The 97180-nt window shown below is 63.2% G+C and carries 87 protein-coding genes and 1 tRNA gene; 26 read left to right on the forward strand and 62 right to left on the reverse strand.

The genetic code is table 11. The features are described from left to right. Window positions 1-209: 209 nt before the first annotated feature. Window positions 210-557 (reverse strand): hypothetical protein, encoded by a 348-nt coding sequence (locus DLM46_RS30590; protein ID WP_115106893.1) that lies wholly within the window; start codon window positions 555-557, stop codon window positions 210-212. A 775-nt stretch (window positions 558-1332) separates the two neighbouring features. Between DLM46_RS30590 and DLM46_RS30595 the strand changes: the two genes are divergently transcribed. From DLM46_RS30595 to DLM46_RS30605, 3 genes are all read left to right on the forward strand, one after another. Continuing rightward, window positions 1333-2619 (forward strand): MFS transporter, encoded by a 1287-nt coding sequence (locus DLM46_RS30595; RefSeq protein WP_115106894.1) that lies wholly within the window; start codon window positions 1333-1335, stop codon window positions 2617-2619. Between the two features lie 19 nt (window positions 2620-2638). After that, window positions 2639-5062 (forward strand): glycoside hydrolase family 31 protein, encoded by a 2424-nt coding sequence (locus tag DLM46_RS30600; protein ID WP_115106895.1) that lies wholly within the window; start codon window positions 2639-2641, stop codon window positions 5060-5062. Window positions 5063-5125: 63 nt separating this feature from the next. Then, window positions 5126-6313: a porin gene (locus DLM46_RS30605; protein WP_115106896.1), complete on the forward strand. Its 1188-nt coding sequence runs from the start codon at window positions 5126-5128 to the stop codon at window positions 6311-6313. Between the two features lie 107 nt (window positions 6314-6420). Here DLM46_RS30605 and DLM46_RS30610 read toward each other — a convergent pair. From DLM46_RS30610 to DLM46_RS30630, 5 genes are all read right to left on the reverse strand, one after another. Beyond that, window positions 6421-6514 (reverse strand) — tRNA-Ser (locus DLM46_RS30610). Window positions 6515-6753: 239 nt separating this feature from the next. Next, complete coding sequence (locus tag DLM46_RS30615) at window positions 6754-8004, reverse strand: aspartate kinase (RefSeq protein WP_115106897.1); 1251 nt, start codon at window positions 8002-8004, stop codon at window positions 6754-6756. Between the two features lie 370 nt (window positions 8005-8374). Continuing rightward, window positions 8375-9823: a tRNA lysidine(34) synthetase TilS gene (gene tilS, locus DLM46_RS30620; RefSeq protein ID WP_115106898.1), complete on the reverse strand. Its 1449-nt coding sequence runs from the start codon at window positions 9821-9823 to the stop codon at window positions 8375-8377. A 48-nt stretch (window positions 9824-9871) separates the two neighbouring features. Then, window positions 9872-10843, reverse strand: a complete 972-nt coding sequence (locus DLM46_RS30625) for an acetyl-CoA carboxylase carboxyltransferase subunit alpha (protein ID WP_106313411.1) — start codon at window positions 10841-10843, stop codon at window positions 9872-9874. 123 nt (window positions 10844-10966) lie between these two features. Continuing rightward, window positions 10967-11845, reverse strand: a complete 879-nt coding sequence (locus DLM46_RS30630) for a DNA-3-methyladenine glycosylase family protein (RefSeq protein ID WP_244306425.1) — start codon at window positions 11843-11845, stop codon at window positions 10967-10969. On the opposite strand from DLM46_RS30630, the gene DLM46_RS40620 reads away from it, so the two are divergent. Then, window positions 11826-11966 (forward strand): hypothetical protein, encoded by a 141-nt coding sequence (locus tag DLM46_RS40620; RefSeq protein WP_244306426.1) that lies wholly within the window; start codon window positions 11826-11828, stop codon window positions 11964-11966. The two genes, DLM46_RS30630 and DLM46_RS40620, sit on opposite strands and share 20 nt — an antisense overlap. An 88-nt stretch (window positions 11967-12054) precedes the next feature. Here the strand turns inward: DLM46_RS40620 and cysS are convergent, their stop codons facing one another. Continuing rightward, complete coding sequence (gene cysS, locus DLM46_RS30635) at window positions 12055-13452, reverse strand: cysteine--tRNA ligase (RefSeq protein WP_115106900.1); 1398 nt, start codon at window positions 13450-13452, stop codon at window positions 12055-12057. Between the two features lie 256 nt (window positions 13453-13708). Between cysS and DLM46_RS30640 the strand changes: the two genes are divergently transcribed. The 4 genes from DLM46_RS30640 (at window position 13709) to DLM46_RS30655 (ending at window position 16552) form a co-directional block, all read left to right on the forward strand. Further along, window positions 13709-14467 carry a tetratricopeptide repeat protein gene (locus tag DLM46_RS30640; RefSeq protein WP_115106901.1) on the forward strand — a complete coding sequence of 253 codons (759 nt, stop codon included), beginning with the start codon at window positions 13709-13711 and terminating at the stop codon, window positions 14465-14467. A gap of 49 nt (window positions 14468-14516) precedes the next feature. Continuing rightward, window positions 14517-15098 (forward strand): peptidylprolyl isomerase, encoded by a 582-nt coding sequence (locus DLM46_RS30645; RefSeq protein ID WP_115106902.1) that lies wholly within the window; start codon window positions 14517-14519, stop codon window positions 15096-15098. 114 nt (window positions 15099-15212) lie between these two features. After that, entirely contained in the window at window positions 15213-15707 is a 495-nt protein-coding gene (locus tag DLM46_RS30650; RefSeq protein WP_115106903.1) for a peptidylprolyl isomerase, read from the forward strand. Window positions 15708-15754: 47 nt separating this feature from the next. Then, window positions 15755-16552, forward strand: a complete 798-nt coding sequence (locus DLM46_RS30655) for a UDP-2,3-diacylglucosamine diphosphatase (RefSeq protein WP_115106904.1) — start codon at window positions 15755-15757, stop codon at window positions 16550-16552. A 34-nt stretch (window positions 16553-16586) separates the two neighbouring features. Here the strand turns inward: DLM46_RS30655 and cysE are convergent, their stop codons facing one another. Further along, window positions 16587-17420 carry a serine O-acetyltransferase gene (cysE, locus tag DLM46_RS30660; protein ID WP_115106905.1) on the reverse strand — a complete coding sequence of 278 codons (834 nt, stop codon included), beginning with the start codon at window positions 17418-17420 and terminating at the stop codon, window positions 16587-16589. A gap of 356 nt (window positions 17421-17776) precedes the next feature. Beyond that, complete coding sequence (locus tag DLM46_RS30665; protein WP_115107082.1) at window positions 17777-18604, reverse strand: RNA methyltransferase; 828 nt, start codon at window positions 18602-18604, stop codon at window positions 17777-17779. 349 nt (window positions 18605-18953) lie between these two features. Between DLM46_RS30665 and DLM46_RS30670 the strand changes: the two genes are divergently transcribed. The 4 genes from DLM46_RS30670 (at window position 18954) to DLM46_RS30685 (ending at window position 25424) form a co-directional block, all read left to right on the forward strand. Continuing rightward, entirely contained in the window at window positions 18954-19757 is an 804-nt protein-coding gene (locus DLM46_RS30670; RefSeq protein ID WP_115106906.1) for an inositol monophosphatase family protein, read from the forward strand. A gap of 210 nt (window positions 19758-19967) precedes the next feature. Beyond that, window positions 19968-21266: a lysophospholipid transporter LplT gene (gene lplT / locus DLM46_RS30675; RefSeq protein WP_115107085.1), complete on the forward strand. Its 1299-nt coding sequence runs from the start codon at window positions 19968-19970 to the stop codon at window positions 21264-21266. A 125-nt stretch (window positions 21267-21391) separates the two neighbouring features. Then, a complete protein-coding gene (gene mutS, locus DLM46_RS30680) occupies window positions 21392-24085 on the forward strand; it encodes a DNA mismatch repair protein MutS (protein WP_115106907.1) in 2694 nt (897 codons plus the stop codon). Continuing rightward, on the forward strand, window positions 24072-25424 hold the full coding sequence (locus tag DLM46_RS30685) for a hypothetical protein (RefSeq protein ID WP_115106908.1): 1353 nt from the start codon (window positions 24072-24074) through the stop codon (window positions 25422-25424). The genes mutS and DLM46_RS30685 overlap by 14 nt, the downstream gene beginning before the upstream one ends. On the opposite strand, the gene DLM46_RS30690 is transcribed toward DLM46_RS30685, so the two are convergent. Further along, window positions 25404-25946: an FKBP-type peptidyl-prolyl cis-trans isomerase gene (locus tag DLM46_RS30690; RefSeq protein ID WP_115106909.1), complete on the reverse strand. Its 543-nt coding sequence runs from the start codon at window positions 25944-25946 to the stop codon at window positions 25404-25406. The genes DLM46_RS30685 and DLM46_RS30690 overlap by 21 nt on opposite strands. A gap of 32 nt (window positions 25947-25978) precedes the next feature. Between DLM46_RS30690 and DLM46_RS30695 the strand changes: the two genes are divergently transcribed. Both DLM46_RS30695 and DLM46_RS41345 read left to right on the forward strand, forming a co-directional pair. Then, window positions 25979-27220 (forward strand): cupin domain-containing protein, encoded by a 1242-nt coding sequence (locus DLM46_RS30695; protein ID WP_115106910.1) that lies wholly within the window; start codon window positions 25979-25981, stop codon window positions 27218-27220. Window positions 27221-27452: 232 nt separating this feature from the next. After that, the gene (locus tag DLM46_RS41345; protein ID WP_115106911.1) at window positions 27453-27713 is read left to right on the forward strand and encodes a hypothetical protein; all 261 of its coding nucleotides are present in this window, start codon (window positions 27453-27455) and stop codon (window positions 27711-27713) included. 138 nt (window positions 27714-27851) lie between these two features. Here the strand turns inward: DLM46_RS41345 and yoaA are convergent, their stop codons facing one another. The 3 genes from yoaA to DLM46_RS30720 form a co-directional block, all read right to left on the reverse strand. Then, a complete protein-coding gene (gene yoaA, locus DLM46_RS30710; protein WP_115107087.1) occupies window positions 27852-30125 on the reverse strand; it encodes a DNA repair helicase YoaA in 2274 nt (757 codons plus the stop codon). Window positions 30126-30188: 63 nt separating this feature from the next. Then, entirely contained in the window at window positions 30189-30407 is a 219-nt protein-coding gene (locus tag DLM46_RS30715; protein ID WP_073427603.1) for a DUF465 domain-containing protein, read from the reverse strand. A gap of 138 nt (window positions 30408-30545) precedes the next feature. Continuing rightward, the gene (locus DLM46_RS30720; protein ID WP_425274031.1) at window positions 30546-31511 is read right to left on the reverse strand and encodes a hypothetical protein; all 966 of its coding nucleotides are present in this window, start codon (window positions 31509-31511) and stop codon (window positions 30546-30548) included. Between the two features lie 274 nt (window positions 31512-31785). Between DLM46_RS30720 and DLM46_RS30725 the strand changes: the two genes are divergently transcribed. Further along, entirely contained in the window at window positions 31786-34134 is a 2349-nt protein-coding gene (locus DLM46_RS30725) for a Tex family protein (RefSeq protein WP_115106912.1), read from the forward strand. Between the two features lie 145 nt (window positions 34135-34279). Here the strand turns inward: DLM46_RS30725 and DLM46_RS30730 are convergent, their stop codons facing one another. The 17 genes from DLM46_RS30730 to ndk form a co-directional block, all read right to left on the reverse strand. Continuing rightward, entirely contained in the window at window positions 34280-36166 is a 1887-nt protein-coding gene (locus tag DLM46_RS30730) for a potassium transporter Kup (protein ID WP_115106913.1), read from the reverse strand. Between the two features lie 273 nt (window positions 36167-36439). Next, on the reverse strand, window positions 36440-37030 hold the full coding sequence (locus DLM46_RS30735; protein ID WP_115106914.1) for a phosphoribosyltransferase: 591 nt from the start codon (window positions 37028-37030) through the stop codon (window positions 36440-36442). A 3-nt stretch (window positions 37031-37033) separates the two neighbouring features. Then, complete coding sequence (locus DLM46_RS30740; protein WP_115106915.1) at window positions 37034-38380, reverse strand: adenylosuccinate synthase; 1347 nt, start codon at window positions 38378-38380, stop codon at window positions 37034-37036. A gap of 215 nt (window positions 38381-38595) precedes the next feature. After that, on the reverse strand, window positions 38596-39747 hold the full coding sequence (locus DLM46_RS30745; RefSeq protein WP_115106916.1) for an ATP phosphoribosyltransferase regulatory subunit: 1152 nt from the start codon (window positions 39745-39747) through the stop codon (window positions 38596-38598). 200 nt (window positions 39748-39947) lie between these two features. Further along, window positions 39948-40139 (reverse strand): DUF2065 domain-containing protein, encoded by a 192-nt coding sequence (locus DLM46_RS30750; RefSeq protein ID WP_115106917.1) that lies wholly within the window; start codon window positions 40137-40139, stop codon window positions 39948-39950. Between the two features lie 44 nt (window positions 40140-40183). After that, a complete protein-coding gene (gene hflC / locus DLM46_RS30755; RefSeq protein ID WP_115106918.1) occupies window positions 40184-41089 on the reverse strand; it encodes a protease modulator HflC in 906 nt (301 codons plus the stop codon). Window positions 41090-41101: 12 nt separating this feature from the next. After that, window positions 41102-42478: an FtsH protease activity modulator HflK gene (gene hflK, locus DLM46_RS30760; protein ID WP_115106919.1), complete on the reverse strand. Its 1377-nt coding sequence runs from the start codon at window positions 42476-42478 to the stop codon at window positions 41102-41104. A gap of 49 nt (window positions 42479-42527) precedes the next feature. Continuing rightward, a complete protein-coding gene (hflX, locus tag DLM46_RS30765; protein ID WP_208866355.1) occupies window positions 42528-43742 on the reverse strand; it encodes a GTPase HflX in 1215 nt (404 codons plus the stop codon). Window positions 43743-43772: 30 nt separating this feature from the next. Then, on the reverse strand, window positions 43773-44009 hold the full coding sequence (hfq, locus tag DLM46_RS30770) for an RNA chaperone Hfq (RefSeq protein WP_006051315.1): 237 nt from the start codon (window positions 44007-44009) through the stop codon (window positions 43773-43775). Window positions 44010-44152: 143 nt separating this feature from the next. Then, entirely contained in the window at window positions 44153-45490 is a 1338-nt protein-coding gene (gene der / locus DLM46_RS30775; protein WP_115106921.1) for a ribosome biogenesis GTPase Der, read from the reverse strand. Window positions 45491-45884: 394 nt separating this feature from the next. Then, window positions 45885-47030 carry an outer membrane protein assembly factor BamB gene (bamB, locus tag DLM46_RS30780; protein WP_115106922.1) on the reverse strand — a complete coding sequence of 382 codons (1146 nt, stop codon included), beginning with the start codon at window positions 47028-47030 and terminating at the stop codon, window positions 45885-45887. 75 nt (window positions 47031-47105) lie between these two features. Beyond that, window positions 47106-47735: a YfgM family protein gene (locus DLM46_RS30785; RefSeq protein WP_115106923.1), complete on the reverse strand. Its 630-nt coding sequence runs from the start codon at window positions 47733-47735 to the stop codon at window positions 47106-47108. Between the two features lie 66 nt (window positions 47736-47801). Further along, window positions 47802-49142, reverse strand: a complete 1341-nt coding sequence (gene hisS, locus DLM46_RS30790) for a histidine--tRNA ligase (protein WP_115106924.1) — start codon at window positions 49140-49142, stop codon at window positions 47802-47804. 20 nt (window positions 49143-49162) lie between these two features. Further along, window positions 49163-50494: a flavodoxin-dependent (E)-4-hydroxy-3-methylbut-2-enyl-diphosphate synthase gene (ispG, locus tag DLM46_RS30795; protein ID WP_115106925.1), complete on the reverse strand. Its 1332-nt coding sequence runs from the start codon at window positions 50492-50494 to the stop codon at window positions 49163-49165. 85 nt (window positions 50495-50579) lie between these two features. Further along, complete coding sequence (locus DLM46_RS30800) at window positions 50580-51713, reverse strand: helix-turn-helix domain-containing protein (RefSeq protein ID WP_115106926.1); 1134 nt, start codon at window positions 51711-51713, stop codon at window positions 50580-50582. A 220-nt stretch (window positions 51714-51933) separates the two neighbouring features. After that, window positions 51934-53085, reverse strand: a complete 1152-nt coding sequence (rlmN, locus tag DLM46_RS30805; RefSeq protein WP_115106927.1) for a dual-specificity RNA methyltransferase RlmN — start codon at window positions 53083-53085, stop codon at window positions 51934-51936. Window positions 53086-53295: 210 nt separating this feature from the next. Then, window positions 53296-53721 carry a nucleoside-diphosphate kinase gene (ndk, locus tag DLM46_RS30810; protein WP_115106928.1) on the reverse strand — a complete coding sequence of 142 codons (426 nt, stop codon included), beginning with the start codon at window positions 53719-53721 and terminating at the stop codon, window positions 53296-53298. 275 nt (window positions 53722-53996) lie between these two features. Here ndk and DLM46_RS30815 point away from each other — a divergent pair, with 275 nt between their 5' ends. Further along, window positions 53997-54695 (forward strand): Bax inhibitor-1/YccA family protein, encoded by a 699-nt coding sequence (locus DLM46_RS30815; protein WP_115106929.1) that lies wholly within the window; start codon window positions 53997-53999, stop codon window positions 54693-54695. A gap of 143 nt (window positions 54696-54838) precedes the next feature. On the opposite strand, the gene DLM46_RS30820 is transcribed toward DLM46_RS30815, so the two are convergent. The 10 genes from DLM46_RS30820 to DLM46_RS30865 form a co-directional block, all read right to left on the reverse strand. Further along, a complete protein-coding gene (locus tag DLM46_RS30820; RefSeq protein WP_115106930.1) occupies window positions 54839-55612 on the reverse strand; it encodes an MBL fold metallo-hydrolase in 774 nt (257 codons plus the stop codon). Window positions 55613-55619: 7 nt separating this feature from the next. Further along, on the reverse strand, window positions 55620-56759 hold the full coding sequence (gene bamC / locus DLM46_RS30825) for an outer membrane protein assembly factor BamC (protein WP_115106931.1): 1140 nt from the start codon (window positions 56757-56759) through the stop codon (window positions 55620-55622). A gap of 137 nt (window positions 56760-56896) precedes the next feature. Continuing rightward, complete coding sequence (gene dapA, locus DLM46_RS30830) at window positions 56897-57835, reverse strand: 4-hydroxy-tetrahydrodipicolinate synthase (protein WP_115106932.1); 939 nt, start codon at window positions 57833-57835, stop codon at window positions 56897-56899. A 43-nt stretch (window positions 57836-57878) separates the two neighbouring features. Then, on the reverse strand, window positions 57879-58490 hold the full coding sequence (locus DLM46_RS30835) for a class I SAM-dependent methyltransferase (RefSeq protein WP_115107092.1): 612 nt from the start codon (window positions 58488-58490) through the stop codon (window positions 57879-57881). 16 nt (window positions 58491-58506) lie between these two features. Next, on the reverse strand, window positions 58507-59709 hold the full coding sequence (locus DLM46_RS30840; RefSeq protein ID WP_115106933.1) for a tryptophan--tRNA ligase: 1203 nt from the start codon (window positions 59707-59709) through the stop codon (window positions 58507-58509). 6 nt (window positions 59710-59715) lie between these two features. Then, window positions 59716-60378 (reverse strand): site-2 protease family protein, encoded by a 663-nt coding sequence (locus DLM46_RS30845; RefSeq protein ID WP_115106934.1) that lies wholly within the window; start codon window positions 60376-60378, stop codon window positions 59716-59718. Between the two features lie 47 nt (window positions 60379-60425). Continuing rightward, on the reverse strand, window positions 60426-61061 hold the full coding sequence (locus tag DLM46_RS30850; RefSeq protein WP_115106935.1) for an L-threonylcarbamoyladenylate synthase: 636 nt from the start codon (window positions 61059-61061) through the stop codon (window positions 60426-60428). A 120-nt stretch (window positions 61062-61181) separates the two neighbouring features. Next, window positions 61182-62012, reverse strand: coding sequence for a 3',5'-nucleoside bisphosphate phosphatase (locus tag DLM46_RS30855; RefSeq protein WP_115106936.1), 831 nt, complete (start codon window positions 62010-62012; stop codon window positions 61182-61184). Window positions 62013-62129: 117 nt separating this feature from the next. After that, window positions 62130-63014 (reverse strand): alpha/beta fold hydrolase, encoded by an 885-nt coding sequence (locus DLM46_RS30860; RefSeq protein ID WP_115106937.1) that lies wholly within the window; start codon window positions 63012-63014, stop codon window positions 62130-62132. 85 nt (window positions 63015-63099) lie between these two features. Continuing rightward, window positions 63100-63981: a ferritin-like domain-containing protein gene (locus tag DLM46_RS30865; RefSeq protein ID WP_115106938.1), complete on the reverse strand. Its 882-nt coding sequence runs from the start codon at window positions 63979-63981 to the stop codon at window positions 63100-63102. 237 nt (window positions 63982-64218) lie between these two features. Between DLM46_RS30865 and DLM46_RS30870 the strand changes: the two genes are divergently transcribed. The 3 genes from DLM46_RS30870 (at window position 64219) to DLM46_RS30880 (ending at window position 66312) form a co-directional block, all read left to right on the forward strand. Next, the gene (locus tag DLM46_RS30870) at window positions 64219-64743 is read left to right on the forward strand and encodes a gamma carbonic anhydrase family protein (RefSeq protein WP_115106939.1); all 525 of its coding nucleotides are present in this window, start codon (window positions 64219-64221) and stop codon (window positions 64741-64743) included. A gap of 50 nt (window positions 64744-64793) precedes the next feature. After that, entirely contained in the window at window positions 64794-65744 is a 951-nt protein-coding gene (hslO, locus tag DLM46_RS30875; RefSeq protein ID WP_115106940.1) for an Hsp33 family molecular chaperone HslO, read from the forward strand. Between the two features lie 184 nt (window positions 65745-65928). Then, entirely contained in the window at window positions 65929-66312 is a 384-nt protein-coding gene (locus DLM46_RS30880; protein ID WP_115106941.1) for a hypothetical protein, read from the forward strand. Between the two features lie 127 nt (window positions 66313-66439). Here DLM46_RS30880 and ftsB read toward each other — a convergent pair whose 3' ends face one another. From ftsB to DLM46_RS30930, 10 genes are all read right to left on the reverse strand, one after another. After that, on the reverse strand, window positions 66440-66871 hold the full coding sequence (gene ftsB / locus DLM46_RS30885) for a cell division protein FtsB (protein ID WP_115106942.1): 432 nt from the start codon (window positions 66869-66871) through the stop codon (window positions 66440-66442). Window positions 66872-66979: 108 nt separating this feature from the next. Next, window positions 66980-68263 (reverse strand): phosphopyruvate hydratase, encoded by a 1284-nt coding sequence (gene eno, locus DLM46_RS30890; RefSeq protein WP_115106943.1) that lies wholly within the window; start codon window positions 68261-68263, stop codon window positions 66980-66982. Window positions 68264-68485: 222 nt separating this feature from the next. Further along, window positions 68486-69340: a 3-deoxy-8-phosphooctulonate synthase gene (gene kdsA, locus DLM46_RS30895; RefSeq protein ID WP_115106944.1), complete on the reverse strand. Its 855-nt coding sequence runs from the start codon at window positions 69338-69340 to the stop codon at window positions 68486-68488. Next, entirely contained in the window at window positions 69337-70998 is a 1662-nt protein-coding gene (locus DLM46_RS30900) for a CTP synthase (RefSeq protein WP_115107095.1), read from the reverse strand. Before DLM46_RS30900 ends, kdsA begins: the two co-directional genes overlap by 4 nt. A 189-nt stretch (window positions 70999-71187) precedes the next feature. Then, window positions 71188-71991 carry an alpha/beta fold hydrolase gene (locus tag DLM46_RS30905; RefSeq protein ID WP_115106945.1) on the reverse strand — a complete coding sequence of 268 codons (804 nt, stop codon included), beginning with the start codon at window positions 71989-71991 and terminating at the stop codon, window positions 71188-71190. 129 nt (window positions 71992-72120) lie between these two features. After that, window positions 72121-74835, reverse strand: coding sequence for a DNA internalization-related competence protein ComEC/Rec2 (locus tag DLM46_RS30910; protein ID WP_115106946.1), 2715 nt, complete (start codon window positions 74833-74835; stop codon window positions 72121-72123). Window positions 74836-74947: 112 nt separating this feature from the next. Next, entirely contained in the window at window positions 74948-75736 is a 789-nt protein-coding gene (locus tag DLM46_RS30915) for a TatD family hydrolase (RefSeq protein WP_115107038.1), read from the reverse strand. Between the two features lie 110 nt (window positions 75737-75846). Next, window positions 75847-76596 (reverse strand): lipoprotein-releasing ABC transporter ATP-binding protein LolD, encoded by a 750-nt coding sequence (gene lolD, locus DLM46_RS30920; protein ID WP_115107041.1) that lies wholly within the window; start codon window positions 76594-76596, stop codon window positions 75847-75849. After that, a complete protein-coding gene (locus DLM46_RS30925; protein ID WP_115107097.1) occupies window positions 76589-77842 on the reverse strand; it encodes a lipoprotein-releasing ABC transporter permease subunit in 1254 nt (417 codons plus the stop codon). Before DLM46_RS30925 ends, lolD begins: the two co-directional genes overlap by 8 nt. A gap of 297 nt (window positions 77843-78139) precedes the next feature. Then, a complete protein-coding gene (locus DLM46_RS30930; protein WP_133300397.1) occupies window positions 78140-78538 on the reverse strand; it encodes a hypothetical protein in 399 nt (132 codons plus the stop codon). Between DLM46_RS30930 and DLM46_RS30935 the strand changes: the two genes are divergently transcribed. From DLM46_RS30935 to DLM46_RS30955, 5 genes are all read left to right on the forward strand, one after another. Continuing rightward, on the forward strand, window positions 78506-79642 hold the full coding sequence (locus DLM46_RS30935) for a regulator (RefSeq protein WP_115107047.1): 1137 nt from the start codon (window positions 78506-78508) through the stop codon (window positions 79640-79642). The genes DLM46_RS30930 and DLM46_RS30935 overlap by 33 nt on opposite strands. 28 nt (window positions 79643-79670) lie before the next feature. Continuing rightward, the gene (gene recJ / locus DLM46_RS30940) at window positions 79671-81377 is read left to right on the forward strand and encodes a single-stranded-DNA-specific exonuclease RecJ (RefSeq protein ID WP_115107049.1); all 1707 of its coding nucleotides are present in this window, start codon (window positions 79671-79673) and stop codon (window positions 81375-81377) included. 199 nt (window positions 81378-81576) lie between these two features. Continuing rightward, window positions 81577-82681 (forward strand): peptide chain release factor 2 gene (gene prfB, locus DLM46_RS30945; RefSeq protein WP_115107052.1). Its coding sequence is split into 2 segments (ribosomal slippage): window positions 81577-81657 and window positions 81659-82681, totalling 1104 coding nucleotides; the frame shifts between segments, so codons are not numbered across the junction. Between the two features lie 108 nt (window positions 82682-82789). Beyond that, window positions 82790-84316 carry a lysine--tRNA ligase gene (gene lysS / locus DLM46_RS30950; protein WP_115107100.1) on the forward strand — a complete coding sequence of 509 codons (1527 nt, stop codon included), beginning with the start codon at window positions 82790-82792 and terminating at the stop codon, window positions 84314-84316. 323 nt (window positions 84317-84639) lie between these two features. After that, the gene (locus tag DLM46_RS30955; protein ID WP_115107054.1) at window positions 84640-85446 is read left to right on the forward strand and encodes a glycine zipper 2TM domain-containing protein; all 807 of its coding nucleotides are present in this window, start codon (window positions 84640-84642) and stop codon (window positions 85444-85446) included. Between the two features lie 106 nt (window positions 85447-85552). On the opposite strand, the gene iscX is transcribed toward DLM46_RS30955, so the two are convergent. The 10 genes from iscX to DLM46_RS31005 form a co-directional block, all read right to left on the reverse strand. Further along, window positions 85553-85750 carry a Fe-S cluster assembly protein IscX gene (gene iscX, locus DLM46_RS30960; RefSeq protein WP_007181290.1) on the reverse strand — a complete coding sequence of 66 codons (198 nt, stop codon included), beginning with the start codon at window positions 85748-85750 and terminating at the stop codon, window positions 85553-85555. A 15-nt stretch (window positions 85751-85765) separates the two neighbouring features. Continuing rightward, entirely contained in the window at window positions 85766-86107 is a 342-nt protein-coding gene (fdx, locus tag DLM46_RS30965; RefSeq protein ID WP_115107057.1) for an ISC system 2Fe-2S type ferredoxin, read from the reverse strand. 182 nt (window positions 86108-86289) lie between these two features. Further along, window positions 86290-88161, reverse strand: coding sequence for a Fe-S protein assembly chaperone HscA (gene hscA / locus DLM46_RS30970; RefSeq protein ID WP_115107059.1), 1872 nt, complete (start codon window positions 88159-88161; stop codon window positions 86290-86292). Between the two features lie 141 nt (window positions 88162-88302). Next, window positions 88303-88830, reverse strand: coding sequence for a Fe-S protein assembly co-chaperone HscB (gene hscB / locus DLM46_RS30975; RefSeq protein WP_115107061.1), 528 nt, complete (start codon window positions 88828-88830; stop codon window positions 88303-88305). Window positions 88831-88986: 156 nt separating this feature from the next. Continuing rightward, window positions 88987-89310, reverse strand: coding sequence for an iron-sulfur cluster assembly protein IscA (gene iscA, locus DLM46_RS30980; protein WP_027799651.1), 324 nt, complete (start codon window positions 89308-89310; stop codon window positions 88987-88989). Between the two features lie 142 nt (window positions 89311-89452). Then, window positions 89453-89866 (reverse strand): Fe-S cluster assembly scaffold IscU, encoded by a 414-nt coding sequence (iscU, locus tag DLM46_RS30985; RefSeq protein WP_115107063.1) that lies wholly within the window; start codon window positions 89864-89866, stop codon window positions 89453-89455. A gap of 61 nt (window positions 89867-89927) precedes the next feature. Then, the gene (locus DLM46_RS30990) at window positions 89928-91151 is read right to left on the reverse strand and encodes an IscS subfamily cysteine desulfurase (RefSeq protein WP_115107065.1); all 1224 of its coding nucleotides are present in this window, start codon (window positions 91149-91151) and stop codon (window positions 89928-89930) included. A gap of 86 nt (window positions 91152-91237) precedes the next feature. Then, window positions 91238-91768 (reverse strand): Fe-S cluster assembly transcriptional regulator IscR, encoded by a 531-nt coding sequence (gene iscR, locus DLM46_RS30995; protein ID WP_115107068.1) that lies wholly within the window; start codon window positions 91766-91768, stop codon window positions 91238-91240. A gap of 149 nt (window positions 91769-91917) precedes the next feature. Then, a complete protein-coding gene (locus tag DLM46_RS31000; RefSeq protein WP_115107070.1) occupies window positions 91918-92415 on the reverse strand; it encodes a low molecular weight protein-tyrosine-phosphatase in 498 nt (165 codons plus the stop codon). 149 nt (window positions 92416-92564) lie between these two features. After that, window positions 92565-92801 carry a hypothetical protein gene (locus tag DLM46_RS31005; RefSeq protein WP_115107072.1) on the reverse strand — a complete coding sequence of 79 codons (237 nt, stop codon included), beginning with the start codon at window positions 92799-92801 and terminating at the stop codon, window positions 92565-92567. A 269-nt stretch (window positions 92802-93070) separates the two neighbouring features. Here DLM46_RS31005 and DLM46_RS31010 point away from each other — a divergent pair, with 269 nt between their 5' ends. Next, a complete protein-coding gene (locus tag DLM46_RS31010; RefSeq protein ID WP_115107074.1) occupies window positions 93071-93574 on the forward strand; it encodes a hypothetical protein in 504 nt (167 codons plus the stop codon). A gap of 187 nt (window positions 93575-93761) precedes the next feature. Here the strand turns inward: DLM46_RS31010 and DLM46_RS31015 are convergent, their stop codons facing one another. Beyond that, a complete protein-coding gene (locus DLM46_RS31015) occupies window positions 93762-95177 on the reverse strand; it encodes a lactate utilization protein B (protein WP_115107076.1) in 1416 nt (471 codons plus the stop codon). A gap of 110 nt (window positions 95178-95287) precedes the next feature. Beyond that, window positions 95288-96013 (reverse strand): (Fe-S)-binding protein, encoded by a 726-nt coding sequence (locus DLM46_RS31020; protein ID WP_115107079.1) that lies wholly within the window; start codon window positions 96011-96013, stop codon window positions 95288-95290. A 180-nt stretch (window positions 96014-96193) separates the two neighbouring features. Between DLM46_RS31020 and DLM46_RS31025 the strand changes: the two genes are divergently transcribed. Beyond that, complete coding sequence (locus DLM46_RS31025) at window positions 96194-97000, forward strand: IclR family transcriptional regulator (protein WP_115107080.1); 807 nt, start codon at window positions 96194-96196, stop codon at window positions 96998-97000. The last annotated feature ends 180 nt before the right edge of the window (window positions 97001-97180 follow it).

The following is a 97180-nucleotide window of genomic DNA, read 5'->3' on the forward strand; positions in this document are numbered from 1 at the left end:
CCTGTTCGACCACTGACAGTTTAAAGGCGAGGCTGTAGTCCCGCTGTGTACGCTTGATCCCTGATTCCAATTGACTCTCCTTCCAAGGGCGGAAAAAGTGTCAACCCATTTCAGGACGGGTCACGGGCAATAAAAAAACCGCTCTTTTCATTCCGGGCGGTTTTTTTATCTGGTTCGACGAAGGCCGGTTCTGCAGCGCCAGCGGCGGCTTAGCGCCAGCCGCGACGATTGTCGTAGTGGTCGCGACCGTAGTCGTAACGGCCCGGCGGATGACGGCGATACCAGTCGTCACGCGCCCAGTAGCGGCGGCCATCCCAGTAGCGGTCGCCGTGCCAGCCGATCACGATGGCCGGGCCGCCGTAATACACCGGCGCGGGCTGATAGACGACCGGCGGCGGGGGCGGAGGCGGCGGCGCATAGACCGGCGCCGGAGCGACATAAACCGGCGCAGGAATGCCGATGTTGACACCGATGTTGACCCCACCGGCCATTGCAGCACCTGAGGCGCCCAACGCGAAAACCCCGAGCAGAAGTGGAACAAAACGAGCGGACTTCATCGATCACCCTTGTTGGGAATGTGTTGTTGGGCGAAATATAGCGCAAGGTCGCGCCCCGCGTATTTCAAGCTTGTAATAACTGATGCACTACATCGCGTGACTCGCCGCCCGGTTACGTTTCGTTACAAAGGACAAGGGTTGGTGAAAAAAGCATGGCGATCCGGGAGCGCATGCTCGCCAGTAGTCACCACTCACAGTGAGCGCGTGCTGGGCAGCAATCCTGTCCGCTCCCCTCTCATGCCGCAGGAAATCCAGGCGGCAGCTTCTCGACCCGCGGCGCATCGCTGCCGGCATTATCGGCGCACCGCAATCGATAGGATATCGAAGCATCACAGCTTCCCGATAGACGCCAGAATGCAACTTCGTTATCGCCGCAATAGCACGTTACTCACTCTCCAACCGATGCGGCGCGTCCCGTAGGGGCCACGCGCAATCGCATAGCGTCGCCGTTGCCCGGCAATCGTCCACCTCCGATCACACGATCGATCGCACGAACTTCACTCACGTAAAACGAACATTTGGTGTTCGAAAGAACATTTACGCAACAATCAAAAGTGAACAGTCGTCCGACCTCTCAGGAATATTGCGCAGCGCAGATTGCCCGTTTCCGGAATTATTTCAAAGCAATCAGCACGTTATTACATGGTTTTCCCTGGTAGTTCAGTGCTACCCAAGTGATACGATGACTGACACAAAAAGCAGGGAAATGTTCGAATTCGCGCATACCTGCCTTTCCCACCGGACAGGCGGCAGACACATTGGGTAGGAGACAAAGTTGAAAACAATCATCGGTTTGCGCTGGTGGATCATTGCGCTCGTGTGCCTTGGGACGATCGTCAACTATCTGTCGCGCAATGCACTCGGCGTGATGGCGCCTGAGTTGACGAAACTGCTGCACATGAGCACGCAGCAGTATTCGTATGTGGTCGGCGCGTTTCAGGTCGGCTATACGCTGATGCAACCGGTATGCGGCCTCATCATCGATCTGATCGGTTTGCGGCTCGGCTTTGCCCTGTTCGCCTGCCTATGGTCGATGACCGGCGTGCTGCATGGCTTTGCGAGCGGCTGGCTGTCGCTGGCGGCGTTACGCGGGCTAATGGGTCTGACCGAAGCCGTCGCCATTCCGGCCGGCATGAAGGTTGTCGCCGAATGGTTTCCCAATCGCGAAAAGTCAGTGGCGGTGGGCTACTTCAATGCGGGCACATCGCTCGGTTCGCTGCTCGCTCCGCCGCTCGTCGTCTTCCTGTCCTTGAGGTATGGCTGGCAAAGCGCGTTTGCCGTGACGGGTGCGCTCGGCTTCGCCTGGGCTGCCGCCTGGTACGTGCTCTATCGTTCGCCGACCGACCACGCGCGTATCAGCGAAGCGGAGCGCGAGACGATCGTCCGTGGTCAAACCCCGCCCACGCAGCAGCGGCGCAGCATCCGCGAGGTGCTCGGCACGCGCCGGTTCTGGGCTATCGCACAAGCGCGTTTCTTCGCGGAACCCGCATGGCAAACCTTCAGTTTCTGGATTCCGCTCTACCTCGCGACCCAGCGCCACATGGATCTGAAGCAGATCGCGCTATTCGCGTGGCTGCCGTTTCTCGCCGCCGACCTCGGCGGGCTGTTCGGCGGCTATCTTTCACCGTTCCTGATGAAGCATCTTCGCGTGCCGCTGATCTGGTCGCGTATTGCGGGTGTCGTGCTCGGCGCCTTCATGATGATCGGTCCGGCGTGCATCGGACTGGTCGCCTCACCATATCAGGCGATCGCGCTCTTTTGCGTGGGCGGCTTCGCGCATCAGATGATCTCGGCACTCGTCAATACGCTCGCGGCCGATGTGTTCGACCCCAGCGAAGTCGGCACCGTGGCCGGCTTTGCGGGAATGTCCGCGTGGATCGGCGGCCTCGGCTTTTCGCTGCTCGTCGGCGCGCTGGCCGATTCGATCGGCTACACGCCGCTATTCGGCGCCCTCGGCGCGTTCGACCTGATCGGCGCCACACTGCTGGTGATCCTGATGCGCGGCGTGTCGCGCGACTCGCGCCCGCGTCAAGTGGATAACGGCGCCAGCACCACAGCCTGACTTCACTTCAAGACCTATCATGAGTTCATTAAGGAATCTGAAACATCGGCCGCGCTTTTCGTTGTCCGCCCATACCGGCAACCACCTCGTGCTGACCGCGGACGCCAGCCCCCGAATCGAATTGTTCGTTCTCGCCGACGACATCATTCGCGTGCTCGTACTGCCGGACGGCGAGCCGCACGGACCGCGAAGCTGGGCCATCGCGCCGGGCGCGGACGACGTTCCGCTCGAAGGCCGCGACCGCCGCGACATGAGCGGCTTCACCCCGCCTTCATTCGAAGTGTCGAACGACGTCGACCACCTCATCGTCGAAACGGCGCGCATCCGGCTGATGGTCGAGCTCGATGGCGGATTCTGCTCCTGGGAGATCCTGCACGGCGCGGCATGGCATCGCGTGATGAGCGATCGGAAAACGCAGGCGTACAACTTCGGTTGGTGGGACGCGCGCGTGTATCACTACATCGAGCGCCGTCGCGGCGAAATGTACGTCGGCCTCGGCGAGCGCGCCGGTTCGCTGGATCGCGCGAATCAGAGCTACGAAATGCGCAACATCGACGCAATGGGTTATAGCGCACGCACTACGGATCCGCTCTACAAGCACATCCCGTTCTACGTGACGTGGCAACCGGAAACGTCGACGGGATTCGGACTGTTCTACGACACCCTTGCCGACTGCCGCTTCGACATGGGCCGCGAGCTCGACAACTATCACGGGCACTACCGGCACTTTGTCGCCGAGCATGGCGATCTCGACTACTACTTCATCGCGTCGGCGGATACGCCGTTGCATGCGGTACGACGATTTACGTGGTTGACCGGACGGCCGGCGTGGATGCCGAAATGGGGGCTGGGCTATTCCGGCTCGACGATGAGCTATACCGACGCGCCCGATGCGCAGCACCGCATGGGCGAATTCATCGAACGATGCAGCGAGCACGACGTGTTGTGCGATTCGTTCCATCTTTCGTCGGGCTACACGTCGATCGGTGCGAAGCGCTATGTGTTCAACTGGAACCACGAGAAGTTTCCGGATATCGACCGCTTCGTGCAGGGTTATCTCGAACATGGCGTGCGCCTGTGCGCGAACATCAAGCCGTGTCTGCTTCAGGATCATCCGGCGTTCGACGAAGCGGCGCGAGCCGGCCTGCTGATCGAATCGCACGACGGCAATCCGGCGTGGGTGCAATTCTGGGACGAAGTCGGCGCGTATCTGGACTTCACGAATCCAGACACCATCGAATGGTGGAAGGCGCGCGTGAAAGACAGCCTGTTGAAACACGGCGTCGCCGCGACCTGGAACGACAACAACGAGTTCGAGATCTGGTCGCCCGATGCGATGGCCCAAGGCTTCGGCCAGCCGTATCCGGCGCATCAGGCGAAGGTGCTGCAAACGCAACTGATGATGCGCGCGTCACGAGACGCGCAGCGCGAACACGCCCCCGACCGGCGGCCGTTCCTCGTGTCCCGCTCGGGCGGCGTAGGCATGCACCGTTATGTACAGACGTGGTCCGGCGACAACTACACGTCGTGGGAAACGCTGCGTTACAACCTGAAGATGGGTCTCGGGCTCGCGATGTCCGGCGTATCGAACAGCGGCCACGATATCGGCGGATTCTCCGGCCCCGCGCCCGGTCCGGAACTGTTCGCGCGGTGGGTTGCCTTCGGTATCTTCCTGCCGCGCTTCAGCATTCATTCGTGGAACGACGACGGCACGGTCAACGAACCGTGGATGTATCCCGAAGTCACGCAACAGGTAGCCAGCCTGATCAAACTGCGCTACCGGCTCATTCCTTATCTGTACGAGTTGCTATGGCAGTCGCACAGCGCGTATGAGCCGGTATTGCGCCCGATGTTCGCTGAGTTTCCGTACGACCCGCGCTGTCTCGCCGACGGCGACGACATGATGCTCGGTTCGTCGATGCTGGTCGCACCGGTCGTCGAGGCAGGCCAGTCGACACGCGATGTTTATCTGCCGGCAGGCGCGCGCTGGGTGTCGTACTGGAGCGGCGAAGCGTTTGACGGCGGCCAGACGGTGAGCTTGCACGCGCCCTTTGATCAACCGGTCGTCTTGCTGCGGGAAGGCAGCGTGATTCCGCTGAACGTTGCTGAACAACATTTCAGCCGTCCCGCCGATGAGCGCGCGTTCATCGCTGTGCCGTTCGCAGGCGCCGATACCGCTCGCGGCGGCTGCGTCGAAGACGATGGCGAAAGCGAAGCCTGGCGCACAGGCGCGCAAGGCCGCTGGAATGTCACGATCACGAGCGATGCGAGCACCTTGCGCATTTCGGTCGAGCGCGAAGGCTGGACGCAGCAGCCGCAGCCGGAAATCCGGATCCTCGTGCCGGCGGACGAAGTGCGCCAGGCCGTCTGCGATGGCCGTGCGCTACTGGCCGACCACACGGCCGACGGCTGGCGCTGCCTGACGATTTCCATGACCTACTGAGAAGCCCTGAATAACCGACCTGAAGGACAAAGGTCGCCTATCCAATCCGGAGACCCGCAAGCCATGACCTCATTGAAGCGCTCACGTACACGCACACTCGTTCTCTCATGCCTGCCCGTTGCGGGCACGTTGCTGTCGGCAGGCGCGTCGGCGCAAAGCAGCGTCACGTTATACGGCGTCGTCGATAACGCCTTCGCCTATGTCAGCAACCAGAAGGGACACTCCAACTTCTACATGAGCCAGGGCAACCTGCAGGCGAGCAAGTTCGGCCTGCTAGGTGCGGAGGACTTGGGCGCCGGCACGAAGGCGATTTTCCGGCTCGAAAGCGGCTTCAACTCGCTGACCGGCGCGCAAAGTAGCTCAGGTTTCATTTTCAACCGACAGGCATACGTCGGGCTGAGCAACGACAAATACGGGACGGTGACACTCGGCCGCCAGTACACGCCCTACTTCCAGATGGTCGGCGCACTCGGACCAACAGGTGTGCTGACGGGCGCGACAGGCGCGCACCCCGGCGACCTCGACGCTCTCGACACGACGCTGCGCCTCAACAATTCGGTGACCTACCTTTCGCCGAACATCGCGGGCTTGCAGGTCAGCGCGCAGTACGGCCTCGGCGGCGTCCCCGGCAGCGTGGCTAACGGCAGCCATTTCAGCGCGGCGTTTCGCTACGACTACAAGCCTTTTTCGATCGCCGCAGGCTACGTGAAACTGAAAGACATCGCAACGAGCCAGGCGCTCGGCAGCTACGCCGTCAACTCGCCGGTGAACAGCGGCTATGCGACGGCACGCAGCGCGCAGCTGTTCGCTGCAGCGGCCCGCTACACCCATGAAGACCTGATGGTCGGCGTGAACTATTCGAACGTGCAGTACACGCCGGGCTCCAGCTCGCTGTTCGCCAACGAAGGCGCGTTCAACACGTACGGCGTGATTACCACCTACCGGATCACGCCGGCCGTGATTGTCGGCGCCGGATACAGCTACACACAGGCAAGCAAAGCGAATGGCATCAGCGATCCGGCGCGCTATCACCAGATTTCGCTCGAGCAGACCTATAGCCTGTCCACCCGCACCACCTTGTACGCGCTGGAGGCGTATCAGCATGCGCGGGGCAAGACATTGGTCGCGGCGGGCAGCACGGGAACGAGTATTAGGGACGCTGTGGCTGTGGTCGGCGACTCGCAGAATACGACGCCGTCCTCAGGACCGTCACAGTTCGTCGGCATGGTGGGATTGCGGCACGCGTTCTGATCGCTGCCGGCGGCGAGCCGGCCTTCCTGGTGAAGTAGGTATATTGCGAGCCGAAAAAAACAAAACCCCGCAGAGCCTAGACTCTGCGGGGTTCTCTCTACCATTTCTGGCGGAGACGGAGGGATTCGAACCCTCGATCCAGGTTTTGGCCCAGATGCTCCCTTAGCAGGGGAGTGCCTTCGACCTCTCGGCCACGTCTCCCAAACTTTCGGTCGCGCAGGGAGTCAGCGCGACGAAGCCAAGATAATAGCGGGCCGAACCGCAGAGGTCAATGTCTACCGCACACTTTTTGTGCCAGGTTTGTCATCGCCACGCAATTTTTTCGCATTGGCCGCGCGTTAACCACGCAAGAGCACACGCAAGAGCACACGCGAGAACGCGCACATAGCGCACACATGCGCGGATGAGGCGCTCTTGTCCGCCTCATCCTTTACTGCAAATTACGCCTGATCCAGTTCGAACGCCTTATGCAGCGCGCGCACGGCGAGCTCCATGTACTTCTCGTCGATCAGCACCGAAATCTTGATTTCGGAGGTTGAGATCATCTGGATGTTGATGCCCTCTTCCGACAGCGTGCGGAACATCGTGCTCGCGATACCGACGTGCGAACGCATGCCGACGCCGACCACCGATACCTTCGACACCTTCGGATCGCCCAGCACCTGCTCGGCCTGCACGTGACCCTTGACCTGGTTCGTGAGGATTTCCATGGCGCGCTGATAGTCGCCGCGGCCGACCGTGAACGTGAAGGCCGTTTTGCCCTCGACGCTCTGGTTCTGGATGATCATGTCGACGTCGATATTCGCGTCCGCCACCGGGCCGAGAATCTGATACGCGATGCCCGGCTTGTCGGGCACACCCATCACGGCAATGCGAGCTTCGTCGCGCTGGAACGCGATGCCCGAGATGACTGCTTTTTCCATGGTCTCGTCTTCTTCAAAAGTAATCAGGGTGCCCGACTTCATTTCAGCTTCGAGCGGGATGAGCGGATCGGTCAGGCTCGACAGCACGCGCGTCTTCACCTGATATTTGCCGGCGAATTCCACCGAGCGGATCTGCAACACCTTCGACCCCAGGCTTGCCATTTCCAGCATTTCTTCGAACGTCACGCGATCGAGCCGGCGCGCTTCTTCCACTACGCGCGGGTCGGTCGTGTAGACGCCGTCGACGTCCGTGTAGATCAGGCACTCTTCGGCTTTCAGCGCGGCGGCGACTGCGACAGCAGACGTATCCGAACCGCCGCGGCCGAGCGTGGTGATATGGCCGTCAGGGTCGATGCCCTGGAAACCCGTGATCACCACCACTTTGCCCGCGTCGAGATCGCGCAGCACGCGCTCGCCGTCGATTTCGTTGATGCGCGCTTTCGTGAACGCGCTGTCGGTCTTGACCGGCACTTGCCAGCCGGCATAGCTGACCGCCTCGACGCCGGCTTCCTGCAGCGCGATCGCCAGCAGTCCCGAGCTGACCTGCTCGCCGGTGGCGGCGATCATGTCGAGTTCGCGCGGGCTCGGCTGAGTCGTGATTTCTTTCGCGAGACCGAGCAAGCGGTTGGTTTCGCCGGACATCGCCGACGGCACGACGACCATCTTGTGGCCAGCCTTGTGCCATTTCGCGACGCGCTTGGCGACGTTCTTGATGCGCTCGACCGAGCCCATCGAGGTGCCGCCGTATTTATGTACGATGAGTGCCATTGTCGTTCTGAACTGGAGGAGAAACCGCGCTGGCGCGCTGGAGACGACCGCACACAAGCACAACAGCGCAACGTTTCTGGAACGACGGCAAGGTGTGTGGCGGCGAGATGCAGCGCGCGTGCAGCACGCGCGGATTTGCCCGTGAATGATCGCTAATGGCTTACCGGAAACTACGGAACACAATCGGCAGCACGTCAAAAAGCGACGGCAAAAGCGGGTCGGGCAAACAAGTTAACGTACCCGATCGAGCGCAAAAAGACAAGCCAAAACGGCTGGAATAAGGGCTGAAAAGGCTTATCCACTCTGGTTTTGCGCCCTATTTGGGGCATTCCCGAGATAGCTGACGCGAACGTCCGACCGGACCGGTCGGTCAAGCGATCAGCAGATCGTCGTGCCAGACGATCTTGATGCGCGCTTCGGTCGGATCCGCCTGTTCGTGCAACGCCGCGCGATTCACACCGAGCAACGGCACGAACAGCAGTTCGTCGCCGACATAAAGCAGCGGCACATCGCGCTTCCAGGCGGGCACGCCGCGCTCCTGGAAGAGGTTCTTCAGCGTGCGGCTCGGGCTCTTTTGCGCGCCGCTCGCGCGCATGCGTTCGCCGCCGCTGCGCGAACGCGCGCTCAGCAATGCGCGGCTCAGAACGCTGATGGGAACGGCGTCGGGCTCGTCAAGGGCGCCATCGGCTTCGACAGCGATTTCGGCAAACACGAAGGTGCCGCGCCATTGCGGCAAACGCCAGATCGATTCGCCCTGCCACGCGAGTTGGCTGACAACGCGCGTGGCGAGCGCGGTTTCGTCGGCAGGTTCGCTGCTTGCGCCGGCTTCCCAGTAGATCAGGCCGCGATAGCTGCGCAGCGCCTGTCCCGCATGATCGACACGCAGAGCATGACCCTCACCTGCTTCGCCGACTTCGCGCAACTGGCGCAACGCATCGGTCAGACGCGCGGTGGATGCGGCGACCCTACCCAGCGTACGTAACCAGTAGCGCAGCAGATTGAGCGCGCGAGCGTCGTCGAGGGCGAGCAGCGCGTCTTGCGAGAGCGCGCGGCCTTCGTCGCGGGCCGCGGTGTTCATGTCGATGCGCGCCAGCTCGTCGAGCAGATGCTGTGCGGCCGCCGCATGCGCCGCCGTGCGCGCGAGCGCGTCGCGAAAACCGGGAAAGTGGACCGCCAGCGCAGGCGTCACGTCGTGACGCAACGCGTTGCGCGCGTATCGTGTATCCGCGTTCGATTCGTCGTCGATCCAGCGCAGATCGCGTGCGCGTGCATATTGCTCGAGTTGTGCACGCAGCAGATGAAGCAAAGGCCGCACACGCGCCGCGGACGCGCCCGCCGGCAAGTACTCGGGCGCCATCGCCGCAAGGCCGGCTAGCCCGGCGCCGCGCAGCAGTTGCAACAGCACCGTCTCCGCCTGGTCGTCCGCGTGTTGGGCGAGCCAGAGCGTGTGAATGCCGCGCGTCGCGCACAGGGCGTCCAGCGCGCGATAACGTGCGTCGCGCGCCGCCGCTTCGACGCTCACGCCCGCGTCGCGCGACACCTCGACACGCTGCGCCGCAAATTCGACGCCACGTTCCTGCGCAAACGCCTCGCAGTGCGCGAGCCATTGATCGGCGTGGGCGCTCAGCCCGTGATGCACATGCAGCGCCACGCAACGCGACGCCCCAGCGACACGCGCCGCCGCATCGAGCAACACGCTCGAATCGACGCCGCCGCTGAACGCGATCGCAATGCGTGCATCCGCAGGCAACGCGGACAGCGCCACGCCGACTGCCTCGAGAACGAGGCGGTCGGCGGGAGATTCGGCGGTGGGATTCACGTCGTTAGCGCGTTGAGCGCCGGATGACGAAAGAAAACGCGCGCGGGCTTACGCACCCGGCGTGGTTTCCTTGAACTTGCCGTACGACATCAACCGTTCAAAACGGCGTTGACGCAGGTCGTTGATGCTCATGCCCTGGAACTGGCGCAGCGAATCGGCGAGCGCACGGCGCAACATCGCGGCCATGCCCTTCGGATCGCGATGCGCGCCGCCGAGCGGCTCGTTGACGATCTTGTCGATCAGACCGAGCGCCTTCAGACGATGCGCGGTCAAGCCCAGCGCTTCCGCGGCTTCCGGCGCTTTCGCGGCGCTCTTCCACAGAATCGATGCGCAGCCTTCCGGTGAAATCACCGAATAGGTCGAGAATTGCAGCATCAGCACGCTGTCGCCGACAGCGATCGCCAGCGCGCCGCCCGAGCCGCCTTCGCCGATGATCGTGGCGATCAGCGGCGTCTTCAGTTCGGCCATCACATAGAGATTGCGGCCGATCGCTTCCGACTGGCCGCGCTCTTCCGCGCCGATGCCAGGGTAAGCGCCCGGCGTGTCGATGAACGTGAAGATCGGCAGGCCGAATTTTTCGGCCAGACGCATCAGCCGTTCAGCCTTGCGATAACCTTCCGGGCGCGGCATGCCGAAGTTGCGCAGCGCGCGCTCCTTCGTATCGCGGCCTTTCTGATGACCGATCACCATGCAGGCCTGACCGTTGAAACGCGCGAGGCCGCCGACGATCGACAGGTCGTCCGCGTAATGGCGGTCGCCATGCAGTTCGTGGAAGTCGGTGAACAGCTCGTTCACATAATCGAACGTGTACGGACGCTGCGGATGACGGGCGATTTGCGAAACCTGCCACGGCGTGAGGTTCGCATAGAGATCTTTGGTGAGCTGTTGACTCTTCTTGGACAGCCGTTCGATTTCTTCCGAAATATCGACGGCCGAATCGTCCTGCACGAAGCGCAATTCTTCGATCTTCGCTTCGAGTTCAGCGATCGGCTGTTCGAAATCCAGAAAGGTGGTCTTCATTGGTTGTAATCCTTGGACTTACCGGCAGCGCGTATTCTAACCGCGCTCGCCGATGTCAAAACCATCTCTCAACTATCAATTTTTAACAGTTGATAGTTTTTCACACGTATCGAATCTTGTTTTTCAGTAGTCGACCGGTAACGGATCGAGACTACGCCACATATACCAGGTGGCGACGGTGCGCCACGGCTCCCAGTTCGCCGCAACTTCACGCGCTTCGCTGCGCGTGACGGGCTCGCCGCTAAAGTAGTTGACGCTGATCGCGCGGATCAGGCCCAAGTCGTCGAGCGGCAGAACGTCCGGACGCGACAGATTGAAGATCAGGAACATCTCCGCGGTCCAGCGGCCGATGCCGCGAATCTGCGTGAGCTCGGCGATCACCGCCTCGTCTTCCATCGAGGTCCACTTGCCTACATGCAGCGCACCCGAGACGAAATGCTGCGCGAGATCGAGCACGTATTCGGCCTTGCGCTTGGACAGTCCGCACGCGGTCAGCTTGTCCTGACCGAGCTTGATGAACTGCTGCGGCACGAGCTTCGAACACGCGCTTTCGACTTTAGCCCAGACCGCCTGCGCGGACGCCACCGAAATCTGTTGCCCCACCACCGACCGCGCGAGCGTGACGAACGGATCGCCGCGGCTCAGCAGATGCACCGGGCCGAACTTCGGAATCAGCTTTTTCAGAATGCGGTCGCGTTTGACGAGGTCGGCACACGCCTTGTCCCAATACGCCGGGCGCGTGACCTCAGGCGTGAGGCCGCCGATCTGCACCGGCACCGCGATTTCGCTGGCGCTCTTCGCTTCGCCGCCCGCGGTTGCCGGCGCGCGCGTCTTGCGCACGACTTCGCCCTCGTGGGCGTCGCGCGCGAGTTCCTGCTCGTCGCCCGCGAGTTCAGCCGGCGATGCGCCGTTGCTTTTGGCGCGGGACGCCTTCGCGCGTTTCGAAGCAGGCGCGTGCGCCGACGCGCCATTGAGCGCGCGTTTGACCGTGGTTTTTTTCACCACAGTCGCGCCGGTCTTTGCCGCCACCCCGGCGGATTTCGACGATGCTTTCTTTACCGCACCGCTGCCCGCGCGAGTCGACGTCCTGGTCGATTTTGCTGCGGCTGCTGCGTTTGTTTGAGACGCGGCTCGTTTAGCCGGCGTCTTCGTGGCCGTTGCCATCCTGCCTCCTGCCTGGCGAGTCGATCAAAGGGAAGTACGAGGTGCGCTCACACGCGCCGCCACTCGGTCAACCCGCCGGGTTTGTCTTCAAGTGCAACGCCGGCCTCGAGCAATTCGGCTCGAATCCGGTCCGCTGCCGCATAATCTTTCGCCTGCTTGGCGGCCACACGCGCGGCGATCTTCGCTTCGATCGCGGCGGTGTCGAGCGCGCCCTCGGCAGCGCTGCCCGCCGCCTGCTGCAGGTACGCACGCGGATCACGGCCGAGCAGTCCGATCACCTGCGCGAGCGAGCGCAATTGACGGGCCAACGCGGGGTCGCGCGTGCGGTTTACTTCCGTTGCCAGTTCGAACAACACCGATACCGCCACCGGCGTGTTGAAGTCGTCGTTCATTGCCGCCTGGAAACGCTGCGCGTGCGCTTCGTTCCAGTCGAGCTCCGCGCTGTCCGGCGTGACGTCCTTCAGCGCCGTGTACAAACGCGCGAGGGCGTTGCGGGCGTCGTCGATATGCACATCGCTGTAATTTAGCGGCGAACGGTAATGAGCACGCGCGATAAAAAAGCGCACGACCTCGGCATCGTACTGCGCCAATACTTCACGGATCGTAAAGAAATTGTTCAACGACTTCGACATCTTCTCATTGTCGATCTGCACATAGCCGTTGTGCATCCAGTAATTGACGAACGTTTGTCCGGTCGCAGCTTCACTCTGCGCGATCTCGTTCTCGTGGTGCGGAAACTGCAGGTCCTGACCGCCGCCATGAATGTCGAACCGATCGCCGAGCAACGTGCAACCCATGGCCGAGCATTCGATGTGCCAGCCGGGGCGCCCGCGGCCGTACTTCGAATCCCAGCCGGTGTCGGCCGGCTCGTCCGGCTTCGCCTGTTTCCAAAGCACAAAGTCGAGGGGGTCCTGCTTCGCGTCGTTCGCCGCGACGCGTTCGCCCGCGCGCAGATCCTCGAGCGACTTGCCCGAGAGCTTGCCGTAGCCGGCGAACTTGCGCACCGCGTAATTCACGTCGCCGTCGCTCGCCTGGTACGCGTAGCCGTTCGCTTCGAGCCTCTCGATCATGCCGAGCATCTGCGGAATGAAATCGGTGGCGCGCGGCTCGATATCGGGCCGCTCGATGCCGAGCGCATCCGCGTCTTCGTGCAACGCCGCGATGAAGCGATCGGTCAGCGATTTGATCGTCTCGCCGTTCTCCACCGCGCGCCGGATGATCTTGTCGTCGATGTCGGTGATGTTGCGCACATAGGTCACTTCGTAACCGAGCGTGCGCAGCCACCGCTGTACGATATCGAACACGACCATCACCCGCGCGTGACCGACGTGACAATAGTCGTACACGGTCATCCCGCAGACGTACATCCGTACAACGCCCTCTTGCAGCGGCACGAAAGTTTGCTTGTCACGCGCGAGCGTGTTGTAGATGCGCAGTGATTCCATAGAGAACGGTGCGTGGGCCGAAAGAAATCCGCAATGTGTTTCGTGCTGTTTCGCGTGTGCCGCGCCCCACAGGCACACTGGCGGGAGCGTCATATACAGCAACAAGCACAGCAGCAAACCGGTGCACCTGGTGCGGCGGTCAGACTGCGATCAAGGCGGAGACGACCACGAGTGGCGAAAAGACAGTCGGCGGTTCGACGGAACGCGCAGACCTTTTGTTAGAATGGCTCGGAGTATAACATCCAGACCTGAGCCTATGAAACCTTCCAGTGGCCGCGCGCGCAGCGCTGCGACCCTCGCCGCGACGGCCTTGAGGAGTGTCTCCCTCGGCGCCACTCTCGGCCTCGCCCTCACGGTCTTGCCGGTCACTGCCGCGTACGCGCAGAAAGCCGGCACGCTGCCGACAGGCCCCGCTGTGCGCGACAACACGCCGGAGATCGACGCGTCGATCGCGCAGAAGAACTGGGAAGCCTCGTTGACGCAACTCGACGCGCGCATCGCGTCGAATCCGCACGACGCGCAGGCCAAATTCAAGCGCGGCACCGTGCTGGCCCACCTGAATCGCGACGACGAAGCGATCGCCGCGTTCACGGAGCTGACGCAGCTGTATCCGGAACTGCCCGAGCCGTACAACAACCTCGCCGCGCTCTATGCGAAACACGGCCGCTATGCCGAAGCCCGCGCCGCGCTCGAAACGGCGACCAAGGTGAATCCGGGCTACGGTCTCGCCTACGAGAATCTCGGCGACCTGTATCTGCGTATGGCCGACGCAGCGTACCGCCGCGCGCAAGGCCTCGGCAAGGCGAGCGCCACGACCTCGCAACGCCTCGCCGACATCGAGAAGATCGTCTCGCCGCCCAAAACGAAAACGCCGCCTGCGAAGAAAGCCGCCGTCACCCCCGGCGAGGACTACACCAGACGCGCCACGTCGAACATGACGGAGACGCCGAGCTTCCAGTTCGGCGGCGCGAACGGCTCGCTCGCCATGCCGCCCTACATGGCGCCGTCGAACTAGGCCCGCCACCGTTTTCGCCAATACGTTTTTTCCAACCCTGAGGACTTTCATGAAATGGTTGATGTTGGCGCTCGGCAGCGCCGCCCTGATCGCAAACGCACCCGCATTTGCCCAGTCCGGCTCGCAAGCCGCGCATCCGTCTGTCCTCTTCAAGACATCGGAAGGCGACATCCGCGTCGAGTTGTATCCTGAGAAGGCGCCCAAGACTGTCGCCAACTTCCTCGACTACGTGAAATCCGGCCAGTACAGCGGCACGATCTTTCATCGTGTGATTCGCGGCTTCATGATTCAGGGCGGCGGCTATACCCAGAGCTTCGCCGAAAAGCCGACGCGCGCGCCGATTCCTCTCGAAAGCCGTAACGGCCTGAAGAACACCGTCGGCACGCTCGCCATGGCCCGCACCAGCGATCCGAATTCCGCCACCGCGCAATTCTTCATCAACACGGTGGACAACGCCGGTCTCGACTATCCGAATCCGGACGGCAACGGCTACGCGGTGTTCGGCAAGGTCACAGGCGGCATGGACGTCGTGAAGAAGATCGAGGGCACGCCCACCACCACGCGCGGGCCGATGAGCGACGTGCCGCAAAAGGCAGTCGTGATCGAGTCGGCAACGGTTGTCGGCAAGTAAGCGCACAACAACAGGCAAGCGCCAGATCTACGCTCCGGCGCGGCCCGCCGTCATTTCATGTGACGGCGCGCCGCGCCTTTTATCCACCCCGTTCATTCATCAAGGGATTCCATCATGGTTGAACTGCACACGAACCACGGCGTCATCAAACTCGAACTGGACGCTGAAAAGGCGCCGAAGTCGGTCGAGAACTTCCTCAACTACGTGAAGGCGGGTCACTACGACAACACGGTGTTCCACCGCGTGATCGACGGCTTCATGATCCAGGGCGGCGGCTTCGAACCCGGCATGAAGCAGAAGCCGACGGCCGAGCCGATCACCAACGAAGCGAACAACGGTCTGAAGAACGTGACCGGCTCGGTCGCGATGGCTCGCACGAACGACCCGCACTCGGCAACCGCACAATTCTTCATCAACGTGAACGACAACGACTTCCTGAACCACTCGTCGCCGACGCCGCAGGGCTGGGGCTACGCCGTGTTCGGCAAGGTGGTCGAAGGGCTCGACATCGTCGAAAAGATCAAGAAGGTGAAGACCGGCTCGAAGGGCTTCCATCAGGACGTGCCGGTCGACGACGTCGTGATCGAGAAAGCAGTGATCGTCGACTAAGGTCGGCTCGTTTGAACCGAAGTTTGAACTGATATCAGGCACCTTCAATGCTGCAAGAAACGCCGCTGCGAAGCGTCGCCGCGGGCGTGCCTGGCGAGGGCAAACGCCCGCACGCCGCACGCCCGTTTTTTTTCCTCTCCGATATTCATCTGAGCGAGGCGATCCCGCGCACGGTCGCCGCGTTCGAACACTTTGTCCGCGTCACCGCCGAGCAGGCGGATTCGGTCTTCATTCTCGGCGATCTGTTCGAGTACTGGATCGGCGACGACATGCTCGTCGAACCGTTCGTGGCGCGCATGGCGGCCTTGCTGCACACGCTGTCCGAGCGCGGCATTGCGCTTTACATCATGCACGGCAATCGCGATTTTCTGCTGGGCAAGCGTTTCATGAAAGCGGCCGGCGCAATCTGGCTACCCGATCCGTTCGTGATCACCGCATTCGGCACGCGCATTGCGCTCGCGCACGGCGACGGGCTGTGTACAGCCGATCACGGCTATCAGCTGTTTCGGCACTTTGCGCGCAGCGGTGTCGCGCAGATACTGTTTCTCGCGTGGCCGTTTCGCTGGCGCCGGGCGCTCGCGGAACGCATGCGCTCGAAGAGCGAAGAAGGTCGCTCGCGCCCTGTTTCGTCAAAGTACGACGTAACGGCGAAAGCCGTGGCGGCGCTATTCAAGTCGACGAAAACGGCCACGATCATTCATGGGCACACGCATCGGCCGGCACGGCATCGCGAACCGGGCGGCACGCGCTGGGTCCTGCCCGATTGGGATCTCGACCACGGCGCGCGCCGTGGCGGTTATCTGCGGATCGACGCGGAAGGAATCCGGGCATTGCCGCTCGATTGAAACGAGCCTGAAGCACGCCATCAGGGCAAGCGCGTTAGCGCTCCGCCACCGACCCTTCGACTTTTCCTGCAATCGCGTCCGACAGACGCCGCAGATCGAGCAGCGCCGCATCGGCGCCTTGCAGTCCTTCCAGGCTGCTCCCCAACCGCTCCAGTGCGACGACGATTTCATCGATACGCTGAGCCTGCGTGGCCGCGTGATCGATCAGCCCGTGAATCGCCAGCGACACCGGATCGTCCGCGTTCGGCGTGATGCCGTACGCACAAAACGCGCTGCGTTCCGGAGCGGCCTTCGACTCGCGCCCCGCGCCGTTCGCGGACGCGCCCGCCTCGGCGGAAGCCGTGGCAGCGCCCGCCGGGACGATAATCCGCGCCGGATTGCCCACCGCTGTGCCGCGTGCCGGCACCGGTTTGGTGACTACCGCGTTCGAACCGATCTTCGCGTCCGCGCCGATCGTAAAGCCGCCGAGCACCTTCGCCCCCGCGCCGACGATTACGCCGCGCTCGAGCGTCGGATGACGCTTGGCGCCTCGCGTGAGCGAGGTGCCGCCGAGCGTCACACCCTGATAGATCGTGCAGTCGTCGCCGATTTGCGCGGTTTCGCCGACCACGACGCCCATCCCATGGTCGATGAACACGCGGCGGCCTACCGTCGCGCCCGGATGAATCTCAATGCCGGTCATGAAGCGCGCCATCTGCGAGATGAAACGCGCGAGCCAGCGGCGCTTTGCGCGCCAGCAAGCATGTGCGAGCCGGTGCAGCACGAGTGCGTGCAGCCCCGGATAACACGTGAGGACTTCCCAGGCGCTGCGGGCGGCGGGATCGCGCTCGCGGATCGTGGCGATGTCTTCGCGAAGTCTCGTGAACATGGCAGGGATGTGGTTGTAGGGGAGAAAACCGTCGACGCGGACAAACCGCACGCGACGGATGCCTGCCGCATAGCAGAGCGGCAGCTTTGCTTAGAACGTTTCGAGCGATTGTAGGTCGATTGCGCCGAACTTGCCGGAAGCCCACGCTGCCGGCAGGGGCGCAAGGCCGTCGCGGGGGCCGTCGCGGGGGCCGTTGGTCAGGCCGCTCTTTGGTGCATCGAGTTGCCGCCCGCATCCTGGGCTTGCGGCCCGGCGGCCCAATGGCCCGATGCCTCGATGGCCCGATGGCCCATGCCTCGATGCCTCGATGCCTCGATGTCCCGATGCCTCGACAGCCCGATAGCCCGATGGCCTGGTTAAGAGTCGTCGCCACCCGGGCGTTTGGTCTTCAGCAGAATGTGCTTGGCGATGCCGCGCACGATGTTCACTTCCTCGCGCTCCAGCCCGGAACGCGCGAATAGCCGCCGCAGCCGCGACATCAGCTTCTTCGGATTGGCGGGATCGAGAAAATCGAGCGCGACCAGCGCACTTTCCAAATGCGCGTACATGCTTTCGATTTCGTCGCTCGCCGCCCGTGCACCGACCGGCTCGCCCTGCCCCGCGGGTGTCTGAACCACCGCGGGCACGGCGTCGTCCGCGGCAAGGTACGCCGTGCGCAATTCATACGACAGCACCTGCACGGCCTGCGCCAGATTGAGAGAACTGTAGGCCGGATTGGCCGGAATGTGCGCGAGCGCGCTGCAGCGTTCGACGTCCTCGTTCGACAAACCGGTGCGCTCGTTACCGAACACGAGTGCGATCTCGCCGTGTACCGCATGCTCGCGCGCAACACTTGCGGCAGCACGCGGCGTCAGTTGCGGCGGCCCGTATTCGCGCAGCCGCGCGGTCAGCGCGATCGACCAATGCACGCCGTTCAACGCATCGGCCAGCGTCGGCACGACGTGCGCGGACGCCAGCACGTCATCGGCGCCGCTCGCCATAGCGATGGCTTCCGGATCGCTCTGCACGTGCGGCACGCGCGGCGACACCAGCACGAGGCGCGAAAAACCCATGGTTTTCAGCGCGCGCGCCGCCGCCCCCACGTTGCCGGGATGACTCGGTTCGACGAGTACGAAGCGGGTCGACGTGAAACCGCCGCGCAGATCCATGACAGCAGGATCGGAAGAATGGTGGGTGTGGTCCACGATGAAATTCGGCAAGCTGAAAGAACGCGTATGGTAGCGCCAACCGCGGCCGGCTCCGAATCGCACGCGCTGGGTGCACGAACGCAGCCAATGCCGCGTGCGCTGCCGGAGCGTCCCGGACTCAGGTAAAATACCAAAATTCGCGCCGTCTTCGTACGAGCGCCTCGTTCTTATTCAATTTGTCTCCGTCGGCGGAATGCGCACCAGGTCCTGTATCGGACGTGCGTTCCGTGTTGTTTCCGCGTTTAGTTTGCGCTCAGTTTGCGCGTCGTTCGCGCTTAATTGCAGCTCATTCATCGCTCATTTACCGGCAAGCAGCCGAGCTGCCCCGGCACAAGGATCCAGGCTCATGCATCCCATGCTCAATATCGCTGTGAAGGCCGCGCGCCGCGCAGCACAGATCATCAACCGCGCGTCGCTCGACCTCGATCTGCTCCAGGTCAGCAAGAAACAGCACAACGATTTCGTCACGGAGGTCGACAAAGCGTCTGAAGCGGCGATTATCGACACGCTGAAGACCGCTTACCCCGATCACGCGATTCTCGCCGAAGAATCCGGTCTGTCGGATAACGAATCCGAATTTCAGTGGATCATCGATCCGCTCGACGGCACCACCAACTTCATTCACGGTTTCCAGTATTACTGCGTGTCGATCGCGCTCGCGCACAAGGGCGTCGTGTCGCAGGCGGTGGTCTACGATCCGACCCGCAACGACCTGTTCACCGCCTCGCGCGGCCGCGGCGCGTACCTGAACGACCGCCGGATCCGCGTGGCCAAGCGCGACCGTCTGGCCGACGGCCTGATCGGCACGGGCTTCCCGTTCCGCGAAAAGGACGGCATCGAAGCCTATAGCCGCCAGTTCGCCGAAATGACCGAGGCTTGTGCCGGCCTGCGCCGTCCGGGCGCTGCCGCGCTGGATCTCGCGAACGTCGCCGCGGGCCGCATGGACGGCTTCTTCGAGCAGGGTCTGAGTCCGTGGGACGTCGCCGCCGGCAGCCTGCTGATCACGGAAGCCGGCGGTCTGGTGGGCAACTACACGGGCGACTCGGACTTCCTGCACGTGGGCGAAATCGTCGCCGGCAATCCGAAGGTGTATGCACAAATGATCCCTATCCTGTCGCGCTTCAGCCGTACCCGCCAGAAGCCGGCCTAAGGCCCGTTGTCCGGCGGATTGCGCGCCGGCCCCAGATAGCACGACAAAGCGGCTTCGGCCGCTTTTTTGTTGGCGCGCCTGCATGCGGCGGGCGTTCGTGCTACAAAGCGGGAAGCCGCGCCGGCGCGCCTCGAAAGATCAGGTGTGTGGCGCACGTTTTTGCACCGCCCCGCTTTGCGCGCGAGTGCCGCGCAGCTTCCAATCCGCTTCATGAAAAAAGGCTTTTACACAATCATCGCGGCGCAGTTCATTTCGTCGCTCGCGGACAATGCACTGTTGATCGCCGCCATCGCGTTGCTGTCGGTGATCCGCTCGGCCGCCTGGGTCACGCCCCTCCTGCAGATTTTCTTCACCGTCTCATACGTCCTGCTCGCGCCGTTCGTCGGCGCGTTCGCCGATGCAATGCAAAAGCGGCACGTAATGTTCATCTCGAACGCGCTGAAGGCGAGCGGCTGCCTGATGATGATCGCCGGCGTTCATCCGATGATCGCGTACGGCGTGGTCGGCTTCGGCGCGGCCGCCTATTCGCCGGCCAAGTACGGCATTCTCACGGAATTGCTGCCCGCCGAAACACTCGTCAAGGCGAACGCTTGGCTCGAGTCGGCCACGGTGCTGTCGACCATCGTCGGCACGATGGTCGGCGGCGCGTTGATCAGCACCTTCGCGGAGAAATTCGTCGCGCATGCACATCTGCCGTTGATCCGCTCCGCCGCCGATCTGGCGATGTTCGCGGTGATGGTGACCTACGCGATCGCCGCCGCGATCAACATCTTCATTCCCGATACCGGCGCACGCTATCCGAACCGTCTGACGGAGCCGAAGAAGCTGGTCGGCGACTTTGTGAACTGCTTCAACGTGTTGTGGGCCGACAAGCTCGCGCAGATCGCGCTGTGGGTGACGACGCTGATGTGGGGCGGCGCGGTCACGCTGCAATTGCTGGTGCTCAAATGGGCCAACGTGAACCTCGGGCTGTCGCTGTCCAAAGCGGCGGTGATGCAAGGCGTCACGGGTCTCGGCATTGCAGTCGGCGCGGCCGCCGCGGCCGCATGGATACCCTTGCGCCGCTCGCTGCGTGTGCTGCCGGTCGGCATTCTCACCGGCGCGGTCGCGATCGCCGTGGCGTTCTACAACAAGGACCTGTTTCCCGCGGGTGCAGGCATCCGCATCGGCTCGTACGTCGCGCCGTTCTATATCCTGCTCGCCTATCCGCTGATGATCCTGCTCGGCGCGCTATCCGGTTTTTTTATCGTGCCGATGAACGCGATTCTCCAGCACCGCGGCGCGACGCTGCTCTCCGCCGGGCATTCGATCGCGGTGCAGAATTTCAACCAGAATCTGGCCGTGCTGCTGATGCTCGGCGCCTACGCGCTGCTGTTGACGGCGAAGATGCCGGCGCAATGGATCATCGTCGTCTTCGGCAGCTTCGTGACGTTCATGATGTGGCTCGCGAAACGGCGCAGCGCGGTAAATGAACGCACGGTGGACATGCGGGCGCTGGTCGAAGAGTGACGGTGCGAAATTTCGCGTAACGGCGCGCGCTTTGGGATACGGATTGGCCGTTCGGCCAGGGTCCGTTCACCGCGCCGGCAGGTTAAACTCACGCCCTGAACAGCTAACGCAAAAAGACACCGAGGATGGGCATTCAAACCGCAGCGGCCAATGACGTCGCACAACACACGCCAATGATGCAGCAGTATTTACGCATCAAGGCGGACCATCCGGGCACGCTGGTGTTCTACCGGATGGGCGACTTCTACGAACTCTTTTTCGAAGACGCGGAAAAGGCCGCACGTCTGCTCGATTTAACACTGACGCAGCGTGGCGCATCGGCGGGTAATCCGATCAAAATGGCGGGCGTACCGCACCACGCGGTCGAACAGTATCTGGCCAAGCTCGTGAAGCTCGGCGAATCCGTCGCGATTTGCGAACAGATCGGCGATCCGGCCACCTCGAAAGGTCCGGTCGAGCGCAAAGTGGTGCGAGTCGTCACGCCGGGCACGCTGACGGATGCCGCGCTGCTGTCGGATAAGAATGACGTCTACCTGCTCGCGATGTGCGTCGCGCATAACCGCCGCGGCGTCGCGACCAGCGTCGGGCTCGCGTGGCTGAATCTGGCGAGCGGCGCGTTGCGCCTCGCGGAAGTCGCACCAGATCAGGTCGCCGCCGCGCTCGAGCGGATTCGTCCCGCGGAAATCCTCGTGGCCGATACGTCTGCCGACTCCGCAAGCTGGCAGCCGCCGGTCAATGCCGGAGCCCTCACCCGCGTGCCGGTGTGGCACTTCGATATCGCGTCGGGCACGCAACGCTTGTGCGACCAGCTGGAAGTAGCCGGGCTCGACGGCTTCGGCGCGCATTCGCTGACAAGCGCATGCGGCGCGGCCGGTGCGTTGCTGCTGTATGCGGCGGCTACGCAAGGTCAGCAATTGCGCCATGTGCGCAGCCTGAAAGTCGAATACGAATCCGAATACATCGGCCTCGACCCCGCCACCCGTCGCAACCTCGAACTCACGGAAACGCTGCGCGGCACTGAATCGCCAACGCTGTGTTCGCTGCTCGACACCTGCTGCACGACGATGGGCAGCCGCCTGTTGCGTCACTGGCTGCATCATCCGCCGCGCGAGGCCGCGATTGCGCAAGCGCGCCAACAGGCGATCGGCGCATTGCTCGACGCGCCGGCCGGCGCGAGCGTCGATTCGCTGCGCGGCGCGTTGCGGCAGATTTCCGATATCGAACGAATCACTGGGCGTCTGGCGCTGCTGTCGGCGCGGCCCCGCGATCTGTCGAGTCTGCGCGATACGTTCATTGCGTTGCCCGAACTGCGCACGCAGCTCGCGATCATCTCGTCTAATGCAGATTCGCTGGCGCGCATCGACGCGTCGCTGGAACCGCCGCAAGCATGTGTCGAACTGCTCAAGCTTGCGGTCGCCGAGGAGCCCGCCGCGATGGTGCGCGACGGCGGTGTGATCGCGCGCGGCTACGATGCGGAACTCGACGAGTTGCGAGATATTTCGGAGAATTGCGGGCAATTCCTGATCGACCTCGAAACGCGCGAACGGGCACGCACCGGCATCGGCAATCTGCGCGTCGAGTACAACAAGGTGCACGGCTTCTATATCGAAGTCACGCGCGGCCAGACCGACAAGGTGCCGGACGACTACCGCCGCCGTCAGACGCTGAAGAACGCCGAGCGTTACATCACGCCTGAACTGAAAACCTTCGAGGACAAGGCACTGTCCGCCCAGGAGCGCGCGCTGGCCCGCGAACGCTCGCTGTACGACGCGTTGCTGCAAGCGCTGCTACCGTTTATCGCGGACTGTCAGCGCGTTGCCGCAGCGCTCGCCGAGCTGGATCTGCTGGCGGCATTCGCCGAACGCGCTCGCGCGCTCGACTGGGTCGCACCGACGTTCTCGCCGACCGCCGGCATCGAAATCGAACAGGGCCGCCACCCGGTCGTCGAGGCGCAGGTCGAGCAGTTCATCGCCAACGACTGCACGCTCACGCCGGAGCGCAAACTGCTGCTGATCACCGGCCCGAACATGGGCGGTAAGTCGACTTTCATGCGGCAGACCGCGTTGATCGCGTTGCTCGCGTATGTGGGAAGTTATGTGCCGGCACGGCGCGCCGCCTTCGGGCCGATCGACCGCATCTTCACGCGTATCGGCGCGGCCGACGATCTGGCGGGCGGGCGTTCGACCTTCATGGTCGAGATGACGGAAGCCGCCGCGATCCTGAACGATGCGACGCCGCAAAGCCTCGTGCTGATGGATGAAATCGGCCGCGGCACCTCGACTTTCGACGGTCTCGCGCTGGCGTGGGCGATCGCGCGGCATCTACTCGCGCACAACGGCTGCCACACGCTGTTCGCGACCCACTACTTCGAGTTGACGCAGTTGCCCGCCGAGTTTCCGCATGCGGCCAACGTTCACTTGTCGGCGGTCGAGCATGGGCACGGCATCGTGTTCCTGCACGCGGTCAGCGAAGGGCCGGCGAATCAGAGCTATGGTCTGCAGGTCGCGCAACTGGCCGGCGTGCCGAACGCGGTAATTCGCGCCGCGCGCAAGCATCTCGCGCATCTCGAACAGCAATCGGCGGCGCAGCCCGCGCCGCAACTCGATCTGTTCGCGGCACCCATGCCAATGCTGCTCGAAGACGCCGACGACGAATCCGACGTCAAGCCAGGCACGGCGGCGGCGGCGCCGGCGCCGGCCATGCAGGCACTCGTCGAGCGCCTGCGCGCAATCGACCCGAACGATTTGCGCCCGCGCGAAGCGCTCGATCTGCTGTACGAACTGCACGACCTGGCCGCCGCGCCGGATGCGGATCATTGACACACGAAGGCCCTCGCAGCGCCCGCGCACACTTTGCGCGGCGCTGACCGTTGCCCTGACCCTGACGCTTGCGGGCGGCGGTATACGGCTCGCACATGCGCAAGCGCGTTTCGAGTTCGCGATCATCGCCGGCACGATGCAAAGTCCCGCGGACGAAGCGCCGACACAACGGCTGATCGACGCGATCGGCCGTGACCGCGAGATATCTTTCGTCGTCTACGACGGCAACCTGAAGGGCGCGAAAGAAGCTTGCCGCGACGCGTTATACGAACGGCGTCACGCGCTGCTCGAAACGTCGCGGCCCGCCCTCTTCTTCATTCCGGGCCAACACGACTGGACCGACTGCGGCACCGCCGAGGCCGGCGGCTTCGATCCGGTCGAACGGCTCGATCAGCTGCGCCAGACGCTGTTCGGCGACGCCACGTCGATGGGCCAGAACCCGATCGCGTTGACGCGCGAAAGCGAGGTGTCGCGCTTTCGCCCGTTTCGCGAGAACGTGCGCTGGCAAGTTGGCGATACGGTTTTCGTCGGCCTGAATGCGCCGAGTCCTAACAATCACTATCTGACGGCGGGCGGGCGCAACGGCGAATTCGAAGATCGTGTGATCGCCAACGCGTTCTGGCTCGAACATGCCGCCGAATACGCGAAACGGCGCGACGCGCGCGCGATTGTCGTGTTCATTCAGGGCGATCCCGAGGCGGAGCGTTACGAACGGCCTGACCGTTTCGCATGGCTGCGCTTTACGCGCAACGCGCGCCGGGACGGCTTTCTGGAATTCAAACGCAGCCTTGTCAAACTCGCGCAGATTTTTCACGGACCGGTGCTGCTGATTCATTGCGACGACGAGCGCGCGAGCGCCGGCTTCGTGATCGATCAGCCGTTACGCAATGACAAGGGGATGCTGGTAACGAATCTCACGCGTGTCGCGCTTGCGCCGCATGATCGTCTTAACCAGTGGATTCGAATTGAAGCGGATCTCGGCAAGAAGCCGCCGTTCCGCGTAAGTGTGCGCGACGTGCCCAAGCAGATGCCGATGCCCACGGCGCAACCGGCGCCAACGCATGAGGAGCCGGCAGCGTCGATGCCGACTGTACCGGCGCTTGGCCCCGCTTCGGAGTTGCCGCCTTTGTTGCAGATGCCGGGGCAGCCACAATTGGATCAAAAGCAGCTGGATCAGAGGCAGCTGGACCAACAGCAACTGGATCAGCAACGCCACGCGCCGGTGGACGAAAACGGGAATGCTCCCGCCTCGACCGCCCTGCCTCATACATCAACAAGCGCACCGGGTGCGCCAGGCATTCCCGGTGCGCCGGCCAGTTCAGTGCAGCGTGGGCCCTGACTTGCCGTCTTCTTCGTCGTCTTCGTCTTCGTCGAGGACTTCTAGGCCGTCAGCGCCGTGCGCATGTTCGTGCTGGATTTCGTCTTCGGTTGCCGGACGCACGTCTTTGACCGTCAGCGCGAAGCGCAGCGCCATGCCGGCGAGCGGATGGTTGCCGTCAAGCACGACTTTGTCTTCCGCGACGTCGGTCACCACGTAGACGAGCGAATCGAGGTCTTCGTCGCCTTCTTCCGGCGTGCCTTCGAACTGCATGCCGACTTCGAGCGGTTCCGGGAAGCGATCGCGCGGCTCGATCTTCACGAGGTCGGGATCATACTCACCGAACGCGTCTTGCGGCTCGAGCTGGATCTGGGTCTCGAAGCCGGCCTCGTGGCCGTCGAGCTCTTCCTCGATCTTGGGGAACGTGCCATCATAGCCGCCGTGCAGATAGACCATCGGCTCGTCGCTTTCTTCAATCAGATTGCCCTGCGCATCCGACAGCTTGTAAGCGACCGACACGACGGTGTTCTTTACGATTTTCATTCGATTCTCCAGAATACAACTCACATTATACGATGCCCAAGCGGCCCACTGACCACCCGGCCGACACAGCTTCGGCACGGAATTCTTCACCGGCTTCAAAGCCGGTTCTGCCGCCCTCGCCTGACACGCCAACGCCGCTGCTCGGCAATCTGACGCCGTCGCAATTCATGCGCCGCTACTGGCAGAAGAAGCCCCTGCTGATCCGCCAGGCGATCCCGAAGGTCGAGGCGCCGCTGTCGCGCGACGAATTTTTCGATCTGGCGGATAAAGACGAAGTCGAAGCGCGCCTGATCACGCACTTTCGCAATAAATGGCAACTGGAGCACGGCCCGTTCGCGGCCGACGAACTGCCGTCGGTCACGCAGCGCGCATGGACGCTGCTCGTGCAAGGCGTGGACCTTTACGACGATCGCGCGCGGGCGTTGCTCGACCGCTTCCGCTTCGTGCCGGATGCGCGCCTGGACGACCTGATGATTTCGTACGCGACCGACGGCGGCGGCGTGGGCCCGCACTTCGATTCTTATGACGTGTTTCTGTTGCAGGTCAAAGGCAAGCGCCGCTGGCGCATCGGCGCGCAGAAGGACCTGACGCTGCAGCCCGGACTGCCGTTGAAAGTTCTACAGCACTTCGAAGCGGAAGAGGAATGGCTGCTCGAGCCCGGCGACATGCTGTATCTGCCGCCGCATATCGCGCATGACGGTGTCGCGGAAGGCGAGTGCATGACCTGCTCGATCGGCTTTCGCGCGCCGTCGGCGAGCGAGCTGACCGCGCAATTCCTCTACCACCTCGCCGAGCGCGGCGAGTCGGCCGTGCAACCCAATGTGCTTTATCGCGATCCGCAGCAACCCGCTGTCGACCGGCCGGCAGAATTACCGGCGGCGCTGATCGAAAGAGTTGGAGCGATCCTTGCTGATGTCAAATGGAATGAGCAGGACATCGCATCGTTCCTCGGCTCATATCTCAGCGAACCGAAGCCGAGTGTCGTCTTCGATCCTCCGCAGCGGCCCCTCAACGAGGCCCGTTTCATCAGCCAGGCATCGAAGTCCGGCGTGCGACTGGATCGCAAGACCAGTTTGTTGTACAACCGCCGTTTTTTCTTCGTAAATGGAGAGGAAACAGTGTTTGCTGGCGGGAAAAAGTGGTTGTTTGACCTCGCCGATCGGCGGTCTATGAGTGCGAAACGCTTTGTAACACTCTCATACGATTCGTCGGTGACAGCACTGCTGCACGAGTGGTATCGTGCGGGCTGGATACAAGTGGGCGAGCTTGTGTAACTCTGCCTGCTTGTCATACCGTACTGTGAAATTTTGTATGAGAAAGACAACGTATTGACCCCGGATTGATCGACTGTCAGTACGAAAGTGCATATAATTTCCGCCCAAGCCGTAGGGAAGATTCGCGCTCGCCAAAAAGAGCGTCTCCACCAGCGGCCCAGGTCGGTGTTGGAGCACATTACCGGTATTATTTTGCGCTGTTGCTTACCTTTAACCATAAAAGGACGTGATCATGAAGAAATCCCTCCTCGTAGCATCCCTGTTGGCAGCTGTGGCACTGGCTGCATGCAACAAGAGCAGCGACCAAGCTGCAGCTCCGGCTAGCGACGCAGCTGCTGCTTCGGCACCGGCTGCTGCTGCTTCGGAACCAGCTGCTGCTGCTTCGGGTGCGGCTGCTGCTGCGAGCGATGCTGCTGCTTCGGCTCCTGCCGCTGCTTCGGACGCAGGCGCTGCTGCTTCGGCTGCTGCTCCGGCTTCGGGCGCAAGCCAGTAAGCTGTCGCATAGGGTTCGCCTCTGGGCGAAAACTGTATCGGGAAATCAAGGTGATTTCCCGGACAGTAAGGCAAAACGCCACGGATTCACATCCGTGGCGTTTTGTCATTTAAGGGCCGTTTTTTATAACGGCGCCCACTACGTCGTTGACTGAGCCGGCGTTGCATTCTCTTCAAAAAACTCGCGCACAACATCGATCTCGCGAGTGCGTTTGAATGGCGGCAGGCTCTGCCAGATACGGCGCCCATACGGCTTGTCGACGAGCCGGGTATCGCAGATCATCAGCACGCCGCGATCGGTCTCAGCGCGAATCAGGCGCCCTGCGCCCTGCTTGAGCGTAATCACAGCCTGCGGCAACTGATGAACGGCGAACGGGCTCAACCCTTTCTTCGTCAGCGCGTCGAGCCGCGCCGACAACACCGGATCGTCAGGCGGCGCGAATGGCAGCTTGTCGATCACGACCAGCGACAGCGCATCGCCGCGCACATCCACACCTTCCCAGAAACTCTGACTGCCCACCAGAATCGCATTGCCGTAGGAGCGGAAGCGGTCGAGCAACTCCGTGCGGCTCGCGTCGCCCTGTACGAGCAACGGGTAATTCCAGCCACGCGCTTCGATCGTATCGCGCAGCTTGGCCGAGATACGGTCGACCGCGCGCAGCGTCGTGCACAGCATGAACACGCCGCCACCCGATGCTTCGATCGCGGGCAACGCGGCGTCGAACACGGCGTCGGTGAACATCGGTGACGAAGGCTGCGGCAAATTGCGAGGTACGTACAGGAGCCCTTGCGTCGGGTAGTCGAAAGGACTCGGCAGCGTCATCGAACGTTTCGCATTCAGGCCCATCTGCGCCGCGTAGTGCGTGAAGTCGCCGCGCACCGACAAGGTGGCCGACGTGAAGATCCATGCGCGCGGCACGCCGGCACGCTGCCTGGCGAAGATCGGCGCGACCGACAGCGGTGTTTCGTGCAACTGCACCGTATGTGAAAAAACTTCGATCCAGCGCACCTTTTCATTCGGATCGACGCGTTCTCCCCTGGCATCCGCCGCGGCGGCGTCAGCGGCTTCGCGCTCGGTTTCGGTGGGCGGCGTGGTCCAGCCCGCGAGCACGCCTTGCAGTTCGCGAGCACGGCGCAAACACGCGCCGATGGATTCGGCGCGCTCGGCCTGGGCAGCCAACGCGGACGCCAATGCATCGAGTTCGGTTTCGAGCGTTTCGAGCGCGGGGAACAGCGGATGATCGTCGGGCAACTGACCAATCGACAGGCGCACCGAGTCTTCCTTGAAAGCGAGCCGCACGTCGCGCGCCGCGCGTTCGAGCGTCGCGCCCAGCTTCACCCAATCGATCGCCTCGCGCGCATGGCCCAAGCCTTCCGCCACCGAATCACGTGCGAGCTCGAGAAACTGCGCGGTCGACAGCGTCTCGCCGAAGAACAGCGTTGCGGTCTCCGGCAATTGATGCGCTTCGTCGAAGATGATCGTGTTGGCCGTGGGCAGCAATTCAGCCATGCCGGTATCGCGCAACATGATGTCGGCGAAAAACAGATGGTGATTGACCACCACGATATCGGCTTGCTGCGCCTCGCGCCGCGCCTGCATCACGAAGCACTCCTTGTAATGCGGGCACTCCTGGCCGAGACAATTGTCACGAGTCGACGTCACCATCGACCACACCGCCGCCGTTTCCGGCACGCTCGCGAGCTCGGCCTTGTCGCCGGTACGCGTGATCTTCGCGAAGCGGACGATGTCCTGCAGATACGAGGTTTCCTGACGCGAAGGCAGGCGTCCGTTGTCCGCGGTGCGCTGCAGGTAGTAATGGCACAGGTAGTTCGCACGACCTTTGAGCATCGCGACCGACACCGGCACGGCCAGCGCATCCCGCACGGTCGGAATATCGCGCTGAAAGAGCTGATCCTGCAAGTGCTTGGTACCGGTGGAGACGATCACCTTACCGCCCCACAGCATGGCGGGCACCAGATACGCATAGGTCTTGCCGGTGCCCGTCCCCGCCTCGACGATCAGCGTGTTTTCGCTGCCGTCGTGACCGCACGCTTCCTCGGTTGCCGAAGCTTCGCCGGCCGCAGAAGCTTCGGCTGCACCCTGCGCCGGCAGACGCCGCGCGGGACGCTTCTGCGCTTCGAACATCGCGGGCTCGGGCATGGCGCGGCCCGATGCCTCCATAGCCGCGGCCACGGCGCGCGCCATTTCGATCTGCGACGCGCGCGGTCGGTAACCGTCGATCTGACGCGCAAGCAGGCCGTCGGCGGCGAAGATATCGTCGAGCTCGGCGACGCGGCGCGGATTCAGCGCGGCGGCCAAGGTGGGCGCGCCGGCGCGGGCCGGCGCAGTGCCGGCCGCGGCGGCGTCATCGTCCGGGCTCGCGAGGGATGAAGTTGCAAGCGGTGAATTCAAGGCAAGCATTTCCTGCAAAGTCCGGCGCGTGCGACGCGACCCGGCGCCTGCCAGGCCGCGAACTCAGGCGCGCGCGTCCGGTTCGAGCTGCAATTGCAGCAAGATGATGGTGTCCTTGACTTTGAGTTTGCGCTTTTTCAGGCGCTGCAACTCGAAGTCGTCGATGCCGGGCTCATCCGACATTCGGTCGATCAAACGATCGAGCCCACTATGCTCCGATTCCAGTTGCAGAATTCGGTCGCGAAGTGTGTTCGCGTCGATGACGTGATGTTGATCGCGCATGCTCGCCTCCTCTCGTGAGCGGCACGGGCTGTGTGGTTCAACCCGATGCCTGAGGTTGCTATCCGGCTTAAAACGCGTTACGGCGACTACTACCCTGCTACAACCCAGCTGGCGCCAGCTACAGCGCGACTACTGCCCTTATTGCTGTTGCTGCTTTTGCTGCTGTTCGAGTTGCTGCTGCTGTTTCAACTGGTCCTGGCGTTTCTGTTCGGCCTTCTCGGCCGCCTGCTTCTGACGCGCCTCGACGTCGGCCTTGTGTTGCGCCGCGTCGGCCTGCTTCTTCTCGAAGCTCTGCTGTTTCTGGACGCGCTCCTGGGCCTTTTGCGCAGCCTGCCGATGCGCCTCGTCGAGCTTGCGCTGGAAGTCGGCCTGCTTCTGATCGTAGGCCTGGCTGTTGGCTGCGGCTTGCGACGGGCTGATGCCGCGCTGCGCCTGATCCAGCGCGTGCTGACGCTGCTTTTCCTGATAGGCCTGCGCGTTGGCGCTGCGCTGCGGCGCCTCGGCTGCGCGCTGCGCCTGATCGAGCTGATGCTGACGCTGCTTGTCCTCGTACGCCTGCGCGTTACGCGTGTCCTCCGCGGCGCGCTGCGGCGCGTTCGCTTCGTCCTGCGCGCGTTTGAGCGCCGCCTGTTCGTCACGCTGACGGGCCCGCGCCGCGCGTTGCTCGCCGTCGAGCGCGAGTTGCTCCTTGCGAATGTCGGCCTGCACCACACGCATCTTGTCGCGCGCCTTGCCGAGGCAGTAGTTCACCAGGAACTTGCTATAACAATCGTGCTCGGCGACGGCGTAGCGGTCGTTGTTCTCCTCGCTGCGCTGGTCCAGGACTTTTTGCCGCGCTTCGAAGCTGTTGGCGGAGATCTCCGCGCTGTCGGCACCCGTATTGTCCACAGCGCCCGAAGCCTGCGCGCTGGAAGCGGCCGCCGGCGCGAGACCACCCGCGGCCAACCCCGCACTGCCGCCGATCGGCGCTGCGGGCTGTTGCTGCGCCGAGGCCGGCGCACATACGGCGATCGAGGCGGTAATCGAGGCGGCGATGGCGCACGACACAAAAGTCGTCCCATTGGACATGCGCGCGAACGTGAACACGGATCGCGCCGCCGACATAAGCGAAGTGAGTAGCGACAGCGGCAAAAGTGACGGCAATTGTGACAAGCGAGAGACCAAGCGGGAGCCCAGGCGGTTGAGGAACAAGGAGATCGGCAACGTCGTAGATCGTCAACGGAACATGCCTGAAATTCTATCACCCTGCGATTGAGCCCTTTGGCATTTATGGCAAAATGCCCCGCTTCAGCAACCTGGCCGCAGTGCGCACGCCCGGCGTGCCCCGACGTGTCGTAGCGCGGCCTTTGATTGAGTCCGGCAGGAACACCAAGACCTTATGACGGAAACCGTAGCACTCAAGATCGTACAGCGCATCGCCGCCGAACTGTCCGTCCAGCCGCGCCAGGTCGCGGCCGCCGTGCAACTTCTCGACGAAGGAGCGACTGTTCCGTTCATCGCCCGCTACCGGAAGGAAGTGACCGACAACCTCGACGACACGCAACTGCGCAACCTCGAGGAACGCCTGCTGTATCTGCGCGAGCTGGAAGACCGGCGTGCCGCGATCATCGCCAGCATCGAAGAACAGGGCAAGCTCACCGACGAGCTGCGCGCCGCGATCGAAGGCGCGGACAGCAAGCAGGTTCTGGAAGACCTGTATCTCCCGTATAAGCCCAAGCGCCGCACGCGCGCGCAGATCGCCCGCGAAGCCGGCCTTCAGCCGCTTGCCGACGCGCTGCTGGCCAATCCCCTGCTCGACCCGCAAACCGAAGCCGCCGCTTACGTGGACGCCGAGAAAGGCGTCGCGGACGTCAAGGCCGCGCTCGACGGCGCGCGCGATATCCTTTCCGAACAATTCGGCGAAACCGCCGAACTGCTGGGCAAACTACGCGACTACCTGTTCAACCAGGGCGTGGTGTCGTCGAAGGTGGTCGAAGGCAAGGAAAACGCGGAAGAAGAAAAATTCCGCGACTACTACGACTATGCGGAAACCATCCGGACCGTACCGTCGCATCGCGCGCTGGCGCTGTTCCGCGGCCGCAACGCTGGCGTGCTGATGGTCAAGCTGGGCCTCGGCGAAGAACTCGACGCGCAGGTGCCGCATCCGGGCGAAGCGCTGATCGCGCGCCATTTCGGCATCGCCAATCAGAACCGGCCGGCCGACAAGTGGCTCTCCGACGTGTGCCGCTGGTGTTGGCGCGTGAAGGTGCAGCCGCACCTCGAAAACGAACTGCTGACCAATCTGCGCGACGAAGCCGAGCACGAAGCGATTCGCGTGTTCGCACGCAATCTGAAGGATCTGCTGCTGGCCGCGCCGGCGGGCCCGAAGGCCGTGATCGGCCTCGATCCGGGGCTGCGCACCGGCGTGAAGGTCGCCGTGGTCGACCGCACCGGCAAGGTGCTCGCCACCGACACGATCTATCCGCACGAGCCGCGCCGCGATTGGGACGGCTCGATCGCGAAACTCGCGCGCATCTGCGCGCAGACGCAAGCCGAGCTGATCAGTATCGGTAACGGCACGGCCTCGCGTGAGACGGACAAGCTCGCGAGCGAGCTGATCGCGCGTCATCCGGAATTCAAGCTGCAGAAGATCGTCGTGTCCGAGGCCGGCGCGTCGGTGTACTCGGCGTCGGAACTCGCGGCGAAGGAGTTCCCCGACATGGACGTGTCGCTGCGCGGTGCGGTGTCGATTGCGCGCCGTCTGCAGGACCCGCTCGCGGAACTCGTGAAGATCGAGCCGAAGGCAATCGGCGTCGGCCAGTATCAGCACGACGTGAATCAGCGCGAACTGGCGCGTTCGCTGGATGCCGTGGTCGAGGATTGCGTGAACGCGGTCGGCGTGGATGCGAATACCGCGTCGGTCGCACTGCTCGCGCGCGTGTCGGGTCTGAACGCGACACTCGCGCGCAACATCGTCGATTACCGCGATGCGAACGGCCCGTTCCCGTCGCGCGAACACCTGCGCAAGGTGCCGCGCCTGGGCGACAAGACATTCGAACAAGCCGCGGGCTTCCTGCGCATCAACAACGGCGAGAACCCGCTCGACCGCTCGTCGGTTCACCCGGAAGCGTATCCGGTCGTCGAACGGATGCTTGCGAAGATCAGCAAGCATGTCGGTGAAGTGCTCGGCAATCGCGACGCGCTGCGTGGTCTGTCGCCGGCGGAATTCGTCGACGAACGTTTCGGCCTGCCGACCGTGCGCGACATTCTTCTCGAACTCGAAAAGCCGGGCCGCGATCCGCGCCCCGAGTTCAAGACCGCAACTTTCCGCGAGGGCGTCGAGAAGGTTAGCGATCTGACGCCGGGCATGGTGCTCGAAGGCGTCGTGACGAACGTGGCAGCCTTTGGCGCGTTCATCGATGTCGGCGTGCATCAGGATGGTCTGGTGCACGTGTCGGCGATGTCGATCAAGTTCATCAAAGACCCGCACGAAGTGGTCAAGGCTGGTCAGATCGTCAAGGTGAAAGTGCTTGAGGTCGACGTCAAGCGTCAGCGGATTGCGCTGACGATGCGTCTGGACGACGAGTTCGGCGCAGCGGCGGCACCGCGCAGCGGCGGCGCCCAGCAGGATCGCGGCGGTTTCGGCCGTTCGAACGGCGGCGCACGCGGCGCACCGCAACAACGCTCCCGCGAGCCGGAAGCGGGCGGCGCGATGGCCGCTGCGTTTGCCAAGCTCAAGCAGAAGTAAGCACGCGCGTTCAGCGCGTGATGCACTCGCGCGCTGAACGCGCTGACGCTGACTCGCGAGATCAGGCGGCAAACAAAAAACCCACGCAAACTGCGTGGGTTTTTTTTCGCACCTCAACATGCGAGGCACGTTGAAACGAGGTTCGTCAGATCTCGATCTTCGTGCCGAGCTCCACGACCCGATTCGCTGGAATGCTGAAGAAGTCGGTCGGCTTGGCGGCGTTCTGATGCATCCACGCGAACACGCGTTCGCGCCACACCGACATCCCCGGCAATTGCGTCGGCACCACCGTTTCACGCGCGAGGAAGAATGACGTGTCCATCATCTCGAAGGTCATGTCGCGGGTGCGGCCCACCTCGAGCAACACGGCCTTCACGTCGGGCGTTTCATTGAAACCGTATGCCGCCTTGACGAGGTACAGACCGCCTTCGATATCCTTCACCGTCACACGTGCCGCGTCGTTCACGTACGGAATATCTCGCGTCACGAACGTCAGGAAGATGGTGCGCTCATGCAGAACCTTGTTGTGCTTGAGGTTGTGCAGCAGACTCACCGGCACGAGCGAATCGCTGCCGGTCAGATAGATCGCGGTACCCGACACGCGATGCGGCGGATGTGCGAGCAAACCTTGCAGGAAGGGCATCAGCGGAATACCGTCGGCGGCTGTGCGTTCCTTGACGATCATCCTGCCCTTGAACCACGTCATCAGCAGGAAGAACAGCAGCGCGCCAATACCGAGCGGCAGCCAACCGCCCTCTTCGACCTTCAGCAGATTGGCGCCGAAAAAGCCCAGATCGACCACCATGAACACCCCGATGATCAACGCCACGAGGAACTTGTTCCAGTTCCATACCTTCACCATCACGACGCAGGCGAGGACCGTGGTGATCACCATCGTCGCGGTCACTGCGATGCCGTACGCGGCAGCAAGGTTATCCGAGCTCTTGAACGCAATCACGATGCACAAAATGATGAACAGCAGCATCCAGTTCACCACCGGCACATAGATCTGACCGATCGCCAGTTCCGACGTGTGCAGGATCTTCATACGCGGCACGTAGCCGAGCTGGATCGCCTGGCTCGTCAGCGAATAGGCGCCGGAAATCACTGCTTGCGACGCGATCACGGTCGCCACCGTCGACAGCACGACGAGCGGCAGCAGCGCCCAATCCGGCGCGAGCAGAAAGAACGGGTTTTCGATGGCCTTCGGGTCGTGCATCAGCAGCGCGCCCTGGCCAAAATAATTGAGCACCAGCGACGGCATCACCAGCGCATACCACGCTACGCGGATCGGCTTGGCGCCGAAATGGCCCATGTCGGCGTACAGCGCTTCGGCGCCGGTCAGCACCAGCACGACCGAGCCGAGCACCACGTAGGCCTGCAACACATGCGTGGCCATGAACGTGTACGCATAGTACGGATTCAGTGCGCGGATCACGTTCGGCGATTGCACGATGTGCCAGATACCAAGCGCCGCGAGCACCGCGAACCATACCAGCATGATCGGGCCGAACAGGCGGCCGACTGTAGCCGTGCCGTGCCGCTGGATCCAGAACAGCAGCACGAGGATCACGATCGTCAGCGGCACCACCAGATGCGACAGTTTGGGCGCGGCAACCTCCAGGCCTTCCACCGCCGAGATCACCGAAATCGCCGGCGTAATCACCGCGTCGCCATAGAACATGCAGGCGCCGAATATGCCGAGCATCATCAGCAAGCCGGCCATTTTCGATTTATCGTCGAGAGAGCGCAGCGCGAGCGCCATCAGGGCGAGGACGCCGCCTTCGCCGTTGTTGTCGGCACGCATCACGAACAACACATACTTGATGCTGACCACGATCACGATCGCCCAGAACATCAGCGAAATCACACCGAGAATCGATTGATCGGTCAGTGGGATACCGTGCGACGGGCTGAATGCTTCTTTCAGCGAGTACAACGGGCTCGTGCCGATATCGCCAAACACCACTCCGATCGCGGCAATCGCGAGGGAAGGCAGAGGCTGTTTGTGCACGTGATTGGTATCTGTCATAAACGTGAGGAAAACCGTTCCCTGAGCGAAAAAACGAGCGGTATTCTAAACTGCCCGCCTGGCGCCGCCCGGCTTGTTGTGGATACGCCACGTGGATGGTCCGCGCAGTGTAGCACTGCGATTTGGGCGCGTCTGCCGCATCAGGGCTCTCGCCAGCACGGGCATCGCGATGTTTGCGAAGCGCTGTTCGTATGCCGCGCACACAAAAAAACGGAGCCCAACCGGGCTCCGTCTTCTGGATACTACATAACGGCCGTGACATCGCGGCGCGCATCACGCACCCGATGACTCCTGCACTTGCGCAGTGCCGCGCTTGATCCATGCGCCGATGTTGTGCGGACGTACCGTGTCCCACTCCTCGAACGGCTGATGAATCCACGGGTTCGTCGGCAGATACTGCACATGATAGTCGGGCTTCACCTTCGAGCAGCACTTGTACCACAGCACCGCGGAACGCACCGACGTGATGGCCGGATAGCGCTCCTTCAGATGCTGCTGCACGCGCGCCAGCGTCACGCCGGAATCGACCAGATCGTCGACCAGCAGCACGTTGCCGGACAGCTCGCCGCGCGTCATCGTGATGTATTGCGCGATGTCGAGTTCGCCCTGCTCCGTGCCGGCCGCTTCACGGTACGAACTGGTGGCGAGAATGGCCAGCGGCAGATCGTAGATGCGCGACAGTTGATCGCCGACGCGCAAACCGCCGCGCGCGAGACACAGGATCTTGTCGAACTTCCACCCCGATTCATGCACGGCCAGTGCCAGCAGTTCGATCAACCGGTGATACTCGTCCCAGCCGACCCACAGGTTCTTGTCGTCGTTGCGCGGATCTTTCATCGCAATCATGGGTACACCTTGCACCATGGCTTAAACCTTGAACGGATGACGCAGCAGAATGGTTTCGTCGCGATCCGGACCAGTCGACACCATGTCGATCGGAATGCCCGCGACTTCCTGCACACGCGACAGATACGCACGCGCATTCGCCGGCAGCTTGTCCCATTCCTTGATGCCGACGGTACTTTCCTTCCAGCCCGCGAAGGTTTCGTACACCGGTTCGCAACGCGCAACTTCCGATGCGCCACGCGGCAGCAAGTCGACATTCTTTCCGTCGACCATATAGCCGACGCACAGCTTCACTTCGTCGAGGCCGTCGAGCACGTCGAGCTTGGTCATGCATAGACCTGACACACCGTTGATCTGGATCGAGCGGCGCAGCGCGGCGACGTCGAGCCAGCCGGTGCGGCGCGGACGGCCCGTGACCGAACCGAATTCCTTGCCGACGGTCGCCAGTTCGAGACCGATCGCTTCCTGACGGGCAGCGTTATCCGCGTCGTACAGTTCGCTCGGGAACGGGCCCGAACCGACGCGCGTGCAGTACGCCTTGGTGATGCCGAGAATGTAGTTCAGCTTTTGCGGACCGACGCCAGCGCCCGCGGTGGCCGCACCGGCCACGCAATTGCTCGACGTAACGAACGGATACGTGCCGTGGTCGATATCGAGCAACGTGCCTTGCGCGCCTTCGAACAGCAGGTTGTTGCCGGCGGCGTTCTCGTCGTACAGACGGCGCGACACGTCGGTCACCATCGGCTTCAGACGGTCGGCATAGCTCAACATCGTGTCGAGCGTTTGCTGGAAGTCGACAGCGGCGACGCCCAGGTACTGCGTCAGCACGAAGTTGTGATAGTCGAGATTTTCACGCAGACGTTCGGCGAAGATGACCGGGTCGAACAGGTCCTGCACGCGCAGACCGCGGCGCGCCACCTTGTCTTCGTAAGCCGGGCCAATGCCGCGGCCGGTCGTGCCGATCTTGCTCGCGCCACGGCGCGCTTCGCGGCCCTGGTCGATGGCGATGTGGTACGGCAGGATCAGAGTAGTGGCTTCGGAAATGAAGAGGCGATTCTGGACATCGATCCCGGCGGCTTCGAGCTCGCCGATTTCCTTGAACAGCGCTTCCGGCGACAACACGACGCCATTGCCGATATAGCACGCGACGCCGGGATGCATGATGCCCGACGGAATCAGACGCAAGATGGTTTTCTTGCCGCCGATGATAAGCGTGTGACCGGCATTGTGACCGCCCTGGAAGCGAACGACGCCTTGAGCGTGGTCCGTCAGCCAGTCGACGATCTTGCCCTTGCCTTCATCACCCCACTGGGTTCCCACGACGACGACGTTACGCCCGGGGTTCACATTCACTGCGCTGGCAGACATGTTGTTTCGTAAGCTGGTTAAAAACGTATTCTACCTATGTTCGCGGAACCTTCCGAATTTTTCCGTTTCCGCTCAACGGTATGCACGTTATGGTGGGTATATCGAAAATAGCGCGGCCAGTGGCCGCGAAGGTGTTGTATGCCGCTTTGCAGCCCGCTTCGGACGCCTTTTGAAATGCCCTTGGGAAGCCTCTCGGGCGGCCGGCAAATTCGCGCTCAGGCGCGGGCCTCGACGACCCACGCGCCGTTGCGCTCGACCAACACGCGGTCGAACGCGAACTCGTCCACATCGTGTTCGTGACCCGGCAGCGCCTGAATCACCACTTCGCCAGCATCGCGCAACGCGGCGACGCTCACTCGCAGTGCATCGTCATGCTGCCACGGCGCAAGAATAGCGCTGCTGCGGGCTTCGACCGGCGAGATGCGCGCCACTTCGCGCAGATCGAGCGAGAAGCCGGTTGCCGCGCGCGCCCGGCCGTAGGCCTGGCCGACGTGGTCGTAACGGCCGCCGCGTGCGACCGCATTCGGCACGCCGTCGACATACGCCGAGAACATCACACCGCTGTGGTACGCATAACCGCGCAGATCGGCGAGATCGATCATCACTTCGGCGCCGTCCACCTGGCTCGCAAGGAACGCGAGGTCGTCGAGCGCGCGGGCGATGGCCGGCGCGTTCGGCAGACGCGCACGGGCTTCGGCAAGCACCGAAGCATCGCCGTACAGCGTGGGCAGCGCGCGCAGTGCGTCGCGCGTGACGGGCGCGAGATCGGCGGTCAATTCAGCCAGACGCGGCACGTCCTTGCCCGCCAGCGCATCGTAGAGCGACTGGCCCAGTTCGGCCGCAGTCGGCTCGCCGTCGATCAGCGCAGCGAGCACGCCCGCGTGGCACAAATCGAGCCGCACTTTTGCGAGGCCGGCCAGACGCAGCGCGTCGAGCATCAACTGCTGGATTTCCAGATCCGCTTCGAGGCCGGCGTGCCCGTAGATTTCCGCGCCGATCTGGATCTGCTCGCGCGTGGCGTGCAGGCCGCGCGGACGCGTATGCGCGACGTTGCCCGCATAACAAAGACGCGTCACTCCCTGACGGTTCAGCAAGTGCGCGTCGATCCGCGCAACCTGCGGCGTAATGTCGGCGCGCAGACCGAGCGTGCGTCCGGACAGTTGATCGACGAGCTTGAAGGTGCGCAGGTTCAGATCGTGCCCGCCGCCCGTGAGCAGCGACTCGATGTACTCGAGCAGCGGCGGCATCACCATCTCATAGCCGTACGAGCGGAAACGGTCCAGCAAGCGGCGCCGCAACTCTTCGATCTTGCGGGCTTCCGACGGCAGCACGTCGGCAATATTCTCGGGAAGTAACCAGGTCGACATCGATACAGTCCTACGACGTTGCACACGGCGGCTGGGTGCGCCGGTAAGTGAAATTGAATGGCGGGCGACGCCTCGATTTTGGCGGCCATCGCCGGGCCTCTGGACGGACTTTACCGCCGGCCTCGGCCCTCCACCCGTGCCGCGACGCTCGCTGCCGTTGCGCGGCAGAACGCGCCGTCAGGCCGTTGCGGAGCGCCCGTTCAGGTCACGATAAACAGCAGGATCAGCCCGAGCGCCATCACGATCAGGCCGCCGATACGAATCTGATGCGATGGACGCTCCGCTATTTTACGAAACGTGTCGCTCCAGGCGCTCGGAAAAACGAACGGGAACATCCCCTCGATAATCAGCATCAATGCGATCGCGAGCAGTAACGAGCCGGCTATGTCCATGCGAGTGAAGGTGCCGCGATGCGGTTGCCGCGGCGCTCCGGTTATCAGTGTTTGCGCGGTGCCGCGGCGGCGTCCGGGGCGGCACCGCCACCGGTCGGGCTACGCATGAAGCGGAAGAACTCGCTGCTCGAGTCGACCACGATGACGTCGCCCGGCTTGAAGGTATTCTTGTACGCCTGCATGCTTTGATAGAACTGGTAGAACTGCGGATCGCGGCCGAACGCGTCGGCGGCAATTTCCGCGGCTTTGGCATCGCCCTCGCCCTTGATGGTCTGCGCCTGACGGTAGCCGTCCGCGAGTATTGCCTGTTGTTGGCCGACTGCATCGGTCTTGATCTGATCGGCCTCGGCGGCGCCCTTCGCGCGCTCGTCATTCGCGACCTGCTGGCGCGCGGCGATCATGCGCTTGTAGACCGAATCGGCCATCGCCGCCGGAAAGTCGACGCGAGTCAATTGCACGTCGAGCACCGAGACACCCAGCGAGGCCGCGGTCTTTTCCATCGTGCCGCGCGCTTCGTCAGCGAGGCTCTGCTGTTTGGCGAGCGCATCGGACAGCGCGTACTTGCCGAACGCATCGCCGAGCGCGCCGCGCGACAGGGAGGCCAGCCGGTCGGGCAGGCTTTGCACGTCGCCTCTGGTTTCGGCGAGCAGCTTCAGCGGATCGGTAACGCGATATTTGATGACCGGATTGGCCAGCAGATCGGTTTTGTCGGACGTGACATAGTGGTCTTCATCCGGCGCGTCGAGCGTCTGGATGCGGTTATCGACCAGCGTAACCGTTTGCAGCGGCGGCGGCAGTTTCACATGAAGACCGGGGCCGAGCAAGGTGGGTGCGGTGTCGCCATGCGACGACAGCACCGCCATATGCCGCTGATCGACGACGAACACCATCGACGATGCCGCGAACAGCACAATGACGATTGCCACGACGAGCGCAATGATTTTGTTCATGTTCTGCGCCCCTTATTGAACGTCGTCTTCGCGCATGCGGCTGCGGAAGGAGTCGCGTGAACGCAGGGCGTCGCTGCCGGAGGCAGGCTGGCTGGCCGGCGTCGCGACCGCGGCCGGCGCGGAGGCACCCGCAGTTGCCGCAGACGCTGAGGCAGCGCCGCTCGCCACTTGCGGTGCGGTAGCGGATGCGGCACCCGCCGTGGCGGACGCGGCCTCGGCGACGCGCTGGCGAGTCTGATCGACCAGCTTGTCGAGCGGCAGATACAGCACGTTGTTGCCGCCCTTGCTGTCCACCAACACCTTGGTCGTATTCGAATAGATCTGCTGCATGGTTTCCATGTACATGCGCTCGCGAACCACTGCAGGCGCTTTCGAGTACTGCGCGTAGACCTGTTTGAACCGCTCGGCGTCGCCTTGCGCCTGGGCGATCGTCTTGTCGCTGTACGTTTTTGCTTCGTCGATCTGGCGCGCGACGTCGGCTTGCGCGCGCGGCAGCAGCTCGGCGGCATAGGCCTGCGCTTCGCGCTTCGCGCGTTCGTTATCCTGACGCGCCTTGGCGGCTTCGTCGAAAGCGGCCTGCACCTGGTCGGGCGCCTGCACGCCCTGGATCGTCACACCGGTCACCGCGAGGCCGGACTGGTATTGATCCAGGGATTGCTGGATCGACGCCATCACTTGCTGACGAATTGTTTCGCGATCCTGATAGAGAATGTCGCTGGTGCTGCGTGCGCCGACGACGCTGCGCACCGCCGCCTGCGCGGCCTGCATGACGCTCTGATCGGGATCGACGCTGCGAAACAGATAGTCGGTCGGCTTGCGCACCTGGTATTGCACGGCAAAGCGCACGTCGACGATATCGGCGTCGTGCGTCAGCATCGACGCGTCCTTCACATTCGCAAGACGCACCACGTTGTTGCGGCCGATCTCCACCTGACGGATCTGGCCGACATTGACGAGCTCATGTGTTTCGAACGGATACGGCAGACGCCAGTGCACACCCTGCCCCGCGGTGTAGCGGTACTGTCCGAACTGCATCACGACGCCGGCCTGCCCGTCCTGCACGACGAACACGCCGCTGCCGAGATAGATCGCGATCAGCACGCCGATTACGATGCCTACACCGATACGCGCACCGCGGCCGTTGTCCGGGCGGCTACCACCAAGGCCCCCGCCTTTGCGGCCGAACACGCGACTCAGGCGGCGGTTGAATTCGCGCCACATTTCGTCGAGATCGGGTGGGCCTTCGCCGTCCTTTCCGTTCTGCGGACGCCTGGGTTCGTTGGGCCGTTGCCGGTCGCCATTGCCGTCGCCCCGGCCCCAGCGCGGATCGTTCAGTGAAAGCATGGCGCGCATGCGCAGCCAGATACTCCGCTCGTTGTAATCGTTCACCTGTGTTCGTTCACCAGAGTAGACAGCGGGTCAGTGCAATTGGAACGGGTCAGTGCCCGAGTTCTGGGACCTTGCGGTCGTCGCGTGGTGCTGCCGACCGGTGTTCTTCCGACAGATCGACCAGCGTATCCGGAAGATGTTCGGCAGTAGCGATTTCAGCGATGGCAGCGCGCAATGTATCCAGCCCTTGCCCCGTGCGCGCGCTCAAAAAGACGCGCGAAATATTACCATACTCGTCCCGCTCGACCGCCTCGCCACGGGCCGCCAACTCCGGCACCGCGTCGATCTTGTTGAACACCAGCACCTGGCGGATGGTGTCCGCACCGATTGCGTGCAGCACCTCGTTCACCTGATCGATCTGATCGAGCCGCACGGTGCTCGACGCATCGACCACATGCAGCAGCAGGTCGGCGTGAATGGTTTCCTCGAGGGTGGCGCGGAAAGCCGCGACCAGCTGGTGAGGCAACTCGCGGATGAAACCGACCGTATCGGACACCACCACCTGGCCGGCCTCGTCGCCGAGATAGACGCGCCGCGACGTGGTGTCCAGCGTGGCGAACAGCTGGTCGGCGGCATACGCTTGGGCTTTGGTCAACGCGTTGAAGAGCGTGGATTTTCCCGCGTTCGTGTAGCCGACCAGCGAGACCGACATGGTCTGGTTGCGCGAGCGCTGGCGGCGCTGCGTACCGTGCTGGCGGCGCAGCTTTTCGAGCCGCGTCTTGAGCGCCTTGATGCGCTCGCCGATCAAACGGCGGTCGGTTTCGAGCTGCGTTTCGCCGGGACCGCGCAACCCGATACCGCCCTTCTGCCGTTCAAGGTGGGTCCACGCGCGGATCAGCCGCGTCGACAGATACTGCAATTGCGCGAGCTCCACCTGCAGTTTGCCCTCGTGGCTGCGGGCACGTTGCGCAAAAATGTCGAGGATGAGACTGGTGCGATCGACCACGCGGCGGTTAAGCGCCTGCTCCAGATTGCGCTGCTGCGCGGGCGCCAGAGCGTGGTTGAAAATGACGAGTTCGATGTCGTTCGCCTCACACGCAAGGCGCAGTTCTTCGGCCTTGCCGCTGCCGACGAACATCTTGGCATCGGGGCTGGACCGGCGTCCGGTGAGGGTGACTAAGGGATTCGCGCCCGCGCTTTGCGCGAGCAGGCTGAGTTCTTCAAGACTGGCTTCGAAATCGATCTTACCGAAGTCGATGCCGACAAGCGCTGCATTGATCAAATTGGAGGGTATCAAAATGAGGCGGCCGGGAGTAATCGCCAACGGGCGACGCTACGCCGGCCGCGACGGGGGTTAGGACTGTTCGGAATCCGGGTGGAAATTCACCGGACGGGCAGGCACGACAGTCGAAATGGCGTGCTTGTAGACCATCTGGGTGACCGTATTCCGGAGCAACACGACGTACTGGTCGAACGATTCGATGTTCCCTTGAAGCTTGATGCCGTTGACCAAATAGATCGAGACCGGCACGTGCTCTTTACGCAGTGCGTTCAAAAACGGGTCTTGTAACAATTGCCCTTTGTTGCTCATAGCAAACTCCGTATTTTTTTGCAGGTTGACTGAATTGACGACGAAGGAAAAAGAGATCCGCCGTCAACCGCTACACTATAGCCGATTTTCATTTTTGCGCGAGGGCCCTGGCCACCCGGCCAAACCCAACGCACACGCGGGTTTCAGCCTTTGTCCGCGTAAGGGTTCGTGGATGATCTGAACTCTATGCGCAATGGAGTCCCGGTCAGCGCGAAAGTTTCCCGGAAGCGGTTTTCGAGGTAGCGTTTGTACGTTTCGGTGATCGCGTCGAGCGCGTTCCCGTGAATCACGATAATCGGCGGATTTTGTCCGCCCTGGTGCGCGTAACGCAGTTTCGGGCGCACCGGACCGCGTCGTCGCGGCTGCTGGAATTCCACTGCGTCGATCAGCGCGCGCGTGAGCTTCGGCGTCGGCAGCTTGGCCATGGCCGCCTTGTAGGCGTCGTCGACCGAGCGCATCAGCGGGCCAATTCCAGTTTTTTCCGCAGCGGAAATGAAGTGGAACTTGGCAAAGTCCAGAAATTTTAGTTTGCGTTGCAAGTCGGCCTTGGTGCGCTCGCGCACATGCGGATCCAGACCGTCCCACTTGTTCACGCCCACCACCAGCGCACGGCCCTGCTCCACGACGAAGCCGGCGATGTGCGCGTCCTGTTCCGAAATGTCCTGGCGCGCGTCGAGCAGCAGGATCACGACGTTCGCGTCCGAGATCGATTGCAGCGTCTTCACTACCGAGAATTTCTCGATCGCTTCGAACACTTTGCCGCGGCGGCGCAAGCCGGCGGTGTCGATCAGCGTGTAGGGCTTGCCCTGGCGTTCGAAGTCGACATAAATCGAATCGCGCGTGGTGCCCGGCATGTCGAACGCGATCACGCGCTCTTCACCGACCAGCGCGTTGATCAGCGTCGACTTGCCGACGTTCGGCCGGCCGACGATGGCGATCTTCACACCGCGCGCTTCTTTCTCCTCTTCGCCTTCTTCCGGCTGACCTGCGTAAGCGACGCAGAGCGCCTCGTTGATCATTTCTGTCACGCCGTCGCCGTGCGCCGCGGAAATCGCCCGCGGGTCGCCGAGACCGAGTTCGTAGAAGTCGGCGGCCACCGTGCTGTACTTCATCCCCTCCGCCTTGTTGACGACGAGGAAGATCGGCCGGCCGGTCTTGCGCAGGTAGTCGGCGATCGTCTTGTCCTGCGGCGCGAGGCCGTTACGGCCATCGACGATGAACACGACGATGTCCGATTCCTCGACCGCCTGGCGGGTTTGACGCGCCATCTCGTGCAGGATGCCTTCTTTCGCGACCGGCTCGAAGCCGCCGGTATCGACGACCAGATACGGCCGCTCGCCGGTGCGCCCTTCGCCGTAATGGCGATCGCGCGTGAGACCGGGCAGGTCGGCAACCAGCGCATCACGCGAACGCGTGAGACGGTTGAACAGCGTGGATTTCCCCACATTGGGGCGCCCAACTAGGGCAATAACGGGTTTCATCAGATGTTGTTCACGGTGAAACGCGGGATCGAAATCGACCGCCCGCGTAGCGACGCCATGCGGCCGCTACACGGCAGCGTTTGACGAAAATTATCACGAATTCGCCCAGCCCCGGATGTGCTGTCGATATGCGCACCCGGGCGGACGGGGGTTTGGCTGTATGGGCAGCGCCAATGGGCCGCCAGGTTCAGTCTTTCTTGCTCGACGGCGCGCATGCCTCAATGCGATTCACTACTATTGCCGTCGAACATGGCGCCGCAAGCAGCCACCTATGGCCGCGCGGGCCGTTTCTGATCCGACTTGCCGGACCAGCCAGTCCGGCGGAATATTTTTCTCTAAAAACGCGCGCGGCCGGCGAAGCCGGCCCGCACGCTTAACTCCAATGCCCGTGAGATTATCGCGGGCGGTAGCCGTACAGATCGCCGTCGTGCGTCTGCACCACCAGCGTCTCGCCGGCGAGAACCGGCGCCGCGGTAATCGCGCTGCCGTCGGTCTTCACTCGAGCCACGAGCGTACCGTCGTCGCGCGACAGGAAATGCACGTAGCCCTGATAGTCGCCCAGCACCGCGGCGTGGCCCAGCAGGTACGGCACGCCGACCTCGCGGTTCTTCAGCTTGTCGTTCTTCCACAGCGGCGCACCGGTGTTGACGTCGAACGCCGACACCACCGACCAGTCGTCGCCCGCCACCACGGCGCGATCATCCTGCGCCAGACCACTCGTGCTCGAGAACGCTTTTTCCCATACCGCGCGGCCGGAGTTCGCATCGAAGCAGCCAATCTGGCCCTGGAAAGTCACGGCGCACGTTTGCGAACCGACCAGCGTGGGCGGACCCGTCACATCATTGATCCGCTCGACTTCAGTCACGCCCTTCGGGTACGACACCGGCGTTTGCCAGTAATTATCGCCGGTTTGCAGGTTGATCGCAGCGAACGCGCCACCCGGGAAACCGGCCAGCACCGCCGCGTCACCCGCGAACGTCATGCCCGACGACACGCGCAGATTCAGCGGCACCGCGCGGTTGCGATAGTTCCACTTCTGCTCTCCGGTTTGCGCATTGAACGCGACGATCTGACCGTCGACCGTGCGCACGACCACTAGACCGTTGCCGACCAGCGGCGGCGAAATGATTTCACCGGGCGCCTTCGCCGTCCACAGTTGCTTGCCGTCAGCGCCGAGCACGTAGACGTCGCCCTTCAGACCGCCGACCGCCGTCAGCGTGCCGTCGCTGCCGACGCCCGCCGAGAGGTCGTCGTGCAGCTTGACGCGCCAGATATCCTTGCCGGTCTGCGCATCGATCTTCGCGACCGAGCCGTTCGCGCCGGCCGCGTACACCGCATTGCCGACCGCGACCGGCGAGAACAGATAACGCCCGGCTTTGCCCACGCTCGTCTTCCAGGTCTGCTGCACGTCGAGCAAGGGTTTGAACTCGGTGAGCGGCGTCGGCACGCGGCGCTCGTCTTTCGTGGATGAGCAAGCCGCCATGGTGAGGACGGTCATCGCACAGACAACGGGCACAGCGTAACGTTTCAGCAGATTCATCGGTGGACGAAGCATTCAGGAAATTAATTAAAGGAGACCGGTTGGCCGTTGCACGCGGCGCGCCGCGTGCAACGATTAGCCGCCCAACGCGTCCAGCTTGAACTGAATCAACTGGCGCGCCGAGCTATCGTTTTTCGACAGCGAGTCGAGCGCGAGCTTGTAGGCAGCGCGTGCATCGTCACGCTTGCCTTGAGCGGCGAGCAGGTCACCGCGGCCGTTCGCCACAATGCCTTTGAACGCATCGGATTGCGGTTCGGCGAGTAGCGCGAGACCCTGGTCGTAGGCCTTCTCGTCGAGCAGCAAGGAAGCAAGGCGCAGTTTGGCGATCTGTTTGAATTCGTCGTCTTTCGCGTGATCGATGGTCCATTGCAACTGGGCCTTCGCGGCAGCTTCGTCGCCCGCGGCGTACAGCGCCTTCGCCGCGCCCAGCGCGGTCATCTGCGCATACGCGGTGCGGCTGAACTTGTCTTCCATGTCGGTGGCGACGCGCGCGATCTTCGCCTTGTCTCCCGATGCCACGGCTTGCTGCACCTGGTCATACAGCACCGCAGCTTCCGCCGCCTGACGCCGCTGCCAGAAATTCCAGCCGTTCCAGCCAGCTGCGGCCACCAGCACCACCAGCACGATCCATGTGGTTGCATTGCCCCACTGCGTCCACCATGCTTTCAGACTTTCAATCGATTCTTGTTCGTCGTGGTAACTCATCGCCCGGCGATTTCCTCTTTCTTGATACGTGTGCGTGTCGAGCCAATAGGCTCGACGACATCGCAATCAGTCGTCGCCGTCTTCGGCGGTTGCAACCATCGCATTGATTAGAAATTCGGTCAAGTCTTCGGCCGGCACGTTATGTTGCTCGTTTTTACCGTTGTTAGCATTTGTATCGCGCAGCGGTTTGACGCCGACCGTGCCGTTGGCAATCTCGTCTTCGCCGAGCACTACCGCGAATGCCGCCCCGCTTGCGTCGGCCCGTTTCATCTGCGATTTGAAGCTGGCGGCCTGACCGTCGCCGCTGCAATGCAGGATCACGTCGAGACCCGTATCGCGCAAACGCTCGGCGATGATGAAGGCTTGCTCGCGCGCCGCATCGCCCTGATGGACCACGTACACGTCGCAACCTTCGTCGTCCGGCACGAGCTTTTCTTCTTTCAGCAACTCGAGAATCCGCTCGATGCCCATGGCCCAGCCGCATGCGGCCGTCGGCTTGCCGCCGAGCTGTTCGATCAGCGGATCGTAACGGCCGCCGGCCGCGACGGTGCCTTGCGCGCCGAGCTTGTCCGTCACCCATTCGAACACGGTCAGATTGTAATAATCGAGACCGCGCACGAGACGCGGATTGATCGTGAACGGGATATTGTTCGCCTTCAGAATGCGCTGCAGACCCTCGAAGTGCGCGCGCGATTCCTCGCCGAGAAATTCGATCAGTTTCGGTGCGTTCTGCGCGACTTCCTGCAGCGCCGGATTCTTCGTATCCAGCACGCGCAGCGGATTCGTGTAGAGACGGCGCTTCGCGTCTTCGTCAAGCACGTTCATGTGCTTTTCGAGGTACGCGATCAACTCGACGCGATGCGCCGCGCGCTCTTCGGCGAGACCCAGCGAATTGATTTCGAGCTTGATGCCCATCAAGCCGAGGTCGTCCCACAAACGCTGGCACATCATGATGATTTCAGCGTCCGCGTCCGGGCCCGCAAAGCCCAATGCCTCCACGCCGACCTGATGGAATTGCCGGTAACGGCCGCGTTGGGGACGCTCGTGACGGAACATCGGGCCGATGTACCACAGGCGCTTCGGGCCGTCATACAGCATGTTGTGTTCAATCGCCGCGCGCACGACAGCCGCGGTATTTTCCGGGCGCATCGTCAGATTTTCTCCGTTCAACGCGTCGGTAAAGCTGTACATCTCTTTTTCCACGATATCGGTCACTTCGCCAATACCGCGCTTGAACAACTGCGTATGCTCGATGATCGGCGTACGAATGTTCTGGTATCCGTACGAACGCAGCATCGACTTGACGGTCGTTTCAAAAAATTCCCACAGCCCGGCTTCCTGCGGAAGGATGTCGTTCATGCCCTTCACGCCGGACAGCTTTTCGAGCTTTTTCTTCTGTTCAGTCATCTGTCTTGGATTGACGGTGTTTAGTTGAGTGCTTCGGCGCGGTCTGCTTCGGCGCGACCATAGCGGCGCTCGACGTAGTCACTCACGATTTGCTGGAATTCCTGCGCAATATTCTCGCCGCGCAGCGTCTTGACCTTCTCGCCGTCGATAAACACCGGCGCGGCCGGATTTTCACCTGAACCCGGCAAGCTGATGCCGATGTTCGCCTGCTTCGACTCACCCGGACCGTTGACGATGCAGCCCATCACCGCGACGTGCATCTTCTCGACGCCCGGATACTGATCGCGCCACACCGGCATCTGCGTGCGCAGATAAGTCTGGATTTGCGAAGCCAGCTCCTGGAACAGCGTGCTGGTGGTGCGGCCGCAACCCGGACACGCGATCACCATCGGCGTGAACGAACGCAGACCCATGGTCTGCAGGATTTCCTGCCCGACGATCACCTCACCGGTGCGCGGCGCGCCCGGTTCCGGCGTCAGCGAGATTCGGATCGTGTCGCCGATGCCTTGCTGCAGCAACACGGACAGCGCCGCCGTCGACGCGACAATGCCCTTCGAGCCCATACCCGCTTCGGTCAGCCCCAGATGCAGCGCGAATTCGCAACGGCGCGCCAGTTCGCGATACACCGCGATCAGATCCTGCACCCCGCTGACCTTGCACGACAGGATGATCTTGTTGCGAGCCAAACCGAGTTCGACAGCGCGTTCCGCGGAGCCAATCGCCGACTGTATCAGCGCTTCGTACATGACGCTCTGCGCTTCCCACGGCGTGGAACGCGCGGCGTTTTCGTCCATCATTTTCGCGAGCAGGTCCTGATCGAGGCTGCCCCAGTTCACGCCGATCCGCACCGGCTTGTCGTACTTCACTGCGGCTTCGATCATCTGCGCGAACTGCGTGTCGCGCTTCGCGCCATGGCCGACGTTGCCCGGATTGATCCGGTACTTCGACAGCGACTCCGCACACGCAGGGTAATCGCGCAGCAGCAGATGGCCGTTGTAGTGAAAATCGCCGACCAGCGGCACCGACACGCCCATGCGGTCGAGCTGCTCACGCACGGCTGGGACGGCCGCGGCCGCTTCCGGCGTGTTGACCGTGATACGCACCAGCTCCGAGCCGGCCTGCGCCAAGTCCTTGATCTGGATCGCAGTGCCGATCGCATCCGCGGTATCCGTATTGGTCATCGACTGGACGCGCACCGGCGCATCGCCGCCGATCGTGACGAGCTGGCCGCCCCAACGGACGTCGACCGCATGCGACTTGCGCCGCGCCGCGTGCCCGCCGAACACCGGTTCGTTTGAAACAATCTTGCTACTGGATTGGGATTGAGCTTCGGATTGCATCGAAAAACCCATTTACGCCGCATGCGCCACATCAAAGCCGTGGCGCCTGAATTGAAAAAGCGCCGCAGCCGGCTGGCCGCGACGCATACCGTATCTATCAAGGCAGCGCGAAGCGTGCCACGTTCCCCTTGGCTGCCGAATATTTCGACGGATCGACCGGCTGGCCATCGAGCGTCAGCGACTCGAGACCGGCCTTGTTGCCGATCGTGATCTTAAACGGGGCCGCGCCTGTCACTTCCTTCGTATCGCCCGCGTGAACGAGGCCGGAGAATACCTCCTTGCCGTCCTTGCCACGCACGCTGAACCAGCTGTCTTGGGTCACGCTCAGCGCGACGATCGCCTCGCCTGCGGTTACCGCTTCCACGGCAGATGCGCCGACTGCGGCACCCGCGGCGGGCGCACTCGCGCCTTGCGCGCCGGCGACCTGAACCTGCGAGCCGGCCTTCGGCGCGGCCGCGGTTGCCGCGGTCGGCGCCGTCACCGGCGGAGCGGAAGCCGGCGCCGCACCGGTCGGCAGCGGCGCGGGCATCGGTGTAGCCGACCCCGCGTTATCCGCTGCAGCTTGCGTTTCCGGCGCGGAGGCGGCTTCGGACGCAGCTTCAGCCACCGCCTCGGAGCCCGCCGCCGGCCCTTGTGCCACCGCGCCCGATGCTCCGGTCGCGCTGCCAGCCGCGCCGTTCGCGCTCGCCTTCAAACGCGCGAGCCACGCCGATGAATCACCGCCATTGGTATGCCACATACCGAGCGCGATCACCGCGACGATGACCGCTGCAACACCCCACAACCACGAACGACTTTTTTGTCCGCTGCCGCCGAGCGACAACGACACCCGACCGCGCGGCAAGTCCTTGCCCGACGACGCCGGCATCGAAAGATCAGGCGCGGGCACGCCCTTCTCGCGACGCAGCGCCTGAGTAAACGGCGTGGGATCAGCGCCGAGCATCTTCGCGTAGCTGCGCACCACGCCGAGCGCGAACGTCGTATCCGGCAGCTGGCTGATGTCGCCCGACTCGAGCGCACGCAATTTGACCGCGGACACTTTCAGGCGCGCCGATACGTCGTCGATCGTCCAGCCTTTCGATTCGCGCAATTGCGTCAAGCGCACGCCCACTGCCGCCAACGATTCCAGCCCGGGTTGCCCAACAGGCTGCACCACCGCCCGAGCGACCGGCGCCGGATGGTCTGCGTTCGTGTCTGCCTCGTGCGGCTGCGGGTGCTGCGGCTCACTCATCCCAAATCCTTTCGCGTCGATTCTTTTTTCACTTGTGCAACCGGGCTGGGCGAACTGCCCCAAGTCCGAATCGCAGACCGTTTATAACAAAATGTGCGGCCTTGTGCGCCGCTTCCGATCGCTTCTGCAAACTTTCTTTTCAATCGCCAGCGGCGCAGAGGGCTTTTGCATGTTCGCGGAACTTTCCGCCGAACAACTGGACCCTGCACGCCTCGTGCGATTACACGGCGCGAACCTCGATTATCTTCGCTGCCTTCCCGGTGCGTTCAGCAAGGCGCGTGCGGTCCTTCACCGCACCGGCCAGCTGACCGCAGGCAGCATCGATATCATCGCCGCGTGTTTTGCGCACCGTGGTGACGACGCCAGCGTCCATCAGCACTTGTGCAAACCGTTTGATCTGTTCCGGCTTCGAGCGGATGAGACCCGATTCGGGGAACGGATTGAACGGAATCAGGTTGAATTTGCACGGTACGTCGCGCGTGACGGCCAGCAATTCGCGCGCTTGCGCTTCGCTGTCGTTCACGCCGTCGAGCATGCAATATTCGAACGTAATGAAATCGCGCGGCGCGACTTTAAGATAGCGCTGGCAAGCCGCCATCAATTCGCGCAGCGGGTACTTCTTGTTCAGCGGCACCAGCATGTCGCGAAGCGGGTCGCTGGGCGCATGAAGCGATACCGCGAGCGCCACCGGGAGATCGGCCCCGAGCCGGTCCATCATCGGCACCACGCCCGAGGTGGACAACGTGACGCGCCGGCGCGACAGGCCGTACGCGTTGTCGTCGAGCATCAGGCGCATGGCGGGCACCACCGCGTCGTAATTCAGCAGCGGCTCGCCCATGCCCATCATCACGACGTTCGTGACGACGCGCTCGCCCTTGCCTTCGCCACCCGTAGCGCGGCCGCCGGCCGCGCCAAGCGACGCGCGCAGCGCAAACTCGGCCATGCGCAACTGGCCGATTATTTCGCCGGTGGTGAGATTGCGGGAGAAACCCTGTTTGCCGGTCGAACAGAAGCGGCAGTTGACCGCGCATCCGGCTTGCGACGACACGCACAGCGTGCCGCGCGTTTCTTCGGGGATGAAGACGGTTTCGACCGCGTTGCTGTTACCGACGTCGATCAGCCACTTGCGTGTGCCGTCGGTAGAAATATGGTCGCTGACGATGCCGGGCATCGAGATCGTCGCGCGCCCCTTGAGCTTTTCGCGCAAGGACTTCGCCAGATCGGTCATGCCGTCGAAGTCGGCAGCGTTGTACTGGTGAATCCAGCGCTGCAATTGTTTGGCGCGAAACGGCTTCTCGCCCAGGCTGTCGCAGTAAGCGACAAGCCCTTGGGCGTCGAGGTCGAGAAGGTTGACGGAGGGACTGCTCGTCATATCGAATCCTGCCATTTCAGTGCGAGACTGCGTTCATGCAACAAGCTGCATGAACGCAATGCCGTTCGCGCCCATTCCTGCTGCTTTACCTTACTACTTTGCCAGGCGATTCGTGCGATTAATCAAATCGGCTGCACAAATCGCGCGAAGCATCAACCAGGCGTTGACCAGACCCCTTAAGCAGGCCTCAAAACAGGCATCAACCGGCTATTAACGCGAGTAGACATTCACTTGCGGGAAGAAGAATGCGACTTCGACAGCAGCCGTTTCAGCTGCGTCCGAACCGTGCACCGCATTGGCGTCGATGCTGTCGGCGAAATCGGCACGGATCGTGCCCTTTTCCGCTTTCTTCGGGTCCGTTGCACCCATCAGGTCGCGGTGCTTCAGGATCGCGTTTTCGCCTTCCAGCACTTGCACGACCACCGGGCCCGAGATCATGAATTCGACCAGGTCCTTAAAGAACGGACGTGCAGCGTGCACGGCGTAGAACTTCTCTGCGTCGCCGCGCGACAGGTGAACCATGCGCGAAGCAATGATCTTCAGACCAGCGTTTTCGAAGCGGCTGTAGATCTGACCGATCACGTTCTTTGCCACTGCGTCCGGCTTGATAATCGACAGGGTGCGTTCGATCGCCATAAAAACTCCAAAAAATTAAGAGGTTACAGATTTAAATGAATCCGCTATTGTAGCATGTTCCCGTGTATGATTGCGATTGAACCCTTACAGCGCTGAAAGACTCCAAGCAGACCTGTCTGAATGCTGGTAGCGTAGGCCGTGTGGACATTTTCGGGACATTGAAACTCCCCGCCTTCGCATCAATCTTAGGGATGGACACACTGCGACTGGCGGCCCAAATCCCGTCCGGCGCAGCACAACCACGATGCAACACGCTTCTGACGTAAGGAGAGACCATGAACGAACATCCGTATAGCTTTGGCCGCACTGGCTCGGTCAGCACGGTCGAAACGCGCAACCGCGTACTACGGAACACCTATTGGCTGCTCGCGCTGTCCATGATTCCGACAGTGCTCGGCGCGTGGGTTGGCGTAGCAACGGGTTTCTCGCTGTTCGCCGCCACCAGTCCCGCCATGAGCATGCTGGCATTCTTCGCGATCGCCTTCGGCTTCATGTTCGCCATCCAGAAAACCAAAGACAGCGCAGCGGGCGTCTTCGTACTGCTCGGCTTCACGTTCTTCATGGGCCTGATGCTGTCGCGCATCCTGAGCTTCGTGCTTGGTTTTTCTAACGGCCCGTCGCTGATCATGCTCGCCTTTGGTGGCACTGGCGTGATCTTCGCGTCGATGGCAACGATCGCCACGGTCAGCAAGCGCGACTTCTCTGGCCTCAGCAAGTGGCTGTTCATGGGCGTGATCGTGCTGCTGCTGGCATCGGTCGCCAACGTGTTTCTCCATCTGCCGGCCCTGATGCTGACGGTCTCGGTGATGGCGATCGCGATCTTCTCGGCCTACATGCTATTTGACGTGCAGCGGGTGGTGAACGGCGGCGAAACGAATTACATCACCGCCACGCTCGCGATCTATCTGGATCTGTACAACGTGTTCGTCAACCTGCTTGCGCTGCTCGGCATCTTCGGCGGCAACCGCAACTAAGGCCTGACCTCGAGGCGTGGCGCGGGAAGCACCCGCCTCAAAAAACGCCCATGACGATTGCTCGTCATGGGCGTTTTTCTTTGCGCGGCGTCGCATCAGACATTACTCAAGGCATCGCCAGCCCCATCCGATTGATTCAAGGCTCACAGACTCAGCCAGGCAAAGCCGTCATCCTGCGAAGCCACTACCACTTCGGTCGGCGCCGCACCCAGCACACCCGCCATCGCGGCTTGCGCCAGCTCCGGCAAGTTGTTCTGCTGACTTAGATGCGCAGCGACCAGATGGCGCAAGTGTGAACGGTCGAGCGAAGCCAGAATTTCAGCCGCCGCGTCGTTGTTCAGATGCCCATGATTGCCGCCGATGCGCGCCTTCAGCGACTGCGGATAGCGACTGCCCGCCAGCATCCGCACGTCGTGATTGCATTCGAGCACTAGCGCGTCGCAACCGCTCAGTACGGCACTGATGTGCGGCGTCGAGGTACCGACGTCGGTCAGCACGCCGAGCCGGCTTGCACCATTGGAGAGCACGTATTGCAGCGGCTCGCGAGCGTCGTGAGGAACGGTGTAAGGCAGGATGCTGAGGTCGCCGATCGCCACCGCTTCGTCGCCCCACAGCACCTGCAGGTCGACATCGGCCTCGTCCGCGCCCACCGCGCGGGCGGTGCCCCAGCTCATATACAGCGGAATCGACCACTTGCGCGCCAGCGTTAGCGCGCTGCCAATGTGGTCGCTGTGTTCATGCGTAATCAGAATGGCATCGAGGCCTTCGACGCCAGTGCCGAGCCGCGTCAAGCGCCGCTCGACTTCCTTGGCCGAAAAGCCGCAGTCGAGCAGCACACGCGTCGTGGTCGCGCCGCTTTGCGCCTCCACAAGCAGCGCATTGCCTTCACTGCCGCTGCCGAGACTGGCGAACCGCACGTCCCGCTTAGTTCAGTTGCGCGTGCAGCAGCGACACGATGCGCTGCGCGTCGGACGAGTTATCCACCTGCCCGTTCGCGTCCAGTACCGCAACCTGCGTTACCGTGTCGCCCTTCGAGCGGACGTTGACGAGGAATTCCTGAGCCGGTTTCTTCGACGAATTGCCGCTGTAGAACAGCTTGCCCAAGATCCCTTCCTTCTTCAGTTCCTGCATCGAATCCGCGTAGCGCACGTAGTAGATGCCCTTTGCGCGATCGCGGTTGTCCACGGTGAAGTTGGTGCGATCGAGTGCGAGACCCACGCGCAGCCATGCGCGGTCGAACGATTCCTGCAGGTCGAGCGTCGATGCGCCCGCGCTCTGGTCGATCGTGGCCGGTGCGGAAGCCGAGCGTGCATCGGTCAACAACTGCTTCGATTGGGCTTCGGTCAGGCCGAACTTCTGCATCAGCTTGGTGAGGAACAGTGCTTCGAGCGCCGGATCGCGCGGACGCTCTTCCCAACGCGACGACGTCTTGTCCTGGCCCGTCAGCATTTCTTCCATCGCGCTATGCGTGATCGAAATGTCGGTGGTAGCGGACGGCCCGCGCGACACCAACGTGCGGAAGCTGTCGCGGGTGCCCGACGAGTACGCGAAGTCGATCACCTTGCCGACGGTGCGGCGGAACCAGTCGTCCGGAATATTGGCGCGGTTTTCAGCCCAGTCGGTCGTCATGATGCCGGTGGCCGGCGCATCCGTTTTCAGCGCAAAGCCGTTTTCCTGCCAGAACTCCTGCAGTTGCGACCACAGTTGTTCCGGCGAGCGCCCGTCGACCACCAGCCAGCGGCGATCGCCGTCGCGTTCGATGTGCATGCCGAGCGGGTCTTGCGCAGTCGGCTGGCCTTCGGTGGTGTTGCCGGCTGCCGTCACCGCACGTTGCGTCGCGCCACCCAGTGCGAGGTTGGCAGGTGGAGCAACGTAGCGCTGATCGGTCGGCGTGGTGCTCAGATCGCCCGGAACGGCCAGCGGCGGCGCGCTGCCCGCGCCCTTGTAGTTGACGCGGTCGGAAGCAAACCAGTCGTTCAGCGTGTCACAGCCGGCGAGCGTCGTGAGGGCAAGCGCCAGCGCCGCCATGCGGGTTGCGTGGAGGGAAAGTGCGGAACGTTTCATGAGGTCCTTCGTGATGCTGGAACGCGGTGCCTGGTTCAGTGTGCCGGGAACGTGGGCTGGATCGACGTCGGTTAAGGGAGTGCCGGTGGGCAGTCTTTCTCGGATTGGCGCTGGCGGGGCTGCGGCTCTGAGTCCGCTTAGCCCAACAGGCCCGCTTCGCGCAGCGCGGCGCGCACCACTTCGTGGTACTGCGCGTCGAGCGGCGTGAGCGGCAGGCGGATCCCGCCCTGCACACGACCGAGTTGCTGCAACGCCCATTTCGCCGGAATCGGGTTCGATTCGATGAACAGGTTCTTATGCAGCGACAGGAGTTTCAGGTGAATCTCACGCGCGGTCCTGGCGTCCGCGGCGAGCGCCGCCTTGCACAGCTCGCTCATGGCGCGCGGCGCGACGTTCGCGGTGACCGAAATGTTGCCGTGGCCGCCGAGCAGCATCAGCGCGATCGCGGTCGGATCGTCGCCGCTGTAGATGCCGAAATGCGCGGGCGCCGACTTGATCAGATGCGCAGCGCGGTCGATGTTGCCGGTGGCTTCCTTCACGCCGATGATGCCCGGCACCTGCGCGCAACGCAGAATGGTTTCGTTGCTCATGTCCGCGACGGTGCGGCCCGGCACGTTGTACAGAATCACCGGCAGATCGACGGTTTCGGCGATCTTCGCGAAGTGGCGATAGATGCCTTCCTGAGTCGGCTTGTTGTAGTACGGCACGACCTGCAGCGTGGCGTCCGCACCGACCTCTTTGGCCTGCTTCGTGAGTTCGATCGCTTCGGTGGTGGAGTTGCCGCCCGAGCCCGCGATCACCGGAATCCGGCCCGCCGTGTGCTCGACCGCGGTCTTGACCATCAGCACGTGTTCTTCGACCGACAACGTGGCCGATTCGCCGCTCGTGCCGACCACGACCAGCGCGTTCGTGCCCTCTGCGATGTGCCAGTCGATCAGTTTGCGAAACGCCGGCAGATCGAGGCTGCCGTCTTCAAGCATCGGGGTGATGATGGCAGGAATGCTGCCGCGAATCTGAACGCCGCCAGTGCTGCCGTGATTGCCGCTTTGAGTGCCGGTTTGGTTGCCGTTAGTCATGAAACGCCATGAATTTGATCAGGTAAACCGCGATTGTAGCGGATTAGCCAGCCAACTCGTAACAAGGCGGGGGTGTCGCCTCTGTAAGGCTGTCTGAGCGTTCCGCCCCCAGAACTGCACAGATCCGCTGGACGTAAGCCGGGCGTGGCTGCGCGAGGAAACCGTCCTGAAAAGCGACCACGCGAAGGTGGCCGCGCACCACGTCGAGCAGCTCGCCGGGTGCGAGCAAAAACGCCGGATTAGACGGTTTGCCGACCCTTTCGTTGCCTTGCGCAAAGGTCTCGTAAACCAGTACGCCGCCCGGCGCGAGCGAGCGTAAAAGCTGTGGGAAAAGTGGCCGATGCAGGTAGTTCGTGACCACGACCGCGGCGAATTTCGCGCTGTCGGGCAACGGCCACGCGGCGCCTTCGATATCCGCCGCGAGCGTGGTAATGAGCGGCTCGTCGCGCATCGTGTCGAGCGCAGCCGCATCGCGGTCGAGAGCGGTCACCGGATGACCCAGCGACGCGAAAAACCGCGCGTGCCGCCCCGCTCCGGACGCGACGTCGAGCACCGCGCCGCCCGCCGCGACCAGATGCGCCCAATGGCACACCCAGCGCGACGGTTCGCCGATTCCGTGCGATGCAGTGTGCGGCGCGGCGACGCGAGTGCTCATCACGCTGGCGTGCACATCAGCTATACGACAGGCCCATCGCCTCGCGCACGTCGCGCATCGTTTCCGTGGCGAACTTGCGGGCTTTGTCGCAGCCGTCGGCGACGATCGCGCGCAACAGCGACGGATCGTCCATGTACTTCTGCGCGCGCTCGAGCATCGGCTGCTGTTCGCGCAGGATACCTTCGATCACCGGCTGCTTGCACTCGAGGCAACCGATCCCAGCCGAGCGGCAGCCCTTCTGCACCCATTCGTGCGTGGCTTCGTCCGTGTAGACCTGATGCAGCTGCCACACCGGACACTTGTCCGGATCGCCCGGGTCGGTGCGGCGCACGCGCGCGGGGTCGGTCGGCATGGTGCGGACCTTCTTCGTGATCGTTTCCGCGTCTTCGCGCAGGCCGATCGTATTGCCGTACGACTTCGACATCTTCTGGCCATCGAGACCCGGCATGCGCGACGCCTCCGTCAGCATGGCCTGCGGCTCGACCAGAATGATCTTGCGCGAACCTTCGAGGTAGCCGAACAGGCGCTCACGATCGTTCATCGACAGGCTTTGCGACTCCTGCAGCATCGCTCGCGCCTGTTCGAGCGCTTCGTCATCGCCTTCCTGCTGATAGGCGTTGCGCAGCTCGTGATAGAGCTTGGCGCGCTTGCCGCCGAGCTTCTTCGCCGCTTCATTGGCCTTTTCTTCGAAGCCCGGCTCGCGGCCGTACAAATAGTTGAAACGGCGCGCGATTTCACGCGTCATTTCGACGTGCGGCACCTGATCCTCGCCGACCGGCACGAGCGAGCCGCGATACAGCAGAATGTCCGCCGCCATCAACACGGGATAGCCGAGGAAGCCGTAAGTGGACAGATCCTTGTCCTTCAGCTTCTCCATCTGCTCCTTGTAGGTCGGCACGCGTTCGAGCCAGCCGAGCGGCGTGCTCATGCCGAGCAGCAACGCCAGTTCAGCATGCTCGGGCACCTTGCTCTGGATGAACAGCGTAGCCTGCGCCGGATCGATGCCGGAGGCGAGCCAGTCGATCAGCACATCCCAGACGTTCTTTTCGATCACTTCGGGCGTTTCATAGTGCGTCGTCAGCGCGTGCCAATCGACCACGCAGAAGAAACACGGGTATTCGGACTGCAGCCGCACCCAGTTTTTCAGCACGCCGTGGTAGTGGCCGAGGTGCAGCGACCCGGTGGGCCGCATGCCGGAGAAGATACGGTCTGGGAACATGATTATTTAGAAAAGCGAAACAAGTGGGGTCAGAATTGCGGTGATCGCAGCGTAGCCGAGCGTAACGAGCGGGCTCAGCCAATAACGCGTGAGCGTGCCCGTCATCACCAGCGCCATCACGATGAAAAATCCGTACGGCTCGAGGCGCGACAGCGCGATCGATTGACGCGGCGGCAACAGCGCCATCAGCACGCGGCCGCCGTCCAGCGGCGGCAAAGGAAACAGGTTGAGCACGCCGAGCACGAGGTTCACGCCGACGCCGGCCGCGGCCATGCGCGTGAAGAACGGTTCGTCGACGCTCAGCACAGCAAGCGCGACGCCGAACAGACCCCACACCAGCGCCTGCACGAAATTGCACAGCGGGCCGGCCGCCGCGACCCACAGACTGCCCCAGCGCGGATTACGCAGATTGCCGAAGGCGACCGGTACGGGCTTCGCGTAACCGAACATGAACGCGCCGCTGGTCGCGAAGTACAGGAGCAAGGGAATCGCTATCGTGCCAAGCGGATCGATATGCCGCATCGGATTGAGGGAGACGCGGCCAAGCACGTACGCGGTATTGTCGCCGAGCCAGCGCGCCACGTAGCCATGCGCGGCTTCATGCAGCGTGATCGCGAAAATCACCGGCAACGCGTATACCGCAATGGTCTGTATCAGGGAAGAATCCATAACTCGTTATTGTAACAACGCGATGGCGTGCGTCAGTCCGCTTTCGCTTAAGCCGTCTCTTCGAGACCGAACGGCGCGAGAGAGCCGCGCCCTGCCCGCACCAGCACTGGTTCGGGGCCGGTCAGATCGATCACGGTGGATGGCTCGCACACGCACGCGCCGCCGTCGATCACCAGATCGAGCTGCTTTTCCAGGCGTGCGCGGATTTCTTCCGGGTCATTCAGCGGCCGGGTTTCGCCCGGCATGACCAGTGTCGAGCCGAGCAGCGGCTGGCCGAGTTCTTCGAGAATCGCGAGCGTGATCGCGTGATCCGGCACCCGCAGCCCGATCGTCTTGCGCGACGGATGCGACAGGCGCCGCGGCACTTCCTTGGTGGCCTGCAGCACGAACACATAAGGCCCGGGCGTCACCGATCTGATCAGCCGGAACTGGCGGTTATCCACCATCGCGAAGTTCGCCAGCTCCGACAGGTCGCGCACCAGCAGCGACAGTAATTGCTTCTCGTCGAGACCGCGAATCCGCCGCAGACGCTCGACCGCGTCCTTGTCGTCGAGATGACAGGCGAGCGCGTAGCTCGAATCGGTCGGCAACGCGACGACGCCGCCGTCGTTGATGATCTGCGCGGCCTGCTTGACGAGGCGCGGCTGCGGATTGTCCGGGTGAAGCCGAAAGTATTGGGACATGATGACTAGCTGACTCACGATCGCTACAGCGGGTCGCTACAGCGCGGAAATGGACGGGGGGCGCACACGCCCGGGATGACGGCTGCTTCACGTGACGTGCCGCCGTGGCACGGCGCGCGGTCACAGCCAGCGTTCCCAGACGGGCTTGAGGTCGGAGGGCAGCGGCGGCAGCGAGCCGAGTTCGACGCGGCCCTCGCCGGGCGCGTGAAAATCCGAACCGCGCGAGGCCTCGAAGCCGAACCGGCGCGCCACATCCGCGTATTCGCGATATTGATCCGGCGTGTGGCTGCCCGTCACCACTTCGATCGCCTTGCCGCCCAGATCGATGAATTCGGCGAAAAACGCATCGAATTCGACCGGCGTGTACGCATAACGGCCCGGATGCGCGACGATCGCCTCGCCGCCTGCCGTCCGGATCCAGCCGACCGCGTCAGCCAGTTTGGCCCAGCGATGCGGCACGTAGCCGGGCTTGCCGTCGCCGAGATAGCGGGTGAACACGTCTTGCGTGGAGCTCGCGTACCCGCTTTCGACCATGAAGCGCGCGAAGTGCGTGCGCGAAATCATGTCCGGGTTGGAGACGTACTTCAGCGCGCCCTCGTAGGCATCCGGAATACCGAGCGTGGCGAGCTGCTCGCCGATCGCTTCCGCACGCGCGGCGCGGCCGTTGCGCGTGCGCGCGAGGCCGTCGATCAACGTCGCATTGGTTGGATCGATGCCGAGGCCGACGATGTGCACCGTGCGCGAAGCCCACGTCACCGAAATCTCCACGCCGCTCAGATAGCCCATGCCGAGCCCTTCGGCCGTGCAGCGCGCCTCGTGCTGGCCGCCGAGTTCGTCGTGGTCGGTCAAGGCCCACAGCGTCACGCCGCCCGCGTGCGCGCGGCGCGCGACATCGGCCGGCGCGAACTGGCCGTCGGAGACGGTGGAGTGGCAGTGGAGGTCAGCGTTCATCAGTGTCTTGAAAAGGTTCTGCGGCCATTTTACTGCAACGCAGTAAGCGGCCGCAGAGCTATCTCTCGTAGCCGACCCGATTCGCTGAAGTTTTTGCAGAAGGTTTTTGTAAAGAAGTTACGCGCAAAATCCCTCGATCAGGGCGGCGATCTGCTCCGGCTGGTCGTGGTGCACCATGTGCCCCGCTTCGTCGATGATTTTCTCGCGCCAGTTCGGAAACGCCTGAAAGCGCGCCTTGAATTCGTCGAGCGCGATTTCGCCGGCGATGTGCGCGAGCGTCGGCGAGTTGGCCGCCTCGACGTGCAGCACCTTCGCGCTCACTTTGCGCCACACGGCCATCACTTCGTCGAGCCGGTACAGCATCGGCCCGCGCAGCTTGTGCGCCGGATCGGCGAGCAGCATGAAGCGCCCTTCTCCGTCCGGCTTGGACCAATGCTGGGCAAGGAACTGCGCGCGCTGCGGCGCGAGCCGCGGATTGGTCTTGATCAGCCGGCCGGCGACCTCGTCGAGCGACGCGTAGCGCTTCAGTTGCGGCGGATCGCGCAATTCGTCGAGCCAGTTGCGCAGGCGCCTGGGCGCTTGCGCCGAGTGCGACGGCGCGAGACCGAAGCCCTCCAGGTCGACCACGCGCCGCACCCGCTCCGGCCGCACGCCCGCATACAGGCAGACGATGTTCGCGCCCATGCTGTGGCCGACCAGATTGACTTCGCCGGTCGGCGCGTAGTGATCGAGCAGCGCGTCGAGATCGCCGAGGTAGTCCGGAATCCAGTAGTTGCCGCCGCCGCGCTCGGCAACCGGCCAGTCGGACAGGCCAAAACCGCGCATATCAGGCGCGATCACCTGCCAGTCGCCGCCCAAAGCATCGACGACGAACTGGAACGACGCCGCCACGTCCATCCAGCCGTGCAGCATGAACAGCTTCGGCGCATCCGGATTGCCCCAGCGCCGCACGTGCAAACGGATGCCGCGCACGGCGACGAACTCAGACTGGCAGATATTCATGAGCGACGCGCCCGAAAAAAGAATGGTCGTTCTATTATAACGAGATAGCCGGACGCCGCGCCTGGATCATATCTGGAAGAACGCTTCAGTCCGCGCCGGACTGCACCCGATCCAGACCCGCCAGTGTGACCAGTTCGGCGAGTTCGGCTTCGTCGAAACCAGCGTCGCGGCGAGCTTCGAAATTGAACGGACCGCGTAATTTCGGTGCGTGATACTGCTCGGCAAGGCGCGCGTAGGTGAAGTGCGGATCGAGGCCGGCCTGCTCGCACAGATAGCGGAACCAGCGATTGCCGATCAGCACGTGGCCGATTTCATCGCGCAGGATCACGTCGAGAATCGCCGCCGACGCCTGGTCGCCGGCCTGTTGCAGGCGGGCGCGGATCGGCGGCGAGGCGTCGAGGCCGCGCGCTTCCAGCGTGCGCGGCACCAGCGCCATGCGCGCGAGCACGTCGCCGCGGGTGCGTTCGCACATGTCCCAGAGACCGTCGTGCGCCGGGAAGTCGCCGTAGGCGTGGCCGAATTGCGCGAGTCGCGCGACCAGCAGCGAGAAATGATGCGCCTCTTCGGCCGCCACTTTGAGCCAGTCGACATAAAACGCGGCGGGCATGCCGGCAAAGCGCCAGACGGCGTCCAGCGCAAGGTTGATTGCGTTGAATTCGATGTGCGCGAGCGCGTGCAGCAAGACGGCCCGACCTTGCGGCGATTGCATGCTGCGCCGCCCGAGCTTGCGCGGTTCGACCAGTTCGGGCCGCACAGGACGGCCCGGCAGGCCGGAAGGTTCGTCGAGCCGGAGGTCTTCGGCGCATGCGAGGCTGCCGTCGAGCACGGCTGCATATAGAGCGCGAGCCGCTGCGGCCTTGCTCGCCGGGTCGATTTCGCGCAACGCGGCGAGCGCTCCGGTACGCGCGCAATTCGACAGGGACGAAGCAAAGGAAGCGGACGGAACAGACGGAGCAGCGGAAATCATGGCAACGAGATCGGCAATTGGAACGGCAAAGCGTGCGGTAAAGGGCAAGGCAGCGCGTCGGACAGGCCGGCGGCAACGCCGAGCGGCCCAACCACACAAGCGTTTACAATACTCGATTCGACTATCGCTCGCGCCCATTGTGCTGGCCCGGCCGCACGCCAACCGGTCCCGATCGGACGTTTCCGGCAGCCTCCTGCGCCAGCCGGCCCGCGCCGCGATCGCCCAACAGGAGACACCGTGACAATCTACAAGCTTGGCGAAGCAGCGCCGACCATTCATGAAAGCGTGTTCGTCGCGGATTCGGCGAACATCATCGGCAACGTGACGCTCGAGGAAAATTCGAGCGTCTGGTTCGGCGCGACGATTCGCGGCGACAACGAGCCGATCACCATCGGCGCCGGCAGCAACGTGCAGGAAAACGCCGTGCTGCACACCGATCCCGGCTTCCCGCTGACAGTCGAGCCGAACGTGACGATCGGCCACCAGGTCATGCTGCACGGCTGCACCATCAAGGAAGGCTCGCTGATCGGAATTCAGGCGGTGGTCTTGAATGGTGCGGTAATCGGCCGCAACTGTCTGGTCGGAGCGGGCGCCATCGTCACGGAAGGCAAAGTGTTTCCCGACAATTCGCTGATTCTCGGCGCGCCCGCCAAAGTCGTGCGCGAACTGACCGAGACGGACATCGCCAACATGCAGCGCGGCACGGTGAGCTACGCCGAACGCCGCGACTATTTCAAGGCGCAGCTCGTGCGCATCGGCTAACCAGCCGTAGCGCGCGGCATCAGGCTGCGCCATTCGATCGAGGAAAAGTTGTGAACGACCAGTTGCAAAAATTCATGTTCAGCGCGGCGCCGGTGCGCGGCGAGATCGTTTCGCTGCGCAATACCTGGCAGGAAGTGCTGACGCGCCGCGATTACCCGGCGCCGGTGCGCACGATTCTCGGCGAGATGATGGCGGCTTGCGCGCTATTGTCGGCGAATCTCAAGTTCGACGGCACGCTCATCATGCAGATCTTCGGCGACGGCCCGGCCAAAATGCTGGTGGTGCAATGCAGCTCAGACCTGTCGATGCGCGCCACCGCCAAGCTGTCCGGCGAAGGCGGCACTACGATCGGCGACGATGCCACCATGATCGAACTGATGAACGCGAGCGGTCACGGCCGCTGCGTGATCACGCTCGATCCGCGCGACAAGAAGCCCGGCCAGCAGCCCTATCAAAGTATCGTGCCGCTGTCGGGCGAGAATGGGCCGCTCAAATCGATGGCCGAAGTGCTCGAACACTACATGCACCACTCGGAGCAGCTCGACACGCGTTTGTGGCTCGCGGCGAACACCGAGCGCGCAGTCGGCATGCTGCTGCAAAAACTGCCCGGCGACGGCGGCATCGTCCCGCATCCGGGCGATCTGGACGCGGATACGTGGGAGCGCGTCTGCACGCTCGGCGGCACGCTGTCGCAAGACGAACTGCTGAAGGAAGAGCCCGAAACGGTGTTCCGGCGCCTTTTCTGGCAGGAAAACGTCCAGCATTTCGAACCGGCCACGGCGCGCTTCGAATGCACGTGCTCGCGTGAAAAAGTCGGCGCCATGCTGAAGATGCTGGGCCGCGACGAAGTGGATGGCGTGGTCGAAGAACGCGGCCACGTCGAGATCCATTGCGAATACTGTAACCAGCGTTATGAATTCGACCCGGTCGACGTGGCGCAACTTTTTGTCGCCAAGGCGCTCTCAGAAGGAGTGACGCCGGCTGCCGAGCAGCGGCATTGACCCGGCGGCGATACGCGGCTGGGTGGCGTCGGCCTGCGATACCCGTATTACGGCAGTAAGATACCGCGCCGCCCGCTGCCTTTTCAGGGGCCGGGCGGCGCGGTATCTTTGATCATTGCGTCGGATCATTGGCGGTGCGCACTGCACACGTTTTGCTTAGGCGTCCGACCGATGGAGATCGAAAATGAACATCCCTATTTCGTTGATGTCTGACCTGAAGCATTACGCGCGCACGTTAGCCATGCTGTCCTTCATCGCGGGCAGCACTGCGCTGACTGGCTGCATGATGGACCCGCCGGGCCCGTCGCCGATTTACAGCCGCCTGCCGGCCGATCAGTCGGGCATGGCCCGCCCGCTGACACCTGAAGAGCGCCAGCGCTACGAAGCAATCGATCGGCAGGTGCTGGCCGAACAGAATCAGGCGATTGCCGCCGAGAATGCCGCGCAGGCGTGGTCGCGTTATTACGCGCCGCCCGTCAGCATGTACGGCAGTTATTACGGCGGCGGCTGGGGACGCGGCTGGGGCACCGGTGTCGGCGTCAGTTATGGACCGTACTGGGGCTGGTAGCGCGAAGCGCGCACCGAAGGGGAGACGGAGAGGCACGCCGGCATGACAGTCCGGAAACAACAAAGGCGCGGTTTTCACCGCGCCTTTGTTGTTTCCGGCGCCCTGAACCCGATTGACGTGACGAGGCTTAGTGCGTCGCTTTCTTCTCTTTCGCCACCTTACCGCCGTGCTTACGATCCGGCTTCGCACGCGACTCCGGATTCGGTACCACGTGAAGCGGCGCGGCCGACATCTCGCCACGCGTCGAGGTAGTAACCGAAGGCGTATTCGAAGTGGGCAACGGTGCGTTCGGCGACACGAATTGCACGAACACTTCGCTGTCCTTCACCATGCCCATTTCGTAGCGCGCACGCTCTTCGACAGCTGCCGTGCCGTTCTGCAAATCCTGCACCTCACCCTGGATGCGCTCGTTGCGCAGCTTTTCATCGGCGTTCTTCTGTTGTTGCTGCGCCAGCTGCTGCTGCAACTCGTGCACGCGTAACCAGCCGCCGTGCCCCCACCAAAGTGGGTACTGGATCAGCGCCAGCAGAACGATCAGGACAGCAGTGACAAGCCGCATGAAGTAAGCACAATAAATACACGCCGCCCTGCGCTATACGCAGGGCGGCGTGGTCAATCAGAAACGAAGGTGAACCGGCTCATCGGTCAGCGCTAGCAATCACGCCGATTAGCGCAGATTGTAGAACGCCGACTTGCCCGGGTAGCTGGCGATATCGCCGAGGTCTTCTTCGATACGCAGCAACTGGTTGTACTTCGAGATGCGATCCGACCGCGACAGCGAACCCGTCTTGATCTGGCCGGCGTTCAGGCCGACCGCGATATCCGCGATCGTCGAATCTTCGGTTTCGCCCGAGCGGTGCGAGATCACGGCCGTGTAGCCGGCGCGCTTGGCCATTTCGATCGCAGCGAAGGTTTCCGTCAACGTGCCGATCTGGTTGATCTTGATCAGGATCGAGTTGGCGATGCCCTTCTCGATGCCTTCCTTCAGGATGCGCGTGTTGGTGACGAACAGGTCGTCGCCCACCAGTTGCACCTTCTTGCCGAGCTTGTCGGTCAGTATCTTCCAGCCTGCCCAGTCGCTCTCGTGCATGCCGTCTTCGATCGACACGATCGGGAACTTGTCGGCCAGGTTCGCGAGGTAGTCCGCGAATTCCGTCGACGACAGTTGCAGGCCTTCGCCGGCCAGCTGGTACTTGCCATCGTGATAGAACTCGCTCGCTGCGCAGTCGAGCGCAAGCAGCACGTCTTCACCGGCGCGGTAGCCGGCTTTCTCGATAGCTTGCAGGATGGTCGACAGGCATTCGTCGTTGCTGCCGAAGTTCGGTGCGAAGCCGCCTTCATCGCCGACTGCCGTGCTCATGCCGCGGTCCGACAGGATCTTCTTCAGCGCGTGGAACACTTCGGCGCCGCAGCGCAGTGCTTCGCGGAAGGTAGGCTGGCTCACCGGCACGATCATGAATTCCTGGATGTCCAGGCTGTTGTTCGCGTGCGCGCCGCCGTTGACGATGTTCATCATCGGCACCGGCAGTTGCATTGCGCCCGAGCCGCCGAAGTAGCGGTACAGCGGCAGGCCGGCTTCTTCAGCGGCAGCCTTGGCGACGGCCATCGAAACTGCCAGCATCGCGTTCGCGCCGAGGCGCGATTTGTTGTCCGTGCCGTCGAGTTCCAGCAGGGTCTTGTCGAGGAAAGCTTGCTCGGAAGCGTCGAGGCCCATGATCGCTTCGGAGATTTCGGTGTTGATGTGCTCGACGGCCTTCAGCACGCCCTTGCCGCCATAACGGCCGGTTTCGCCGTCGCGCAACTCGATCGCCTCGCGCGAACCCGTGGATGCGCCCGACGGCACCGCGGCGCGGCCCATCGTGCCCGACTCGAGCAGCACGTCGCATTCGACGGTGGGGTTGCCTCGCGAATCGAGAATCTCTCGACCGATGATATCTACGATAGCACTCATGGTTTCCTCAAGAAATGACGTTGAATTCTTTACTGTGACACTGCACCGGACACATGCTGGTCTCCCCAGCAGACAACTTTCGCGCCGAGGCGTTCGACGACCATTGCGCGCATTCGCCGCGTGCTGTCGACTGTGCCGATTATGGGAGCCAATCGCGGCTCGGCCAATCGTGGCCCGGCCAATCGTGGCCCGGCCAATCGTGACACGCTGCGAACGCCTGAATCAGTTGAAATCGCTTTCGAGGAACGGCGCGCGCTTGACGGCCTGATCGAGCGTGACCAACGTTTCGAGCAGATCGGCCATGCGATGCAAAGGCACTGCGTTCGGGCCGTCCGATTTCGCTTCCGCAGGCTTCGGATGGGTCTCCATGAAGAGACCCGCCACGCCCGTTGCCACGGCCGCGCGCGCCAGCACCGGCACGAATTCACGCTGACCGCCCGAGCTCGTGCCCTGCCCGCCCGGCAACTGCACCGAGTGGGTCGCGTCGAACACGACCGGCGCGTTGGTTTCGCGCATGATCGCAAGCGACCGCATGTCCGACACGAGATTGTTATACCCGAACGACACGCCGCGTTCGCACGCCATGAAGCGGTCTTCCGACAGGCCCGCTTCACGCGCGGCATCACGCGCCTTGTCGATGACGTTCTTCATGTCGTGCGGTGCGAGAAACTGGCCTTTCTTGATGTTGACCGGTTTGCCCGAACGCGCGCAAGCATGGATGAAGTCGGTTTGACGGCACAGGAACGCCGGCGTTTGCAGCACGTCGACCACCGACGCAACCTGCTCGATCTCGTGCTCCGAGTGAACATCGGTCAGTACCGGCAGACCGAGCTGACGCTTCACTTCCGACAGGATGCGCAAACCTTCGTCCATGCCCAGACCGCGGAACGACTTGCCGCTGCTGCGATTGGCCTTGTCATACGACGATTTGTAGATGAACGGAATGTTCAGCTTCGCGCAGATTTCCTTCAGGCGGCCTGCCGTGTCGATCGTCATCTGTTCAGACTCGACGACACAGGTGCCTGCGATCAGAAAAAACGGCTTGTCGAGCCCGATTTCAAAATCGCCCAGTTTCATGCTTTCTCCTCGACGCGCGACTGCTGATGCACGAGCGCCGCTTCGACGAACGACTTGAACAGCGGATGGCCATCACGCGGTGTGGACGTGAATTCCGGGTGGAACTGCACGCCGACGAACCACGGGTGCATGCTGCGCGGCAATTCCATCATCTCCGGCAGATCTTCACTCGGGGTACGGGCGCTGATGATAAGGCCGCCGGCTTCGAGCTGGGGCACGAAGCGGTTATTGACTTCATAACGGTGACGGTGGCGCTCGTTCACGTCCTTGCCATAGATCTCTTCGGCCATCGTGCCGGGCTTGATCGGGCAACGTTGCGAACCGAGGCGCATCGTGCCGCCCAGATCCGATTCTTCAGTGCGCTTCTCGACACGGCCTTCACGGTCGTACCACTCGGTGATCAGCGCGACCACGCGGTTTTCGGTTTCCTGATCGAACTCGGTGCTGTTCGCGTCCTTCAGGCCGACCACGTCGCGGGCGAATTCGATCACGGCCAACTGCATGCCGAGGCAGATGCCGAGGTACGGCACGTTCGCCTCACGTGCATAGCGGATCGCGGCGATCTTGCCTTCGGTGCCGCGACGGCCGAAACCGCCCGGCACGAGCACCGCGTCCAGATGCTTGAGGCTCTCGACGCCTTGCGTCTCGACTTCTTCCGAATCGATGTATTCGATGTTCACGCGGGTCGACGTATGCATCGACGCATGACGCAGCGCTTCGATCAGCGACTTGTACGACTCGGTCAGATCGACATACTTGCCGACCATGCCGATCGTCACTTCGTGCTTCGGGTTCTGCAGCTTCTCGACGAGCTCCGACCACATCGACAGATCGGCGGGCTTCGGCGTGAGCTTGAGCTCTTCACAGATAATCGCGTCCAGACCCTGGTCGTGCAGCATCTGCGGAATCTTGTAGATGCTGTCGGCGTCCCACACGGAAATCACCGCGTCCTCCGGCACGTTCGAGAACATCGAGATCTTCGCGCGCTCGTCGTCCGGAATGCGGCGGTCGGCGCGGCACAGCAGCACGTGCGGCGAGATACCGATTTCACGCAGCTTCTGCACGCTGTGCTGGGTAGGCTTGGTCTTGAGTTCGCCCGCGGTGGCAACCCACGGCACCAGCGTGAGGTGCACGAAGCACGCGCTGTTGCGGCCCATGCGCAGGCTCATCTGACGCGCGGCCTCGAGGAACGGCAGCGATTCGATGTCGCCCACCGTGCCGCCTACTTCGACGATCGCGACGTCCGGCTCGCCGCACGTCGCGGAAGCCGCGCCGCGTTCGACGAACGCCTGGATTTCATTCGTGATGTGCGGGATGACCTGCACCGTCTTGCCGAGATAATCGCCGCGGCGTTCCTTGCGGATCACCGATTCGTAGATCTGGCCCGTGGTGAAGTTATTGGCCTTGCGCATCTTCGTGCTGATGAAGCGCTCATAGTGGCCGAGGTCGAGGTCGGTTTCCGCTCCGTCTTCCGTCACGAACACTTCGCCGTGTTGAAACGGGCTCATCGTGCCGGGGTCGACGTTGATGTAGGGATCGAGTTTGAGGAGGGTGACTTTAAGACCGCGCGATTCGAGGATCGCGGCGAGGGAAGCGGCGGCAATACCCTTGCCGAGGGAAGATACTACGCCGCCGGTGACGAAAACATATTTGGTCATCGCTGGATGCTCGCGGGAAAAACGGATTATACCGTAAAGCAGGGCCTCGACCCAGCAAATTCCGAGCGGCATCCGCACGAATGCATGCCGCGGCGGCGGCAGTCGCCGCGAGCCGGTCACGCACCGTTTTCTTGCGCCGACGGATGACGCGCGCCGCCGCTCGCTGCCATGACTAGCTCAAGCACGAACTCAAGCGCGCCGCTCCAGTTCGCGCAACATCCGCTGCACCGCGCGCGCGGTTTCGAGCGGCTTCTCCATCGGATACAGATGACTGCCTTCGATCCATTCCACGTGACCGCCGGTCGCACGTCGGGTCGCATCGAGTCCGGCCTGGCGGATTTCCTTCGAATGCGTGCCGGCGATGAAACCGACCGGCACCGGCGCGCCGCGAGCGAGGCGCGAGCCGAGCGTATGCGGCAAGGTCCTGTAGATCTGGTATTCGGTGCGCCGGTCGAAGGCCAGCGAACGCGAGCCGTCGGGCGAGGATTGTGGAATGCCGAAGTCGATGTAGTCGGACAGCATCCGTTCGTCCCAGCGCGCGAACGCCGGCTTCGAATGAAAATGTCTCCACGCCTCGTCGCGGCTGGCCCAGTGGGTGCGGCGCGTACGCGTGGCCGCCGCCGGCGAGAGCCGCTCGTCGAGCCCGGTCCATTGGGACACGCGCAACATGCTGCTGCGCCAGCCGGCGATCACCGGCGAATCCAGCATCACCACACCCCTCACCCATTGCGGCTTTTTCAGCGCGGCCATCAACGATAGATATCCACCGAGCGAATGGCCGACCAGCCACACCGGCTGCTCGTAAGAACGGCCGACATCGTCGAGCAGCTGCTCGACCAGATGCGGCCAGTCCTGGGTAACCGGATACCGCGCGTCATGACCGATACGCTCGATAGAGCGAAGCTCGTAGTCGTCCGCGAGTTCGGCGAAGATGGTCCGGTACGTCGATGCAGGAAAACCGTTCGCGTGCGAGAAGTGGATGATGTTTTTCAACTGCGGCGATCTCCGTTCTAATTTGCGCGCAGGCCGCGGGCCCTGCGGCGCGTTGCTGCTTCTTGTTACTGCTTCTTATCTGTCTTTTGTCTGTCCGCCCGGCGACGCGGGACGTCCCTCGGCAGTCCGTCAACGATCCATCCAGTAGCGGCGCCGCGTGTCCCGATAGCGCTCGAGCGTGAGCGCGGCCCCATTCGGTTGCGGGACGGCGTTCGGCACGGCGCCGGAATCGACATCCGGATTGATGCCCGGGTCGATGCCAGGGACAACGTCGATCCGCACCGCGCCGTCCGTGTCGCTGCGCGCGAGTTCGATATGCCGCGCCTTGTAACGCTCGAACACACCCGCGTTCGGATGATGAAAACGGTTGCGATAGCCTACCTGAAATAGTGCGACCAGCGGGTCGATTGAGTCGAGGAACGGTTCGGTCGACGAGGTCTTGCTGCCGTGATGCGGCACCACCAGCACCTGAGCGCGCAACGCGCCGCGATCGCGCGCGAGCAGCGTGCGTTCGGCCGGTGCTTCGAGGTCCGCCGCCAGCAAAGCGCTCATACGGCGCGCATCCGTTTGAACGCCCGCGTCCGACGCGCTCGCGGCAGGATGCAAGGTGCTCACGCGCAATACACAGCAATGCGCGTTCGGTTTGCCTTGCAGCGGCCCGGCATCCGGCCAGAGCATCGCGAACTCGACGCCGTCCCACTGCCAGCGCTGCCCCGCCGCGCAGGGCAACGTATCCGCACCGCGCTGCCGCGCTCTACGCCACAGCGCATTCGCCGGCGCCAATGCCGCCAGCAGTTGCCGCACCTCGATCGCGTCCAGCACGGCCGGCGCGCCGCCCGAATGATCGGAATCGGAGTGGCTAATGACGAGCGTATCGAGCGCCGTGACGCCGTGAGCCTGCAAGAACGGCACGACGACGCGCTCGCCCGCATGCGTCGATTCCGGCCCCGGTCCCGCATCGAACAGCAGTGCGTGATGCGTCGTCTCGACCAGCACCGAGGTTCCTTGACCGACATCCAGCGCGGTCAGGCGGAAGCTGCCGTGCGGCGGCCCGGACGGCGCCGGCATCAGCAACGGCAACCAGGTCAGCGGCGCGGCCCAGCGTAGCGGCCAGCCGCGCGGCGCGAGACACCAGAGCACACCGATGCCAGCCGTGGCCAGCGCCCACGCATCCGGTTGCGGCAGACGCCAGAGCGTCCATGCAGGACCCGACAGCGTCCGCAGGCCCGCGGCCAGCAGTTCAAGCAAGGCGTGCGCCGCCTGGAACGCGTAGCCGTCGAGCGGCGCGGGCAGCGCGACACCGGCCAGCACGGCCGGCGTGACCAGCAGACTCACCCACGGAATCGCGAAGGCGTTGGCGAGCGGGCCGATTAGCGGAATCTGCATGAACCAGTAGACGGTGAGCGGCGCGAGCGCAATCGTCACCGCGAACTGCACATGCGCGGCGCTGCGCAGACGTTCGACAAAGGCGCGCACCCGACGGCGCAAAGCGGAGAGCAAGCGCGTGAGCCGGGATATCTCGCCGCCCTCCCCATCTTCCTCGCGATCCTGCGCAGGGTCCTGCACGCGGGGCCGCCCCGACATCGCGAACAGAATCGCCGCCACCGCGCAGAACGACAGCCAGAATCCCGCCGACACCACCGCCCAGGGATCGATCAGCAACACGAGCCCCAACGCCCACGCGAGCACGGCGGACCGCGCGATATTGCGCCCGCTGACAAACGCAAGCGCGACCACGCCCGCCATCCACAACGCCCGCTGCGCCGGCACGTTGAAACCGGCCAGCGCGGCGTGCAAGCCGGCGAACAACGCGCCGCCCGTCACCGCGACGATCTGCGCGGGCAACCGCAATGGCCAGTTGCGGCCGACGAATCCGGAGCGCCGCCACCACGCCCCGGCGAGCCAACCCGCAAGCCCTGCGACAAAACCGATATGCAGCCCCGAAATCGCCACCAAATGGCTCGTGCCCGTGCCCCGCATCAGCAGCCAGTCCGCCTCGCTGACTTCATCCTGCGCGCCGATCGCCAGCGCCACCACGATCCCGCGATGTGGCGCTTCGGCAAGCACCGTGTCGATCCGCGCGCGCAGCGCGGCGCGCCAGCGATCGAAGGCGACGCCCACGCCGCGCGCGTTGCCCGGCAAACGGACGGCGGCAGCGGGTGCGCTGACATAGCCGGTAGCGCGCACATTACGCGCGAGCAGGTTGGCTTCGGCATCGCGAACGCCGAAATTCGCATTGCCATGGGGCCGTTTGAGCCGCACCGCCAATTGCCAGCGCGCGCCGGGCTCGAGCAACGGCGGCGGCGCATCCCGAGCAATCCACGTCAGCTGAATCACACGCGGAAAAGCAGCGATCGGCGCGTCGGCCGATTCGACCTCGAACAGAAAGCGCGCGCCCTTTGCGTCGACTGCCGGAAGGCCCTTGATGCTGCCGACCACGTCGACATCGCGCCCTTCCCAGGCGCTCGGCAGGCTCACGGCGAGCCGCGTTTGCGCGCGCCAGGCCGCATAGCCGAAGCCCACGCAAATGGCCGCAATCCACAGCGCGCTCCAGCCGAGCCGTGAGCGTATTGGTGCAGCGAGACCTGTGCTGATGCCTGTGCCAGGAGCTATGCCTGAAAGCACGCCGAAAAGTGCGCCGAACCGGCCACGCCGATCGAGTGCCCCTGCGGCCGAGCGGTCGTCCGCTTCGACGGAATGAACACCGCGCAACGCCCACACCGCGACACCGCTCGCCACGCATGCGGCCAGAGCCAACGCGCCCCACGCACCCCGCCCCGGCAATGCTGCCTGCTGCTGCAAGGCGACCACGCCCAACGCAAATCCGCACCACCATGCCCGCATTCGTCCTCCGCTCGACCGGCGCCGGACGATGCAACGCTCACCGCGCAGGTAGCAGCAGGCCCGCCGGGCGCGTGTTCCGCCCGACGCGAACCACTTGAACCATCAAGTTTGATTATGCAGAGGAAAGTGCGAGCCGCGGCAGCGCGGCGAGCGCGTTAGCCGTTGTGCCTAGGGCGGCTTCGTCGGCGGTCATGCGGCGCAGTTGCGCGAGGCCCGCGCCGATGGCCGGAATCTGATCCGGCGTGTTGCGCTGCCTGTACAACCAGGAAGGTGCGATGTCGGGTGCGTCGGTTTCGACGACCAGTGCGTCGAACGGCAATTGCTCGGCCAGACGCCGGATTTGCCGCGCCCGTTCGAAGGTCAGATTGCCGCCGAAACCCAGATGCAGGCCCTGGTCGATATACGCCTGAGCCTGCTGGAAACTGCCGTTGAAAGCGTGCGCAATGCCGCGATGAATCTGGTGCCGGCGCAGCCCCTTGAGCACCTGGTCCTGCGATTTGCGTACGTGGCAAATCACCGGCAGATCGAATTCGCGAGCGAGTTGCAATTGACCGTTGTAGAAGAACTGCTGGCGCGCATCGTCGAGGCCCGGCACGAAGTAATCGAGACCGATCTCGCCGATGCCGACGAACAGCGGATCGTCGAGGCTCGCTTCGATTTCCATCCGCAGCAGTTCGAGATCGCGCTCCTGCGCGCCCGGCGTGTAGAGTGGATGAATGCCGAGCGCATACGCGCCGCCGTCGGTCCGGTGCGCGAGCTCACGCACTGCGGTGAAGTTCTCACGGCCGATCGCCGGAATCACGATGCGCCCCACCCCGGCGCGGCGCGCAGCCGCCGCGACCGCGTCGCGGTCGGCGTCGAATTCCGACGCGTCGAGATGGCAGTGCGTATCGATCCACATGGCGCGCCTCGTTAGCGGCAGGGTTTCGCGGGGGTTCAACCTTAGCTTCGGCTTCGGCTTCGGCTTCGGCTTCGGCTTCGGCTTCGGCGTCGCGCGGCGCGGCGCAGTGATTACACCGGCACCGGCGGCTCTTCGTGCAGCACGCCGTCGCGCAGCCGCATGATCCGGTCGCAGCGGCCGGCCAGTTCAGGATCGTGCGTGACGATCACGAAACTGGTTTCGAGCGTCTGCGACAGTTCGAGCATCAAGTTGAACACGGTGTCCGCGGTGCCGCCGTCGAGATTGCCGGTCGGTTCGTCGGCCAGTACGCAGGCCGGTTTGGTGACGAGCGCCCGGGCAATCGCCACACGCTGACGTTCACCGCCCGACAACTCGCCCGGGCGATGCTTCGCCCGATGCCCCATGCCGACGCGCTCCAGCACCTCGAGCGCCTGGCGCCGCGCGGCTTCGGTCGTCATGCGGCGAATCCGCAGCGGCATCGCGACGTTGTCGAGCGCCGAAAACTCCGGCAACAGATGGTGGAACTGATACACGAAACCGAGCGCGCGATTGCGCAAATCGTTGCGTTCGCGCTCGGAGAGCTTCGTAAACGGCTTGCCCATCACGGAGACATGACCCGCGCTCGGATCGTCGAGGCCGCCGAGCACGTGCAGCAGCGTGCTCTTGCCGGAACCCGACGCGCCGACGATCGCCAGCTTTTCGCCGCGCCGCACGCTCAATTGCGTGTTGTTGAGCACCTGTACGTTGAGGCCGCCCTGCACGAACGACTTCGAAATACCGGTCGCTTCCAGCACGTAGGGATGCAGCGCCGTCTCGTTGGACATGTTGGGCCTGGTCAGGGTGGCGGAAAGGTCATTCATAGCGCAGCGCCTCCGCCGGACGGACCTTCGCACCGCGCCAGCTCGGATAAAGCGTCGCCAGAGCGGACAACGCGAACGCAATGAGGCCGATTCGCGCGACGTCCGAGGGAACCAGTTCGGACGGCAATTCGCTGATGAAATACACCGACGGCGGCAGGAACTGCACGCCGAGCAGATGCTCGATCATCGGCACGAGCCACGGAATGCTCCACGCGATCAGGCAGCCTAGCGCTACGCCGGTGGCCGTGCCGATAAAGCCGATCGTCACGCCCTGCACGACGAAAATCTTCATGATCGAGCCGGGCTGCGCGCCGAGCGTGCGCAGGATCGCGATATCGGCCTGCTTGTTGGTCACCGTCATCACCAGCGACGACACCAGATTGAATGCCGCCACCGCGATGATCAGCGTCAGGATGATGAACATCATGCGTTTTTCGATCTGCACCGCCGAGAACCAGGTCTTGTTCTGCTGCGTCCAGTCGCGGATGTACAGGTCGCCCGACAAGGTACGCGCCAGTTGATGCGCGACCTCTGGCGCCCGCTGCATGTCCGTCAGGCGTAAGCGCACGCCGGTCGGTGCGGGCAGACGGAACAGCGCCTGCGCGTCCTTGATGTTGATCAGCGCGAGCGTGCTGTCATATTCGTAATGCCCCGACTCGAAAATGCCCACCACGGTGAACTGCTTCAGCCGCGGCAGCATGCCGGCCGGCGTGATGGTGCCTTCGGGCGCGACCAGCGTGATCTTGTCGCTGACTGTCACGCCGAGGTTGGTGGCGAGATCCGCGCCGAGCACGATGCCGAACTCGCCCGGCACGAGGTCGGTCAGCTTGCCGCCCTTCATTTCCTTGCCGATGTCGGATACCTGCGGCTCGAGCGTCGGCTCGACGCCGCGCAGCGCCACCCCGCTCACCGCGTCCTGGCGCGTGAGCAGCGCCTGCGCCTCGACGTACGGCGCCGCGCCGATCACTTCCTTGTTCTGCCTGGCTTCCTGCGCGGTCAATTGCCAGTTGGGCATCGAACCCGTCGGCGAAAACACTTCGACATGCGCCAGCACCGACAGCATCCGGTCGCGCACCTCTTTCTGGAAGCCGTTCATTACAGACAACACGACGATCAGCGCCGCGACGCCGAGCGCGATGCCCGACATCGACACCAGCGCGATGAACGAAATGAAGCCGTTGCCGGTCGTGCGTTTGCCGGCGCGGGTGTAGCGCCAGCCTATCTGCCATTCGTAGGGAAATTTCAAGCGAATCCTTTTCTGCGTTCTTCGGCCTTTGTACTGCGCATGAAGGCGGCTAGCCGCATAAGCGGCGCCGGTCATGCGGCCCGAGCGTCGTGATCGTTGGTGTCACGGCAGCGCCGATGGTTCCGGTATGACGCTCCGGCCCCGCCGGCGAGGCCCACGCCGCCGGGGCCGCCAAGGTTGCCCGCGCTGCTGCTGCCGTCAATCAAGCGCGAAGTTTGCCATACAATGCCGCGGCTTCGCGCAAAGGCCTTCCGCACAGGGCTCGCGGCGCAACGCGAGGCACCTGGCGCAAGCCCGCTAACGCAGGTTGTAGCGGCTGCGCAGATCGTTGATGATGCGCGCCGCCGCGCTGACGGCGACGTCGCGCACGTCGGCGTCCTTGCGGTCGCGATGCAGGTGCGTGATGTCCCAGTTGCAGCCTTCCTCGTCTTCGACGGTCTCGTGGAACCCGGTCGGGATCCAGCCGGCCGTCTCCGGGTTGGCGTCGAGCGCACTCACGACAAGCTCGAGCAACTCCCGCTCGGTTTTCAGTTCACGCGACATGTCGGTCTCCCTCGTCATGGGCGCGGTGCCGCCGCGCGCGGCTGCTGCCATCGGCGGGACGTGGATGCGGCGCCCGGAATCCGCCGATATGGTCGGAATACTCGCACTCTTTGCCCTACAATGCGCAGCATCATGCGCGCCAACCGTCTTCATCTTCTTCTCCCCTTCGCGCTGCCCGCCGCAGCCGACGCCTCCACCGCACTGCACGACATCCGGAGTCCGGCCCTCGACCGGCTGATCGCCCGCGCGACGCTGGTCGAACGGGTGGTCGGCGAGGATTTTCAGCGCACGCTGCCGCACGAGCGCTGGGTAGCCCGCCAGTTCGGCGCGCTGCCGGGCGGCGCGGCGGCCGACGACGAAGCACCGCTCGCGCCGTACATGCTGCGCGCCGACGGCGGCGAACCCGGCAACGCAACGTGGGCGTGCGTGCAGCCGGTGCACGTGCGCATCGCGCATGATCATCTGGTGCTGATCGATCCGGCCTCGCTGGAACTCTCCGACGAGGAAGCCAGCGCGCTGCTGGCGGTCGCCCGGCCGTTGATCGAGGAGCTCGGCGTGCGCATCGAAGCGCCGAGGCCCGCGCGCTGGTATTTGTCGGGCGCAGGCTTCGGCACGCTGGCGGGCGCCTCGCCGTTGCGTGCCAGCGGGCGCAACATCGAAATCTGGCTGCCGCACGAGGCGCATTCCGGCGAGCGCTCGCGCGCGTGGATGAAGCTGCAAAACGAAGTGCAAATGGCGTGGTTCGAGCATCCGGTGAACGAGGCGCGCGAGGCGCGCGGCCTGCCGGCCGTCAACTCGATCTGGTTTCACGCGCAAGGCGCGGCGCAACCGGTAACCAGCCCGTTCGCGCGAGTATTCTCCGACGCGGCGGCCACACGCGGCCTGGCCCTGACCGCCGGGGTCGAGACCGGCACGCCGCCGGCCTCCTTCGGGGCGCTCGCCGCTGCGCCCGGCAGCGCAAACACGACAAACACCGCAAACACGCATGCCTACGTACGCGGCGCAGCCACGCTGGTCGAACTCGATCCGTTCTCCGCGCCCTACATCGAGCAGGACTGGGCGCGCTGGAACGACGCCTTCGCCGCGTTGCAAAGCGACTGGTTCGAACCGGCGCTGGATGCATTGCAAACGGGCCGGCTCGGCGAACTGGACCTGACGCTGTGCGGCGACACCGGCTCCGTGACGCTGTCGATCACGCGCGGCGACCTGCGCAAATTCTGGCGGCGACGCGTGCTCGCCTCGCTCTTCATCGAATGATTTACCGCCTGCTCAACGGCCTTTCCGAATGACTCGAATCGTTACGCGCGCCTGTTCCCCTGTCGACGCCGAAATTCTCACCCGCCACGGCCTGCATCCGGTGCTCGCGCGCCTGTACGCCGCGCGCGGCGTGTGCATGCCCGATGAAATCGAAACCGGTCTGGCGCGGCTCGTGCCGCCTGCCGCGCTCAAGGGCTGCGAAGACGCCGCCGCGCTGCTCGCCGACGCGATCGAGAGCAAGCGCCGGATGCTGGTCGTGGCCGATTACGATTGCGACGGCGCCACCGCCTGCGCGGTCGCGGTGCGCGGCCTGCGGATGTTCGGCGCGCAGATCGACTATCTGGTGCCGAACCGCTTCGAGTACGGCTATGGTTTGACGCCCGAGATCGTCGCACTGGCCGCGCGCAGCGCGTCCGGCAAGCCGGATCTGCTGATTACGGTGGACAACGGCATCGCCAGCGTCGACGGCGTGGAAGCGGCCAACGCGCTCGGCATCGACGTGCTGGTGACCGATCACCACTTGCCCGGCGACGAACTGCCCGCCGCGCGCGCGATCGTCAACCCGAATCAGCCGGGCTGCACGTTTCCGAGCAAATGCATCGCGGGCGTCGGCGTGATGTTTTATGTGCTGCTGGCGTTGCGCGCCGAACTGCGCCGCCGCGGCGCTTTCAACGACGCGTTTCCCGAGCCGCGTCTCGACGGCCTGCTCGATCTGGTGGCGCTCGGCACGGTCGCGGACGTGGTCAAGCTCGACGGCAACAATCGCGTGCTGGTCGCGCAAGGCTTGCAGCGGATCCGCAAAGGCAAGATGCAGCCGGGCATCGCCGCCCTGTTTCGCGCCGCGGCGCGCGATGCGCGCAGCGCGTCGGGCTTCGACCTCGGCTTTGCGCTCGGCCCGCGCCTGAACGCGGCGGGCCGCCTGTCGGACATGTCGCTCGGCATCGAATGCCTGACCACCGACGACATCGGCCGCGCGTGGGAACTCGCGCAGCAGCTCGACACGATGAACCGCGAACGCCGCGAGATCGAAGCCGGCATGCAGCAGCAGGCGCTGGAGGATCTCTCGGCGATCGACCCCGACGGCGCGACCACCATTACGCTGTTCAATCCGGGCTGGCATCAGGGTGTGATCGGCATCGTCGCCGGGCGGCTGAAAGAAAAGTTCCACCGGCCGTCCTTCACCTTCGCGCTCGCCGACGACAGCGGCACGCTGGTCAAAGGCTCGGGCCGCTCGATCGCGGGATTCCATCTGCGCGACGCGCTCGATCTGATCTCGAAGCGCGAGCCAGGCCTGATCGTCAAATTCGGCGGCCACGCGATGGCCGCCGGTCTCACCCTCGCCGCCGCCGATGTGCCGCGCTTCACCGCCGCGTTCGAAGCGGTCGGCCGCGAATGGCTCTCCGAAGAGGCGCTCTCGCGCACCGTCGAAACCGACGGCGAACTCGAAGACGCCTACTTCACGCCGCAATTCGTCGAAATGCTCGACGCCGCCGTCTGGGGCCAAGGCTTTCCGGCGCCGGTGTTCTCGGGCGAATTCGACATCGCCTCGCAGGCGCTGGTGAAGGACAAGCACCTGAAGCTGCAACTGGTGCGCGGCCGCCAGCGCTTCAACGCGATCTGGTTCAACCATACCGATACGCTGCCGGCACGCACCACCGTCGCCTACCGGCTCGCGAGCGACACGTGGAACGGCGTGTCGCGGGTGCAATTGATCGTCGAGCACGCGGCCAGCTGAAGCGGCAGCCCAAGGCTGGCTCAGGGGCTGGTTCAGGGACTGGTTCAGGGACTGCCTCACGTCTGCCCGGCGAGCCCGTCAAGCATCGGAAATCACCGCAAAATCAACCTCAAACACGCGCCGGATCGCTCGCAAGGCTCCGGCGCAGCGCGCCGATCGGCTATAATTTCCCCTTTTTACGAAGCTATAAAAGATCGACATGGAAGCGGAACGTCTCAACGCGATCGAAGCCTCTCTGGCGGACCTGCGCACGCGCGCGGCCGACCTACGGGGGTATCTTTGACTACGACGACAAGTCACGTCGTCTAATCGAAGTCAACCGGGAACTCGAAGACCCGGACGTCTGGAACGACTCGAAACACGCCCAGGCCCTCGGCCGGGAAAAGAAGCTGCTCGACGACGTCGTCGGCAAACTCACGGCGCTCGATAACGACCTGCGTGACGCGCAGGACCTGTTCGAAATGGCCCGCGAAGAAAACGACGAGGACACGCTCCTCGCTTGCGAAGCAGATGCGCAAGGCCTCGAACAGCGCGTCGCCGACATGGAATTCCGCCGGATGTTCGCGAACCCGGCCGACCCGAACAACGCGTTTCTCGACATTCAGGCCGGCGCCGGCGGCACCGAAGCGTGCGACTGGGCGTCGATGCTGCTGCGCCAGTACCTGCGCTACTGCGAGCGCAAGGGCTTCAAGACCGAAGTGCTGGAACAGACCGAAGGCGACGTCGCGGGCATCAAGAACGCGACCATCAAGATCGAAGGCGAATACGCGTACGGCTTTTTGCGCACCGAAACCGGCGTGCACCGCCTCGTGCGCAAGTCGCCGTTCGATTCATCGGGCGGCCGTCATACGTCGTTCTCGTCGGTGTTCGTGTACCCGGAAATCGACGACTCGATCGAAGTCGACATCAACCCGGCCGATCTGCGCATCGATACGTACCGCGCGTCCGGTGCGGGCGGTCAGCACATCAACAAGACCGACTCCGCGGTGCGGATCACGCACATGCCGTCGGGCATCGTCGTGCAGTGCCAGAACGACCGCTCGCAGCACCGCAACCGCGCCGAAGCCATGGCCATGCTGAAGTCGCGCCTGTACGAAGCTGAAATCCGCAAGCGTCAGGCCGAGCAGGACAAGCTCGAAGCGGGCAAGACCGATGTGGGCTGGGGTCACCAGATCCGCTCGTACGTGCTGGACAACAGCCGTATCAAGGATCTGCGCACCAACGTCGAAATCAGCAATACCAAGAGCGTGCTCGACGGCGACCTCGATCCGTTCATCAGCGCGAGCCTGAAACAGGGCGTCTAGGCGCAATCGGCGCGGCATGCATCGCATTGCCGCGCCGCATCTTTTTACCGCCTGAGTTTTTGTGACTCATTGGCCAGCCGCATGCGGCCCACCGAATACCAAATCATCATGACCGAATCGATCCAGCCGAATGTCGTGCCCGAGGTAGACGACAACAAGATCATCGCCGAGCGCCGTGAAAAGCTGCGCGAACTGCGCGAACAAGGCATCGCCTATCCGAACGATTTCCGTCCCACGCACCACGCCGAAGATCTGCAATCGCAATACGAGCATTCCGACAAGGAAACGCTCGAAGCGAATCCGCTCGAAGTCGCCCTCGCCGGCCGCATGATGCTCAAGCGCGTGATGGGCAAGGCGAGCTTTGCGACCGTGCGCGACGGTTCCGGCCAGATCCAGTTCTTCATCACGCCGGCCGACATCGGCCAGGAAACGTACGACGCGTTCAAGAAGTGGGACATGGGCGACATCGTCGCAGCGCGCGGCGTGCTGTTTCGTACCAACAAGGGCGAGTTGTCGGTGCGCTGCACTGAACTGCGTTTGTTGTCGAAGTCGCTGCGTCCGCTGCCGGACAAGTTCCACGGCCTGTCCGACCAGGAAATGAAGTACCGCCAGCGCTATGTCGATCTGATCGTCACGCCGGAAACGCGCAAGACTTTCGTCGCGCGTACCAAGGCGATTTCGTCGATCCGCAAGTTCATGGCCGACGCCGAGTTCATGGAAGTCGAAACGCCGATGCTGCACCCGATTCCGGGCGGCGCCGCGGCCAAGCCGTTCACCACGCACCACAACGCGCTCGACATGCAGATGTTCCTGCGGATCGCGCCGGAACTGTTTCTGAAGCGCCTCGTGGTCGGCGGCTTCGAGCGCGTGTTCGAGATCAACCGGAATTTCCGCAACGAGGGCGTGTCGGTACGCCACAATCCGGAATTCACGATGATCGAGTTCTACGCGGCGTACACCGATTACAAGTGGGTGATGGACTTCACCGAGCAGTTGATCCGCCAGTCTGCCATCGACGCGTTAGGCACCGCCACGATCACCTATCAGGGCCGTGAGCTCGATCTGGCCAAGCCGTTCCATCGGCTGACCATCACCCAGGCGATCCAGAAGTACGCGCCGCAGTACACCGGCGAGCAACTCGCCGACAGCGCGTTCCTGCGCACCGAGCTGAAGAAGTTCGGCGTGGACGCATCGCAGCCGCAGTTCCTGAACGCTGGCGTGGGCTCGCTGCAACTCGCGCTGTTTGAGGAAACCGCCGAATCGCAACTGTGGGAGCCGACCTACATCATCGATTACCCGATCGAAGTGTCGCCGCTCGCGCGCGCGTCGGATAAGTTCGACGGCATCACGGAGCGTTTCGAGCTGTTCATCACGGGTCGCGAAATCGCCAACGGCTTCTCGGAGCTGAACGATCCGGAAGACCAGGCCGCGCGCTTCAGGAAGCAGGTCGACCAGAAAGACGCCGGCGACGAAGAAGCGATGTTCTACGACGCCGACTACATCCGCGCGCTGGAATACGGCATGCCGCCGGCAGGCGGTTGCGGGATCGGCATCGACCGTCTGGTGATGATGCTGACCGACAGCCCGAGCATCCGCGACGTGATCCTGTTCCCGCATCTGCGCCGCGAAGACTGATGGGTTCGCTGCGTTAGCGCCCAGACAAAACGCCCGGCTCGATGTCGGGCGTTTTGCGTTTTCGAGCCGGGAATAAACGCAGGGGCGGCTAGCTGACAGTTTGTAACCATCGGTAAAAGATGCGCACCAGGGTAGTCGGCCACCCTGCCCGTCCCCTACCGAGCGCGGCGTGCACCGAGGGTCTCCACGATACGCGTGGCCCTTCGACGCCTCTTCTGTCAGATGATTACCCGGAAATGGTTACAAATTGAAATGCTCCGGGGATCGATTTGATCGACACTGTGTCTCAATTACAGTCGACTCTGCTTAAGACGGAGGCCAATATGGACAGTCCAGATACCAAACCCGCGCAACAACGTCGTCTTCACCCGCTTGTAGCGACCGCTGCGGGTGCCCTCATCATCGCTAGCCTTGCCGCGACAGCGGCCATCACGGGCCTGTTCCCGAAGGCGTCGAGCAACGGCATGCAAAGCGACCAGACTCAGACCGCGCAAGTGACCACGCAACCGGCGGTGGTCGATTCGGCTGCGCCGGCGAATCTGGCGGCGCAGCAGGCGGCCCAACAGGCAGCGCAGCAGCAGGCACAACAGCAGGCAGCGCAGCAGCAGGCACAACAGCAGGCGGCGCAGCAACAGGCGCAACAGCAAGCGCAGCAGACCGCAGCCCAACAACAGGCGCAGCAGCCGGTTCAACGTCAGCCTGCCCCGGAGCCGGCGCAACAACCTCAGTACGCCCAGCAGCAACAAGCCCAGCCGGCGCCGCAATACGCACAGCAGCAACCTTCACAACCGGCTTACTGCTCGACCTGCGGCACGGTGGTCGGCATCTCGGCGGTGCGTCAGGAAGGTCATGGCACCGGGATCGGCGCGGTCGGCGGTGCGGTTGCCGGCGGCGTGGTCGGCAACCAGTTCGGTAGCGGCAACGGCCGTACCGCAATGACGATTCTCGGCGCGCTCGGCGGTGGCCTTGCCGGCAACTCGGTCGAAAAACATCTGCGCAGCACCACGTCGTATTCGGTGCGCGTGCGCATGGAAAACGGCAAGACGCGCTACTTCACATACCATGAAGCGCCGCCGTTCCAGCAAGGTCAGCGCGTGCGAGTCGAAAACGGCACGCTGGTGGCAAGCTGAGCGATACCAGCCTGAAGATTCTCCAGGCGTTAAAAAAGGCGATTCCAATGGAATCGCCTTTTTCTTTGTCGCAACAGAAACGAATCGCGCGCCGCGGGCGGAAAACTCAATAGTCCGCGTCTTCGATCCATGCAGCCTGAATCGCTTCAAGGATCTTCTCGTTCGACCGGTTAGGGTCGTCGTCGAAGCCTTCCAGTTCGGTGACCCAGCGGTGCAAATCGGTGAAGCGCACCTGCTGCGGATCGATGTCCTGGTGCTTGTCAGTCAGGGCCATCGCGATGTCTTGCGTATCGGTCCACTTCATGGCTGCGTCCTCCTGTTAGTGGTTTTCCTTCGCGTGATTGATCGAATAACGCGGGATTTCGACGACCAGATCCTGCTCCGCCGGCACCATTGCCTGGCACGACAAACGCGAGGCCGGCTCGAGCCCCCATGCTTTGTCCAGCAGATCGTCCTCGTCTTCCTCGGACGGCGTCAAGGCGGCGAAACCCTCACGCACGATCACGTGACAGGTCGTGCATGCGCAGGACTTCTCGCACGCGTGCTCGATTTCGATGCCGTTATCGAGCAGGTTGTCGCAGATGCTCTTGCCGGGCACGGCATCGATCACCGTGCCTTCCGGGCACAGTTCGACATGAGGCAGCACAACGATTTGAGGCATACATTTTCCGTTTGGGTCTGAGGCACGGCTGCCGCAGTCCGGCTCCGTACCATTTTACTGGCGCCGAGTGCCTTTTTTAAGACACGCGGCGCGTTTTCGTTCGTCGCGGTTTGTTGGAGGCATCCCGGCTTCGGACGTCCCGGCTTCGGGCGTCCCGGCTCGCTTGCCGTTACCGCGACGACTCAGATCTCGTCGAGCTTGCGGCCGGCCAGCGCACGGCGAATGCCCTTGTTCATGCGGCGGGCGGCGAATTCGTCGGTGCCTTCCGCGAGCGTTCTGGTCGCGGCCTCGATCGCATCGACGTCATCGCTTTGCGCGAGGTTGCGCAAGGCGGTGAGCAGCGCGTCGAGTTCGGCACGCTCGCTGTCGTCGAGCAATTCGGCGTCGGCGGCGAGCGCGGCGTCGGTCGCTTCCACGAGACGCCGCGCTTCGACCTGCGCTTCACGCAGCGCGCGGGCACGCATGTCGACTTCCGCTTTCGAGAAGCTGTCTTCGAGCATCCTCGCGATGTCGTCGTCTGCGAGTCCATACGACGGCTTGACCACCACCGACGCTTCCACGCCCGAGCCCTGTTCACGCGCGAACACCGACAGCAGGCCGTCCGCATCCACCTGATACGTGACGCGAATCCGCGCGGCGCCGGCAGCCATCGGCGGGATGCCGCGCAGCTCGAAACGCGCGAGCGAACGGCAATCGGCAACGAGCTCGCGCTCGCCTTGCACGACGTGGATCGCCATCGCTGTCTGGCCGTCCTTGAAGGTCGTGAAATCCTGCGCGCGCGCGACCGGAATCGTCGAATTACGCGGGATGATCTTCTCGGTCAGGCCGCCCATCGTCTCGACGCCGAGCGACAGCGGAATCACGTCGAGCAGCAGCCAGTCGTCGCCGTCGGCGCCGCGATTGCCTGCGAGCAGATCGGCCTGGATCGCCGCGCCGAGCGCGACGACCTGATCCGGATCCAGATTGGTAAGCGGCGGCTGGCCGAAGAACGACTCGACCGCACGGCGGATCACCGGCATACGCGTCGCGCCGCCGACCAGCACCACGCCTTTGATCTCTTTGGTCGTGACCTTGGCGTCGCGCAGTGCTTTCTTCGTCGGGCCGAGCGTGCGTTGAACCAGCGCTCGGGTCAGCGCTTCGAAAGTGGCTTCGCCGATCGTCAGATCGAGCTGGGTGGCGCTCGAGAGCGTCGCCTGCAGCGTTGCACTCGAAGCGTCCGACAAAGCCTCCTTGGTCACGCGCACGCTGTCCAGCAGCAGACGCACGTCTTCTGGAGCAAGCGACTGCGGCGCGATGCCCGCCTGCTCCAGCACATGACGATACAGCGCGTGGTCGAAGTCATCGCCGCCGAGCGCGGAATCGCCGCCCGCCGCGAGCACTTCGAACACGCCCTTGGTGAGCTTGAGAATCGACAGATCGAAGGTGCCGCCACCGAGGTCGTATACCGCGTACAGGCCTTCGGAACCGTTGTCGAGGCCGTAGGCGATCGCCGCCGCGGTCGGCTCGTTCAACAGGCGCAGCACGTTCAGGCCGGCCAGACGGGCGGCGTCTTTGGTCGCCTGGCGCTGCGCTTCGTCGAAATACGCGGGCACCGTGATGACCGCGCCGACCAGCTCGTCGCCTAGCGTGTCCTCGGCGCGCTGGCGCAGCGTCGCGAGAATTTCCGCCGAGACTTCGACCGGGCTCTTCACGCCGTCGACGGTGCGGATCTGCACCATGCCGGGCGCGTCGATAAAGTCGTACGGCGCATTCTCTGCGCCTTCGACTTCCGCCTTGCCACGGCCCATGAAGCGCTTGACCGACACGATCGTGTTACGCGGATCAGTCGCGGCCTCCGCCTTGGCGGTGCGGCCGATGCGTCGGCCGCCCTTTTCCAGGTAGCGCACCACCGACGGCAGCAGCACATGGCCGTGTTCGTCGGGCAGCACATCGGGCACGCCGCTGCGCACCGCGGCGACGAGGGAATTGGTGGTGCCGAGATCGATACCGACCGCGAGGCGCCGCTGATGGGGCGCCGGCGCCATGCCGGGTTCGGAGATTTGCAGTAAGGCCATCTGGGTCTTCTCGGGACCGCCTGGCCCCGTCCTGAATTTTCGCGTTGCTGGATGGTAATGCTACGGCTGCGGTTGGATGAGTTTGCGTGCGTTGCATACGTTTGTGCGCCTCTTCGCGCATCTACGACACTGCGCGCGGCGCTAGTTTTCGAGCCGCTCGATCTGCGTGCCGATTTCCGACGCCACCCGCTCGATGAACATCAACTGCCGCACCGCCTCGCCTGCCGCCTGGTTCGCGCCGCTGTCGAGCAACGCACCGAGCCTGGTAAAACGCATGCGCTCTTCGTCGCGCAGTTCGGTCAGCAAGGCGTCGAGCGCATCGACGTTCTTCGCCGCAGCCGCGTCTTCGATTCCTTCGCGCCATTCCATCTGCTGCATCAGGAACGCCGGCTCCATCGCCGTGTTGTTCTCCGCGCCGACGTCGATGCCGCGCAGGTGCAGCAGATAAGTCGCACGCCTTAACGGATCGCGCAGCGTCTGATACGCCTCGTTGGTGCGCGTCGCCCATTGCATCGCAATGCGTTTTTGCGCGTCGCCGGCCGCGGCAAAGCGGTCCGGATGCACTTGCGCCTGCACCGTGCGGTAAGCGTGGTCGAGCGCGGACGCGTCGAGCGCGAATTGCGCCGGCAGATCGAACAGGTCGAAGTGGCTGTCGTTCAGCGAGGCCATCGGATAAAAGGAGTCCGTTCAGGAAGCGCACCGAAGTGCAGATCAATGCAGATCAAAAGGGCAACGAAGATTCGGCGATCGAAGAGGCGTGGATGAAACTAAAAAGGCGGCCCGCGCCGCCTCTTTTCCGCTGCACGCACGCGGAAGCGTTCCGATTTACACGCGGAACGACTCGCCGCAACCGCATTCGTCCTTCACATTCGGGTTGTTGAACTTGAAGCCTTCGTTCAAGCCTTCACGCGCGAAGTCGAGTTCCGTGCCGTCGATATACGCGAGGCTCTTCGGGTCGACAATGATCTTCACGCCGTTGCATTCGAACACTTCGTCTTCGGGCGCGAGTTCATCCACGTACTCGAGTTTGTAGGCCAAACCCGAGCAACCGGTCGTACGCACGCCGACCCGCAACCCGACACCCTTGCCGCGACGAGTCAGATACTTCTGGACGTGCTGTGCTGCCTTTTCGGTCAACGTAATTGCCATAGCGTTTCTCGTTGCGCGGCGCGTATCCGGCATTCATATGCCTCGTGACGCGCTGCTGCCCTGCCTGCTTCAAATATCGCACATGCCGGACGGTGCATTGCTGCCGCTCGCCGTCCGCTTCGATTCACACTCGGCAGCGCGCTTACGCGTGCTGCTTGCCGCCTTCGACGACCGCTTCGCCGTGGCGTTGCTTATAGTCGGCGACCGCTGCCTTGATCGCGTCTTCCGCGAGGATCGAGCAGTGGATCTTCACCGGCGGCAGCGCCAGTTCTTCTGCGATCTGCGTGTTCTTGATCGACATGGCCTGGTCGAGCGTCTTGCCCTTCACCCATTCGGTGACGAGCGAACTCGACGCGATCGCCGAACCACAGCCGTACGTCTTGAACTTCGCGTCTTCGATGATGCCGTCCGCGCCCACGCGGATCTGCAGCTTCATCACGTCGCCGCATGCGGGCGCGCCGACCATGCCGGTGCCGACCGCATCGTCGTCCTTCGCGAAAGAACCTACGTTGCGCGGGTTTTCGTAGTGGTCCAGAACCTTGTCGCTATAAGCCATGATTACACTCCTTGATTCGTTTCAATCTGAGTTCGATGAATTCGGCATCCAAACCGGCGCGTCAGTGCGCTGCCCACTGGATCGTCGAAATATCGATCCCGTCCTTGTGCATTTCCCACAGCGGCGACAGATCGCGCAGCTTCGAAATCTTGGTCTTCAGCAGGTTGATCACGTAATCGACATCCTGCTCGGTCGTGAAGCGACCCACCGTGAAGCGGATCGAGCTGTGCGCCAGCTCGTCGTTACGGCCCAATGCGCGCAGCACATACGACGGTTCGAGCGAAGCCGATGTGCACGCCGAACCCGACGACACCGCCACGTCCTTCACGGCCATGATCAGCGATTCGCCTTCGACGAAATTGAAGCTGATGTTCAGGTTGTGCGGCACACGCTGATCCATGTCGCCGTTCACATACACTTCTTCCATTTCCGACAGGCCGCGCAGCAGGCGGTCGCGCAGCATGCGAATGCGCTCGTTTTCGGTCGCCATTTCTTCACGCGCGATGCGGAACGCTTCGCCCATGCCGACGATCTGGTGCGTGGCCAGCGTGCCCGAGCGCATGCCGCGCTCGTGACCGCCGCCGTGCATCTGCGCTTCGATGCGGATACGCGGCTTGCGGCGCACGTACAGCGCGCCGATACCCTTCGGACCGTAGGTCTTGTGCGCCGAGAACGACATCAGGTCGACCTTCAGCTTTTGCAGGTCGATCGCGATCTTGCCGGTGGCCTGCGCCGCGTCGACATGGAAAATGATGCCCTTTTCGCGGGTGATTTCACCGATCGCCTCGATGTCCTGGATCACGCCGATTTCGTTGTTCACCGACATCACCGAAACCAGAATCGTGTCCGGGCGCAGCGCGGCCTTGAACACCTCGAGGTCGATCAGACCGTCGTCCTTCACATCCAGATACGTGACCTCGAAGCCTTCGCGCTCGAGTTCGCGGCAGGTGTCGAGCACGGCCTTGTGCTCGGTCTTCACCGTGATGATGTGCTTGCCCTTGCTCTTGTAGAAGTGCGCGGCGCCCTTGATCGCGAGGTTGTCCGATTCGGTTGCACCCGAAGTCCAGATGATTTCGCGCGGATCGGCATTCACCAGCGCAGCGACATTCTCGCGCGCTTCTTCGACCGCACGTTCCGCGTCCCAGCCATACGAGTGGCTACGCGATGCGGGGTTGCCGAACTGCTCGCGCAGATACGGAATCATCTTGTCCACCACGCGCGGATCGACCGGGGTCGTCGCGCTGTAGTCCATGTAAATGGGCAGGTGGGGAATCTCGTTGTTCATCTATCGCTCCGGGGACGTCATGTGCTCTGGCTTCTGGGTTCGCTGTCAGGCTGCGGCGGTTTCGCAAGTAGTCGACTCGCCGCGCCCTAGGAACCGGCCATGTTGAAAACGGAATTGGGCCCTTTCGGCACCACGCGTGCGGGTTCGACCGCCGGCGCGTCGTTGCGCCGGTCGCGCAACACCGCCGGCGCGCCTTCACGCGAACGCTGCTGATCGACCAGATCCTTCAGGGAGACCGAATCCAGGTACTCGACCATTTTCTGATTCAGCGTCGACCACAACTCGTGCGTCATGCAGTGGCCGTCGTGCTGTTTGGTGCCCTCGCACGAGCCCTTGCCACCGCACTGGGTGGCATCGAGCGGCTCGTCGACAGCAATGATGATGTCGGCCACCGTCACGTCTTCAGCGCGGCGGGCAAGATTGTAGCCGCCGCCCGGTCCGCGCACGGACTCGACGATTTCGTGACGACGCAGCTTGCCAAACAGCTGCTCGAGGTACGACAGGGAGATATGTTGGCGCTGGCTGATACCCGCAAGCGTCACCGGGCCCTGCTCCTGGCGCAGTGCCAGGTCAATCATCGCCGTGACGGCGAAACGGCCTTTCGTGGTGAGTCTCATATGGTGTGGGAACCGCTATTCTCGACAAGTTTGGTCAAGTATAAATACATGAGCGATTTAGTCAAGTATCCCTATCGCGATTTGGGTCATTTGCTTAATTAACCGGATGCGTTCGGCGTGGGTACATGCGGTGAAGCCCCGACGTACTTTCAGCGCGTCAATTGGGGACTAAGCGCTGCAATCAAACCGCGGCAGGCCGCTTCGCATTGGTCCAGCACTTGCTCAAAACCGTCCGCTCCGCCGAAATACGGATCGGCGACTTCGCGCGCGCCGCCCCAGCGACTGTCCGTCTCCGGAACAAACTCCATCAGCAGACGAATCTTGTCGCGCTGAGCCGGCTGGCAGATTTTGCTCAGCGCGGCGACGTTCTTGTCGTCCATCGCGATCAGCAGATCGAAGCGCTCGAAGTCCGCCGCGACAATCTGACGCCCGCGCAAGGCAGCCAGTTCGTAGCCGCGCCGGCTGGCGGCCTGCTGTGCCCGGTCGTCCGGTGGCTGGCCGATGTGCCAGTCGCCGGTACCGGCGGAATCGATCAAAATGCGCTCCACGAGATTCGCCTCGGCCACCAGATGTCGCATCACGCCTTCCGCGGTCGGTGAACGGCAGATGTTCCCGAGGCAGACGAAGCAGATGGACACGGTTTTCATCAAGGGCTTTCTGGCGCGACGCTCGCGCGGAGCAACAAGTTAGGAAACGGTGCCGCGATTATACAAAGCTGAGCCGGATCGCGCCGGGCGCCTCGCAGCGCCGGCTCAGCGCTTTGCGTGCAGCGCGGCGGCTAATCACTCCTGCGCGCTCAGGATGCCTGCGCGACGGGCATTGACGCGACGGCACGCATGGGCTTGGCGGGCAGCGTCTTGACGTCGCCGACCATGCCGTACGAGACGGCGCGTGCAAGTTCAGCGGTCAATTGATCCGCGGCGAGCGGCGCTTGCGAGCCGTGCGAGGTGTCGCCACAAAGGTGCAGGTAGGCTGCCGCGGCAAGCGGCACAACGATGACAAGGGGCCAGTACACCGATATTGTCTTTTTCATGATGTCGTTCTTTCCGATTAGGGGCTCATGAGCTCGTGACCCACTATGCCCAGTCGAAATTCTATAGAGGAAGACAATCGGGAAAAACCGACCTGCGCGAGATACAGCGTTGCGTTGGAAGGAACAGTCGATCGGGAGGTTGGCGGCGCATCGCGTCGACATGCGTCGTGGCACGGAAAATAAATCCTTACAAAGACATACAAAGCTGATGCGACGGTTGGCGATAATAGTTGTCTTATCGTCACGTACTTTCGCACTTGGTCCACCAAATGAAACGCATCGCTCCACTCGTCGGCCTGGCCGTGGCTACCTTGCTGGGCGGTTGTGCCGTCTATCCGGACGGCACGCCGATGTACGGCAACGGTTATTACGACGGCTATGACGGATACGACGGCTACGCCACCGGGGTGCCCGTCGTGCCGCAAACCAACGTCTACATGGATTACGGCAACTACTGGGGACCGGGCTACTACGGGCCGGGGGGGGGCTATCGCGGCTACCCGGGGCATTGGGACCGGGATAACGGCAACCGCGGCGATAATGGCGGCTGGCATGGGCAGCCGAATGGAGGCGGCGGCCAGCACGGCGGTCCGCCGCCACACGGCGCAGCCGGCGGCCCCGGCGGACCTGGCGGCTCGAATATGGCACGTCCGGGCCCGGCCAACCCGCCGCCGCAACAGGCAGGCGGCGGAGGCGGGCGCGGCAACGGCGGCAATATGGAAGTGAGGAGAGGCGTTCCCGGCCGTCAATCAGGGGGGATGACGGACCACTGATCCGTCACATTGCATGTGTCCGTGGCACGCAGACCGCGGCGCAATTGCCGGACGGGAGATCAGGCGATAGAGAAGCTTCGGCATGCAGCGCGATCCAGGGCGTCCCGGCGGCGCGCTGCCCCGCTTGCCTCTCTCATGGCGACAAGGAAGTCAACTGGAGACAATGGCAGGCGGCAGAGCCGCTCACTCAACCAATATGGCTGCGCTGCGCCGCGTACAGCTCCCGGAACGTGCGCCCCACCGGCGCAGGCATGTCGCGCGTATTGGTCCAGCCGGCGCCACCCAGCGGCAGCTTCGCGATCGAACGATTTTTCCCGCCCAACTGTTCCAGCACGCGCACGGCGAGCTTCGTCACCAGCGCATAAGCATCCGGATGCAGCGCGAGGAAACCCCACACGGCCAGCCCCACCCTTTCCCGCCACGGTCGCAGGCGACGCTCCACCTGTTTTTCGCGCAACTTGCGCAACAGATCGGATAACGGAATCTCCACCGGGCAGACACTATTGCACTCGCCGCACAGCGTAGCGGCCTGCGGCAGATCCAGCGCCTTGTCGAGTCCGACATAGCTCGGCGTCAACACCGATCCCATCGGCCCCGGATAGACCCAGCCGTACGCGTGACCACCCACCTTCTGATACACCGGACAGTGGTTCATGCACGCGCCGCAACGGATACAGCGAAGCATCTCCTGAAAGTCGCCGCCGATCAGCCCGGTACGCCCTCCGTCGACCAGCACGACGTACATATGCTCGGGGCCATCCTGATCCCTCGGACCCCGCGGCCCGGTCAGCACGGAAAAGTAGTTCGACGTTGCCTGCCCGGTTGCCGAGCGCGGCAGCAGACGCATTGCTGTAGCCAGATCCTCCAGCGTAGGCAACACTTTTTCGATACCGGTGACCGCAACATGCACACGCGGCATCACCGTACACATACCCTCGTTGCCCTCGTTCGTGACCAGCGCCACCGAACCGGTTTCCGCGACCACGAAGTTGCCGCCCGTCACGCCCATGTCGGCCGTCATGAAGTGCGGACGCAGCATCTCGCGCGCTTCACGGGTCATATCCGTAATCTCGGTCAGGCGCGGCCGATCGTGCGTCTTCGCGAACAGCTCGGCGATCTCGTCCTTATCTTTATGGACGACCGGCGCGATGATATGGCTCGGCGGCTCGTTGCCGTTGATCTGCAGTATGTATTCGCCCAGATCGGTTTCGATCGACTGCACCCCCATCTGCCCGAGCACTTCGTTCAGGCGCATTTCCTCGGTGACCATCGACTTGGTCTTGATCACCTTCTTTACATCGTGGCGGCGCGCAATGTCGCCGACCAGACGCGCCGCTTCCTGAGTCGTTTCAGCGAACAGCACCGTGACGCCGCGCCGGACAGCTTCACGTTCGAAGGTTTCGAGCCAGACGTCGAGATTTTCCAGCGCGCGATTGCGGCGCTCCTTCAAAGCGGCACGGGTGGCGGGAAAATCGATCGCGGCAATGGCCGCGGCGCGGGCCGACACGAACTTGGTCGACAGCTTGGTGAGATTCTGCTGCAGGCGCTGGTCGGCGAGTTTCTGACCCGCGCGGGCCTTGAATTGCATCGATTGAACTTGCATGGCGGCCTTGTGCGTATTCGAACTAACGCGCGAACTAACGTGCGCGAACTAACGTGCGCGAACTGAAATGCGCGAACCGAAGTACGTGAAATGGAATGCGGCAAGCACGTTTACGCGACATCGCCAGCCAGCACCTGGGCGATGTGCAGCACGCGTGTGGCGGTGTCGCCCGTGCGCCGCAAGCGGCCCTCGATGTTGAGCATGCAGCCGAGATCGCCGAGCACGACAGTGCCGGCGCCGCTCGCGCTGATATTCGCGCATTTTTCGTCTACGATCGCCGTCGAAATGTCGCCGTACTTGAGCGCGAACGTGCCGCCAAAGCCGCAGCAGTGCTCGCAATCCTTCATTTCGGTCACCGCCACGCCCACCTGCGCGAGCAGCACGCGCGGTTGGGTCTTGACGCCGAGTTCACGCAGCCCCGAACAGGAATCGTGGTATGTCACCTGCCCCGCGAACTCGCCCGGCTGCAATTGCACCTTGGCGACGTTGACGAGGAAATCGGTCAACTCGAACACCTTGGGCCGCAGCCTGCCGAAGCGGCTCATCAACTCAGGATCGTCGGCGAACAGGTCGCCGTAATGCACGCGGATCATGCCGCCGCACGAACCTGACGGCACGACCACGTAATCGAACTGTTCGAATTCGCGCAAGGTCTTTTCGGCCAGATCGCGCGCGATGCGCCGCTCGCCGGAGTTGTACGCGGGCTGCCCGCAGCAGGTTTGCGCGGGCGGAACCACCACCTCGAAACCGGCGCCCTCGATCAGCTTGATGACCGAAAAACCGATCTCCGGACGCATCAGGTCAATCAGGCAGGTGACGAACAATCCGACTCGCATGAGCCCTCCTTCGGGAAAACGTCCCTGATTATCCGCTGTTTGCCGCACAATACCAACGGCCAGAAGGCATAAGACGAGCGCCACGTTAAATTGGAAGGGGCCTTCCAGCCGCGTTCGCTTTTTTCACGATACGAGATACAATCAATTTTCCGCTGTTTGACGCGTCAACCGATTCCTCCTATGAGCGACACGAACCCGGATCCCAAAACTTCGATCCAGGTGATCGAACGCATGATGCGCTTGCTCGACGCACTCGCTGCGCATAGCGACCCGGTCAGCCTGAAAGAACTCGCCATCCGCACGGAGTTGCATCCGTCCACCGCCCACCGCATCCTGAACGACATGGTGATGTGCCGGCTGGTCGACCGGTCGGACCCCGGTACCTACCGCCTCGGCATGCGCCTGCTCGAACTGGGCAATCTGGTCAAGGCGCGTCTGTCGGTACGCGATGCGGCGCTCACGCCAATGCGCGAGCTGCATCGCCAAACTGGCCAGACAGTCAATCTGTCGGTGCGCCAGGGCGACGAGATCGTCTATATAGAACGCGCCTATTCCGAGCGCTCCGGCATGCAGGTGGTGCGGGCCATCGGCGGCCGGGCGCCGCTGCATCTGACCTCGGTGGGCAAGCTGTTCCTCGCCGCCGACGAATCGACCCGCGTGCGTGCCTACGCCACGCGCACCGGGCTGTCGGGTCATACGCAAAACAGCATTACCGACCTGAACAAACTGGAGCGCGAACTGTCGCACGTGCGCCAGCAAGCCTGTGCGCGCGATAACGAAGAACTGGAACTGGGCGTGCGCTGCATCGCGGCCGGCATTTATGACGACACCGGCAAGCTGGTTGCGGGCCTGTCGCTGTCCGCACCGGCGGATCGCCTGCAGGATTCGTGGCTTGGGCAACTCAGCCAGACTGCGCTCATGATTTCCGAATCGCTCGGTTACCGGCCGCAATCGCAGCAGGAACCACCGCACTCGCAGCACGCGTAAGCCGGCAGTTCACGGTCAACAAAAAAGCCTCGCGTCCGCGAGGCTTTTTTGTTTCGCTTGACCCGTCCTGAAATGGGTTGACACTTTTTCCGCCCTTGGAAGGAGAGTCAATTGGAATCAGGGATCAAGCGTACACAGCGGGACTACAGCCTCGCCTTTAAACTGTCAGTGGTCGAACAG

The sequence above is a fragment of the Paraburkholderia lacunae genome (assembly GCF_003353175.1).
Taxonomy (GTDB): domain Bacteria; phylum Pseudomonadota; class Gammaproteobacteria; order Burkholderiales; family Burkholderiaceae; genus Paraburkholderia; species Paraburkholderia lacunae.

Excerpts from the sequence above, each read along its gene's own strand:
- DLM46_RS30655 (WP_115106904.1), top strand. The coding sequence starts at position 15,755 with ATGCTGCAAGAAACGCCGCTGCGAAGCGTCGCCGCGGGCGTGCCTGGC.
- iscA (WP_027799651.1), bottom strand. The coding sequence starts at position 89,310 with ATGGCAATTACGTTGACCGAAAAGGCAGCACAGCACGTCCAGAAGTAT.
- iscU (WP_115107063.1), bottom strand. The coding sequence starts at position 89,866 with ATGGCTTATAGCGACAAGGTTCTGGACCACTACGAAAACCCGCGCAAC.
- DLM46_RS30880 (WP_115106941.1), top strand. The coding sequence starts at position 65,929 with ATGAACATCCCTATTTCGTTGATGTCTGACCTGAAGCATTACGCGCGC.
- DLM46_RS30855 (WP_115106936.1), bottom strand. The coding sequence starts at position 62,012 with ATGAACGCTGACCTCCACTGCCACTCCACCGTCTCCGACGGCCAGTTC.
- lolD (WP_115107041.1), bottom strand. The coding sequence starts at position 76,596 with ATGAATGACCTTTCCGCCACCCTGACCAGGCCCAACATGTCCAACGAG.
- fdx (WP_115107057.1), bottom strand. The coding sequence starts at position 86,107 with ATGCCTCAAATCGTTGTGCTGCCTCATGTCGAACTGTGCCCGGAAGGC.
- hfq (WP_006051315.1), bottom strand. The coding sequence starts at position 44,009 with ATGAGCAACAAAGGGCAATTGTTACAAGACCCGTTTTTGAACGCACTG.
- DLM46_RS30645 (WP_115106902.1), top strand. The coding sequence starts at position 14,517 with ATGAAATGGTTGATGTTGGCGCTCGGCAGCGCCGCCCTGATCGCAAAC.
- DLM46_RS30735 (WP_115106914.1), bottom strand. The coding sequence starts at position 37,030 with ATGGTGCAAGGTGTACCCATGATTGCGATGAAAGATCCGCGCAACGAC.
- DLM46_RS30600 (WP_115106895.1), top strand. The coding sequence starts at position 2,639 with ATGAGTTCATTAAGGAATCTGAAACATCGGCCGCGCTTTTCGTTGTCC.
- ftsB (WP_115106942.1), bottom strand. The coding sequence starts at position 66,871 with ATGCGGCTTGTCACTGCTGTCCTGATCGTTCTGCTGGCGCTGATCCAG.
- DLM46_RS30900 (WP_115107095.1), bottom strand. The coding sequence starts at position 70,998 with ATGACCAAATATGTTTTCGTCACCGGCGGCGTAGTATCTTCCCTCGGC.
- DLM46_RS30695 (WP_115106910.1), top strand. The coding sequence starts at position 25,979 with ATGCCCAAGCGGCCCACTGACCACCCGGCCGACACAGCTTCGGCACGG.
- ispG (WP_115106925.1), bottom strand. The coding sequence starts at position 50,494 with ATGGGTTTTTCGATGCAATCCGAAGCTCAATCCCAATCCAGTAGCAAG.
- bamB (WP_115106922.1), bottom strand. The coding sequence starts at position 47,030 with ATGAATCTGCTGAAACGTTACGCTGTGCCCGTTGTCTGTGCGATGACC.
- rlmN (WP_115106927.1), bottom strand. The coding sequence starts at position 53,085 with ATGACGAGCAGTCCCTCCGTCAACCTTCTCGACCTCGACGCCCAAGGG.
- DLM46_RS30815 (WP_115106929.1), top strand. The coding sequence starts at position 53,997 with ATGAACGAACATCCGTATAGCTTTGGCCGCACTGGCTCGGTCAGCACG.
- DLM46_RS30690 (WP_115106909.1), bottom strand. The coding sequence starts at position 25,946 with ATGAAAATCGTAAAGAACACCGTCGTGTCGGTCGCTTACAAGCTGTCG.
- DLM46_RS31000 (WP_115107070.1), bottom strand. The coding sequence starts at position 92,415 with ATGAAAACCGTGTCCATCTGCTTCGTCTGCCTCGGGAACATCTGCCGT.
- eno (WP_115106943.1), bottom strand. The coding sequence starts at position 68,263 with ATGAGTGCTATCGTAGATATCATCGGTCGAGAGATTCTCGATTCGCGA.
- DLM46_RS30670 (WP_115106906.1), top strand. The coding sequence starts at position 18,954 with ATGCATCCCATGCTCAATATCGCTGTGAAGGCCGCGCGCCGCGCAGCA.
- cysE (WP_115106905.1), bottom strand. The coding sequence starts at position 17,420 with ATGTTCACGAGACTTCGCGAAGACATCGCCACGATCCGCGAGCGCGAT.
- DLM46_RS30640 (WP_115106901.1), top strand. The coding sequence starts at position 13,709 with ATGAAACCTTCCAGTGGCCGCGCGCGCAGCGCTGCGACCCTCGCCGCG.
- DLM46_RS30845 (WP_115106934.1), bottom strand. The coding sequence starts at position 60,378 with ATGGATTCTTCCCTGATACAGACCATTGCGGTATACGCGTTGCCGGTG.
- lysS (WP_115107100.1), top strand. The coding sequence starts at position 82,790 with ATGACCGAATCGATCCAGCCGAATGTCGTGCCCGAGGTAGACGACAAC.
- DLM46_RS30725 (WP_115106912.1), top strand. The coding sequence starts at position 31,786 with ATGACGGAAACCGTAGCACTCAAGATCGTACAGCGCATCGCCGCCGAA.
- DLM46_RS30715 (WP_073427603.1), bottom strand. The coding sequence starts at position 30,407 with ATGCGCGATCAACATCACGTCATCGACGCGAACACACTTCGCGACCGA.
- iscX (WP_007181290.1), bottom strand. The coding sequence starts at position 85,750 with ATGAAGTGGACCGATACGCAAGACATCGCGATGGCCCTGACTGACAAG.
- kdsA (WP_115106944.1), bottom strand. The coding sequence starts at position 69,340 with ATGAAACTGGGCGATTTTGAAATCGGGCTCGACAAGCCGTTTTTTCTG.
- DLM46_RS30625 (WP_106313411.1), bottom strand. The coding sequence starts at position 10,843 with ATGAAGACCACCTTTCTGGATTTCGAACAGCCGATCGCTGAACTCGAA.
- DLM46_RS30935 (WP_115107047.1), top strand. The coding sequence starts at position 78,506 with ATGCGCAGCATCATGCGCGCCAACCGTCTTCATCTTCTTCTCCCCTTC.
- DLM46_RS31020 (WP_115107079.1), bottom strand. The coding sequence starts at position 96,013 with ATGCGAGTCGGATTGTTCGTCACCTGCCTGATTGACCTGATGCGTCCG.
- hscB (WP_115107061.1), bottom strand. The coding sequence starts at position 88,830 with ATGGCCTCGCTGAACGACAGCCACTTCGACCTGTTCGATCTGCCGGCG.
- DLM46_RS30910 (WP_115106946.1), bottom strand. The coding sequence starts at position 74,835 with ATGCGGGCATGGTGGTGCGGATTTGCGTTGGGCGTGGTCGCCTTGCAG.
- DLM46_RS30730 (WP_115106913.1), bottom strand. The coding sequence starts at position 36,166 with ATGACAGATACCAATCACGTGCACAAACAGCCTCTGCCTTCCCTCGCG.
- DLM46_RS30915 (WP_115107038.1), bottom strand. The coding sequence starts at position 75,736 with ATGTGGATCGATACGCACTGCCATCTCGACGCGTCGGAATTCGACGCC.
- DLM46_RS30615 (WP_115106897.1), bottom strand. The coding sequence starts at position 8,004 with ATGGCACTCATCGTACATAAATACGGCGGCACCTCGATGGGCTCGGTC.
- DLM46_RS30840 (WP_115106933.1), bottom strand. The coding sequence starts at position 59,709 with ATGTTCCCAGACCGTATCTTCTCCGGCATGCGGCCCACCGGGTCGCTG.
- DLM46_RS30835 (WP_115107092.1), bottom strand. The coding sequence starts at position 58,490 with ATGAGCACTCGCGTCGCCGCGCCGCACACTGCATCGCACGGAATCGGC.
- der (WP_115106921.1), bottom strand. The coding sequence starts at position 45,490 with ATGAAACCCGTTATTGCCCTAGTTGGGCGCCCCAATGTGGGGAAATCC.
- DLM46_RS30685 (WP_115106908.1), top strand. The coding sequence starts at position 24,072 with ATGCGGATCATTGACACACGAAGGCCCTCGCAGCGCCCGCGCACACTT.
- mutS (WP_115106907.1), top strand. The coding sequence starts at position 21,392 with ATGGGCATTCAAACCGCAGCGGCCAATGACGTCGCACAACACACGCCA.
- DLM46_RS30850 (WP_115106935.1), bottom strand. The coding sequence starts at position 61,061 with ATGTCCCAATACTTTCGGCTTCACCCGGACAATCCGCAGCCGCGCCTC.
- DLM46_RS30990 (WP_115107065.1), bottom strand. The coding sequence starts at position 91,151 with ATGAACAACGAGATTCCCCACCTGCCCATTTACATGGACTACAGCGCG.
- DLM46_RS31010 (WP_115107074.1), top strand. The coding sequence starts at position 93,071 with ATGAAACGCATCGCTCCACTCGTCGGCCTGGCCGTGGCTACCTTGCTG.
- DLM46_RS30720 (WP_425274031.1), bottom strand. The coding sequence starts at position 31,511 with ATGTCGGCGGCGCGATCCGTGTTCACGTTCGCGCGCATGTCCAATGGG.
- DLM46_RS30800 (WP_115106926.1), bottom strand. The coding sequence starts at position 51,713 with ATGAGTGAGCCGCAGCACCCGCAGCCGCACGAGGCAGACACGAACGCA.
- ndk (WP_115106928.1), bottom strand. The coding sequence starts at position 53,721 with ATGGCGATCGAACGCACCCTGTCGATTATCAAGCCGGACGCAGTGGCA.
- DLM46_RS41345 (WP_115106911.1), top strand. The coding sequence starts at position 27,453 with ATGAAGAAATCCCTCCTCGTAGCATCCCTGTTGGCAGCTGTGGCACTG.
- DLM46_RS30740 (WP_115106915.1), bottom strand. The coding sequence starts at position 38,380 with ATGTCTGCCAGCGCAGTGAATGTGAACCCCGGGCGTAACGTCGTCGTC.
- DLM46_RS30785 (WP_115106923.1), bottom strand. The coding sequence starts at position 47,735 with ATGAGTTACCACGACGAACAAGAATCGATTGAAAGTCTGAAAGCATGG.
- cysS (WP_115106900.1), bottom strand. The coding sequence starts at position 13,452 with ATGGAATCACTGCGCATCTACAACACGCTCGCGCGTGACAAGCAAACT.
- bamC (WP_115106931.1), bottom strand. The coding sequence starts at position 56,759 with ATGAAACGTTCCGCACTTTCCCTCCACGCAACCCGCATGGCGGCGCTG.
- dapA (WP_115106932.1), bottom strand. The coding sequence starts at position 57,835 with ATGACTAACGGCAACCAAACCGGCACTCAAAGCGGCAATCACGGCAGC.
- DLM46_RS30750 (WP_115106917.1), bottom strand. The coding sequence starts at position 40,139 with ATGGACATAGCCGGCTCGTTACTGCTCGCGATCGCATTGATGCTGATT.
- lplT (WP_115107085.1), top strand. The coding sequence starts at position 19,968 with ATGAAAAAAGGCTTTTACACAATCATCGCGGCGCAGTTCATTTCGTCG.
- DLM46_RS31025 (WP_115107080.1), top strand. The coding sequence starts at position 96,194 with ATGAGCGACACGAACCCGGATCCCAAAACTTCGATCCAGGTGATCGAA.
- iscR (WP_115107068.1), bottom strand. The coding sequence starts at position 91,768 with ATGAGACTCACCACGAAAGGCCGTTTCGCCGTCACGGCGATGATTGAC.
- hflC (WP_115106918.1), bottom strand. The coding sequence starts at position 41,089 with ATGAACAAAATCATTGCGCTCGTCGTGGCAATCGTCATTGTGCTGTTC.
- DLM46_RS30955 (WP_115107054.1), top strand. The coding sequence starts at position 84,640 with ATGGACAGTCCAGATACCAAACCCGCGCAACAACGTCGTCTTCACCCG.
- hisS (WP_115106924.1), bottom strand. The coding sequence starts at position 49,142 with ATGACTGAACAGAAGAAAAAGCTCGAAAAGCTGTCCGGCGTGAAGGGC.
- DLM46_RS30745 (WP_115106916.1), bottom strand. The coding sequence starts at position 39,747 with ATGTCGACCTGGTTACTTCCCGAGAATATTGCCGACGTGCTGCCGTCG.
- DLM46_RS30650 (WP_115106903.1), top strand. The coding sequence starts at position 15,213 with ATGGTTGAACTGCACACGAACCACGGCGTCATCAAACTCGAACTGGAC.
- DLM46_RS30590 (WP_115106893.1), bottom strand. The coding sequence starts at position 557 with ATGAAGTCCGCTCGTTTTGTTCCACTTCTGCTCGGGGTTTTCGCGTTG.
- hscA (WP_115107059.1), bottom strand. The coding sequence starts at position 88,161 with ATGGCCTTACTGCAAATCTCCGAACCCGGCATGGCGCCGGCGCCCCAT.
- recJ (WP_115107049.1), top strand. The coding sequence starts at position 79,671 with ATGACTCGAATCGTTACGCGCGCCTGTTCCCCTGTCGACGCCGAAATT.
- DLM46_RS31005 (WP_115107072.1), bottom strand. The coding sequence starts at position 92,801 with ATGAAAAAGACAATATCGGTGTACTGGCCCCTTGTCATCGTTGTGCCG.
- DLM46_RS30605 (WP_115106896.1), top strand. The coding sequence starts at position 5,126 with ATGACCTCATTGAAGCGCTCACGTACACGCACACTCGTTCTCTCATGC.
- DLM46_RS31015 (WP_115107076.1), bottom strand. The coding sequence starts at position 95,177 with ATGCAAGTTCAATCGATGCAATTCAAGGCCCGCGCGGGTCAGAAACTC.
- DLM46_RS30930 (WP_133300397.1), bottom strand. The coding sequence starts at position 78,538 with ATGAAGACGGTTGGCGCGCATGATGCTGCGCATTGTAGGGCAAAGAGT.
- DLM46_RS30860 (WP_115106937.1), bottom strand. The coding sequence starts at position 63,014 with ATGAATATCTGCCAGTCTGAGTTCGTCGCCGTGCGCGGCATCCGTTTG.
- DLM46_RS30865 (WP_115106938.1), bottom strand. The coding sequence starts at position 63,981 with ATGATTTCCGCTGCTCCGTCTGTTCCGTCCGCTTCCTTTGCTTCGTCC.